100 protein-coding genes and 2 pseudogenes (1 of these 102 running past the window's edge) are annotated in these 115,343 nt (G+C 40.5%); 22 read left to right on the top strand and 80 right to left on the bottom strand.

Going from position 1 to position 115,343, the window contains the following annotated elements; genetic code table 11:
* The 19 genes and pseudogenes from DL92_RS0100530 to glpK all read right to left on the bottom strand — a co-directional run.
* Positions 1-728, bottom strand: the 5' portion of a protein-coding gene (locus tag DL92_RS0100530; RefSeq protein ID WP_026666603.1) for an isoprenyl transferase. The gene continues 1 nt to the left of window position 1, outside the view; only the first 728 of its 729 coding nucleotides appear in the window; its start codon is at positions 726-728; only part of the stop codon is in view: it crosses the left edge, with 2 bases visible at positions 1-2.
* A gap of 25 nt (positions 729-753) precedes the next feature.
* Positions 754-1,305 carry a ribosome recycling factor gene (gene frr, locus DL92_RS0100525; RefSeq protein WP_026666602.1) on the bottom strand — a complete coding sequence of 184 codons (552 nt, stop codon included), beginning with the start codon at positions 1,303-1,305 and terminating at the stop codon, positions 754-756.
* Between the two features lie 33 nt (positions 1,306-1,338).
* The gene (gene pyrH / locus DL92_RS0100520; protein ID WP_034468240.1) at positions 1,339-2,031 is read right to left on the bottom strand and encodes a UMP kinase; all 693 of its coding nucleotides are present in this window, start codon (positions 2,029-2,031) and stop codon (positions 1,339-1,341) included.
* A gap of 24 nt (positions 2,032-2,055) precedes the next feature.
* Positions 2,056-3,048: a polymer-forming cytoskeletal protein gene (locus DL92_RS0100515; protein WP_026666600.1), complete on the bottom strand. Its 993-nt coding sequence runs from the start codon at positions 3,046-3,048 to the stop codon at positions 2,056-2,058.
* 36 nt (positions 3,049-3,084) lie between these two features.
* Positions 3,085-4,044, bottom strand: a complete 960-nt coding sequence (locus tag DL92_RS0100510; protein ID WP_026666599.1) for a polysaccharide deacetylase family protein — start codon at positions 4,042-4,044, stop codon at positions 3,085-3,087.
* Positions 4,045-4,159: 115 nt separating this feature from the next.
* Entirely contained in the window at positions 4,160-5,365 is a 1,206-nt protein-coding gene (locus DL92_RS0100505; protein WP_026666598.1) for an NADP-dependent isocitrate dehydrogenase, read from the bottom strand.
* A 25-nt stretch (positions 5,366-5,390) separates the two neighbouring features.
* Positions 5,391-6,071, bottom strand: a complete 681-nt coding sequence (locus DL92_RS0100500) for a GntR family transcriptional regulator (protein ID WP_026666597.1) — start codon at positions 6,069-6,071, stop codon at positions 5,391-5,393.
* 11 nt (positions 6,072-6,082) lie between these two features.
* A complete protein-coding gene (locus DL92_RS0100495) occupies positions 6,083-7,519 on the bottom strand; it encodes a 2-isopropylmalate synthase (protein ID WP_026666596.1) in 1,437 nt (478 codons plus the stop codon).
* 163 nt (positions 7,520-7,682) lie between these two features.
* Positions 7,683-8,201, bottom strand: coding sequence for a cysteine hydrolase family protein (locus DL92_RS0100490; protein WP_026666595.1), 519 nt, complete (start codon positions 8,199-8,201; stop codon positions 7,683-7,685).
* Positions 8,202-8,252: 51 nt separating this feature from the next.
* Positions 8,253-8,618, bottom strand: a complete 366-nt coding sequence (locus DL92_RS0100485; RefSeq protein ID WP_026666594.1) for a DUF1667 domain-containing protein — start codon at positions 8,616-8,618, stop codon at positions 8,253-8,255.
* A gap of 117 nt (positions 8,619-8,735) precedes the next feature.
* Positions 8,736-10,199, bottom strand: coding sequence for a methyl-accepting chemotaxis protein (locus tag DL92_RS19915; RefSeq protein WP_026666593.1), 1,464 nt, complete (start codon positions 10,197-10,199; stop codon positions 8,736-8,738).
* Between the two features lie 131 nt (positions 10,200-10,330).
* Entirely contained in the window at positions 10,331-12,409 is a 2,079-nt protein-coding gene (locus DL92_RS0100475) for an ABC transporter permease subunit/CPBP intramembrane protease (RefSeq protein WP_026666592.1), read from the bottom strand.
* On the bottom strand, positions 12,402-13,172 hold the full coding sequence (locus DL92_RS0100470) for an ABC transporter ATP-binding protein (RefSeq protein WP_026666591.1): 771 nt from the start codon (positions 13,170-13,172) through the stop codon (positions 12,402-12,404). Before DL92_RS0100470 ends, DL92_RS0100475 begins: the two co-directional genes overlap by 8 nt.
* A 31-nt stretch (positions 13,173-13,203) precedes the next feature.
* Positions 13,204-14,073, bottom strand: a complete 870-nt coding sequence (locus DL92_RS0100465; RefSeq protein ID WP_026666590.1) for a CPBP family intramembrane glutamic endopeptidase — start codon at positions 14,071-14,073, stop codon at positions 13,204-13,206.
* Between the two features lies 1 nt (position 14,074).
* Entirely contained in the window at positions 14,075-14,866 is a 792-nt protein-coding gene (locus DL92_RS0100460) for a DUF3169 family protein (protein ID WP_026666589.1), read from the bottom strand.
* 49 nt (positions 14,867-14,915) lie between these two features.
* Positions 14,916-15,119 (bottom strand): helix-turn-helix transcriptional regulator, encoded by a 204-nt coding sequence (locus DL92_RS0100455; RefSeq protein WP_026666588.1) that lies wholly within the window; start codon positions 15,117-15,119, stop codon positions 14,916-14,918.
* A 148-nt stretch (positions 15,120-15,267) separates the two neighbouring features.
* Positions 15,268-16,239 (bottom strand): annotated as a pseudogene (locus DL92_RS17785) (NAD(P)/FAD-dependent oxidoreductase); the annotation flags it as partial.
* Positions 16,236-17,684: an NAD(P)/FAD-dependent oxidoreductase gene (locus DL92_RS0100445; RefSeq protein ID WP_026666587.1), complete on the bottom strand. Its 1,449-nt coding sequence runs from the start codon at positions 17,682-17,684 to the stop codon at positions 16,236-16,238. The pseudogene DL92_RS17785 and the gene DL92_RS0100445, both read right to left, overlap by 4 nt.
* Positions 17,685-17,731: 47 nt before the next feature.
* On the bottom strand, positions 17,732-19,234 hold the full coding sequence (gene glpK / locus DL92_RS0100440) for a glycerol kinase GlpK (protein WP_026666586.1): 1,503 nt from the start codon (positions 19,232-19,234) through the stop codon (positions 17,732-17,734).
* 191 nt (positions 19,235-19,425) lie between these two features.
* On the opposite strand from glpK, the gene DL92_RS0100435 reads away from it, so the two are divergent.
* The gene (locus tag DL92_RS0100435) at positions 19,426-19,719 is read left to right on the top strand and encodes a hypothetical protein (protein WP_026666585.1); all 294 of its coding nucleotides are present in this window, start codon (positions 19,426-19,428) and stop codon (positions 19,717-19,719) included.
* A 52-nt stretch (positions 19,720-19,771) separates the two neighbouring features.
* Here the strand turns inward: DL92_RS0100435 and DL92_RS0100430 are convergent, their stop codons facing one another.
* The gene (locus tag DL92_RS0100430; protein ID WP_026666584.1) at positions 19,772-22,309 is read right to left on the bottom strand and encodes a hypothetical protein; all 2,538 of its coding nucleotides are present in this window, start codon (positions 22,307-22,309) and stop codon (positions 19,772-19,774) included.
* A gap of 189 nt (positions 22,310-22,498) precedes the next feature.
* Complete coding sequence (locus DL92_RS0100425; RefSeq protein WP_026666583.1) at positions 22,499-22,945, bottom strand: helix-turn-helix domain-containing protein; 447 nt, start codon at positions 22,943-22,945, stop codon at positions 22,499-22,501.
* 282 nt (positions 22,946-23,227) lie between these two features.
* Here DL92_RS0100425 and DL92_RS20900 point away from each other — a divergent pair, with 282 nt between their 5' ends.
* On the top strand, positions 23,228-23,404 hold the full coding sequence (locus DL92_RS20900) for a hypothetical protein (protein WP_155833743.1): 177 nt from the start codon (positions 23,228-23,230) through the stop codon (positions 23,402-23,404).
* Between the two features lie 126 nt (positions 23,405-23,530).
* Here the strand turns inward: DL92_RS20900 and DL92_RS0100410 are convergent, their stop codons facing one another.
* From DL92_RS0100410 to DL92_RS17775, 6 genes are all read right to left on the bottom strand, one after another.
* Complete coding sequence (locus DL92_RS0100410) at positions 23,531-24,835, bottom strand: sensor histidine kinase (RefSeq protein ID WP_026666582.1); 1,305 nt, start codon at positions 24,833-24,835, stop codon at positions 23,531-23,533.
* A gap of 1 nt (position 24,836) precedes the next feature.
* The gene (locus tag DL92_RS0100405; protein ID WP_026666581.1) at positions 24,837-25,559 is read right to left on the bottom strand and encodes a LytR/AlgR family response regulator transcription factor; all 723 of its coding nucleotides are present in this window, start codon (positions 25,557-25,559) and stop codon (positions 24,837-24,839) included.
* Positions 25,560-25,735: 176 nt separating this feature from the next.
* Positions 25,736-28,834, bottom strand: coding sequence for a type 2 lanthipeptide synthetase LanM (gene lanM, locus DL92_RS0100400; RefSeq protein WP_026666580.1), 3,099 nt, complete (start codon positions 28,832-28,834; stop codon positions 25,736-25,738).
* A 20-nt stretch (positions 28,835-28,854) separates the two neighbouring features.
* Entirely contained in the window at positions 28,855-30,846 is a 1,992-nt protein-coding gene (locus DL92_RS0100395) for an ABC transporter permease (RefSeq protein ID WP_026666579.1), read from the bottom strand.
* Entirely contained in the window at positions 30,812-31,609 is a 798-nt protein-coding gene (locus DL92_RS17780; protein WP_081816792.1) for an ABC transporter ATP-binding protein, read from the bottom strand. Before DL92_RS17780 ends, DL92_RS0100395 begins: the two co-directional genes overlap by 35 nt.
* Positions 31,610-31,780: 171 nt before the next feature.
* Positions 31,781-33,472: a peptidase domain-containing ABC transporter gene (locus tag DL92_RS17775; RefSeq protein ID WP_176756579.1), complete on the bottom strand. Its 1,692-nt coding sequence runs from the start codon at positions 33,470-33,472 to the stop codon at positions 31,781-31,783.
* 224 nt (positions 33,473-33,696) lie between these two features.
* Here DL92_RS17775 and DL92_RS19910 point away from each other — a divergent pair, with 224 nt between their 5' ends.
* Positions 33,697-35,049 (top strand): right-handed parallel beta-helix repeat-containing protein, encoded by a 1,353-nt coding sequence (locus tag DL92_RS19910; protein ID WP_051625185.1) that lies wholly within the window; start codon positions 33,697-33,699, stop codon positions 35,047-35,049.
* A 52-nt stretch (positions 35,050-35,101) separates the two neighbouring features.
* Here the strand turns inward: DL92_RS19910 and DL92_RS0100375 are convergent, their stop codons facing one another.
* From DL92_RS0100375 to DL92_RS0100330, 9 genes are all read right to left on the bottom strand, one after another.
* Complete coding sequence (locus tag DL92_RS0100375) at positions 35,102-36,295, bottom strand: pectin acetylesterase-family hydrolase (protein ID WP_026666578.1); 1,194 nt, start codon at positions 36,293-36,295, stop codon at positions 35,102-35,104.
* A gap of 70 nt (positions 36,296-36,365) precedes the next feature.
* On the bottom strand, positions 36,366-37,037 hold the full coding sequence (locus DL92_RS0100370; RefSeq protein ID WP_034468237.1) for a DUF6320 domain-containing protein: 672 nt from the start codon (positions 37,035-37,037) through the stop codon (positions 36,366-36,368).
* Between the two features lie 6 nt (positions 37,038-37,043).
* The gene (locus DL92_RS0100365; RefSeq protein WP_026666576.1) at positions 37,044-38,312 is read right to left on the bottom strand and encodes a hypothetical protein; all 1,269 of its coding nucleotides are present in this window, start codon (positions 38,310-38,312) and stop codon (positions 37,044-37,046) included.
* Between the two features lie 26 nt (positions 38,313-38,338).
* A complete protein-coding gene (locus DL92_RS17765; RefSeq protein WP_081816790.1) occupies positions 38,339-40,942 on the bottom strand; it encodes a right-handed parallel beta-helix repeat-containing protein in 2,604 nt (867 codons plus the stop codon).
* A gap of 209 nt (positions 40,943-41,151) precedes the next feature.
* Complete coding sequence (locus tag DL92_RS0100350; protein WP_026666575.1) at positions 41,152-42,300, bottom strand: GGDEF domain-containing protein; 1,149 nt, start codon at positions 42,298-42,300, stop codon at positions 41,152-41,154.
* Between the two features lie 163 nt (positions 42,301-42,463).
* The gene (locus DL92_RS0100345; protein WP_026666574.1) at positions 42,464-42,700 is read right to left on the bottom strand and encodes a hypothetical protein; all 237 of its coding nucleotides are present in this window, start codon (positions 42,698-42,700) and stop codon (positions 42,464-42,466) included.
* Positions 42,701-42,773: 73 nt separating this feature from the next.
* Positions 42,774-44,411: an EAL domain-containing protein gene (locus DL92_RS0100340; RefSeq protein ID WP_242845821.1), complete on the bottom strand. Its 1,638-nt coding sequence runs from the start codon at positions 44,409-44,411 to the stop codon at positions 42,774-42,776.
* Positions 44,412-44,519: 108 nt separating this feature from the next.
* A complete protein-coding gene (locus tag DL92_RS0100335; RefSeq protein WP_026666572.1) occupies positions 44,520-45,917 on the bottom strand; it encodes a glycoside hydrolase family 5 protein in 1,398 nt (465 codons plus the stop codon).
* A gap of 117 nt (positions 45,918-46,034) precedes the next feature.
* A complete protein-coding gene (locus DL92_RS0100330; protein ID WP_026666571.1) occupies positions 46,035-46,919 on the bottom strand; it encodes a PilZ domain-containing protein in 885 nt (294 codons plus the stop codon).
* 119 nt (positions 46,920-47,038) lie between these two features.
* On the opposite strand from DL92_RS0100330, the gene DL92_RS0100325 reads away from it, so the two are divergent.
* Positions 47,039-47,737: a YggS family pyridoxal phosphate-dependent enzyme gene (locus DL92_RS0100325; RefSeq protein WP_026666570.1), complete on the top strand. Its 699-nt coding sequence runs from the start codon at positions 47,039-47,041 to the stop codon at positions 47,735-47,737.
* 229 nt (positions 47,738-47,966) lie between these two features.
* Here DL92_RS0100325 and DL92_RS0100320 read toward each other — a convergent pair whose 3' ends face one another.
* The 10 genes from DL92_RS0100320 to DL92_RS17760 all read right to left on the bottom strand — a co-directional run bounded on the left by DL92_RS0100320 (position 47,967) and on the right by DL92_RS17760 (position 58,548).
* Complete coding sequence (locus DL92_RS0100320; RefSeq protein ID WP_026655233.1) at positions 47,967-48,782, bottom strand: hypothetical protein; 816 nt, start codon at positions 48,780-48,782, stop codon at positions 47,967-47,969.
* Positions 48,783-49,346: 564 nt separating this feature from the next.
* Complete coding sequence (rho, locus tag DL92_RS0100310) at positions 49,347-50,777, bottom strand: transcription termination factor Rho (RefSeq protein WP_026666569.1); 1,431 nt, start codon at positions 50,775-50,777, stop codon at positions 49,347-49,349.
* 246 nt (positions 50,778-51,023) lie between these two features.
* Positions 51,024-51,917 carry a protease modulator HflC gene (gene hflC / locus DL92_RS0100305; RefSeq protein WP_026666568.1) on the bottom strand — a complete coding sequence of 298 codons (894 nt, stop codon included), beginning with the start codon at positions 51,915-51,917 and terminating at the stop codon, positions 51,024-51,026.
* Positions 51,904-52,851 (bottom strand): FtsH protease activity modulator HflK, encoded by a 948-nt coding sequence (gene hflK, locus DL92_RS0100300; RefSeq protein WP_242845816.1) that lies wholly within the window; start codon positions 52,849-52,851, stop codon positions 51,904-51,906. Before hflK ends, hflC begins: the two co-directional genes overlap by 14 nt.
* 95 nt (positions 52,852-52,946) lie before the next feature.
* Entirely contained in the window at positions 52,947-54,293 is a 1,347-nt protein-coding gene (locus DL92_RS0100295; RefSeq protein WP_026666566.1) for an NCS2 family permease, read from the bottom strand.
* Between the two features lie 55 nt (positions 54,294-54,348).
* Positions 54,349-54,981: a CPBP family glutamic-type intramembrane protease gene (locus DL92_RS0100290; protein WP_026666565.1), complete on the bottom strand. Its 633-nt coding sequence runs from the start codon at positions 54,979-54,981 to the stop codon at positions 54,349-54,351.
* A gap of 58 nt (positions 54,982-55,039) precedes the next feature.
* Positions 55,040-55,255, bottom strand: coding sequence for a hypothetical protein (locus DL92_RS0100285; protein WP_026666564.1), 216 nt, complete (start codon positions 55,253-55,255; stop codon positions 55,040-55,042).
* Between the two features lie 8 nt (positions 55,256-55,263).
* Positions 55,264-56,193, bottom strand: a complete 930-nt coding sequence (locus DL92_RS0100280) for a diacylglycerol kinase catalytic domain-containing protein (protein ID WP_026666563.1) — start codon at positions 56,191-56,193, stop codon at positions 55,264-55,266.
* A gap of 39 nt (positions 56,194-56,232) precedes the next feature.
* Positions 56,233-57,423: an SPFH domain-containing protein gene (locus DL92_RS0100275; protein ID WP_026666562.1), complete on the bottom strand. Its 1,191-nt coding sequence runs from the start codon at positions 57,421-57,423 to the stop codon at positions 56,233-56,235.
* 273 nt (positions 57,424-57,696) lie between these two features.
* A complete protein-coding gene (locus tag DL92_RS17760; protein WP_034468232.1) occupies positions 57,697-58,548 on the bottom strand; it encodes an NUDIX hydrolase in 852 nt (283 codons plus the stop codon).
* A 201-nt stretch (positions 58,549-58,749) separates the two neighbouring features.
* Between DL92_RS17760 and DL92_RS0100265 the strand changes: the two genes are divergently transcribed.
* Positions 58,750-60,711, top strand: coding sequence for an ABC-F family ATP-binding cassette domain-containing protein (locus tag DL92_RS0100265; protein ID WP_026666561.1), 1,962 nt, complete (start codon positions 58,750-58,752; stop codon positions 60,709-60,711).
* A 63-nt stretch (positions 60,712-60,774) separates the two neighbouring features.
* Here the strand turns inward: DL92_RS0100265 and DL92_RS0100260 are convergent, their stop codons facing one another.
* The 3 genes from DL92_RS0100260 to truA all read right to left on the bottom strand — a co-directional run bounded on the left by DL92_RS0100260 (position 60,775) and on the right by truA (position 65,071).
* Positions 60,775-62,574, bottom strand: a complete 1,800-nt coding sequence (locus DL92_RS0100260; protein WP_026666560.1) for an ArnT family glycosyltransferase — start codon at positions 62,572-62,574, stop codon at positions 60,775-60,777.
* A gap of 30 nt (positions 62,575-62,604) precedes the next feature.
* Positions 62,605-64,224, bottom strand: coding sequence for a DUF5722 domain-containing protein (locus DL92_RS0100255; protein WP_026655252.1), 1,620 nt, complete (start codon positions 64,222-64,224; stop codon positions 62,605-62,607).
* A gap of 97 nt (positions 64,225-64,321) precedes the next feature.
* Entirely contained in the window at positions 64,322-65,071 is a 750-nt protein-coding gene (gene truA / locus DL92_RS0100250; protein WP_026666559.1) for a tRNA pseudouridine(38-40) synthase TruA, read from the bottom strand.
* Between the two features lie 100 nt (positions 65,072-65,171).
* On the opposite strand from truA, the gene DL92_RS0100245 reads away from it, so the two are divergent.
* Complete coding sequence (locus tag DL92_RS0100245) at positions 65,172-65,711, top strand: QueT transporter family protein (protein ID WP_026655254.1); 540 nt, start codon at positions 65,172-65,174, stop codon at positions 65,709-65,711.
* A gap of 104 nt (positions 65,712-65,815) precedes the next feature.
* On the opposite strand, the gene DL92_RS0100240 is transcribed toward DL92_RS0100245, so the two are convergent.
* Complete coding sequence (locus DL92_RS0100240; protein ID WP_026655255.1) at positions 65,816-66,139, bottom strand: hypothetical protein; 324 nt, start codon at positions 66,137-66,139, stop codon at positions 65,816-65,818.
* Positions 66,132-66,419, bottom strand: a complete 288-nt coding sequence (locus tag DL92_RS0100235; RefSeq protein ID WP_034468230.1) for a type II toxin-antitoxin system Phd/YefM family antitoxin — start codon at positions 66,417-66,419, stop codon at positions 66,132-66,134. The genes DL92_RS0100240 and DL92_RS0100235 overlap by 8 nt, the downstream gene beginning before the upstream one ends.
* A 253-nt stretch (positions 66,420-66,672) precedes the next feature.
* On the opposite strand from DL92_RS0100235, the gene DL92_RS0100230 reads away from it, so the two are divergent.
* From DL92_RS0100230 to DL92_RS0100205, 6 genes are read left to right on the top strand one after another with little or no spacing between them, the layout of a single operon-like run.
* Positions 66,673-67,296 carry a hypothetical protein gene (locus DL92_RS0100230; RefSeq protein WP_026655258.1) on the top strand — a complete coding sequence of 208 codons (624 nt, stop codon included), beginning with the start codon at positions 66,673-66,675 and terminating at the stop codon, positions 67,294-67,296.
* A gap of 39 nt (positions 67,297-67,335) precedes the next feature.
* On the top strand, positions 67,336-68,007 hold the full coding sequence (locus DL92_RS0100225; protein ID WP_197027228.1) for an ABC transporter substrate-binding protein: 672 nt from the start codon (positions 67,336-67,338) through the stop codon (positions 68,005-68,007).
* Between the two features lie 43 nt (positions 68,008-68,050).
* Complete coding sequence (locus DL92_RS0100220) at positions 68,051-68,584, top strand: hypothetical protein (protein ID WP_026655260.1); 534 nt, start codon at positions 68,051-68,053, stop codon at positions 68,582-68,584.
* A gap of 25 nt (positions 68,585-68,609) precedes the next feature.
* Positions 68,610-69,305, top strand: coding sequence for a hypothetical protein (locus DL92_RS0100215; RefSeq protein WP_026666556.1), 696 nt, complete (start codon positions 68,610-68,612; stop codon positions 69,303-69,305).
* A gap of 42 nt (positions 69,306-69,347) precedes the next feature.
* Positions 69,348-70,730: a hypothetical protein gene (locus tag DL92_RS0100210; protein ID WP_026666555.1), complete on the top strand. Its 1,383-nt coding sequence runs from the start codon at positions 69,348-69,350 to the stop codon at positions 70,728-70,730.
* Positions 70,731-70,771: 41 nt separating this feature from the next.
* On the top strand, positions 70,772-71,221 hold the full coding sequence (locus DL92_RS0100205) for an SH3 domain-containing protein (RefSeq protein WP_026655263.1): 450 nt from the start codon (positions 70,772-70,774) through the stop codon (positions 71,219-71,221).
* Positions 71,222-71,304: 83 nt separating this feature from the next.
* Here DL92_RS0100205 and DL92_RS0100200 read toward each other — a convergent pair whose 3' ends face one another.
* The 4 genes from DL92_RS0100200 to DL92_RS19900 form a co-directional block, all read right to left on the bottom strand.
* Positions 71,305-73,716 (bottom strand): glycoside hydrolase family 3 protein, encoded by a 2,412-nt coding sequence (locus DL92_RS0100200; protein WP_026655264.1) that lies wholly within the window; start codon positions 73,714-73,716, stop codon positions 71,305-71,307.
* Positions 73,717-73,738: 22 nt separating this feature from the next.
* A complete protein-coding gene (locus DL92_RS19905; protein WP_051594104.1) occupies positions 73,739-75,499 on the bottom strand; it encodes a nicotinamide-nucleotide amidohydrolase family protein in 1,761 nt (586 codons plus the stop codon).
* A gap of 198 nt (positions 75,500-75,697) precedes the next feature.
* Positions 75,698-76,378: a DNA alkylation repair protein gene (locus tag DL92_RS0100190; protein ID WP_026655265.1), complete on the bottom strand. Its 681-nt coding sequence runs from the start codon at positions 76,376-76,378 to the stop codon at positions 75,698-75,700.
* 174 nt (positions 76,379-76,552) lie between these two features.
* Positions 76,553-77,356 carry a CPBP family intramembrane glutamic endopeptidase gene (locus DL92_RS19900; RefSeq protein WP_051594105.1) on the bottom strand — a complete coding sequence of 268 codons (804 nt, stop codon included), beginning with the start codon at positions 77,354-77,356 and terminating at the stop codon, positions 76,553-76,555.
* A 213-nt stretch (positions 77,357-77,569) separates the two neighbouring features.
* Between DL92_RS19900 and DL92_RS0100180 the strand changes: the two genes are divergently transcribed.
* The 6 genes from DL92_RS0100180 (at position 77,570) to DL92_RS0100155 (ending at position 81,706) form a co-directional block, all read left to right on the top strand.
* Positions 77,570-77,941, top strand: a complete 372-nt coding sequence (locus tag DL92_RS0100180; RefSeq protein WP_026655267.1) for a GntR family transcriptional regulator — start codon at positions 77,570-77,572, stop codon at positions 77,939-77,941.
* A gap of 18 nt (positions 77,942-77,959) precedes the next feature.
* Positions 77,960-78,877 (top strand): ATP-binding cassette domain-containing protein, encoded by a 918-nt coding sequence (locus DL92_RS0100175; RefSeq protein WP_026655268.1) that lies wholly within the window; start codon positions 77,960-77,962, stop codon positions 78,875-78,877.
* Positions 78,878-78,893: 16 nt separating this feature from the next.
* Positions 78,894-79,562, top strand: coding sequence for a hypothetical protein (locus DL92_RS0100170; protein WP_026655269.1), 669 nt, complete (start codon positions 78,894-78,896; stop codon positions 79,560-79,562).
* A gap of 1 nt (position 79,563) precedes the next feature.
* On the top strand, positions 79,564-80,250 hold the full coding sequence (locus tag DL92_RS0100165; RefSeq protein WP_026666554.1) for a hypothetical protein: 687 nt from the start codon (positions 79,564-79,566) through the stop codon (positions 80,248-80,250).
* 45 nt (positions 80,251-80,295) lie between these two features.
* Positions 80,296-80,964, top strand: a complete 669-nt coding sequence (locus DL92_RS0100160) for a hypothetical protein (protein WP_026666553.1) — start codon at positions 80,296-80,298, stop codon at positions 80,962-80,964.
* A gap of 88 nt (positions 80,965-81,052) precedes the next feature.
* The gene (locus DL92_RS0100155) at positions 81,053-81,706 is read left to right on the top strand and encodes a hypothetical protein (protein WP_026666552.1); all 654 of its coding nucleotides are present in this window, start codon (positions 81,053-81,055) and stop codon (positions 81,704-81,706) included.
* Between the two features lie 574 nt (positions 81,707-82,280).
* Here DL92_RS0100155 and DL92_RS0100145 read toward each other — a convergent pair.
* From DL92_RS0100145 to DL92_RS0100045, 21 genes are all read right to left on the bottom strand, one after another.
* Complete coding sequence (locus tag DL92_RS0100145) at positions 82,281-83,486, bottom strand: SGNH/GDSL hydrolase family protein (protein WP_051594106.1); 1,206 nt, start codon at positions 83,484-83,486, stop codon at positions 82,281-82,283.
* Complete coding sequence (locus DL92_RS0100140; protein ID WP_026655276.1) at positions 83,443-84,384, bottom strand: type I phosphomannose isomerase catalytic subunit; 942 nt, start codon at positions 84,382-84,384, stop codon at positions 83,443-83,445. The genes DL92_RS0100145 and DL92_RS0100140 overlap by 44 nt, the downstream gene beginning before the upstream one ends.
* Before the next feature lie 9 nt (positions 84,385-84,393).
* On the bottom strand, positions 84,394-85,569 hold the full coding sequence (locus tag DL92_RS0100135) for a glycoside hydrolase family 130 protein (protein ID WP_026666550.1): 1,176 nt from the start codon (positions 85,567-85,569) through the stop codon (positions 84,394-84,396).
* The gene (locus DL92_RS0100130) at positions 85,559-86,725 is read right to left on the bottom strand and encodes an AGE family epimerase/isomerase (RefSeq protein WP_026666549.1); all 1,167 of its coding nucleotides are present in this window, start codon (positions 86,723-86,725) and stop codon (positions 85,559-85,561) included. Before DL92_RS0100130 ends, DL92_RS0100135 begins: the two co-directional genes overlap by 11 nt.
* A 6-nt stretch (positions 86,726-86,731) precedes the next feature.
* A complete protein-coding gene (locus DL92_RS0100125; protein WP_051625184.1) occupies positions 86,732-87,613 on the bottom strand; it encodes a carbohydrate ABC transporter permease in 882 nt (293 codons plus the stop codon).
* Positions 87,613-88,572, bottom strand: coding sequence for a carbohydrate ABC transporter permease (locus DL92_RS17745; protein WP_051625183.1), 960 nt, complete (start codon positions 88,570-88,572; stop codon positions 87,613-87,615). The genes DL92_RS0100125 and DL92_RS17745 overlap by 1 nt, the downstream gene beginning before the upstream one ends.
* Positions 88,573-88,656: 84 nt before the next feature.
* Positions 88,657-90,102, bottom strand: a complete 1,446-nt coding sequence (locus tag DL92_RS0100115; RefSeq protein WP_026655280.1) for an ABC transporter substrate-binding protein — start codon at positions 90,100-90,102, stop codon at positions 88,657-88,659.
* A 276-nt stretch (positions 90,103-90,378) separates the two neighbouring features.
* Entirely contained in the window at positions 90,379-91,404 is a 1,026-nt protein-coding gene (locus tag DL92_RS0100110) for a LacI family DNA-binding transcriptional regulator (RefSeq protein ID WP_026655281.1), read from the bottom strand.
* Complete coding sequence (locus DL92_RS0100105; protein WP_026655283.1) at positions 91,394-92,431, bottom strand: LacI family DNA-binding transcriptional regulator; 1,038 nt, start codon at positions 92,429-92,431, stop codon at positions 91,394-91,396. Before DL92_RS0100105 ends, DL92_RS0100110 begins: the two co-directional genes overlap by 11 nt.
* Positions 92,432-92,490: 59 nt before the next feature.
* Complete coding sequence (locus DL92_RS0100100) at positions 92,491-94,662, bottom strand: alpha-galactosidase (RefSeq protein ID WP_026666547.1); 2,172 nt, start codon at positions 94,660-94,662, stop codon at positions 92,491-92,493.
* 43 nt (positions 94,663-94,705) lie between these two features.
* The gene (locus DL92_RS0100095; RefSeq protein WP_026666546.1) at positions 94,706-95,788 is read right to left on the bottom strand and encodes an SGNH/GDSL hydrolase family protein; all 1,083 of its coding nucleotides are present in this window, start codon (positions 95,786-95,788) and stop codon (positions 94,706-94,708) included.
* Positions 95,785-96,768 (bottom strand): glycosyl hydrolase, encoded by a 984-nt coding sequence (locus tag DL92_RS0100090; RefSeq protein WP_026666545.1) that lies wholly within the window; start codon positions 96,766-96,768, stop codon positions 95,785-95,787. Before DL92_RS0100090 ends, DL92_RS0100095 begins: the two co-directional genes overlap by 4 nt.
* Before the next feature lie 56 nt (positions 96,769-96,824).
* A complete protein-coding gene (locus DL92_RS0100085; protein WP_026666544.1) occupies positions 96,825-99,290 on the bottom strand; it encodes a beta-mannosidase in 2,466 nt (821 codons plus the stop codon).
* Positions 99,291-99,327: 37 nt separating this feature from the next.
* Positions 99,328-100,185, bottom strand: a complete 858-nt coding sequence (locus DL92_RS0100080; protein WP_034468227.1) for an ROK family protein — start codon at positions 100,183-100,185, stop codon at positions 99,328-99,330.
* A 240-nt stretch (positions 100,186-100,425) separates the two neighbouring features.
* On the bottom strand, positions 100,426-101,406 hold the full coding sequence (locus tag DL92_RS0100075) for a LacI family DNA-binding transcriptional regulator (protein WP_026655288.1): 981 nt from the start codon (positions 101,404-101,406) through the stop codon (positions 100,426-100,428).
* Between the two features lie 34 nt (positions 101,407-101,440).
* Positions 101,441-102,856, bottom strand: coding sequence for a sucrose phosphorylase (gtfA, locus tag DL92_RS0100070; protein ID WP_026655289.1), 1,416 nt, complete (start codon positions 102,854-102,856; stop codon positions 101,441-101,443).
* 21 nt (positions 102,857-102,877) lie between these two features.
* The gene (locus DL92_RS0100065; protein ID WP_026655291.1) at positions 102,878-103,732 is read right to left on the bottom strand and encodes a carbohydrate ABC transporter permease; all 855 of its coding nucleotides are present in this window, start codon (positions 103,730-103,732) and stop codon (positions 102,878-102,880) included.
* Positions 103,732-104,610, bottom strand: coding sequence for a carbohydrate ABC transporter permease (locus DL92_RS0100060; RefSeq protein ID WP_026655292.1), 879 nt, complete (start codon positions 104,608-104,610; stop codon positions 103,732-103,734). The genes DL92_RS0100065 and DL92_RS0100060 overlap by 1 nt, the downstream gene beginning before the upstream one ends.
* Before the next feature lie 128 nt (positions 104,611-104,738).
* Entirely contained in the window at positions 104,739-106,061 is a 1,323-nt protein-coding gene (locus DL92_RS0100055; RefSeq protein WP_026655293.1) for an ABC transporter substrate-binding protein, read from the bottom strand.
* A gap of 265 nt (positions 106,062-106,326) precedes the next feature.
* A complete protein-coding gene (locus tag DL92_RS17740) occupies positions 106,327-107,328 on the bottom strand; it encodes an N-acetylmuramoyl-L-alanine amidase (RefSeq protein ID WP_242838930.1) in 1,002 nt (333 codons plus the stop codon).
* 102 nt (positions 107,329-107,430) lie between these two features.
* Positions 107,431-107,619 (bottom strand): holin, encoded by a 189-nt coding sequence (locus tag DL92_RS0100045; RefSeq protein ID WP_330365379.1) that lies wholly within the window; start codon positions 107,617-107,619, stop codon positions 107,431-107,433.
* A 489-nt stretch (positions 107,620-108,108) separates the two neighbouring features.
* Here DL92_RS0100045 and DL92_RS0100040 point away from each other — a divergent pair, with 489 nt between their 5' ends.
* A complete protein-coding gene (locus DL92_RS0100040; protein ID WP_026655295.1) occupies positions 108,109-108,441 on the top strand; it encodes a helix-turn-helix domain-containing protein in 333 nt (110 codons plus the stop codon).
* Positions 108,442-108,585: 144 nt separating this feature from the next.
* Here DL92_RS0100040 and DL92_RS0100035 read toward each other — a convergent pair whose 3' ends face one another.
* Together DL92_RS0100035 and DL92_RS17735 are read right to left on the bottom strand one after the other, a co-directional pair.
* Positions 108,586-108,852, bottom strand: a complete 267-nt coding sequence (locus DL92_RS0100035) for a hypothetical protein (protein ID WP_026666542.1) — start codon at positions 108,850-108,852, stop codon at positions 108,586-108,588.
* A 202-nt stretch (positions 108,853-109,054) separates the two neighbouring features.
* On the bottom strand, positions 109,055-109,720 hold the full coding sequence (locus DL92_RS17735) for a hypothetical protein (RefSeq protein ID WP_051594108.1): 666 nt from the start codon (positions 109,718-109,720) through the stop codon (positions 109,055-109,057).
* A 350-nt stretch (positions 109,721-110,070) separates the two neighbouring features.
* Here DL92_RS17735 and DL92_RS0100025 point away from each other — a divergent pair, with 350 nt between their 5' ends.
* Positions 110,071-111,240: an IS110 family RNA-guided transposase gene (locus tag DL92_RS0100025; RefSeq protein ID WP_026655297.1), complete on the top strand. Its 1,170-nt coding sequence runs from the start codon at positions 110,071-110,073 to the stop codon at positions 111,238-111,240.
* 628 nt (positions 111,241-111,868) lie between these two features.
* Here the strand turns inward: DL92_RS0100025 and DL92_RS0100020 are convergent.
* The gene (locus DL92_RS0100020) at positions 111,869-112,837 is read right to left on the bottom strand and encodes an alpha/beta fold hydrolase (protein ID WP_026512991.1); all 969 of its coding nucleotides are present in this window, start codon (positions 112,835-112,837) and stop codon (positions 111,869-111,871) included.
* Between the two features lie 456 nt (positions 112,838-113,293).
* Here DL92_RS0100020 and DL92_RS21390 point away from each other — a divergent pair, with 456 nt between their 5' ends.
* On the top strand, positions 113,294-113,806 hold the full coding sequence (locus DL92_RS21390) for a hypothetical protein (protein WP_051594109.1): 513 nt from the start codon (positions 113,294-113,296) through the stop codon (positions 113,804-113,806).
* A 3-nt stretch (positions 113,807-113,809) separates the two neighbouring features.
* Entirely contained in the window at positions 113,810-114,607 is a 798-nt protein-coding gene (locus DL92_RS21385) for an IS4 family transposase (protein WP_218141017.1), read from the top strand.
* A gap of 455 nt (positions 114,608-115,062) precedes the next feature.
* Here the strand turns inward: DL92_RS21385 and DL92_RS0100005 are convergent.
* Positions 115,063-115,343: pseudogene (locus DL92_RS0100005) on the bottom strand (group II intron reverse transcriptase/maturase); the annotation flags it as partial.

Here is a 115,343-nt window from a genome sequence, read left to right as displayed (position 1 = left end):
TATTCAATCTGATCCTGCTTGAGACCTCCGAATTTACGGTTTCTGTTCCCATATGCTTCTACTGCCTTTTCAAGTTCGGCCTTATTAAAATCAGGCCAAGCGACAGGCGTAAAATAGAACTCCGTATAAGCAAGCTGCCACAATAAATAGTTTGATACTCTCTGCTCATTGCAGGTTCTGATCAAAAGATCGGGATCCGGCATATATTCAGTATCAAGATTTGAAGCTATCATATCTTCTGTAATCTCTGAAGGATCAAGTTCTCCATTTTTTACCTTGTCCGCAAGTTTAACGACGGATCTTCTGATCTCGTCTCTGCTTCCGTAATTGATGGCAATGGTGAAAGTAAGTCCTGTATTTCCCGCAGTCGTCTCCTCAAGGTTTTCAATAGCCTCAATGATATCCTTTGCAAGAGCACTTCTGTCGCCGATAACACGACATCTTACATTGTTCTTCATTGCTTTCTTTATACTTGTTTTAAGGTAATTACGTAAAATCGTCATGAGAGCAGAAACTTCTGCCTCAGGACGACTCCAGTTTTCTGTTGAAAAAGCATAAACCGTAAGATATTTGATGCCCATATCTCTGGCATCTACCAAAATATCCTCAACAGCTTTTGCCCCCCTCACATGTCCGGCATTTCTGGGAAGTCCCTTTGCCTTTGCCCATCTTCCGTTTCCGTCAAGAATTATCGCTACATGTGCAGGTATATTTTTATTTTCTTCCATAATACAATTTCCCACTTATCGGAAATCAAACAGTCATGACTTCCTTGTTCTTCTCTTCTACAGCTGCATCAATATCCTTAATGAACTTATCTGTTACCTTCTGAAGTTCATCGTTAAGATCGTTGATCTCATCCTCGGATACGTCAGAGCCCTTAAGCTTCTTAAGTGCATCATTACCGTCACGTCTTACATTTCTGACTGCAACCTTTGCATCTTCACCCTTCTTGCGGATATCTTTTGCAAGCTGCTTTCTTCTTTCCTCAGTAAGCTCGGGGAAAACAAGTCTGATAACGGCACCGTCGTTGCTGGGAGTAATACCCAGATCCGATGTCATTATTGCTTTCTCGATATCCTTGATAAGTGTCTTATCCCAAGGTGCAATCTGAATAATACGTGCTTCCGGAACAGAAACGTTACCAACCTGCTGAAGAGGTGTGGGTGTTCCGTAATAATCAACCTTTATCTTATCAAGCACATGTGGATTGGCTCTTCCTGCACGAATAGAAGCCAGATCCTCCTTGAGAAAATCATAAGACTTCTGCATCTTGTCGTTGTATTCTTTAATTCTTTCGTTCATAAATATGCCTCCGTTATTTCAGTACCCAAAACGTCAAACAGTAACAGTCGTGCCGTTAAAGTTGCCGTTGGCGGCGTTTACAATGCTTTTTTCCTCTTGAAGAGCAAATACTCTCATAGGAATCTTGTTATCTCTTACCATTATTGAAGCTGTCATATCAACAACCTGCAAGTTCTTGGCAATAACTTCGTCGATAGAAACCTCAGTATATTTCTTTGCATCGGGATTTGTGGCAGGATCGCTGTCATATACACCGTCAATGGCTTTTGCAAGCAAGATGCAATCAGCCTCTACCTCTATTGCGCGAAGAGCAACTCCCGTATCTGTTGAGAAATAAGGATGTCCCGTACCTCCCGCAAAAAATACAACCATTCCCTTAGCAAAATACTTATTAGCTCTGTCTTTGGAAAAGAGCTTGGTAAATGAGCCGCACTCAAAAGGAGTAAGTATATTTGTCATCATTCCTTCACTTCTGAAAATCTCAGAAACATAGATGCAGTTCATTATGGTTGCAAGCATTCCTATCTGATCCGCTTTTACACGGTCGATATTTTCGCTGGTTCTTCCTCTCCAGAAATTACCGCCTCCGATAACAATTCCAACCTCGGTTCCTTTCTCGGTAAGTTCTTTAACCTGAAGAGCAACCTTTCTGACAGTTTCCTCGTCAAATCCTGTCTTCTTGTCACCTGCGAGTGCTTCACCACTTAGTTTTAATAATATTCTCATAATCTCTCCAAATACTTATACTACTTATCTGTTTTTAAGTCCCTCGAAGAACTCTGAAGGATTTACATCAGCATATGCCTGTGAGCACATACCTTCAATAACAGCACCGTTATTGATCTGCACTGACTGAGACTTGATATTACCCATAACGATGGCTGTTGTATCAAGAACAACAGGTCCATGCACGTCGATATCACCCTTTACAGCTCCTGCGATAACTGCGCTTGAACCAAAGATGTTTCCTACGATAACAGTGCTCTGTCCAACCTTTACACTGCCTTTACTCTTAACCTCACCTGTGATTCTTGCCGACTCGGCATAAATCTCTGCCGCATCCGAATCACCTACGATCTCACCTGTAACATTGAGTTTGCCGAGGCACTTAACATTACCGTTGATCTTACCGATAAGATCAAGAGATCCTGTTGTCTGCAAATCTCCTGTAAGTATCATTCCTTCTGTAATGCTGGCAGTTTCATCTGTAGGTGTCTGCTGATCAAATTCCATAGTTTCTTCTCCCCCGTTAATAGTATTTTTATCTGTAGCATTGCTCTCTGCAATGTACTCATCGATATTAGAATCATTAATAGCCTCAAGCGCGCTCATCGGCTCACCCTCTTTTACCTCTGACGCCGTCTGTGCTTCGATAAGCTGTTCAAGCGCACGCTCTTCACTTATCTCTTCAGTCTGTTCCTCAGAAGCCCCTTCATTTAAATTTTCTTTATCGGAAGTTTCAACATTGAAATTCTCTTCTTCAGTCTCTGCTCCCGTATTTTCAGAATTATCAAGAGTCTGCTCCGACTCTTCAGATAAACTCTCTTCCTCGTTCACCACATCATCAAGCTTGATTTCATCAAGACGATCAAGCATACTGTCAAGATCCACGTCTTGAGCTCTGACAGTTTCCCCATCAACACTTTCCTTATCAAGAACCCTTGTCTCATCAGCCTTATCATCAGGCATGAGTGTGTTAACTGCTTGGGATAAATCGCTCTTTAGCTCAGAAAAAAATCCCATTGTTTCTCCTCCGTTCACTTTTTCTTGTTAATACTTTTATTTGATATGTTGAACCGGTAACGTATTATCTGTTATCGGAACTATCACGGTATCATCCATAGCCTTGATATCTCTTATGATATCAGGCAAAGCGTCAACGGTACTACGCTTGTCTGCAGCGTCATGCATTAACACGATGCAGTGTTTAAATTTGGGAACATTATCTACTATATTAGCATAAATCGACTCTTTGGTGTTGCCCGCTTTGTCATCTTTCGCAGAAATATTCCAGTCATAGAAAGTTGCGTCGGTTCCTTCCAAAAAGTCCTCAAGCTCCTTGATGTCAACCTTGCTGACAGCATTGGAACTTCCTCCGGGAAATCTGTAATACTTGGCCCAGACACCCGTAGTCTGGTATAAAAATATTCTTAGTTTGTCAAAATCCTCTTTAAATGAATCCAGGGATGAGTAAATCTCAGCATATTTGTGGCTGTAGGAATGCATTCCCAGCGTATGCCCTTCATCGACTATCCTCTTATAGGCATCGACATACTTGGCATCGGGTTTCCCGCACACAAAAAAAGTGGCCTTTACATCATTCTCTTTTAAAATATCCAATATCTCTTCGGTATAAATACTCGGACCGTCATCGAAAGTAAGATATACATATCTTGTACCCTCGATATCCTCGGGATTAAGAGCTCCGCTGGTATCGACATCGGAATAATCCTGCTCAAATCCACCCGCCTCGGCATCCGGAACGTTATCTGTTTCCGCTTCCGTATCCGGTTGCACGGCAGAAAGAATCGAAAGTTCGCTTCCATACCTCTGTCTGTACCATTCAAGATCCGCAGTGCTCTGCTTATACTTGGCATTTAACCTGTCATACCTCACGGAAAGAATAACACAGATACATGTGGGAATAATACACGCCGCTACAACGGTTATCACAATGCCCCTGCGAAGACGCTTTATCTTTTTACTATATACTTTATTCTTACGACTCCTATCCAACATCCGTGTGTGTCTCTTTCATACCGTAAATGTATAACCAGTGAATAGTATAGCATATAAACGCCGCGGCAAAAAGAGAAAAATAAGAGCCTTCCAACAGATGAAAGGCTCTTTGCTATCATATTTTATTAAATTCTTCGGCAATGGCATCAAGGAATTCTTCGCTTCCAAGTTTAACAGGATTGGGAAGAGATGTTATAAGAGCAAGATCTCCCGTCATACGACCTGATTCGATAACGGAAAGCGTTGCCTTCTCCATCTTATCAGCCCAGGCCATAAGCTCTGAAATGCCGTCAAGTTCTCCCCTCTTACGAAGAGCACCTGTCCATGCAAAAATAGTTGCTACAGGGTTTGTTGATGTAGGCTCACCCTTTAAATACTTGTAATAATGTCTCTGAACCGTTCCGTGAGCAGCCTCATATTCATAAACACCTGTAGGTGATACAAGAACAGATGTCATCATTGCAAGTGATCCGAATGCGGATGAAACCATATCACTCATAACGTCACCGTCGTAGTTCTTGCATGCCCAGATGAATCCGCCCTTTGACTTCATAACACGGGCAACCGCATCATCTATAAGTGTGTAAAAATATGTAATGCCGGCCTTTTCAAAGTCAGCCTTAAACTCCTTTTCAAAGATCTCATCAAAAATTTCTCTGAATCTTCTGTCATAGGTCTTACTGATGGTATCTTTTGTTCCGAGCCAAAGCTCTTTCTTCTCTGCAAGTGCATACTTAAAGCAGGCTCTTGCAAAGCTTCTGATTGAGGCATCCTTGTTGTGAATACCCTGAATGATTCCGGGCTCGTCAAACTCATGGATGGTCTCTCTTATCTCTTTTCCGTCGGCACCTGTAAATACAAGTTCTGCCTTACCTGCACCGGGAACTCTGATCTCAACATTCTTGTAAACATCACCGTATGCATGTCTTGCAAGTGTGATAGGCTGCTCCCATGTTCTTACGTTGGGCTCGATTCCCTTAACCATGATGGGTGTACGGAAAACGGTTCCGTCAAGAATGGCTCTGATGGTTCCGTTAGGACTCTTCCACATCTTCTTAAGCTTGTACTCAGTCATTCTCTCATTATTGGGAGTAATTGTAGCGCACTTAACGGCAACACCGTACTTAAGTGTTGCATTTGCACTGTCAATCGTGACCTGATCGTCAGTCTCATCTCTATATTCAAGTCCAAGATCGTAATATTCGCTCTTAAGATCGATATAAGGAAGAATGAGCTTATCCTTTATCATCTTCCATAAAACTCTGGTCATCTCATCGCCGTCCATCTCAACGATGGGGGTAGTCATCTGTATTTTTGCCATATTCGCCTTTCCTTTCAAATTATTTTCATTCAAACATTTCAAGAAGTCCCTTGTCCACCATATTCTCATATGCGTTGATCATATGCTGGTTTGCAAGTTCCTCCGCTTTATCCGGATTGTTCTCCTTGATGGCTTCCATTATATATTTGTGCTCAACATTGGAAACCGCACCTCTGCTGCTTGAAAGAGTCTTCTGTCTGACTCTCCATACATACTGGTGGTAATCCTTAAGAAGATGCTCAAGCATCTTTGAATTGCATGCTTCATATAAAATATTGTGGAAACGGTTATCAAGTTCCGCCATCTGCTCCATATGGCCTCTTGCGGCATGGAACTCGGCAAGATATATGTTCTCTTCCATTTCCTCAAGTTGCTCTTTTGAGATATTTTCGCAGGCCCATCTTGCGCAGAGTCCTTCAAGCTTTGATCTTATCATATAAATATCTTTTATGTCTTTAACCTTTATTCCGGTGACATAAGCGCCCCTGTTGGGGATAATCTGAATAAGACCTTCAAGTTCAAGCTGTCTGAACGCCTCTCTTACCGGAGTTCTGCTGACTCCAAGTTCCTGACCGATGGCTACTTCTTTGAGCTCCTCGTGATCCTTATATTTGCCATTTAAGATATCTTCACGGATTCTATGAAAAACTCTTCCTCTCAGGGAATATTTGTCTGTAACTTCATGTTTTACGTCTTGATTTTCCATATTTTCCCTCATCATTTAGAGATTTCGATAACTTCTCCATCTCTGATTTCAATGCCAAGTTCGGCACAAACCTTTTCTATCTCTCTTACAAGCTCATCATCCGTCATAACGGTTACTCTTCCGCCTGCGTATTCGCCGTCAACCCATGCTTTTATCTTGGTAACAACAGGTGAATTCTTGGAAAGAGCGTGTTCTTCTTTGAGTTTGTAATGTACATTCATCCAATGTGCGATGCCCGCAAGGCCGGATGTATTGGAAACAGCACTTACAGGAGGTCTGTTAAGGAACTTATCCGTATCGAAGATATTGTAAATTTCCTCATTTTTAAGAAGACCGTCCGCATGGATACCTGCCCTTGTCACATTGAAATTCTTTCCAACAAAAGGTGTATTTGCGGGAACCGTAAATCCTATTTCTTTCTCATAATACTCGGCAAGTTCGGTAATAACCTGAGTATTCATGCCATTAAGCGTTCCCTTGAGCTGTGCGTACTCAAATACCATAGCTTCAAGAGGCGTATTACCTGTTCTCTCACCGATTCCGAAAAGAGAAGTATTGACTGAAGAACAGCCATAAAGCCACGCTGTCGTTGAATTGGTAACAGCTTTATAGAAATCGTTGTGTCCGTGCCACTCGATAAGTTCACACGGAACACCAGCGTTTGTATTTATCGCATAAATTATGCCCTGTACACTTCTGGGAATAACCGCACCGGAGAAGTTAACTCCGTATCCCATTGTATCACACGCACGGATCTTAACGGGGATTCCGTATTCTTCCTTGAGCTTCATAAGCTCTACGCAGAACGGAACAACAAATCCGTAAATATCTGCTCTTGTGATATCTTCAAGATGGCATCTGGGGCTGATTCCCGCCTCAAGACAGGATCTTATTACACTGAGATAATGATCGAGTGCCTGTCTCCTTGTCATCTTAAGTTTTAAGAAAATGTGATAATCCGAGCAGGAAACGAGAATACCTGTTTCCTTCATTCCCATCTCTTTTACAAGTTTGAAATCTTCTTCACTAGCTCTGATCCAGCTGGTAACTTCAGGGAATTTGTAACCTCTTTCCATACACTTATATGCCGCATCGCGGTCGCTCTTACTGTATAAAAAGAACTCACTCTGTCTGATCATGCCGTTCGGGCCGCCAAGCTCATGAAGCTTGTCATATATGGTAACAATCTGCTCAGTTGTATACGGAGCTCTTGACTGCTGTCCGTCACGGAATGTAGTATCCGTAATCCATATATCCTTAGGCATATTATGGGGAACAATCCTGTCATTAAAAGGAATCTTCGGAATTTCCTCATAAGGAAACATATTTCTGAAAACGTTTGGTTTCTCCACGTCGTCAAGAATATACATATGCTCCTCGATCTGGAGCAGGTTATTCTTGTCATTCATGGTCACCGGTCTGTTCTGAAATGCACTTGTATCGTTCATAGTAAAGTAAACCTCTCTCATATGTACAATAGCTAACCTCGTATAATTGTATACAATCATACGAGGTGTGTCAAGGCGCGTATCTTAACAAAAAACCCTTAGCTGCAGTAGCCAAGGGTATTGTTTTAAATCTTTACAGATATTAGATTTTTTTCAACTCTTATCAGCAGTAAATCTGGCAAGAACGCATAGTCTCAAGAGCCGCAAGATGCTTTTCTACAGTAACGCCCGCGCAGCAATCCTTATCTACACTGATCTTAAGCTCAGGCATGTTTGCCTTAAGTAAAAGAGCATTTGAAACAACACAGATGTCTGTACAAAGTCCGATAAGCTCAACTTCGATCTCTTCTTTTTCATATATATCTTTGATGGCCTTTGCAAGTTCCACAGAGCCGAAAGTAGGCTTATTTATAAATGTTGCTCCCTCGACTTCTGCAGCAACGGTCTTGTCAAGCTCCCATCCTTCTGTATTTTCAACACAGTGAACCACGGGAAGATTCTTTCCCTCCTGAGTGTCCATGTAGTTCTCCTGATGAGTGTCTCTTGTTACAAAGATATCTTTTTTATCATATTTCCTTATTTTCTCAACAACAGCAGGAACAATGGCAACCGCCTCCTTTGTTCCAAGTGCTCCATCAACAAAATCTTTTTGCATGTCAACAACAACAAGTATTTTTCTCATTTCTCTTTTCCTCTTTCCTCAATTACTTTCGTATGCCAAAAAAGAACTAAATCAGACTTTTTCGGCTCTTGCGGTAGCGATGATATCGCTTCCGGTCCCCGCGACATTTTTTATTATAACATCTCCGATCGAAACAGGGGCATTAACACAACTTTTATTAATCTCATCCATAACGGCAAAAATCTTACCCTTTGGAATATCACTTTTTGTCTTAACGGAAACTCTACTCTTGTCGCTTCCGGCAACCTTAACGGTGCTTGTAACTATCCTTGTGGGATTTACAACTTCTTTCCTCGCATAAATATCGCCTTTTGGACAGGTATTCCCGGATACCGATATAACCTCTCCGTTTTCAATAGTAACCGAAAGCAAGCATCCATTCGGACAACCTATACATGTAAGTTCTCTGTTCTCCATAGTCATAGCCTCCGTGTTCTTTGAATGAATAAAATTATCTGTCCAATCAGAAACGCCTCCCTGCATTTATTATACAAGGAAGCGTCAATAGAAAAAAGTAATCTTATATTCAAAATTTTAATCCGTCTGCATGTCTTTGAGCTTGTTTGCCTGCATGAATATTTCACCGAGGATTCCTTTAAACTCATCAAATTTCTCTACAGCATCATCCGAAGATTTAACACCCTGATTGGAAAGAGAAGCAACTTCTTCACTGGTTGCGGACAGATTAGAGATGGAATCGTTGATCTCAGTGGTAGAAGCTGCGATCGACTTCATACCTTCTCCGATTTCCTCGAATCTTGAAAGCATCTCGGTTACATTTACATTGATGCTGTCGAAGTTTTCGCCGACTGTACCAATCATTTCATTTTGCTCGGCAACACTTTTTACCGTATCGTCAATACTTGCCATTGCTTTCTGCACATCTTCCACAAGCTCGGTGATAATGCCTTTTATCTCATTTGAAGCCGTATTTGTCTCTTCAGCGAGTTCACGAACATCATTTGCAACAACCGCAAATCCTTTACCTGCATCTCCCGCTCTTGCCGCTTCTATGCTCGCATTAAGCGCAAGCAGGTTTGTTTGCTTCGAAATAGACATGATGGATCCGACGATTTTTTGCACTTCCTGAACCTTGTTGATAACTGCCTGAGTGGCTTCTACCGTGATCTTGCTCGCATTTTCAACATTTGCTGATTTTTCTTTTAAAACTGAAATGACCTGTACGCCCTCTTTAACTGTCTTCTGCGTGCTCTCGGACGCTTCTGTCATCTCTTTTCTGTGCATTTCTGTTGTCTCGGTCTCTTCCTGAATCTGCTGAACCTTCTGTGCCTGAGTGGTTACGGACTGTGCCGTACTCTCCATACTGCTTGCAATATCCTGCATTCCCGCATGCTGGGCATCCATGATATTCTGAAGATCAACCATATCGCCTTGTGATTTATTAAAAAGCTCCGTGATCGCATTTGCGATTTCTGCCATTGAATTGCCTGTTTCAAGAGTTTTTTCGGCATTCTTGGTAATCTTGGCATTGTTTTCTTCATTGAACATTGTAAGAAGAGTAACCGTGCATAAGCATGCGATAAATGCAAGTCCCAACGTGATTGCTGCAGGAATCAGCTCAAGATTGAACTTGCCTGTTACCACGGTATTTTTTATACATGTGATAATAAAAGAAACTATTATTGCACTAATTCCGAATTTACAAAGACGGACATTCAGATAAATAATACTGCAGATAAGTATCGGAAGGCCGAACGCAAAGTATATCAGCGACTCCTCCGCGATCAGTATCACAAAATAAAATATGGTCGCTCCGCCCATTATCATTATGGAGCCCTTCTTTTCATAAGGATACTTAAAATTTCCCAACGCACATATTCCCGCGCAAAAGAAGGCATCGATGATAATTGATATTCTGCCTATGGTCGCCCCGTATTGAAACAAAGAAAAAACTGTGAGCAAAAGTCCGCTCAATATGATGATGATTGTTACGTAAAAACTGTTATTATTGGCTCTCTTATACTGTTCTGAATTCATAAAAACATCCCTTTCACATACAATCTCATTGTTTTTAACACACTAAAATTGTATCATGAAAGGGATTTGGATAACGTTATTGCGAATATTAAATTATTATAAAAAGAACTTATGCATCACACCTGATGCTATCATGTTTCCGCGGCGCTTACCACTTCCACAATTTTCTTGTTTGAATTTTTTACGATAAACAATCCGACTGCCACCGCAGCAACTCCCACAATTCCAAAGACAGGATTATTGAGCGATTGAGCCATCTGCTCTGTCGCATATTTTGTCAAAATAATCGAGACAAAGTTTATTGTAAAATGTGCAAACATTGAAGGGAATATGCTTCCGCCATAGTATGTCAAAAGGCACAATATCGCTCCCAAAGCTCCTGTTGTAAAGAACTTAATGAGATCCATATGGAACAATCCGAATAATACAGACACGATAAGAACCGAATAAACAGGTTTTAATTTATCTTTTAATGCGCTAAACAATACTCCTCTAAAAAACATTTCTTCCGCTATTGCCGGTGTAAGAGCCACACAAACGGTTACAAGAATAACATTTTGCGAATAGAATTTCATAAATGTATCGACAAGCCTTTCATTCACCGTTATTCCTGTCACCTTCATAATAGCATCTCCAAGAATCGACGCTATTAAGAATCCGCCGATTCCGGTAAGAACTCCTCCCACCAAACTAAGAGGACTACACTTGTTAAAGGAATATACCTTCTTAAGGTCTTTCTTTGCATATACAAAAAACGCAACAGGTATTCCGACCAGTATCAGAAACTGACTTAAAGGCATTCCCACAAGTTCATACTTTGCTTGAATCAATGCCCCGAGCAAGAAATATATCAATATAACAACAGGAAATATAAAGCACAGATCACCGATTGTAACAGGCATACCTTTCTTTATGTTACTTCTCTTTTCAAAAAGAGAAATTGCATTTTTCCCATCTCCAAACAAAAGATTCTCGCTGTTATAAGCTTTTGAAAGAAACAGTATCGCCAATACCGAATACAGTACCATACTGCATAAAACCAATAGAAACATTGAATAATCAAGTTTAAAATTAAGTGCATCTCTAATCAAAACCGATACATTGAGTACCGGAACAATCGCAATATATTGATTAAGTTCAACGGTAGGTGACATCGAACCATAACCAAGAAACATCAGTACGATCATTACGGGCGACATATAACTGTTCGCTTCCTTGTATGACTTGGCAAAACATGTAAAGCACATGAAAATTGCGCTCATAAACAATGCAGTTACGATTATAACGGGAAACGTAATCAGCATTGCCGAAATAAAAGAAGAAAACTCAATATTGAATCCGCCCATCATTCCTGCTATTTTTGACTGTTCAATAAAAATAATGAAAACAGCGGACATAGACAATATATTAAGAATTGCCGTAACCACTCCGCACATTGCCGCCGTAAGAGTTTTTGACAAAACTATATACTTACCCGAAACAGGCAGCATCAAAAGCGTCTCAAGCGTTCCTCTCTCTTTTTCTCCGGCAGTCAGATCTATACTTGGATGCATAACACTTATAAGTATTGATAGAATGATCATCATGGGCAAGATCATTCCCATGAGCATCCCCGCCATCTGCTCATCACTCGACAGTCCGCTCTTCTCAAAAGAAATCGGATTCAAAAAGCTGTTTGTATCAAGCCCTGCATTCTCTACATTTTTTTGGACAATATCATCCGAAATGCTGTCCACGGCTTTTCTCACCTTATCCATAGCATCCGATGACTCATTTACGGATTCCATGTAAAAAGCCTTAACGTCCATTTTTTCATCTATATCGGTTATCTCGATATATGCATCAAATTCTTTATCATCGATCTTATTTTTGCATTCCTCTTCACTTATCTTTTTATCTGAAATTTCATAATTTATGCTGTAAAGCTGTTCTTCACTTCCGTCTTCTTCATTTTTCTCTACAGCATTTTCCTTTAACACATTTTCAAGATTCTCTGCATCAAATCTTGAACTCTCATTATATACGACAATGTCGTATACTCTATCATTATTTCCGTCAACCATGCTTGCTATCGCCATAGAAACAACCATGATAAGCGGATAAACGATCACAGGAACAAACACCATCATCATAATCGCTTTTTTATCTCTGAGAACATCACATACTTCTTTTAAAAACAGTGTCTTAATAATCTTCCACTTATTATTCATTAGCCGCACTCTCCATCTTGTTTTCTATAAGCTTTCTAAACACTTCTCTTAAATTCTGTGATCCGGTATCTTTCTTCAAATTATCGAAAGAATCATTACATACTATTTTTCCTTCGTTTATCATAACAATCCTGTCGCACAGATACTCGGCTTCTTCCATGTAATGCGTTGAATATATAACTGTTTTTCCCTTCTCTTTTTCCGCCTTCATAAAATCAATGATCGCGGAGGAACTGAGGATATCAAGTCCAAGCGTAGGCTCGTCAAATATATATATTTCAGGATCATGGATAAGGCACCTTGAAATGGACGCTCTCTGCATCTGGCCCGTGGAAAGCTTGTCGATTCTGTTGTCCGCAAACTTCTCCATTCCCAAAACATTTATTATCTCTTCCGTTCGCCTGTCTATAGCTTCATCTTCCATACCATAGACACGCCCGTAAAACTTTAGAATCTCTCTTGCCGAAAATCTACCGTAAAGCTTTGTATTGGCAGACAAATAACCGATATGTCTTTTAAGATTTTCACCACGGACTGTCTCTCCGTCGCCCGCAATAACAGACACCTCACCTTCCGTCGGAGCCATAAGTCCCGCAAGCATCCTTAAAAGCGTAGTTTTTCCCGCACCGTTAGGTCCAAGAAGCCCCACTATTTCTCCTTTCTCCGCTTCAAAAGAGATATCGTCAACCGCATTAAATTCAATCTTCCTGTTTTTTTGAACTGTTTTGGTAAAAGTTTTTACAAGATTTTTTGCTCTGATCATATTTGCCCCTTTTCTTCAAGAATGTAATTTTTTAAGCAGCGGCATTATCCTCAACTGCACTTGTACCTTCACGCTTTGCAATAGCTTTGATGATAAGTCTTGTAAGGAAAAAAGAACCTATAGACAAAATTCCCGTCACAACAAGAGTTATGATCATCTGTTTACTGTCCGCCCTTGCACTCTCCGCAACCTCTGCAAAGTCTTTTCCCTGACTCTTGTAATAAATATTTTGAAAATAGAGTATAATACCGCCAAAAGAATTAATAACAACATGCATGATCATAGATGTATAAATACTTCCGCTTGCCCTGTTCACATAAGCAAAAACAACTCCCAACAACCATGCATAGCAAAACTGGTTAAGATTAAGATGAAACACTCCAAACCAAAAGCCTGACAGAATTGCCGCAGCGGTAAACGGAACCAGCTTCTTTAATCTGTTATGGAAAAAGCCTCTGAGTAAAATCTCTTCGCATACAGGAGCCAAAAGAGCTATTGCGATCATATAAAGCACCGGCGTATTTCCAACCAGGTCATCAGTAGCCTGCGCCATTGTATTATTGACAAAAAGCTGCGAAAAAACATTTGTAAACATGACCATAGGATAAGAAACTACAGTAAGAAGAATTGTTAAAAAGACCGTACTTGTCTTAATCTTATTAAATCCGCACTCCTTCCATAAATTATCGCCCTTCTTGCGCACATATAAGAATGCGATCGCGATCATCGGAATATAAAGTGCCAACGAATAGAATATAAACGGAACAGTTATACCTGCATATGATAAATATGCCGCAACTATCCCAACACCTATGTTCAGACCGTATCCTACGACCATCATGATAACCAATATCCCTATCAGTTTAAATACTTCTTTCTTGTTAACTGTTTTGTTTGTCATTTTATCTCCCTCTTTCTTTTTTATCCTGATATTTATATTTAAATACCGATTTTGTATAAATCATCATTTCCATAAACCATGCAACACATATAATAACAACGGGAAAATCTCCTGTGCCAAAGAATAATTTACACGTAATAGCTATAAAGAACAAAACTGCATAGATATAGTGAAGTCCCTTGTGAGCATCATAAGTTGCTCTATATATTATCATCTTCTGCCCCTCATCTCGGCTCTCAAAGTATTTACGCTCAAAATGCAAATCCAATACATGTATTTTTTCTTCACAATCCAGCTTGTGTTTGAACGACATTATTTTCCCTCTCATGGTAAATGTCCATCCAATACAAAAAAATACCAAGACCATATGTATTATCCATGCTGTTTTAGGATCTGCCCATCTCTTAATATTACTTATACTAAGCCCCCAAAGCATCACTCCTGCAATCAATGTAAACCAATTAATCGAACCGGCAATATCCAGGTATACATCAATCTTATCGATTTGATTCTCATCTACACCATCCCACTTTTCCGCCAATATCTTACTCTTTACATATAACCCTATGCATAAAGAGCACATAACGATATTTAATACCAGATAAAAATGTAATTCATATTGCCTTAAGACATCGTAAGCCGAAATAAAACACGCTTTGATTATTTCATTATCCATTACAATTCCAAAAATAAATCCCATAAATACAGCCAAAAGCATAAAAGCTATAAATTTAAGCACTGTCTTACGATTGCTGTCTATTCTTATATCTTTTTTCATATCATCAATCTGCATATCTTTCCCTCTGCATATGAATACATCATATGTCAATCAACTTTTGCTATTATTCTTCAGTATACTCAAAGACCTCTTCAACAGTTACACCGCATGTCTTGGCTATCTTGAGCGCAAGTGTAACGGAAGGTGAATAATCACCTCTCTCTATCTGACTTATTGTCTGCCTGCTGGTTCCAACAAGTGCGCCCATCTCCTGTTGGTTTACTCCCAGCCGCGCGCGCAACTCTTTGAGATGGTTCTTTAATGGCATAGATTAATTTGCTCCCTTCCATATGACAACTATCATTATCATTTTGACAAGTATTGTTGTCAACTTATACAAATAATACCCCATAACAAGAATTCTTGTCAACCCTTTCCATGAGGTATTATTTGTGTGTTATTTAATAGTCTTTAGATTCTGCATTTATATATTTGACTGCATTTTGTCCGGCTCTCATCGCTTCTTCCGAAACATGATCGACAAGATCATGTACATGAAGCACATTTCCACATGCAAAGATTCCGGGGATACTTGTCTCAAGAAGCTCATTAACAACAGGACCGCCGGTAGCAGGATCAATCTCTATTCCCGCAGCGACAGACAGCTCATTTTCAGGTATAAGTCCGCATGACAAAAGAAGCGTATCACAAGTATATCTTTCTTCCGTTCCGGGAATCGGTTTTCTGTCAGCCCCGACTTCTGCTACAGTAACCGCCTTGATATGTTCTTTTCCCTCAATATCAACAACTGTATGAGAAAGTAAAAGCGGAATCCCATAATCATCAAGACACTGCACTATATTTCTCTTAAGCCCGCCCGAATATGGCATAAGTTCCGCAACAAGTTTGACTTTGGCTCCTTCAAGTGTCATTCTTCTTGCCATGATAAGGCCTATATCTCCCGAGCCAAGGATGACCACTTCTTTTCCCGGCATATATCCTTCAATATTTATAAGTCGTTGCGCACAACCTGCCGTAAAAATCCCGGCAGGGCGGTAACCGGGTATATTAAGCGCTCCTCTTGCCCTCTCCCTGCATCCCATGGCCAGAACGACCGCCTTTGCAGGTATAGTAAACATGCCGTCTTCCCTGTTCATGGCAGTTACAGTCCTGTCACGACCTATATTCATCACCATGGTTTCAAGTTTATAGTCTATACCATGTTCAAAAACTTTCTTTATGAACCTGTCGGCATACTCGGGGCCTGTCAGTTCCTCCTTAAAGGTATGAAGACCGAATCCGTTGTGAATGCACTGATTTAAGATGCCTCCAAGTTCTTTGTCCCTCTCAAGAATAAGAACTTTGTCATTTCCCGCTTCTTTGGCGGCTATAGCTGCCGCGAGACCTGCAGGTCCGCCTCCGATGATAACTATATCGTATGACTTCATGGTCTTTTCACCTCCCCTTTGGTTCTCGTTACAACTATGTTCGAGCCCCCTCCGGACTTTGTAATATCTTCATATGAAAGCCCAAGTTCTCTTGCGAGTATCTCCATGGTCCTCGGCATACAAAAGCCTGCCTGACATCTTCCCATTCCGGCTCTTGTCCTTCTCTTTATTCCGTCAAGCGTCGTTGCGCCGAGAGGCCTGTGGATCGCATCAAGTATCTCGCCCTCCGTCACCGATTCGCACCTGCATATAACATTTCCGTAAGCGGGATTTTCTTTTATAAGTTCATTCACCTCTTCTATGGAAAGCCCCGCCGTACTTCTGACAGCTCTTCTCTTTGTTATGACATTTTCTTTCTCCCGTAAATTCATGCGATCATTCAAAATATCACAGACCATCTCACCTATTGCGGGACAACTTGTAAGTCCCGGAGATTCTATCCCTGCGCAGTCTATAAATCCCGGAACATCGCAAACTTCTTCGATTATAAAGTCATTATTGTCCTCATGCGCACGAAGCCCCGCAAAAGAGGTTATAACCTTATTAAGCGGTATATTTTTCACATTATCGCCCGCTTTTTTGGTAAGTTCATCAATGCCCAAAGCTGTCGTTGCTGTTTCCTCCTTATCCTCCGTATCAACGGCTGTCGGACCGACAATAAGATTACCGTGAACGGTAGGTGCGACAAGCACTCCTTTTCCAAGCCCTGTCGGCTGCGGGAAAATAACATGACTTACATGTTTTCCCGCCTGCTTATCAAGAAGACAATAATCTCCTCGCCTCTGTGTTATATGGATTTTCTTTGAACTTACCATGTTATGGATAACGTCAGCATACACTCCCGCCGCATTTACAACATATCTCGCGTCAAATTCTCCGTTATCGGTAAAAATCTTAAAACTGCCGTCATCCTGCTTCCTGATATCTTTAACTTCCGTGTTCAGCCTAAACTCCGTCCCGTTCATTGCCGCAATTTCCGCCATCCCGATATTAAGTTCAAACGGGCAGATGATACCTGCACTTGGGGCAAAAAGAGCTCCCTGCGTATCTTCGGAAAGATTTGGTTCCATAAAAAGAGCTTCTTCTCCCGTAAGGATCTTGAGCCCCTTAACTCCGTTTCTTACGCCTCTTTCGTAGAGGTCGTCTAGCCCGGAAAGTGCGTCTTTATGAAGGCACACAACAAGTGAGCCGATTCTTTTAAAAGGAATATCAAGATCTTTGCACAGCTCATCCATCATCTCATTGCCCCTAATATTGAGCTTTGCCTTTAATGAGCCTGTCTCAGCATCATATCCGGCATGTATGATAGCCGAATTTGCTTTTGATGTACCTTCGCAAACATCACTGCATTTTTCTAAAACGCAAGTCTTAATATCATATTTTGCAAGTTTCCATGCAACTGCTGCCCCCGTAACTCCTGCGCCGATTATCACCACGTCGTACATAACCATTCTCCTTTTTGCCTACGATAATATGTTTAACGCACTGCAGATCAATCTTGCTTGTCCCACAAAAGCGTTGCTTTCACCGCTTTATGCCATCCCTTTAATTCTTCTTCTCTTTTTTCCGGAGAAATATCAGGTTCAAACTTTCGATCGACAGCCTGGTTTTTTATCACATCTTCTTTGCTCTTCCAATATCCAACTGCAAGTCCCGCAAGATATGCCGCTCCCATTGCCGTTGTCTCTACGCAGGCCGGTCTAAGCACATCGGTATTAAGGATATCTGCCTGAAACTGCATCAAAAAGTTATTGTTTGAAGCACCGCCGTCCACTTTAAGCGACTGTATTTTTTTACCCGTATCAAGTTCCATTGCGTGAAGAACGTCGTAAGTCTGAAATGCCAATGATTCAAGCGTTGCCCTGACTATATGATATTTATTAACGCCTCTTGTAAGTCCCATGATAGCTCCCCTTGCATAAGGATCCCAATACGGCGCGCCAAGTCCAGTAAATGCCGGAACAACGTAGCATCCGTTCGTATCTTCAACTCTTGTTGCAAGATATTCTGAGTCGGGCGATGAATCTATGATCTTAAGCTCATCACGAAGCCACTGGATTGCCGCTCCCGCAACGAAAACCGAACCTTCAAGGGCATATTCGACTTTCCCATCTATCCCCCATGCTATCGTGGTAAGAAGATCATTATTTGAAAAAATCGGCTTATCTCCCGTATTCATAAGCATAAAGCACCCTGTTCCGTAGGTGTTTTTGGCTTCGCCTTCCGTAAAGCAAGTCTGTCCAAAGAGCGCAGCCTGCTGATCTCCCGCAGCTCCCGCAATCTTTATGGCACCACCGAAAAACTCAGGATCTGTCTCTCCGTATATATAGCTTGACGGTCTTACTTCAGGCAGCATCGGCATCGGAACGTCAAGTTTTTTGCATAGTTCCTCATCCCACTTAAGTGTATTTATGTTAAACAAAAGTGTTCTTGATGCGTTGGAATAGTCAGTAACATGAACCTTTCCCTTTGTTAGTTTATAGATAAGCCAGGAGTCTACCGTACCAAAACACAGCTCGCCGTTCTCCGCCCTTTTCCTTACTCCGTCCACATTTTCAAGTATCCATCTTATCTTGGTTCCTGAAAAATACGGATCGAATTTAAGCCCTGTCTTTTCACGGAATTTCTCTACTATCTGCGGATCTTCTTTCATTTTCTGCGCCGCATAATCGGCTGTTCGTCTGCATTGCCACACAATCGCACGGCTAACGGGCTGTCCCGTCTTTTTATCCCAGACTATGACCGTTTCGCGCTGGTTTGTTATGCCTATTGCAGCGATATCTTCATAGGTTGCGCCCACATTTTGCATCGCCGTTCGCGCAACAGAAAGCTGAGTCTGCCAGATCTCGTTGGCATCATGTTCCACCCATCCGGGTTTTGGAAAAAACTGCGTAAACTCCTTTTGAGATACGCTGCACATTTCTCCTTTTTCATTGAATAAAATACATCTGTTGCTGGTTGTTCCCGCATCAAGCGCCATTACATACTTTGCCACTTCCTTCCCTCCTATACCGTTTTTATATTGCTATAGCCATTTTGTGTTTTATTTCTCTATTTTCATTCAAAAATATAAATTGTAAATTCTTCTTGATTCAATTATACTTAAAAAGCTACGGTATTGTGTAAATACCGTAAAATAAGATATAATTTAGAAAGGAACAAACGAATATGGGGAGGGCGAGTATCATGGCAAACGAAAGAGAAGATCTCATTCATTCACTTGCAAAATCCATGGGCGTTGGCGATGCCCAAAAGGCACGCGGTGCATCCGGCAAATATAATGCCGAGACAGGCACTATGTACTGTAACGGCCACATTATTTCCCGTACCACCATTGAACAGGCAAGCGCATATTTTAATTCGCAGTACAGACGCCTTGCTGAAATTGACGACGAGAATGTAAAACAGATGGCTTCAATCTATGAAGTCGCAAAAGAAGCAATAAACATGATAGTTGCTCCTACGGATATGACAGAATAAGCGGATCCCTAAGGACCCGCTTTTTTAATACTCTATATTATTAAGATCTGTATTATGCTGCTTTCAATTCCTGAGCCTTCTTCTGGCGCTCATCGCGAATCTTCTTTTCTGTTATAAGAAGGATTGCGATAATAAGGAGCCATAACCAGTTGATCTTTATTCCACTCTCTGTATCCATCTCTGCAAGAGCCTTAATATTCTTTGTAGCTCCGATTCCTGCGAAAGCTGCTTCGCTGTTCTCAAGACCAACAAGCTTATTTGTGAACTCTTCGAATTCCTTGTTGTACTTGTTGTATCTCTTTGCTCCGAGGATCTGTCCGAGCATATCTACAGGTGCGATATTTGCTTCTTCTGTGATCTGCTGAGCTTCACCTGCTGCTTCGCCTGCTGTTACTCTTACAGTATTCTCTGATACGTTCTCGTTTGCTGTATTGCTCTGAGCTGTGATAGCTGTTGCTACAGGTGCAACTGTGTTTTCAAAAATCTCTGCAAGTGTTGCAAGTACAACTTCAACAGGATTCTCTGCGATTACTTCTTCTGCAACTGTCTCTGTCTCATATCTTCTGCCTTCGATGTTATTTTCTACGTTGTTGTCTGCTACAACCGGGATTGCTGCTACTGCAGGAACTTCTGTATTTGCAACTGCTTCTGTATTTGCTACTGCTTCAACTACTTCTGAAGCTACTACTGTTTCAACTGCCTCTTCTGCTGCGTTCTCTACAAGAACTATCTCTTCGCTTACGCTTAAGCTCTCCTTGATCTCATCGCGCTTCTCAATAAGTTCATCAAGTTCTGCTGCCGCATTGTCAAGATCCTCTTTTGCGCCTGCAAGGATGCTTTCAAGAATCTGTACTGCCTTCTGTGTCGATCCTGCATTAAGAACTCTTGTCATATCTTCTTCGCTCAAATAATCTCTGAGATCTGCTACAAGATCTGCTGAAATTCTTACTCTGTTCTCTTCGATATTGTCAATGGCATCCTTCAATGCTTCAACCTTATCTGATGCTTCCTCTACCTTATCCTGTGTATCTGCAATGATCTCACCGTACTTCTCATACTTCTCAACAAGCTTTGAAGCATTTTCGATAAATGCCTTAAGTCCTGCATCATCCTTTGTTGAAATTCTGATTCCTTTTGCATTTCCGCTTGTTGTCTGAACAATCTTGCGAGCTGCTGTGCCGTTCATATAGTAAACACCGTCTACAAACTCAATCTCTCCGCTCTCTACGCCTGCCTCAAGCTCATCAATGCACTTAAACTCATTTGTTCCGTCAGCATAATCAAATGAATATACATCATATTTTCCTGAATTTACATCTGCCTTGAACTGGTTTGTAACACTAAAATTTCCGAAGTGATTCTTCTGATATACTGAAGATGTGATATCCTCTTCAGGCTTCTCGTACACTACGATTTCTCTTGAGCTTCCAAGTCTGTACCACTGATCGTTTTCCTTGAACTGTCTGTCTGTTCTGTCGATGTTGAAATAACGCTTTACTGTGTTGTTGTCCTTATCCAAATATGTAACAACAGTATATGAACTGTTCTGGCGGTCAAATCCTCTGAGCATCTCTGTATACTTGATATTTGTTGCATCCTTGTCGATAAAGTTGGGAATGATATATCCGCTTATAATGCTCTCCATGAGCTTGTCCTGTGTCTTCCAGTCTTTGTTCTTGTCTGAAATTTCTTTCTTAGCAAGAATATCTTCAACTGCTGCCTGCTCTTTCTCAAAATCCTCTTTTGCGTTGTCGCAAGCCTCTGAAAGAACTTCTACATTCTTCTTAGCTGCCTCAAGCTTCTGAGCTGCCTTGTTTACATTGCTGTCATCACTCTTAAGGTGCTTAACTGTCTCATCATATACCTTCTGTGCACCCTCGAGCTGTCTCTTTGCCACTTCGAACTTGTCACAAAGTGCTTCGAAAGCAGCTTTCTTTGTCTCAACATTTTCTTTTGCATCTTCTGTGATCTGATCAAGCTTGTCCATTGCCTCGCTTACCTGCTCGGCATCTGCATCTTCACTTGATATTATATCTATAAGACCGTTTGCCTGCTCTTTTGTCTCTTCAACTGTATTAACTACGCTGTTTGCGATTTCCTGAGCTGCTACTGCAGTTTCAACCGTCTCTTTTGCGCTCTCATCTGCTGCGCGGTCTGCTTCGTCAACCTTTACGAGCTCTTCTGTTACTTCGTTGAGCTCAGCTACTGCCTCATTGAGGTTTTCTTCTACCGGAAGGCTCTCTACTGCTTCAACAAATGCCTCAACGCTTTCCTTTGCAACTGCTCCACCGTCTGTAACATCTGCTGCCTCAATTCCTGCTTCCTCATTTCCTTCTGCAATTGCCTCGACTGTCTCAGCAGAGATCTCTACTGCTTCTTCAACTGATTCCTCAGCTGCTGTCTCAGCTTCCATTGCTTCCTCAACTGATTCGTTGTATACTTCTTCGTTTGTGTTTACATCTTCCTGATCATTTTCAATATTCTCAAAAACTTCGCCGTCCATGGCTCTTACATTTACAGTTACTGTTGTTGCTGTGATCATTGTTGCAAGTGCAATTCTGATTACTCTTAAAACTGTATTCTTCTTCATTCTTTACCTCCAAAGTCATATTCGGCGTTTATTTTTTCAACTCATTTTCTCTCGTACACTATTTTTATCGGAGCTAATATTTTTTTCTTAAACGAAAAAAAATTAAAAAAAAATAAACACCCCAAAACCCACATGTTTTAAGGTGTTTACGCTGTCTATTCAATTTATCTCCGCTTCCTCTGATTTGACTTAATTCATACCTTCCTCTCCGTCTGCGGGCTCATCGAGCTCTATACTCTCAATGCGCTCCGTAGTGGTATGCCAAACAGTAGTAAATGCAAAAAAGCTTACTACCATCAGCACAATATATAGAGCCACAATAACAAGTATTGTGATTCCAATCGTTTTCCAGAGCTTCTTACTGCGCCTGTTCTTTATGGCCAGCTGCTCGCTTATCTTGGCAAGTTGCTCCGCAATCTCGTTTTTATCAGCCGCTTCGTTTATTTTTTCTCCAAGGAGCCTGCTTACAGGTGTTTCCAACACATCCGATATCATAGCCAAAAGATCTGCATCAGGAACCGACAATCCCTTTTCCCACTTGCTGACTGTCTGCCTTACCACATTTAACTTTATCGCAAGCTCCTCCTGAGTATAACCTTTTTCTTTTCGCATTGCTCTTAAATTTTCGCTGAACATAGTTGTGTCCTCCTCGTGTATTATAGTATCAGCCTAGTAAAATGTATTCATTGCATCAAGCAACGCAGATTAACATTGTGATTATTCCTACAATTCTAAGTTTTATAGATTACTTTCGCGTAAAAGCATCTTCATCTGAGCCAAGCTCCTATAAATCTCCATTTTTTTACAAATGTCAATACTTGTATCTGATTTTTTTTGAGCTACAATATGTTGTAGGATATAATATATTATATCAAAAAATATGATTAAATGTTATATCCATTGTCAATGGAGGAGGGTATGATTATGAATAACGCCGCAACTATTGAGGCTTCTGATTCTCGTGTCATTCGCAGCATTCTTCGCTCGATGGTAAACGAACATTGGTCTGTTGCCGAGGCTTTGGATGAGTATGACATTCCGGGAGATCTTCGCGACTCCTATGAGGCACAGATTGCGGAATATTTTGTAGACTGATTTATTGACCCAAATTATAAGGCTTTAATAGAGTTTGAAACAACTCTAAAATCAATATCCAACCAACATTAAAGGTCTCTATGATAAAACATATCATAGAGACCTTTTTAACAGCAACAAAACACATCATACTTCCCCGCTCACCAACGGTAAAGTTGCCTTTATGCAAAACTCATAGTCTTTAGCTTCAATATCGAGATTCCCATGGTTTTCATCCAATCTTTTTCTTATATTCGCAAGTCCGAAACCATGATTCTCTTTATCGTCTTTTATAGTTTCTATATTATCCGTATTCTCAATCCGCTCATATTGCATTGTATTTTTTACAATTATTTGAGCATATTTTTTACCCTCTTTAAGAGTCACATTTATATATTTCCTCTTTTCATCGGGTATAAATTTTTGCGCCTCGATTGCATTGACGATCATATTCGAATAAACGGATGACAGTGCGATATCATCTATCTTCAGCTCTTTTACAATCTTTCCTTCCAGATTGATTTCGATTTCCGGATTCAAATTTTCAACATAATAATTCGTAAGCGCATCAATTATACTGTTTCCGGTATGAAAGCCTTTATTAACGAGCGATATTGTCTGATCGTAGAGATTATCTATATATTTATTGAGTTCTTCATACTTTCCCTCATCAATAAATGATTTGATACAGATTATATGATTATTCATATCATGCCTATATTTTTTGGTATCCGTTTCTTTCTCCAAAAGAGACAGATAATAATTTTTCTGCATCTCATTTAGCTCATGCTCCGCTTTCGCATAGTTTTGAACCCGCACTGTCAGCCATTTTTTATACAGAATATCAATTTCCACCAACAATAATGATATTCCGGCAAAACTTGTTATTGTCTTTACAAAAAAACCTTTAAAATATGAGGTCTGTATTAACTTGTAAATAAAAAAAATACATATAAAAATATCAAAACACCCTATCAAAAACACGTAATCAAGTCTTTCAGCGGCTTTTATCTTTTTTTCAACATTCAATATATCCAATATCATTTTTAAAATATAGCCAAAAATGATTATCATTACAAATTCAGATAGAAAACATATAAAAGATTCCATGTACTCTTTTCCAACTGATAGCCAAACACCATCTATGTACCATGTTTCCACTGATAATATCACACAGCTTTTCATAAGCACGACAAGAACTGTACTTTCAAGCTTTGATATCATTTTACTATCAGTAACAAGTAAAGTTATAACAAACGCAATAATAGAAGCAACTGCGCACAAATTTTTAAACTCAACTTTACCATTAAGAGCCATCAGAACCACAAAAAGCACTGCCATTCCAATGACAATAAAATATTGATTCTTAAATTTTATTTTTATACATCGCAAAAGCCAAAGCGATTCAATTAAAGAGAACACAAAAAAGATCATCGTTAGTCCAATAGCCATGTCAGTCTCCAAAACTCAGATCATATTCCACATATGCCCGCTCAAATTTAATGCGGTTTCTTCTTGATATCTCTAATTCTTCTCCATTTATCAGCTTTACAATATTTTTAAAAAAACCGGATATATTCTTAAAGCCGACAATATATTGCCTGTGTATCCTAAAAAACAATCGATCGTCCAGCTCTTTTTCAATCTGCTCCAATGACATATTTTTGGTAAACACATCATTCGCTGTGTAGATCTGTATATATCCGTTATAAGATCTTATATAATAAATCTCATTTTGAGCAATATTGTATTTAATTTTATTCTGGTAAACTTCGATTGTGCTGTTTCCGACAGTTCTGCTTACCGCAGATACTATAGCTTCTCTGATTTCCTCTTGTTGCAACGGCTTGTTGAGATACCTGTGAGCATAGAACCTAAAAGCTTCACTGTACCTTTTTTCATTGCTTGTTGCAATTATGATCCTGCACTCGGGATTTCTTTCAAAGATAATTTTTCCGGCTTCCATGCCATCCATCTCAGGCATTTCCACATCTAAAAAGACAATATCAATATTTTCAATTTTTTCAAGTAAATCTTTTGCCGAACAATACACTCTGATATCAAAATACTCATCATCATCCCCGTATAGCTTATGTAGTATTGTTCGTATTTTTTTTTCGATGATCTTACATATCTGCAATTCATCATCACATATTCCGATAACTGTTTTTTTCATAACAAAAATCTCCCATTTTGTTTTTTAGATTATTTTATATAAAATATAAAATCAATCAGCAGTCATTTCGGTGCTACTACGATGACAGTGCACTGTTATTATAATACCGAAGAACAAAAATAAAAAGAGATATTCATTGAAGTTCCCTAATTTCAACAAATATCTCTTATATTATTCTAAAATGCCAATATGCTCTTTACTTTTTCAGATGCGGCGCATCTTAATGCAGAATAACCAAAGCCGGTGCTTCCAAGCATCAGCCCGACAACGTCTCCGCCCCTGAATGCCCGGCCGTTATACAGTCTTGTAAGATTTTTATCAAATGTAACATCATAAGTTGCATGGCATCGTTTCTTTAAACTTTCATCGCCCATCACATCTGCGGCGGCACCGATAATATCGATGTTTCCTATATCACCGTGGCAATAGCAATGTGTACAACCTATAGAGAGCTCAATAGTTCTTTTTAATGCAATATCAAATTCTTTATCCAGTAATTCATCCGTATAGCCGCTCTTTTTAAGAAAGACTTTCTCAAGAAGGATACCGGGTGAACCATGGCACCATCCGTTTCCTATCTCATCCATATCCGTGTTGGTAAACCAGTTTTCTTTTTCCACGCAATAAAAGCTTCTTTCATACGAAAGCATGGCACCTATCATCTTATCTATCTTCTTCGTATCCAATATATCTCTGACTTTTGCAAGCTGCGCTATAATTCCCGCAACACCGTGAGCATATCCAGAATAGCGGCTGATATCATCCGTACCAATCCAGTTTATTTCATCTTTATCACTGCTAAACAGTCTGTCAGACATCTTGCGAACAATCGCTTTTATTATCTCCAAAGTCTTATTTTGATATCCGATTCCGTCTCTGTAGATGTAGTTTAAGACCTGGATTCCACCTGCATCTCCCTGCATAACGTCATAAAACTCAGCTTCATCCACTCTTTTTCTTATGATATCAAGCATCTCGTCAATTTCTTTATCGATCTGCGGATTCTGAAAGAGCTTATTTGCATCATACATAAAAAGCAGATATCCTGATATCCCGTTATAACTGCCAAGATTAATACTCTTTTCATTACCAAGCATATTGACCTTGTATCTTATCGCTCTTAAGCAATCTTTGGTTGCATCTATATAACGCTCTATCCCCGTAAGTTTTGCAAGTTCTAAGAGAAACATACCTATTCCCGTGATGCCTGCATACATATTGTATGAAGCAAATCCCATCTCACATAATTTATCGCTGTTACCCTTTAGGAAACTTGTAAGCCAACCTCTGTACTTCTCCCCCTCAATGTCCATCTCTATAGAATAATCAATGAGATAATCCGCAACCTTTTTTGCAAAATCAATACACTTATTCTTATTATCTTTTTCTTTATTACTTATTTCTTTCGAAGCATCCGAGAAAACCACGCCTGAAATATCTGCTTCATATGTACTTTCCTTTAATCTGTATGAATCCTCTACATAATGAATCTGCTGCATCATGTCTCTGTTACTGAATTTCAGTATCTTTTTCTCAACAGCATCAACGGGTGATTCCTTTATCAATCCGGCAATTGTATGCCCATTACATTTAACATCTTTTCCCCCGAGTTTGCATGTAAAATACGGAACATCATTATCAACAAGGCTCTCACATTCATGTGGAACAATGCTTAGGTATTCCTTTGTCGCATTTATTGATATTCTGGACAGCAACACTCTTCTGCTTATGTCATCACTAAGAAAATCGGGATGTATGCTCGTTTCAAGAAGTCGTCCGTAAATGTTCGTTGCACGCATGAGAATCCTAACCGTTGTATCTTTGAAATTATCTCTAATATAATCAAGTACCTCTTCTCTGTTTTCCAGAACCCATTTATAGACTGCCGTAAAGCCTTTTATAATTTCATCTTTATATTCAATTCCTTCATAAATCTTCCCTTTATACGAAGGGCAGTTAAACGCCTTTGGAATATAATGGTATACCCTCCTAAGCTTAACTTCATCAGAGTTTGCTTTTACAAAATCAATGGATTTATACGGATATTTACAATCAGCCACACTGCTAAGGCCTCCGACGTCAACTCGCTCTGCACCTTCTTCGCTTCCCAAAATAAAATATGGCAAAAGTCCTGTTGAAAGTGTCGATTCAAATATATGCTCCCTTGCGATCTTACCTATAAGATCCTCCGATGCATTATTTCCGTTCTCACACCCTTTTATAACGGGATGCATCAAAGTTTCCGTATCTATCAAAACAGGATATTCTCCGTCCGCAATGATATTTTCGTAGTGGCAGTCCACTCCGTTTAGCATGTACATAATTCCAAGTATCTGCCCTGCACGGTAAAAGAATCTGCCTACCCCGCTTTTTGTCTTTACTTCATTATTCCTTACGTAGAAAGCCCATGAATAGCTGTTAAAAGACATACATTCTGCTGCCTTTAGATCAAGCATATCCCCATTTTTCTTATGATTTACCCATTTGATAAACTCACTGAAATTCTTATCAAGTTCAAGAGAATGCGGCTTATACAAGACCTGCATCTTATTTGATAAAAGAACTCTCGCAACACTTTTCCCGTTATGCTTATCACCGCTTCCAATCTTTATGGAAACAATGTCTATATCATCATTTTTGCTTATTTCAAGCTTTTTCTTAAGTTCTTCCTTATCCTTGTAAAAGTTTCTTATAATCTCCTCACAATAAGCAAAACAGTGTTCTGTCATTTTCATTGCAAGGCGCACAAACTCATAATAGTTGTCATACAGTTCTCTTAGCATGTTAACATCTGAAAGAATAGTTTCCTCATAATAGCGAAATTTTTCTTCATGATCTGCTCCTATAAGCTTCCCTGCATCTTTCATGTAATTGACGTCAAGCACAAGAAATTTGATTGCATATCTTGATATTTCTTCAAGATTGTTCATCATCACGCAGTCAAAGCTGACTTTTGAATTAAGCGCCGTTATCCTGTCATAGTATTTCCAAAAGCAGTAATTGACGATAGGTCTAAAAAAGTTGTAATAAGAAATCGAAGATTTACACCTCTTTTCAAACTCAAATATCTCTTTATTCATCGGAAGTAAAAAGATATCATCTATCATCTTTAATACATCTTCTTTGTTATAGAACCTATTGTTCTGAACTCTGTTTAAAAGCTCGTCAATGCCTTCTCCCCAGGCATTTTTTAGAAAACCATCGATCTTATCTTTTTGCGGTGCTTCCGGATATAATGTAATCCAGTATTTGGCCATTTTGTCTTTTAACTCCATATTCATCCCCCTCGTAAATTTCAGTCTTTATGAAGAACCATATTGATATATACCTTGCATGAGCCAAGATACATGATCACATAAACCAAAAAGATTGCTATACAAAATGCAGATATACATCTCCCTGCAAAAGCTACATCTGTAAGCATAAATAATTTGAGCACGTCGCATATAATCCCAAAGCATGCGGCAACATGAATAAATGCCATTACAATAGGGATAAAAAACAATATCCCGCTCTCAGCAAAAATACTCTTTTTAATCTCGCCATCACTCATCCCTATCTTTTGCATTATCTTCACATTATCAAGATCATCCACGGCTTCCTGTATCTGCTTGTAATACATAATAAAGATCATGTATATCACAAATATCAGGCTGATAAACGTTCCAAGAAAAAGAAATATAGCATTTCTCTCATATCTGGTCCTTCTCTGAGTAATATTACTGTCAAAATAGTTAACAGAATCGATTTTCCTAAGTTCCTCGTCAAGAAGCCTGTCAACCTCCATCTTATCTTCCGTGGATCCTGATGTAGAATAATCAACACAATGAGAAATCAATCTATGAACACCTTGATTCTCCATATGCTCACGTATCATTTCAATCGTCGTATAATCTTTTGTTATTACATAAAACGAATACGCATATTTTATATTGTCTATTTCTGAGAAAGCAGGTCCATCGATAATTTCCTTAACTTTCATTTTCTTGCCATAAACATCTATATATTCATAGGAACCCGGGCTTACTTCTTCATCGGATATGAAAAAAATCTCATCATCTTCTAGTGACAAATCTGCATTCTGATATTTATTAAAATCATCAAGATCCATAAAACACAGAATATCCGGAAGCGTTCTTACGGGTACGTTATCATTTGAAAAACTGCCTTTTGCTTCATCAAATACTGTAGGAAACGCATATTCGTCGTATGCTCTAAGAATCTCGATTTCAGTGCCCGCTTTACTTGCAACATTCCTTACTATATTTTCAACAGCATCCCGATCTTCTTTTTGTTTTGTAATTATATCTCCGTCAACTTTAAAAGCCGCACTTGCCTGCCTGTCAGTTCCCATATATAAGGAAACAGTGGTCGCACCGCCTATAGCCACACATGAAAAAAGAATATTTATGACAACAAGAGAAAGCGCATTGTTTCCGGTCCTTGCTATAAGCTTTGCTATTGTTGTAAAAAATCTATTTTTATAATAAATGTTATCCCTTTTCTTAAGCGCAAATTCAATCGCTATGACAAGACAGGATATCACAAGATAGCTTCCGCAAAAGATAATGACAAGTGCTATGAATATGGTTGATATGCTGTTTACAAAATCATCGATCACATTCACATAGATATATGCGCCCGCGATCATGGCAATTCCAATAATTCCTTTTACAATATCCGAAGTTCTGAGCTTTTTTACAACCTGATCCGAGTTCTCATCTTTTAATAAAGTGATCACATTCTGAACGCGTATGTTTCTCATATTCTTTAAAAGAATTATTGCGTCAATAAAAAAGAAAATTATCATTGTGATCCATACATTTTTAAGATCAAACCCGGTCTCATACTGCGCATTGCATTTCATCAAAACAAACAATGATTCATATATGTATTTTTGAAGTATCACTCCGACCAAAAGTCCCGCAAATATCGATGCAAGATATATATACAATGCTTCATATGCAAGGATACTACTTATATGCCCCGGCTCAAGTCCCCAGACTGCATAAAGTCCCATCTCTTTACGTCTTCTCTTCTCAAATATCCTATTGGTATAGTTTTTAAACACCAACGTGATCAATGATAAAAAGACGCATCCAAGATACAGCATAAGCACTAATGCCGAATACCCTTTGGCATTTTTAAGCCCCGGATTTGTCGCCATAAAAATATACAGATATAACGTCATAACCGTAAAAGCACTGACAATCAGATTCGCTGTATGTAATTTTCTATTCTCATAAATATTTTTAAATGCTATTCTTGCCCAAAAAAACTGTTTCATAGTGGCTTTCCTTTCCGCTATTATATAAAAATGAAGCTATTTCCTTCTCAAACTCAATATCATCCTTTTCACCTTTATCCAACGTATTCCCAATAACTCCATCCTTTAAAAACAAAACTCTTTTTGCTTTTGAAGCCGACTTAATGCTATGAGTTACCATTACTATTGTTTGCCCCCAATTATTAAATGCCTTAAACAATTCCATCAGTTGTTCTGAATTATTTGAGTCTAATGCTCCCGTAGGTTCATCTGCCAATACAATCTGTGGATTACATATAAGTGCTCTTGCTACCGCTGTTCTTTGCTTTTCTCCACCTGATATTTCATAAGGAAATTTATCCAATAGCTTTGTTATACCTATTTTTTCAGCAATATCATTAACCCTTTCATCAATCTCTTTCTTCTTTGTATTTAAAAGCACAAGCGGAAAAGCTATATTATCCTTAACTGAAAAGTAATTTAAAAGATTGAAATCCTGAAACACAAACCCAAGCTTTTCTCTTCTAAATGCACATATCTCTTTTTTCTTCATATTCGAAATATTTAATCCACCAATAATAACTTCACCACTTGTTGGAACATCCAATGAAGCTATTATATTCAAAGTAGTTGTTTTCCCCGACCCAGATTCCCCCATAATAGCTATGAAATCACCGTCATCTGCCTCAAAATTAATACCCTTCAAAGCATCATATTTTACATTGCTTTTTTTTGTACAATAAGTTTTGTGCAAATTTCTTAGCTCTAACATTTTTTTTTCCATACTCTTCCTCCTCGTAAATCATATACAAATAAAAGAGGTAGACTATCTCCCCCCTTTTATAATGTTTTCACCGCTACAGAGTTGCTAATATATCTATTATAATTACTCAAGCTCATTTATTCCCTTTAATTCTACTAACGGCGCTTAACCACATACAAACGGCACTTAACTTTATACCGCAGCCTTATCCGATTCAATAATCTGATTATCATAAAGTTTCGTATATACGCCATTTTTCTTCATAAGCGCTTTATGGTTTCCTTGTTCAACAATTCTTCCATCCTTCATTACATAAATAACATCCGCATCCACTATAGTGGATATTCTATGAGCAATAACAATCCTGGTACAACCTATAGATTTTAGATATTCAGAAATTCTGCTTTCATTTATTGTATCCAAAGAACTGGTTGCCTCATCCAAAAGCAAAACATTTGGATTATTGACTATAGCCCTTGCAAATCCAATTCTTTGCCTCTGCCCCCCGGATATATTGGTTCCCATATCAGAAATAATCGTATTATATTTCATTGGCATTTCTTCAATTTCACCATTTACTTGAGCTATCTCAGAAGCTCGCTCTATCATCTCCGGAGTAATATTTTCCCTCGACATCTCAATATTGTTGTAAATTGTATCATTCAATAAGATCACATCTTGAGGCACTACTCCCATCTGCTTTCTAAGAGTTTTCTTGTTTAATTCACTAAACTCGATAGAATTATATAGTAAGTTGCCTTTTGTAGGCGCATATATTCCCAAAAGCACTTTCCCAAGAGTTGATTTTCCAGATCCCGAAGCGCCAACTATAGCAATCTTTTGATTAGGCATAATTTTCATTGAAATATCTTTTAATACAGGTTCTGAATGATTAGTAAAAGCAAAAGATACATTTTTTAATTCAATGCTACCATTACACGTAATCTCCTTACCGTCACATAGATAATCCTCTTCCCTCTCTTCAATAATCTCATAAATCCTTTCCAAATACTGGCTTGAAAGAAGAAAATCATCCATAGATGAAAAAATCTGTACACATACCGCCATAAAAGTGTTACCAGCAGAATAAAGCGCAATCACCTCACCTATGCTGATTTCACCATTAACATAAAAGAACATACTCAACATCAATATCAATATAGGTACAATCTGATTAAAAGAAGCAATAAACGTACTATGAATATTGCTTCTTTCAGTAGTTTCAACATGCCTGTCCAAATTTCTGTTAAAATGTTCTTTCCATTTTTTATAGATATCATCCTCTGTACCGCTTATCTTGATATTTGCGATTGAATGTACAAGTTCAGATTGAATGGTCTGAAGCTTACTTGCCGTACTTATCTCCGCCTGATTCGTCTCAAGAATCTTTCTTCGGGTATACATAATGGAAAAACCACAAAACACCGCAAAAGAAAATGCAACAATAGCAATATATGGTGACACAACAATAAGATAAACCTGCAAAACAAGTAACGTTCCACAATTCATAAGAAAAGTTATAATTCTCTGTGTAAACATATCTCTTATTATTGACAGACTCTGTATTCTGAATATTATATCTCCATGAGATCTCAATTCAAAAAACTTTAATGGCAACTTCAACATATGTGAAAAGAGATTCTCACCTATCTCTTTATCAAGCAATTTTGCAAATATTATTTTCTTTTTTCCTGACAGATAGACCGTCAAAATATATATAAGCGCCAATATCAGTACCGCATAAAGCCATAACAATACATCTGTAAAATTTACGCCATTTCCCTCATTTACAAAATCAATCACCTTCTGGATCATTATGGGCATAAACAACGTAAGAATAACAAAAAACGGCAACTGTTTTAAGCGGTATCCATAAATTAGCAAACGGTAAATCGCCATGTTTTTATACTTTTCAAAACAGTAAGCATATCAAAATTAGTGCGACAGTCTCTTATTTATTTCAGGAAACAGAATTTTCACATTTGCATGTTACAATTTGTTAAACAGAATTTAAACTTACATTGTACTGAGTCAAAGCACTGCTTGATCGATCAGTTGTGCTTTTTACGCAGCAGTGCAATAGTAATCAACAACAGAAAGGTGATAACATGAAAAGAAAGTCTAGTTTTATTGTTGCAGGAATGTTAATTTCACTTGCAGTATCAAATACTCTCCCGGTTTTATCAATTGATATACATGCTGAAGATGGCTTAAAGCAATGCGCAGTTATCGTAGGCAAGGAAGATAAAAAATTTAAAACGATCTCAGAAGCCGTAAAGAAAGCTTCCGCAAACGATACGATTAAAGTTTATCCGGGACTTTACCCTGAAAAAATAAATGTTTCGACCAATAACATTAAAATCGTCGGCGAAGACGGTGTCGTAATCGGAAACGACGGAAACAAACAAACCGTTAAGCCTGATGAAGACGGCGAGGCACTTTTACATATAAAAGGTGATAACATAGAAATCTCAAATCTTGAATTTGCCAATTTTAAGATCAAAGGACCTTCTGATTCAGTATGTCCAAAGGCAATCGACATTGACGGACCTTCAAATCACGTTACAATTTCTAATTGCAAGGTTCATGACATAGGTGTTGTATACACCGACGATAGCGAAGAATACAATGCGCACGGAATCATCGCAGGAACAAGTCCAAGCAAACCTATTATAGATGTGACGATAACAGGCTGCGAATTATACAATCTTACTTTAGGTCAGAGTGAAGCTCTTGTTGTAAACGGAAATGTCGATAAGTTCAATATATTCAAAAACTACATACATGACTGCGATAATATCGCAATCGACGCAATCGGTTATGAGCGTGACAAAAATAGCGAAAAAGACAGAGCCCGCAATGGTGAGATCAGCGAAAATACCGTTGTAAACATTTCTTCCAAGAACAATAATGCATACGGCGGTGATATAAGCGCAGGCGGAATCTATGTTGACGGCGGATGTGACATAAACATTCGTAACAACTACGTTCAGGGAGCAGACATTGGCATTGAAGTCTCAAGCGAACATAAGAAAAAGACCGTCACAGGTGTCAAAGTATACGACAATGTCCTTGTAAATAACAACGGATGGGCAGGTATCTGCATCGGAGGTTCAGATCCCGATGATAATGGAGATGCAGCAAACAACCAGATTTATAACAATACAGTTTATAATACAAAAAGTGCATGCTTACGTATCCAGAATGCTCATAACAGCAACAATAAGATCCAGAAGAACATCTTTATCGCAACAGACTCTGCAAAAGCATATTCTGAAGAATGCGGCAAAAACAGTAGCGGCAATACAGTAAATCAAAACATGTCAAACGCTAAGATGAGCGCCGGCGGTAATTCAACATTCAAACTCAAAGGTGCATCTACAACAAACATGACTCTTGAAATTGCATCATCTGATGACCTCAGTGGTTATGGTGCTGCACGAACAAAGTTTGTAAAATAACTTTTTGTAGATAACGAAAAAAAGCAGTCACTGCGAAAATTGCAGTGATTGCTTATTTTTTATCCTCAAGAAGTTCCATCCCAACATCATAAACCTTACCGTCAACAGCATCTTTAAGCCACTGCGCCATAGTCACTCCATCCTGCGTAAAGCTTGCAAACTGCATATCTCTTACGCTCGTATGGACTGTCCCGCCCTGCGTTATAAATGGAAGTTTCCAGTTGTTTATAAAGATTCCGAACGACGGATTCAGCTCTTTTAACTCATGAACCATCTCAATGAGCTGTCTTCTGTACTCTTCCTGCACCTGCTGATCTGTCTTGTACTGCTTATTTATAATGTCGTTGTAGTAGGCACTAAGCAGGAAGTCTCTGTCCGAACTCGAATACAGATACCTGAATCTGTCACCGTATTTTGCATAAAGAGCTCTGTACCAATCAAGAGTGATATTCTCGGTGTTAATGCTCTTCCAGATTTCTTCTTTGGTCTTCCAGATATTCTTCGCAGTGCTTCTCCACTTGTTATAAAGAAGCTGTCCGCTGTCGGAAAAAAGAGTTATATCTTTTGCTTCCGGATAATAGTCGTCCACTATCTCACCCGAAAGAGCCGGAATTGCAAAAGCACCGGCAGAATTTCCCGCTATAAGGATTTCTTCAGGTGAAGGAAAAAGTCTTTTTGCAACCTTCATACTCTCAAGGAAATTTGTATATCCGTGGAAATGAAGGATTTCGTCCTTTCCATCCTCAGAGACATACGGATACTCATTGTTACCGACATGGAAATCGCCCGTTGCGTAAGTTACGACAACAAAGCTCCAGTCTCTGAACGGATTTTTTTCAGAAGATACATCTGTTATCCCGAAGTTTATATTCATAATCTGGGTAACAGGTCTTAGATTGTTCCAATAATAGTTGGGAAGTCCGGCGGCGAGCTTAGCCCCCGTGACAGGTCTTGCCGCCGTATATTCATTCCATGCAACTCCGCCGCCTGAAAAGAAAATGCAGAGTTTATCAGGGTTTCCTATCTTCACATAAATATAGTATTCGGAGCCATCTCCGGAAATACCGTTTTCCAAAGACACTCTGTACCACTTAAGTTTTTCGGGATTCTCAGGGAGTTCTTCCGCCAGGTGATTTCGCTGAACTATTGCTTTTTCAAGCCTGTTCTCGACAAAGTCGCCAAACTTAGCTGCAAAAACCACTCCGTGCTTTATATTTTTTTTTGCGGTTCTGTCTCTTAAACGCATATTCTCCCCATGAAATTACAATCACTACGTGATATACGAATTGCTCCGCGACTTCGTCGCTCTCGCAATTCTACATGTTGAACATTTTTTCCGAAGCCTTCTTCAGGTCGCGGAATCTGAATATAAGTACGCCTGCAAGAAGGATCATGTAAAGCATGATACTGATGCCTGTAGGCCAGAAATTCTTTGTGATTCCCTTTGTGACGCATATTATCTGTAATACAGTCATAATAAGGTCAAATAAAAGGTAAAAAATGTATTCGTCAAATCTAAGCTTTATGCAAATAGCAATAACAAATGTCAAAACGCCGAGTGCCATAAGTGTGATCGGCACAACCCAGTCTATGCTCCAGCCGTAAAAGCCTGTGTTGTAATCGATATAAATATCTGCGATTATCGCAACTATAGCTTCCCACGTTATCAGTTTAAGGATATTGTTCCTGAAATAAACCGTTGCGAGAACTGCTATCCACGCTCCCAGAATTCCAAGAAAGATCGGCCCCAAAAACGAAACCGCTTCTCCCATCATTATGTTAAGCGAAATCAAGATTATCTCAAGCACGGCACAAATGAACGTCGTCATCTTCATTATCGTGATGTGACTCATCTTTTTCTTTTTAAGAGTCGGAAAAGAAGCTGTTACATCCTCGCCGCCTTCAACTTCCTTCAAAGGTCCCTGGCACATAGGACAACAGGTCTTTTTCCCCCTTATCTTTATCTTACATTTTGGACAATACTGCATAATAAATCACTGCTCCTCATCGTAGTCGTTGGTTCCAAGTTCCACTTCCATTCCCATTTCCGTAAGTAACCTGAAGAAATTAAGCATTACCTTGTGTGTCTTAAATGGTGAAACCTCTCCGAATACCATTTTATCCATATATGAGCAGACTGTGATCTGTTGCGACTGTGCAGTCATGAATGCACTGAATCTGTCTATATAATCCGCAACCGCATCAGGCATCTTAATCTGTCCGAGGTTGGACATCGAGCTTGTGATGCCCCTCTTCGCGTTTTTGTCAAAAAATCCGATTCCGATATTTTTAATTGGAAGCGGAATAACCTTTATTCCTATGTTATGCTCCAAAGCAGAATAGGAATTCATCGTCTGCTCAATGCTTTCGGGCGAGAGCTTTTCTTTAAAACTCTTATCAACAAAATCAATTATTGTATTAAGCTCGCCGTCGCACTTAGCCGGATTGTAGTCGATACTTATAACGCCAAAAAAGTTTCTTGCCGTTCCGCTCTTAAAAAAGTTTCTGAGATTTACGGGAACGCTCACAACAATGTGCTTTCTTTTCTGAATCCTGTTCATTCCCATAAGAACAGCCTTTATATAGACTGCAACGCACATAACTCCGACCGTCGTGTTGTGCGCTTTGGCCGCCTCATAGAATTTTGAAGAGGAGACCGTTCCCTCAACAAGATGCGGAAGAAGGTCATTGTCGATTTCTCCGCTGATCTGATACGCTTTCACCGAAGACATCTCTTTTAACTGTTTAAGACCTTTTTGCTTGCTGTAAAAATCTCCGAATGCGTCCACATTCTTTTCTTCAAGAGAAAACTCATCCACAGGCTTGATATCTGCATCAATTCCATGTTTCTCCTGAATATATCGTATAATGAGGCTTCTAAAGAACATAAACGCCCCCGTTCCATCCGCAAGCACATGGAACATCTCAAGATTTATTCTCTTTTTAAAATAATTTACTCTGTATAAAAGATTTTTTCTTCCCGGATAATAAAGTGGCATGCAGGCAGGAGTCTTCTCCTCTTCCACAACCGCTTTAAGATCGCTGTCTTCAAGATAGTACCAAAAAAGACCTCTGTGAAGCACACAATTAAAAAAAGGGAACTCCTCAATTGTCTCATCCAGCACTCTTTGAAGTATCTCTCCGTCAATATTCTCTTTTAACTCACAAGTTATCCTAAAAACTCGTGTATTTGCTCCTCGTGCGGTTGACGGAACAATCTTAGCCGCATTATCGAGTTTATACCAGTTGCTGCTTTTATTCATTTAAAAACTCTATCCTCAAATTTAAGTTAATTTAGGTGTTCGACTCTCTCGGTAACAACTTCCATAGTACCCCTACTTATCCTGTAAAGTACATCCTCAAGAGAAATAAATTTTTTCCCTCTGATGAACTTAAGGTTCTTGGGCGTAAATCTCATACTTATAGCCCTATCACCAAGTCCTTCGTTCACCTTGTTCTGTATTGTCTCGCAGGTGTCCGCAGCGTCATGCGCAAGACTCTTATTAAGTATGCACAACAGCGTTCCCGCGGTTCTCACAAGCCCTTCAGCATTTGCATCCTCGCTCATATCAAGAGACTGAAGCGCACCAATGGACCATTTCTTGATATTATGATAAATTCCGTACTCGCAGTCAAGTTCTACCAGTTTTTCCGCCAAACTGTCGTAGAGCCAGACTTCGTTTCCCTTTACAAACATATCGCTCACTTTAAAGAGCTCTCCGTCATACGGGAAGCTTATTACGGCATTCATTCCGCCTGTGAGCACAATATTTGCATTAATCTCGGTAACGTCAGACTCAGCGCCGCTTAAGTCTGCCTTCCACTTATCCTCGATTCTTATCTTCTCTTCATGACCGATCTTGGATGAGGCGTCATCCGGAGTCTGTACCGTAAACCTGTCTGTTCCGCACTCCTCAAACGGTCCCGAAACAGGGAATCTTCCCCTCTTTCTTCCGAAATAATCCCGGTCAAAAGAAATACTGCTTCCGTCAGGATTTTCAAATCGCTGCTCAGGCTCAAAGGCCAGTCCCAGAACTTCAGAATTGACAGGCATTGCAAGCCCCCTCGGAAGGAACTCGTACAGATTGGTATGAATGGTATATCTTCCGTCGCTTTCATCAATATAAAGACTGATCTTGTGATCCTTGTCAACATGCGCCGCAGGTTCATGGTCACATGCTCTTGCTCCGTTGTAATAAGCATTTCCGCCAAAATACACCGGAAGCTTGTCGTAATAAGGATCCGTAGAACCGTATTCTTTTATGACATTCTTTCCAAAGCGTGAAAAATACTCGGAAGCCTGAGGATACTCGTTGTAAGGGATTGTTCCGCAGATAAAATTATTTTTATCCATGGTATCCGAATTCTGTGCAACGCAATAATCCACAAGATCTCTTCTCACTTCTTTCTGAATGAAAATGTTGTTATAAAATCTTGCATCGCCGTGAAGGATTGTCATGAATCCCGCAATCTTGGTCGAATGCGGAACATGATACGGCGTAAATCTCGGTGAAGGGAATTTTTTACTCATATCTCCGCAACCCTCTCCCACATATGTAAAAGAGCCCGCGATAAGATTATGGACAAATGCTATTCCCTGCGTCGATATCCTCGCTGCAATATCTGACAAAAAGAGATTGTGATCAAGAAGCGTCGGTCCGTGAGAGACTTCTACGAAAACATCCTCTCCCAGAGACAATCCATTTTCTATTATAGTACCTTTCGGCGGAATATTGTCATGCAAAAAATTCTGCGACACTCTTGTTCCCTGAGCTTCCCAATCAAGCCAGATGCCCCTCGTACAATGATCGATATGATTCCTTCTGATACAGGTATCTATCGCGGCATGAAGCTTGATACCGGCAATCTCCGCTCCCGCAAGGTTGTGCTTTATATTGATATGATGGATATGATTATCCTCGATAATACTGAAAGCACCGCCCATGTGACCGACAATTCCCGTCTGTCCGCAGTCGTGAATATCACATCGTCTTACAATATGAGATCCTATCGTCTCTTTATCCCAGCCTTCATTTACCGCCTGACACACGGTATCTCTCTGGGTCTGCGATCCGATCTTCAAATTATAAGTTGACCACTTATTGTTGTTTCCTCTCTGGAAATACTTACCGAGACTGATTCCGCTGCATTTCGACTCCGAGATCTCGCAATCTTCGATTATCCAGCCTTTTGCCCAGTTGGGGCCGACCATTCCTTCCTGAAAAGCGGTCGGTGGCGCCCACTGAGTAGCCGCTCTTGTTATGCAAAATCCTCTTAAGGTAATGTAATTTATTCCGGTCTCCTCCGGGAAAAAACATGACCTTCTGACCGAGATCTCTACATTTTCATAATTGGGGTCTTTGCCCATAAAGTTCGCGTAAATAACCGTAAAGTTATCTTCCTGCGCCGTATACCACACATACTCGGTATAGTCCGGCTCCCATGACCTGTTATCCTTTTGCGGATGCATACAAAAAGAAAGGTCAAATACTTCAAGCATGGACCTTTTGTTTAAATATATCTCTCCTGTGTGCGATGGATTCTTGGGATCATCGATGAACCAATCCCCGTGAACTAATGTTGTGAACGGATTATAATCTCCGAAATAGCTGTTAGGTATTCTGACACGCCAGACGTTCTCAAAAGCCTCCCAGCCTTTTATCTCCTCAGAGCCTGTGATAACGGCTCCTCCATGTTCTGTACTTAAATATGTAATTCGCTTATCTTCCGTTCCCGAATTTCGAGGTTTAACCCACTCTCTGTATATACCCGGGGCAACTACGACCGTATCTCCGGGGCGGGCTTTATCAGCGGCCTCCGAAATAGTCATAAACGGATGATCTAGCGATCCATCCCCACTTCTGGACACATTACCGGCAACGTAAATCTTCATACTCCCTCCAATCCTGAATTGATATTCAGATGTACATGTCATTTCGGTTGTATCCCCAAAAAAGATACAATATAATTATAGCATGATATTTTAAAAGGAGTATGCCATGGCAAGAATGAAATTTATTTATGCGATCGCCATATTGGCAGGATTTGTCCTCGCCGGCCTTGCGATCAACTTTATTTCCTCGCTCTTTTAGTAAAAGATTTTTAATTATTCAGTTTTCTCTGCTTGTACAGATCCGAATCTGCCCTTGCAATGAATGACTGAATGGATATAGGAGCTTCATAGTCGTACTGAGCAATTCCCACGCTTACCGAGAGGTCATAAGCACATCCGGTAAGTTCGGGAATTTTTTTTACGTTATTCTTGATCTGATCGGCAAGCCAGCTCGCTTCCGCTCTGTATGCCATCTCAGCAACAACAACGAACTCATCTCCACCGTATCTTGAGATAAAAAATCTGCTTCTCGGGCCCTGGCACGCATCCTTAACGGCATTCGCAACCCTGACAAGGATCTTGTCACCTTCGCTGTAACCGTAAGTATCATTAATAGACTTGAATCTGTCTATATCTATGATCAGCATAAAAAGAGAAAGCCCCGGATTCTGATTTCTCATTTTCTGTACCAGATATTTATACATCTGATTCTTGTTATTTATCTGTGTCAGAGGATCTATAGACACAAGATTATCCATATAAGTTATGTATACATACAAAACCGCAGCAAGGCTTCCGTAGCATATAAACGGAACTCTCCAATACATTGCCTGCAATATTCCAAGCAAAATAGGCGTTATCGGGAATATACCGATCATAAAATAGATATATCTCTCTGCATATCTATCCTTGCTGAACGCACGTGACAAAGCCTTTATCGACGCCGCAAGAAGGTATCCGAAAGGAACGATTATAAGTATCAGATACAGTTTTCCTCCCGTGAGATTACCGTTCTCATCAAGGTAGTAAACAAGACCTGTTCTGTATGCAGTCACGCACAAAAGAGCCGATATCCAAACCGGCACACTTATAAATACCCTTGTAAGATCACTCTCAATATACTTCTCTTTCTGCATAATTTCTGACAGAATATACCAAATATACGCAGCTACATTTATTAAAAGGTATGTGAAAACATTAGATAAATATAACAGAGTTTTGGATGAGCCTAAGTAACCGCCGTCTACCAAAGCCCAAAAGATTTCCGCAAAACAGTATGCTATAAGTACTATTATCAGATTACCGAGATAAATCTGTGAAAGTTGTTTATTTACACCCTTTCTGATCTTGAACAGCAGAAAGGCCATCAGAAATATGCATGCAAGATGTGCTTCAACGTAATAAAAGACGTATGTCAAAACCGGACCTCCAATCATCGTACATAGTCATAATTTTATCACGAAATTCTGAATAATGCCCACGAAATTACACTTTTTTATACAATATTTATAAATAATTATTCTAAATTAGGAATAATTCTATGATATAAAAACGGAAGTCTCATTATAAGACTTCCGCAATTTATCCTCTATCCGCTATAGCTTTCAGCGCATCAAATTCCGATTCGTACACTCCACCCATTTTCTCAAGGTCGTCCCACGTATACCACGCTCCGCTAAGTTGTATTCCCTTAATCGATATATCCGTAACAATAACCATAAACGGTTTTTGATTAACCACGATATACGCAGTTCTGTTCAAAGCAAACGGTGTAATAAAAATATGTCCTGTGTCGGTAAGATGATTCAATTGATCCAACGATAAACTCTTCGATAAAGGTACTGTCCGCATCATATGCTTCGCCCACTTCTGAACACTTACAACAGTAACATTACTTTTGTAACAGCTTTACAAATTCATCAATTACAACCGGCTTGGAATACAGATATCCCTGGAAAGACGTAGCACCGTAATTCTTCATTATCTCTTTCATGCTCACGGTCTCAATTCCCTCAATCGTCGAGCTTATATTCATATTCCTTGCGCATGCAAGAATCGCATCAACCACATATTGCTTTTCTTTTACATTCTCGATATCCATGACAAAAGATCTGTCTATCTTTATCGCATCTATAGGCAAAGTTATAAGCAGTTCAAGCGCCGAGAAACCTGTTCCGAAATCATCAAGTGCGATCTTGATTCCTTTTGATTTAAGGAAGATCATCTCGTTTCTCAAAAATGATTCATCAAGAAGCTTGCACCTCTCCGTAAGCTCAAGGCACAGGTTCTTCGGAGGATATCCGACTTCATCGATTATCCTGAGAAGATCGGTCCTGAAATTCTGTCTTTCAAGCTGCATATATGAAAGATTTATGTTGAGAAGGAAATCAGGCATGATCGGTAACACCTTCTCTTTTATTGCGGTCATTGACGTCTTCATGATCCAGTAACTAAGGTCATAGAAAAGAGGATCGTTTTCAAGCCATGCAACAAAATCTCCCGGAGAGATATTTCCAAAAGGTTCCATGTTCCATCTCACAAGTGTCTCTGCACCCACCAATTTCTCGGTGTTTGCGTTGACGATCGGCTGATAGCACATGTAGAATCCCTTACATCCGTCATTTATGCAGTTTCTGAGTGTATTTATGACAACAATCCTGTCATGATTATTTATATAATTGTCATTTCCGAATTTAACGAGTTCTCCATGTTTTTCGTGAATTGATTCATCCAGTCCAAGGAGCACGCCCGTTAATATCGTATGTACATCAACATCGAAATTTCTCACTTCCGAGAGACTTCCGCCGATATTTATCGCAACTTTGCTGCCTTCTATCTCGATCGAATTTCTTGCATATTCGGATATTTCTTTGTATATTGAAGACATTTTTTCTTCGGTAAAGACAGAAGATACTATTGCAAACTTTGTTCCGCCCGCATGAAATACAAAAGCTCCGTCAAGATAATCGATAAGCTTTTCGGCGAAGTTTTTAAGAACCTTATTTCCGACTTCATAGCCGTAAATATTGTTGATCTCATGAAAGTTGCACAGTCCGACCATAAGGATCTTGTACTTTTCTTTTCTCTCCTGATATTCTCTGAGATCGTTAAGAAGCTTATATCTTGTATATAAATTTGTTATGGGATCATATTCGGTAGCAATTCCGTGATTGTCGATCGTGCCTGCAAAATACACCGGATGACCTTCATCGTCATCAATAAGAAATCCCTTGCACGAACAAACTACATACTCTCCCGTCTTATCAAGCGCTCTGTAGCTCATATCGTGTATTTTCGTATTACCGGTGAACAAATCCTGTAAAGATTTCTGAAATCTGAACCTGTCGGCAGGATTAATTATAGAAGCCCACACTTCTCCGGCATTATCTACATACTCACCGGGAAGAGCAAATCTATCGACGCAACTCCGGGAAAATCTACAGATATTTTTTTCTACATCAAATAAAAATACATATCTGCTCTCCGAAGAGTTCGCAAATGCTTCAAAAACTTTACTTAACAGTCCCATCTTATCCAATATATTACCCTCTCAGAAAAGCTGAATCGTACAAGAATATTATACTATCCCCCGATATTTGTGTAAATTCGTTTATATATATTTAATATTTCCCAACTTTTACGGGCTGTCATTCTTCATATAATCACGCATATAATTCCAATATTCATCATCTCTGTCAAAATCGGAATATTTTTCAAGTTTCCATACAATGTAGCTTATATTATATTTCTCAACGATAGGCATCCACTGCTGTATCGTCTCCATATCATAATAGTCTTCCTGTTCGGCATCCGTTCCCGCAACCTCGGTCATAAACACGGGAAGTTTTGCTTCCATCGCTTTATCTATCTGTTCTATCTCGCTCTCGAATTCACTGTTATGTCCCGTATATTCATGGAAAACATACATAATGTTGTCGTATTGAAGCGGATCCTTCATAGGTGCATAAAGATCTGCCGAAAAGTCGGGTGTTCCGACAAGTATAAGCGAATCCGGATTGTTATTTCTGATAAGAGGTATGATCACGGAGCAGTATTCTTTTACATCATCCCATGTTGCCTCGCCGTTTGGCTCATTGCAGATCTCATAGATAATATGCTTGTCATCCTTGTATGTCGAAGAAACATATTCCCAAAACTTCTTCGCATATTCAATCTCTTTCAAAGGATTCTCTTCTTCAAGAACAACCCACTCAACAATAGCATACATACCGGCTTCTCTTGCAGCAACGATTGCCTTATCAAGTGTAGCCGTGATCCTTGCCCTGTCCTCATCGGAACCGGACGCATATCCTTTCTCGGGAGTTCCCCAGAATGATGTATCGACATTAACGGGAAGTCTTAATACATTGGCTCCCCACTCTTCTTTCATTCTGTTAAATACGCTCTTTCGCGCAAGCTGCGGCTGGACACTTAAGTAAAAGTTTGCAAGTCCCTTAAGCTGAATGGGATTTCCGGCTTCATTTACAAGCTTTCCGTCAGCAACGTGCAATAGACCGTTCTCTTCGGTAAAGAGCGGCCCGGAGCTCTCGCTTTCTTCTATCATTTTTCCGGTGATCTCCACTTTATCAACAAGAACATTATGTCCGTACACATATACGTACCCTTCATCGATTATGGAATTTTTCTTTTCCTCTGAGATTTCAAAAGAAATGCTGTCTTTTCCTTTTTTTACTTTCCTGTTTTCACCGAATGACTTATCGTCCCAATTAAGTCTCAGACCAATTTCATGCGACGAATCCTTCGTATAATTATTGGTCTTGTAATAGGCTGTAAGCACCACGTCTCCGTCAAAACGTTCAAATTCTTCGGCAGAGATTTCCGCATCTCCGAGATTATCCCAGCGAAGCTGCGCTCCTCCAAGATCAATAGTCACCTTTTCTCCATCGACTGTACTCTCAACAGCCATGTCACCTTTATCGGCTTCACTTTCTGCTTTCTTGCCGTTCTTTCCGCCACATGCGGTAACGATCAAAGAAATAACAAGCATAAGCGTCAATACACTTCTCTTTTTCACAATTTTTAACCCCTATATTTTTTTGCTGTAAACAGCATAAAGAGCAGTTATTGTCTTAAACAACTGCTCTGTCTTCCCTTTAATGGTACAGATAATGCCGATCGGTTCGGCATTTCCTCAGATATTTTTAAGATCGAGAATTCTCTCAATCTCACGCCTTTCATCGTCCATCTTCTTTTCCTTATTCTTACGGAGAATTGTCATATCATCTGAATCTGTACTTTCTTCCATGTCTTTAAGATTCATCTGTTTTCCCGACCTTATGGTAATGGTCGCCGGTCTCTCCGGAATTATATCCCTTGCAACATCCTCTTCAACTTCAAGAATCTGCTGCTGTTCGGAAATTGTAGGATTAAGATTGGTCGCAGGAGCATCATCGAGTTTCGTCTGTTTCTCATTCTTCTTCGAACTTAAAAGTCCGATGAGATCGATATTAAGATTCGATATGCTGCATCCTACGGCATTTTTTTTGCCAAGTTTAAAATTTCTTACAACTACAGTGCTTAATTCATAATTATGTAGTGTTGCCCCGTACCTGAACATTACGTCAATCTTATCTCCGGGTACACACTCTGTGTCATCGTCTACAACAAGAGAAATTCCTCTCATAGATATATCATGGACAAGGCAGTTTCTAAGCTGCATGTTATCTCCGTTGACAGAAATGAGTCCGAGCTTTTCGATATAAAAACGTTCCGCTCTTCTTGAGTTCTCAGGTTCCAACATAGATGAGCACCTGATCAAATGAAAATTCCCGTACCTTGTCTTTACGGGCGAAATTGCTGTAGACATGAACTTGTATACGCGTCCGTCACGCTTGTTTCTAATCTGAACATTGGATGGTTCTAAAAACTGAATATACTTACCGAAATACTCCATCGGTCTTACCAGAAGTCCAACATTCACACCAAAAATAGCCTCAGTCATGATAACAACCGAGTGTCCGTTAATGGCCGCATAAATCTTTACCTCTGATCCGTTTGCGATCTCGCTAACCTTCATATGCTTTTTTTCCCCACTTGAATCGTGTTACACCATCACATCATATGATATACTATAAAATACAAAAAATAAAGAAAAACACGGTTTATGAGTTATAAACAACATTAAAGGAGCGGCCGATGATAAAAGAAAACCTTGAATATGTAGAAAAAAACATAAGAAAAGCCTGCGAAAAAGCCGGCAGAAAAAGGGAAGACGTAACCCTTATAGCGGTAAGTAAGACAAAACCCGTAAGTGACATCCGCGAAGCAATGGCCTGCGGCATCACTGTATTCGGAGAAAATAAAGTTCAGGAAATAAGAGATAAGACAGCCGAGATAACAGAGCCCCTCTCATGGCACATGATAGGTCATCTTCAGGCCAACAAAGTAAAATATCTTCCCGGCGTTGCATGCATGATACATTCCGTTGACAACAGAAAGCTCGCCGACGAAATTGAGAAACAGGCAGCAAAGCACGACCTTGTAATGGATGTTCTCGTAGAAGTGAACATGGCTCACGAAGATACGAAATTCGGTCTTTCACCGGATGAAGCCATTGATTTTGTAAAAGAGATCAGCACTCTCCCCCATCTTAACATCCGCGGATTTATGACAATCGCTCCCTACACGGAGGATCCCGAGTCAAACCGCGTATACTTCAAGGGGCTCCGCGAGCTCAAAGATCAAGTTAATTCCCTGTCCATTCCCGGCGTTCACATGGACACACTCTCAATGGGCATGACCGGCGACTATGAAGTTGCCATCGAAGAAGGCGCAACCTTTGTAAGAGTCGGAACAGGAATCTTCGGCGAAAGAGACTACAGCAAGAAAGCTTGATTTTAAATTAGTACATTGAATATCCTAAGATATTTGATGAGCTGAATAACGGTAAGATTACCGTTATTCAGCTCGTTTTTGGCTATACATAATCCCGTTGTTGACGTCAAGTGTACCGGCAAGATGACAATTAGATAATTTACTCATGAAATAATCCATGTACTGCGTTGTCGTCAATCGTCGATGTCCACATCGACGATTGTCTCCGCCTTGTACTTACCGCTTTTCCCTAAGTATTTCTTTCAGGTAGTTCGCTCTTTAATCCATACTTCACAATAAGTGCCTGTATGATTTTATCGCTTAATACTGTTTTTTGGGATTCAAAGGATAATATTAAATTATCCCCCGGAAATATGCCATTTAACATATAAGAATTGATCTTCTGAATTGCCTTCTCTGCGTATCCAGGATCATCCATTCTACCATCATGCTCCCAATAGACCTCTTTCCCGTCTCTCTTTCTTAAAAATGTAAAATCCGGATATATTGTTCCTATACCTCTTAGTTTCAACGGGCACTCATACTTATATTCAATACCATTATCATAGAAGTAATCTGCAAGTATCTTTTCTGTCTTTGAACGAACCCGTTCCCCTTTCTTTGTACATATTACAGGTATATTATCCGCAAAATCTTTTCCGTTATAAGGGACACTTTTCCATCTCTTGATTCGCTGATCCCACGGAATCTCAACTGCTTCTACGATACTTTTTCTAATAGGATGCAGTTCCCGGTATATATCCTCAATCTCGTTGTCCTTGTATTCCTCAGCAATCGTTGCAAGTTGCTTTAGCCTTCTGTCAACAAGCCTTTTCACCTTGCTGTCATAGGACTTCTGAGCAAGTTTATAAGCCAGTTTCACCTTATCTTTCTTGATATAGGAATTTTTATTATTGCCGGAGCAATAGATAAACTGAGTATTATTCTTGGATGTAGTTATTTTCAAAAAGCCATCCGGTGCATCAGTCAGCCTGTCCTCAACTATTCTGCTTATCCTGAGTAATCTGTCTCTTTCCCTTTTTAACAATTCTTCAAGGCTGTTCATATAACGTTATTCTCCTTTGTATTCCTTTATTTTTCTTTGCTTCCCTTGTTTTCCCTTTATCTTTAGGTGTTATCCTATCTTTTTTACAATGATTGCATTTTGGGACAGGGTTATCTTCTGCCTTTTCCCTGTCTATTTTCCGTTGTCTGCATTTTTAGACAGGGATATACCCTGTTTTTTCACTGTCTATTTTTTGCTACCTGCATTTTTAGACAGGGACATACCCTGTTTTTTCACTGTCCATTCTTCGCTACCTGCATTTTTAGACAGGGGCATACCCTGTTTTTTCACTGTCTATTTTTCGCTACCTGCATTTTTAGACAGGGACATACCCTGTTTTTTCACTGTCCATTCTTCGCTACCTGCATTTTTAGACAGGGACATACCCTGTTTTTCACTGTCCATTTTCATAAAATAGCAAATAAAGACAGGGGGTTCTAATTTCATTCCATCCATTCAATAGTTCAATTTCAGTTATATATGAGATTTGTAACAAGAAATAAAAGAATCACCGGGCTGTTTACTTTATGCCAGCTCCGGTGATCATAGATTATTTAGATACTATCAGAAGCGGATCTGCTTCTCTACCATTCTTACGAACTCTGTGTTGTTTCTTGTCTTGGAGAAGAGGTTGATGCACTGGTCTACAGCGTCATCTGCCTTCATGCCGTTAAAGCCTTTTCTGAGGTTATTGATGGCTGTGAGTTCTTCTCTGTCAAGAAGCAGGTCTTCTCTTCTGGTACTTGACTTCGGAATATTGATTGCAGGGAAAATTCTCTTTTCCTGAAGCTTTCTGTCAAGAACCATTTCCATGTTACCTGTTCCCTTGAATTCCTCGTAGATAACATCGTCCATCTTGGAACCTGTCTCTATAAGTGCTGTCGCAAGAATTGTAAGGCTTCCGCCCTCTCTCATGTTTCTTGCTGCACCGAAGAATCTCTTAGGCATATGAAGAGCTGCGGGATCAAGACCACCCGAAAGTGTTCTTCCCGAAGGAGGAACAACGATGTTATAAGCTCTTGTAAGTCTTGTGATGGAATCAAGAAGGATAACAACATCCTTGCCGTGCTCAACAAGTCTCTTAGCTCTCTCCATTACCATCTCGGCAACTCTCTTGTGATGCTCGGGAAGCTCATCAAATGTAGAGTAGATGACTTCTGCGTTAGGTCCCTCAATTGACTCCTTGATATCTGTAACTTCCTCAGGTCTCTCATCGATAAGAAGAATGATGAGATGGATCTCAGGGCTGTTCTTAAGAACAGACTTAGCCACTTCCTTAAGAAGTGTTGTCTTACCTGCCTTGGGAGGAGAAACGATCATTCCTCTCTGTCCCTTACCGATAGGGCTGATAAGATCCATGATTCTCATTGCAACGCTGGCACCTGGCTGTTCAAGTCTGATTCTTGAATTAGGGAAAATAGGTGTCATATTCTCAAAATTCCATCTTCCCATAGCAACCTCGGGCTTGTATCCGTTTACGGTATCAAGGCGAAGAAGTGCGGCAAACTTATCTGTCTCTTTCTTTGCCCTGCATGTTCCCTTAAGAATATCTCCCGTCTTAAGATTAAATTTCCTAATAAGACTCGGTGCTACATATACATCATTTTCACCGGGAAGATAGTTCTCACATCTGATGAATCCATATCCATCCTGCATTATCTCAAGAATACCGTCGGCAGTATCACCGTCAAGCAGTTCATTTTCAGTTTCTTCTTTTGCCGATGCATCAGACTTCTTTTCCTGCTTCTCTTCGGCAATGTCATTCTTGTGTCCAAAATCTTCTTTCTGAGATTTAACCACTATATTTTTTTTGCGAGGCTTTGAAGGTGCTTCAGTAGCATCATCGGAATCTGCTAAAGCTTTCTCTTTCTCGTCAAGTTCACACATAAGATCGATGATCTCTGACTTCTTCAAAGTAGTTGCGCCCTTGATTCCCCTCTTCTTGGCAATATCTCTAAGGTCATTTAGTTTCAATGTTTCATATTTCTCTCTCAAATTTAAACTCCTATCCTCTGCGCACTCAATCGCAAGACTGTAAACTATAAATGTTAAAATAATTAAGTGGGATAAACAAACGAATGCGTAATACTACGCGTTTGCTTACGGAATATTTCGTTTTCGATATATGTACCATACACCATATTTTTTTCTAATGCAAGAAAAAAAATCAATTAGAAATATTAAATAAACGGAAAGCGACCACACTATCAAGTGTGGCCGCCGCAAATCCCCGATGTTTATTTAATTAAAATTCCCGTAAAGAATCTTTGCGAGTTCTGAATTCTTATCAAGGATAAGTGTCTTATTGTCTCCTACAAGTGATTTCTTGATGGCATCAAGACCTCTTATATAGCTGTAAAACTCTGACTTTTCTGTTGTATCATATGCCTTGGAAAGTGTCGACATGTAAGCTGACTCTCCTTCAGCCTCAAGCACTGCCGCATCTTTCTCGGCATTTGCTTTTACGATCGCAACTTCCTTATCTGTCTCGTTATGGATCTTCTGAGCTTCGGCATCACCCTGAGCTGTGTAGGATGCTGCGATATTATTTCTCTCTGAGATCATTCTCTCATAGACAGCCTGCTTGTTGTCATCAGGAAGATCCAAAGCTTTGATCTGAGCCTGTACGACTTCAATTCCGTATCCTGTCATATCTGAATTGGCTTCATCTGAAATGAGCTTTGTAAGCTGCTCACCTCTTGCCTCAATAACTTCATCCTGAGTCATTGAAGAAATGGCGTTCTTTGTAGCATTGTAAACAGATGCCTCAATTCGCTCTTCAGCCCTTGCATCTATCGCATTAAGAGTCTGGATGTACTTTACAGGATCTACAACCTTCCATATCACATAAGTATCAGCAATCATAGATTTTTTATCCTTAGTGATAACATCTGACTTAGGAATATCGTAAAGCACTATCTGTGCGCTGATCGACTGTGTATCATCAATGAAAGGTGTCTTAAAATAAAGTCCCGGCTCTTTTGCAAGGCTGATGATCTTACCGAATCTTCTTACGGCAATGTACTCTTTCTGATGAACAACATAAGTCGCGGATAATGCAAGGAAAGCAAGTACACAAACGATCAGGGCTATTACTGTTCCGATAATCTTTCCTTTATTATTAGTTTTCTCCATCTTTTGCCCCTCCTTCAACAGAATTAAAACTTTCCAGAGGAAGCATTTCCTGTGTTTTTCCGTCTGTGATAATAACCTTAAGTTCGGGAAGAATGTCTTCCATTGTCTCGTAGAACAGTCTCTTCTTGGTTATGTATGGCTGAAGCTTGTACTGCTCATACATCTCATTGAATCTTGCAACCTGTCCTTCGGCTTCCGCTATTCTGGACTCTTTCTTTGCAACAGCATCCTGAACGATCTTATCTGCTGTGGCTTCTGCCTTGGGAAGCTCTTCACTCTGATACTTCTTGGCATTGTTTATAGCTGTCTCTTTGCCCTGCTTGGCTGTTTCAACAGACTTAAATGCCTGAACAATCTCCTCTGTGGGCGGCTCTGCATCCTGTACAGAAAGGTTTACCACCATAAGTCCTATATCCTTATTGGTCAGTTCGCCCTGAAGTTTTTCTTTTACTTCTGCTTGGATCTGTCCCTTTGCTGTTGTAATCACATCATCAACAGGATAATTTACAACCGTGTTTCTGATGCATGACAGAGCCATGTTCTTCATTACAACTTCGGGATTCTCGCAGTTATAATATGCTGCTACGGGATCACTTACCTTGTATTCAAGGTAGAAGTCAATATCTACAAAGTTAAAGTCTGAAGTGATCATAATTCCTTCATCCTCTACAGTAATGTTCTGTCCATCCTGCATAGTGTAGCCGATACCCACACCATGAGTGGTCATATCAATGTGGTGAACACTCTGAATAAAAGGAACTTTAAAATAAAGACCTGCGGTGTCAACTCTGACAACCTTACCAAACATTGTAAGGATTGCCTGCTCCTGCTCCTTAACGGAATAGAAGCTTCCCGTTACCGTAAGCAGTACAAAAACAGCTATAATGCCTACGAGTATGAGCTTGGGATCAAATTTTCTTTTTTTCTTGATCATCATTTTCTCCATTCTCATCAAATAATAATCTATGACATAAACAGGCACCGTCACAAAAAGCATTGGCGGTGCCCGTAGTCAATAATATTATGTCATCACTGGAAGTTGGTAATAAGGGCAATTATCCTAAGTACAAAAAGTACAAATACAATCCACATAACAGGGCTTACATCCTTAGCCTTCTTAACGATAACCTTAAGGATTACCCATGCAAGAACAGCAAACATAATACCTGTAGCGATTGAATATGAAAGAGGCATCATTACTACCGCGAGGTAAGCACCTACAGAATCAGCGATGTCTCCGTCAAACTTAACCTTGGTAACACTCATAAGCATAAGCATTCCGACATAGATAAGTGCGGGAGCCGTTGCAAATGAAGGAATAGCAAGGAATAACGGGCTAAGCACAAGTGAAACAAGGAACATCACACCTGTTGTAAGAGCCGTAAGTCCTGTTCTTCCGCCTGCAGCAACGCCTGCGCTTGACTCTACGAAACTTGTGATGGTTGATGTACCAAGAACGGCACCTGCTGTTGTTCCTACGGCATCGGCAAGAAATACCTGTCCGACTCTGGGAAGATTACCGTCCTTATCAAGAAGCCCCGCCTTATCGGCAACACCTACGACTGTTCCAACCGTATCAAAAAGATCTACATACAGGAAGCTGAATGTAATTGCAAGGAACTGAATGAGATGTGATGCAGCCCAGCCGAAATTAAGCTTAAACGCTGTTTCAGAAATTGCTCCGAGCTGAAGTCCCTGTGAAAAATCGGGGAAAAGATTTCCTGCTGTATAAATTCCTGCTGCCTGAAGGATCATACCGATTATCCATGTTCCGATAATTCCGATAAGAACGCCGCCCGTTACTTTGTAATAAACAAGCGCAGCTATCAGGATAAGTCCCACAAGCGCAAGCACCATGTCAAGATCGCTGAAGCTTCCGAGTCCTACTACCGTAGCCTCATTTGCAACAATGATATGCGCGTTCTGCATTCCGATAAATGCAATGAAAAGACCTATTCCTGCGGAAATACCGAACTTAAGGTTCTGAGGAATACTATTTATAATCTGTTCACGGAATTTGAAAAAAGAAAGAATAATAAACAAAAGACCTTCTACAAAAACCGCTGTGAGTGCGATCGTAAAAGGGTTCTCTTCGGCGGCCAGTTCCGAAAGACAAACCGTATATGCAAAATATGCATTAAGTCCGAGTCCCGCGGAAAGTCCGATAGGATAATTAGCTAAGAAAGCCATGATAAATGTTGCGATTGCCGATGCGATCGCCGTAGCGACAAATACACCGTTTGCATTCATTACAGTTCCCAGGATATTAGGGTTTACGGCAAGGATATACGCCATAGTAAGGAATGTCGTGACACCTGCAAGTATTTCCCTCTTTACCGTGGTGTCATGTTCTTTGAGCTTGAATAACTTCTCCAACATACTTTTTACCTCTCCTTTGCATTATAATGACTATAACCTTTATCAACCCGCATTATCTGAAATAGATTCTTGCGAGATCATAAACTGTCTCATATCCGGTGTTATAAACCTCAAAAAGAAACTGTGCCATTATTGAAACATATACATTCTTTGTAACAAGGTAAGCAATTGTAACGGGAAGCGCCATCAATATGATTGTCGTTATTCCGACCACCCCGTGTGCCAATGTTATAGAGCAAAGTAGAAGGCTTGCTATTGTCAAAAGTACCATTTTTTTCTTATTGTCAAATAAAATAATCGCTTTTCTATAGAAAAGTCCTTCCGCAACAGGCTTAATCACCATAAACAAAAGGCACTTAAACAAGAGCGGAGCAAGCTCATTTCTGATAGGTAAATGAACTATGCTGTCATAATATTCACTGTACATTCCGACAATTATTTTTTCCTGAAAAAAATATGCCAGCACCATGGCCGCAACCGTCATCATAACGGGAATCCAAAAATTTTTGACTTCACTGAAATTACTGCTCAGTTCTCTGAATGAGAACTGTTTATTTATAAAGTAAAAGTATACGATCAGTCCAACGTAAAAAACAAAGAAAAAATAAAATGACTGTTTTTCCCAGATAATTGTTGAAATAATCAGGACCAGTTCCCAAATAAACGGTATGTATAAGCGTTTCACAGCTGTGCTCCTTTGAATGTACAATCAAGCTATATTATAAATATTCCGTATATTTAGGTCAATTTATTTTTTCTGCCACGATTATGCAGTTCGAAGCAGGGTATTCAATCGCATCTCCGTTCTCGTCAAGAAGGTCGAGATATCTCTCAAGTCGCTCTGCGTTTACGTAAACATTGTCCGTCTCTGTCAGGAGCTTAAGCCACTTGTTGTCTGCAAGCACTCCTTCCCTGATATTTCCGTCACCGTCAAAATATTTATCAAAGCTGATTCCCATATAATCTCCTAACCGGTCACGAGCCTTCCGATTCGGTCCGAGACACCAATTGTAATTTCCATTCCCGCATTGAAATCAATAGTGTCATCGATAACGCCGTCAGAGAAAACAACTCCGTTTTCACTCATGTTTGACGTGATCACCAGCTTCTCATTGTCCAATATCTTCCCGAATACTATATCCGCCTGTGTAAATTTACTCGGATACGGCTCTCTTACCTGGAAGATTAGTTGTCTTGCTCCCCAGTCCGCGTGAAGTTCAGTGACGTAATTAAGGCCAAATGCTTTGGCAATTCCCACAAACTCTGCCATGATCGACTTGTGCCAGCCTGTCATCCCAAAGCCTGTAGATATGATTATTCCCGATGATGATTGATTTTCAACCCGGTTACGATAGTTAATGTTATATCTTGCTGAGGTATGATTAGATACTCCGATAAAGAAATCATTTACCGCATATAATACCTGACCATCCTTAGTCTCCACTTTTCCCATTGTAACATTTTTTGTATCAAATGTGCCATTAATCACCTTCGGAAGAACTTTTCCTATTTCTCCGATCTCAAAGGGTAAAAGAACTCCGTCCCACCTTGCGAGATCCGGATTTACGCCGATCAGTGGCTGACCGTCCAGATACTTCATGGCATTTGCGACAAGCCCGTCCTGACCGACCGCTATCACGATGTCATCTTTTCCAAAGATCATGTTGGGAAGATATTCTCTGTCGATCTCCTGAAGTCTTGCACAGGGGCGAATCAGGTTTCTGATATTTTCAAGAGCCGCATTATAGGTCTTGTCTTCTCTCTCGTAGTCGGAGAAATCGGCTCCAAGGTGCTCGATGTAAAACCTTGCCTGCTCTACTGTGTTATATCTTCTCTTAAGTTCTTCATATCTTGTGCGGCGTTTTATCAAAACAACCTTATTCATTCCCCTGTCCATAGTGACCTCCGTTTTATGAGTATCTCGTTAGATTACCGATCAGTTCTTCTGTGCAAGTCCGTTTGTGATAGTCTGTAAAAGATCCGGTGTGAGATTGAGCGCTCCGATCTTGTCCGCATTCTCACCGATGTTCATGAATGCCTTAGCCATGAGTGTGCTCGGATCTGTCTGTGCCATTGCGCAAGCTTCGACGAGAGCCACATTCAGGTTGTTGTAAGCATCTACAAGTCCCTTAAGTGCATATGCCTGCTGGTCTGCCTTTACTCTCTCATTTTCTGCTTCAAGAGCGGTGTACTCACTGTTCTTCTTTTCAAGTTCAATCTTTCCGAGCATCTCGTTATTCTCAATTTCAAGCTTACCAAGCATTTCCTTGTTCTCAATCTCAAGTTTCTTGGTTGCAGCCATCTCTTTTAACGCAAATTCTTTTTCCTGCTTCTCGGTGCTCATCTCAAGCTCACTTCTGAGAGCTCTCATGCGCATTTCCTGTTCTCTTTCTTCGCGTTCCTTCATCATATCAAGGTCGCAGCGCTGTACATACAGTTTCATTTCCTGCTCTTTTTCTTCCTTCTCTTTTTCCTTCTCGGCAACCTTGATCTCTGTGTTGATCTCGTTTTCCTTGATCGTGCGCTCCTGCTCTATCGCTGCATTACGGCGCTTGTATATCGCATCATCCTGCTCTTTAAGGATCTGCTCACGGGCTGCTGCCTCGAGAGCCTTTCTTGTCTCTGTCTTTGGGTTGATGCCAAGAATATTGATAGCTACAATGCTGACTCCAAGCTTTTCTATCGCTTCATCATTTGTAAGCGCATCCTGTATTGTCTGGGCCATCTCATCCGCAAGTCTTATGATCGTCCTTACATCCTTCCTGCTGACTTCACGAATGACTATTGCCTTAATTATGTTATTTATTCTTTTTTCCAAAAGAGCCATCTGCTCAGCAATTTTCTGCTCCGTAGAAACATTCGTCTGATATGCGAAATCAAGCATCTTTGAAGCCTTGTTGTAATCAGTGATCATGTAGGTTGTAACGCCCTGAACACATACACTCTGATAATCGCTTGTAACCACATCATCGAATGCGAATGCTCCGTCAAAAGCAGTTGATGGCGCCACCATGATGCTGGTCGTAAGATTGTTGTAGAACACCGACAATCCCAAACCTTCCTTGATCACTTTTCCATTCTTGATAACCATTACATAATCGTTTGGCTTAAATTTTCTGAGTTTCATACTGCTTTCTCCTTCCTTGCTTTAAGGTTTTTGTAACTGTGTTGCTTGTGCGTTTGTGTGTTGCGCATTTGCTTTGAGTTTTATGCTTTTGTATTAGTAGCTTTTTGCTACTTTTTATCTTTGAATATATAATAGTAGCTTTTCACTACTTTGTCAACATAAAAAATAAAAAGCATGAAAACGCCATTTAAATAGGCATTTCATGCTTTTTTTGATCATTCTTCTCTATATTTACAAGAAGTGTCACATATCTTCTTTTATATCTTAATCCCCTTACCCCTTATACCGATACTCGGCGGACATCTTTTTGCTGCTGATGGACTTCATCTTCTCGCCGGTAGCCTCGACCTTGGGGGCGATCATTGCGCGGAAGTTTGTCTTGTAGAGTTTTTTGCCGAGCACAAGTTCATACAACACCTGAAGATCTGGCAAAGTGAACTTCTCTCCTATCATATTAAAAGAAAGGTCAGTATGCTCAAACTCAGCCTTGAGCTTAAGGATTGATTCTATGATTATCTCGATATGATCAAACGCAAGCTCTTCCTTACTTGCAGGCTCAGAAACCCAGTTTTCGTAATATATCCTGCCGTTCTTAAAGCGCTTGTTCACGATAGAATATCTGATCTCGACATTTCTCTCGGCATTGATAAAGCTAATACTGTCTGCATCGATCACAAGATCAAACCATGCTGCGTCCTGTACTCCGCCTTCACTTTCTCCGACGCCCGCACAGGTTATTCCGTGGAGCACATCGTCGCTTGTATCGGAAACCAAGGCAAGGTATGCGATTGTCATAACCCAGGTTCTTGGATCTCTCGCAGGATTGGTAAAAGTATATATCTGATCAAGGTACACTCCTTCAAGCCCTGTCTCCTGAGAAAGCTTCCTCTCTGCTGCCTGATAAGCGGTCTCATCCTTACGAACAAAGCCTCCCGGAAGAGCCCACTGCTCCAGATACGGATGCTCATCTCTTTTCACCAAAAGAATCTTCAAAGTCATCAGATCCGCACTTGTTCCAAGCACCAGAATATCCGCAGTCACAGACGGTCTCTCATAATCTCCCGCCTTGTAGTCCTTAAGAAACTCTTTTTCAGTTAATCCATTCTTGTCTTTCTTCTGTGTCATGTGCGCTCCCTTGCACGTATATTCTTAAATATCTTGATACGAATTGCTGTTATTTCTCAGAAAACCTCATGGTTCTGCAAACAACTATATTTTATCACCTGTCATGCTCGCAATAAACAGCGAATTCAAGCATACCTTTTCATATCGCCGCGCGCATGCTAAAATGTGGTGTTGCAAAAAGTAGTTTTTTGGAGACAGATCATGATTTTATCAGTACATAATATAAATAAGAGCTTTGACGGAAAGGACATCTTAAGAGATGCTTCTTTTCATATTGAAAATAATGAGAAGGCTGCCATCGTCGGGATCAACGGCGCCGGAAAGACAACCCTTCTTAAGATAATTATCGGACAACTTGCGGCAGACAGCGGTGATGTGACTTTTTCAAAAGACGTGACATGGGGATATCTTGCGCAGAATCAGAACGTTCAGACAGAGAATACCATCTTTGAAGAACTCATGGAGGTAAAAAAGCACGTAATCGAGCTTGAGGAAAATATCAGAGCCGCCGAGGAAGAAATGAAGCACGTCACAGGTGACGAGCTCACACGCCTTATGGACAGATACACATTTATGAACGAACAGTTCCAGAGGATGTCCGGTTATTCATGGCAGAGCGAAGTTACAGGTGTCGCAAAGGGTCTCGGATTTTCGGAAGATGAACTCAATAAAAGAATCTCTACCCTTTCGGGCGGGCAAAAGACAAGAGTCGCTCTGGGTAAGCTTCTTCTCAGCTCCCCGGATCTTATCATCCTCGACGAGCCCACAAACCACCTAGATATGACTTCGATCAGATGGCTTGAGAACTATCTTCTTAACTACAAGGGCGCTGTACTTATCGTCTCCCACGACAGATATTTCCTTGATAAGATCGTAGGAAAAGTCATAGAAGTTGAGAACACGCTCGTTTCAAGCTTTGTAGGTAACTACAGCGCTTACTCCGTCAAGAAAGAACAAAAAAGACTTGCGCAGTGGAGTGCGTACATGAAACAGCAGCAAGAGATCAAGCATCAGGAAGAAGTAATCGCCAAGTTAAAATCTTTTAACCGCGAGAAATCCATAAAGCGCGCCGAAAGCCGCGAAAAGATGCTGGATAAGGTTGTGCGTCTCGATAAACCCATAACGATTGACGACAGCATGAAAATTTCTCTTAAACCTTCATGCGAAAGCGGAAAAGATGTCCTTGAGGCAGATAATCTTTCAAAATCATTCGGAAGTCAGGAGCTCTTTTCCAATATAAGTTTCGAGATCAAAAAGGGCGAGCACGTTGCGATCATCGGCGACAACGGAACTGGTAAGACCACTCTCCTTAAAATGATCAACGGACTTGAGAGCATAGACAGCGGTAAGATCACGCTCGGAACCAAGGTCGAGATAGGCTACTACGATCAGGAGCACCACGTTCTAAACGACAACAAGACTTTGTTCGACGAGCTTCAGGACGCATATCCTTCGCTTAACAACACCGAAATAAGAAACACTCTCGCAGCATTTCTTTTTACCGGCGATGATGTATTTAAGAGGATCGGTGATCTGTCGGGTGGCGAAAAAGGAAGAGTCAGCCTTGCTAAGCTCATGCTTTCCGATGCAAACTTCCTCATCCTCGACGAGCCTACAAACCACCTTGATATTACAAGTAAGGAAATCCTTGAATCTGCTATTTCAGGCTATGAGGGAACTGTTCTCTATGTTAGCCACGACAGATATTTCATAAATAAGACAGCGACCAGAATCCTTGACCTCACACGTAAGAGCATGGTCAATTACATCGGAAACTACGACTACTACATCGAGCATGTCGAGGAAAAGATGCAGAACACTTTCGGAACATCAGATACGGGCACAAGCTCAATCGGCGCTCCCGTAGCCTCATCTTCCGCTCCTTCAGCAGCTACGGCGCAGTCATCCGGAAGTAACGATTATAAAGCTCAAAAAGAAGCCAAGGCAAGAAGGAAAAAGATTGAGGCCGCGCTCAAAAAGTGTGAAGAAGACATCGCAAAGCTTGAATCAAGAGACAATGAGATCACAGAGCTCATCTCCGATCCCGCTGTCGGATCCGACCTCGCAAAGCTCAGAAAGCTCACAGACGAGCAGACCGAGATACAAGAAAAGCTCTCCGCGCTCTATGATGAGTGGGAAGAACTTTCATCTGAGGAAATCTAAAAAATAAACATAACAAAACTGCTCCAAGGCTATGCCAAGGAGCAGTTCTATTTTTAAACACGCTCATTCGCCGGAACCATATACCACTGAATATCTTCCAAAGTTTTCTACTGTACAGTCCGTAGCTCCGTTAATAGCCTCCAGCTCCGAGCTTCCAAGTATAAGCACCGCATCTTTACCGGCATAACTAGCATAATCTTCGGGAAGGCCGAACTTGAAATTCCCGAAACTCTCGGCAACTCTGAATTCATCCGTTTCATCTTTGTATACTACGGTATCTGCAAACTTTACCGGATTGTAGTCCGTATAATAAAGAGCAATAACAAACGGAGCTGACAAATTCTCATAAGTTGAATAAATCTCTGTATCATCCCCTGCTATCTCGTAAGCTCTCTTAGCCGCTTCGCCATATCCCGGCATGAAAAGATTCGAAGTCCTATCATTAAATCCGCCAAAATAATCTTTTATAAACAGTCCCGCAGCAAGAACAATAACCGTCATCACAGCATATGCACCAACTGCACGTCTGTCCCATATAAAGGAAACTCCCTTTACAAGAAAATATATGAGCGGAAGAAATATCATTACCATCCTGCTTACATCCGATCTGATTCCGATTGCCAGCAGCACACATGAGATCAAAAGCGTCACAAACACCGCATCCATAGCAAGTCTCTTATCTTCATCAGTCACGCTTTCAATCTTACTTGTATCTTCCGCACTTTCTTTATTTGCAGAAGCTATATTTTCAGAAGTTTTATTTACAATATCTTTTTTACCCAAAAAAACTCCGAGAAAAATCCCAAGAAAAGTTATAGGAAACGTAAATTCAAACAACGTCGCATATCCCGGAATAAAATGGCACAGCATTTCATCGTTGTCGCCTATTGTAAGCGTAATAAGGAGCTGTCTGATATTTTCATAAAGCGCGGAGGGAAGAGTTGAATCAAATCTGAGAAATACCTCCCCCGACCTCGACGCCGTGAACTTATTAAACGAAAAGCTGTCCGTCACTATCTCGGGAAGTCCGAGGTAATTTACCGCATAGAAAACAAGGAGCGGCGAAAATACAATAACAAATGTGAGCACAGCCAAAATAAGCTGCTTTACACTGATAACTTTTTTTCTAAGGCAATAAATACTGATGAGAATCAGGTGGATCGGAACCACTATGGTTGCAGAGCCGTAGCTGTACATGCACATCGCGTATGCAGCAGCGCTTAGGCAATAAATAAGCGTCTTCTCCGTCTTGATTCCGAGTATAAAAAGATATACGGAAAGCCCGAGCGTAAACGGCATTATATTGCTGTCAAGGCTCCATCTCGAAAGTATGATATGCCACGGACATATCGCAAGAAATGCCGCTCCGAAAAGAGATTTTTTATAAGATAAAGTGATTTCTTTTAATATCAGATAGAAAATATAAACCGTGGCGATTCCGAGAATTGCGGGAAGGAGTCTGAGCTTCACGACACCTGTTCCAAACAATTTGATCGTAAGTACGTTTATATAGATCATAAGAGGGCTTCCGCCACCGCACCCCCATGTTATCGGATATATCGGGTATGCGAAACCGTTTCTGTCAACGCCGTATTTTGCGATCGCGAAGGCATCATATCCAAGCGAAGCCTCATCCTGCTGAAGTCCGGCAGGCACGCTTCCAAGCCCTATAAGCCGCAATGCTGCCGCAAAAAGAATTATCCCAATAAGAATAATATGCGCTGTTTTTGCGGAAATATCCGCTGTTTTTTTATCAGTATCTAAATCTGTATTCTTGCCCTTCTTGTAAATAAGAACGGCTGCTGCGCCTATAAAAGCGCAGGCAGCCGTAGCTATATAATTGTAATAATCAATTATTCTCATATTCGATTTCCCATACCGATCATTTTATGATTATCTTGCAAACATAGCAGCATTCCAGTCAGCGATTCCGGCATTTGCGGCAGCTCTTTGAATATAAGCTCCGGCGTTGGGACTGCTCATTTGCTGATAGAACTCAAAAGCAAGTTTTCTTGATCCGTCCTGGCCTGTAAGTCCGACAGAAAGTCCGTCGGCAACCTCAACAGGATAATCCGTCTGTCTGTTAAAGACGATCATATTGATATATCGGTTTGTCATAGCTCTCTGATATGCATAAACAATAGCCGATGCCTGTTCTTCCTGTCCCTGAGTGGATGTATATCCAACTTCCGTAAGAAGTATAGGTCTTACCGCACCCTTAGTGTTACGCATCGCAGGCTGGCACATATAATCCGTAAGCTGCTCTATATTCTGCATAGACATATAAGGTGTGTCGATATCATGTCTTACCATTGCCGCTGCAGCCTCGTTCTTAGGTGACCAGAACGCTGTCCATACCATGGGATAATTGTAAGGGTGCTCTGCAAGCGCCCAGTCGAAATTACCCTGTGCAACAATGCACGCGTTCATCGCCTCTATAAGGCTTCTTGCCGAGAAATATGAAGGTGTGTTCTTATAAGTCCAGTTATGATCAAAGCTTGCACAAACATGTGCATTGGCATTTTTGCTTTTTATAGCATTGTAGCACACTCTTAGCTCATCGGCATAGAGCTGTGCATACAACATCTCATCGGAAACATTCGCAATATTCCACTCATTCTTGGCATTTACTTCATTTCCGATCACCCAGTTATCTACCTGTCCAAATCCGTTCTGTCCGTTATATCTGTATGCAAGATATGTAACTACGGCTTCGAGGTTCTCAAGTCCCACATCATCCGATGTGTTCATCATGTAATAACGTGAATGCGCACCCCTTGAATAAGGAGAGATCATGAACTCTTCACCCGGAACATAAGGATTCAAAAGAACTATCGTAACGCCCATTCCCTGCTGTGTACATGTTCTTACAGCATGGTCGTACTGACTTAAATATGATGAATCATAGTTGTAAGTCTTTCCGTTATACTCAAAAACAACGCCTCCGTTGCCGCCTATGATATCTTCAAGATTAATATTGTACGCAGCCTGCTGAACTCCGAGCTGGGTAGCCTCTGTATTTCCGTTACCAATCTTTGCTCCGTCAAGGATAAGACCTTTTTTACCGTTGTTTTTTCTCTTGGGAGATGATTTGGCAAGCACCTCGGGATTGGTTATATAGCGGGTTCCCGAAACAGGAACGAACACGCCTCCCGAAAGCACTGCAACCTGAAACTTGTCATATAACTTACACTGAGTAGTTTTATAATCAAGCGGAAAAGAAAAAGTAACCGCCGAATTCATCGGAACTGACGCCACAGGTGCTCCCGCAGGTTCGTTCTGATAAACTTTCTCTGCGAAAAGATATAACATACCGTTATCGCTCTGAGGCATCGCCTGAACAGAAGCGGTAACCGTTACTTTTTCGCCGTCATTGTTGATACTTGCCGATGTGATCGCTACAGATCCGTTTCCTTCCGCCTTAGCGTAGAGCGTAGCAAAAGAAAAGACGCTTAGTGCCGCTAACGCAGAAAGCGCAGTACGTGTTAGTGCAGAATAGATTTTGTTTGTCATTAGTGTCCCCTCATATTAAAATTTTGATAAACAATAATACTATATTAAGCTAAAACCCATGCACTTATCAACGTATTTTTGCTAAATTTAGTTATTTTTAATAGTCTACTTTCATAAGACATAATCCGAGCGGAGGCGCCGTCGGTCCCGCCTTCTGCCTGTCGCATGACTCCAAAATCTCTTTTACCTCGGAAGGCGCTATATTGCCGTATCCGACTTCAAGCAAAGTTCCCGTAAGTATGCGGACCATGTTCTGCAAAAAGCCGTTTCCGTGAAAATAAAGCCTTATGTAGCTTCCGCTCTCTTCTATCTTTATGGAATCGACACATCTGACCGTGGACTTCTTCATGCGGTTGTTTCCGCAAAAACTCTTAAAGTCATGCGTTCCCTCAAGGATTGCAGCAGCCTTTCTCATCTTATCCGCATCAGGCTTTTTCTCCAATACGGTCACGTATTTTCTGTCAAAAACAGGCTTGGAAGGGCCATACCAACAGGTATAACGATATGTCTTTCCAAGTGCGTTATATCTTGAGTGAAATCTGTCCGAACAGATCTTAACGTCATTTATGCTTATATCCTCAGGGAGATACTTATTCATATACTCACGTATCTCATCTTCCGTCATATTGGTATCAAGAGCGGTATTTGCAGTCATTGCCCTGGCATGCACGCCGGCGTCCGTCCTGCCCGCACCAATTAGATTGATCGTTCCCTCAGGGAGATTTACCATCTTATTAAGAACACTCTCAAGCTTGCCCTGTATAGTCATATCCTTACCGGGCTGCCTCTCCCATCCGTGAAATCTGGTACCGTCATAACTAATCAAGAACTTGTAATTTCTGCTCATATATTCCGCAATCCCCCTGTCATTTTTTCCAAAAGATGATAGTATTATTATGTCAGTTCGAGACCTTCCTGACAATAAACAAAACTAAAGGAGAATTCAATTGAATAACAAAAAGACTCTATTTATCACTCATGCTGCCGCAATCGCAGCTCTTTACGTTGTGCTTACGCACTTTGCAAACATGCTTGGTCTTGCAAATTACGCGATCCAGGTACGTTTTTCGGAGGCACTTACAATTCTGCCTTTCTTCACACCCGCCGCAATTCCGGGACTTTTCATCGGATGTATAATCGCAAACATAACAACAGGCTGCATGCTGCTCGACATCATTTTCGGCTCAATCGCAACGCTTCTCGGTGCACTCGGAACTTACTTCATTGCACACGGGTTAAAAAAGACATCAGCCCCCGACTTCTATAGCACAAGCAAACTCAGGACATGGCTCACCCCACTTCCTCCCATCATAGCAAACACACTCATCGTTCCTTTCGTACTCATTCACGTGTACCAGCTCGAAGGAACTCTTCCATACTTCATGCTCACAGTATGCATCGGCGAAGTCATCTCATGCTTCATCCTTGGCATGATCTTACTCTTTGCCCTCAACAAAAGAAAAAGCGCCATCTTCAAAACCAACTGATCCAAACTCCCCCATAGTAAAAGGGGCGAGCTACAGCCCGGCCCCCACTTACTATATAGAATAAAAAATCCCGATACCATTCAGTATAGGGATTTTTTATATAATCATAATAATGAATATCTGCTGATAACTCCATATAATTCTTGGCGATCATCAATGATAAGATGTAATGTGACTCTCTTTCGTAAATAATCAACTGTATATATAACATAATTATGAGGAATCACCAATACTTTGTATCCTTTTCTGGAAAGTGCCGGAAATTTGTCACTGCCTATTTCCGGATTTGATAATTGAGAAATATGCTCCTCAATCATTTTTAAACTTTCGTCCATTACCTCATAATCAAATTTTTTTGCAATCATAATTGCAATTTCTAAAAGCGATTCTTCGAATGTATCTGTCTTCTCAATAACAAAATCACTCATTGAGATTCATACCTTTTACCTTGTCTCTTATTCTGTCAAACATTCCCTCGATAGGAGCAACTCTATCATTTCTGCGGTCATTTTCTGACTGAGCCAGCAGTTCATACAATCTCAATTCATTCTTCAACCGCTTATAATCTTCATAGCTTAAAGACACGGTATCACCTTTACCATTTACAGTAATAATAACCGCCTCTCCATTTTCTCGACATTGTCTTGAAATCTCGTTATAATGATTTCGCAGATCAGCAGATGGTCTAATATCTTCTCGAAATATCATAATTATCGCCTCCGTAGACAAATTGTATCATAATATGTATATCTCATCAATAATGTCTGCGTAACCACATAAGATAATACTTTTCTCACTAATTCTGCTTTCATTCTGCTATCCCTCCAATTTCTATAATTTCATCCGCATAATACTATCAGGCTATTGACATCCAAAAAGTATTGTGCTATAAGTGTACTAGTATCACTAATACACGTAACACGTGTATTTATTTTAACAGGAATTGAGGAGAATGTCTATTATGAAAAAAAGAAATTTATCAGCAATTATCATTGCATCATCAGTTATGATGCTTACACTTGCAGGATGCGGTGTTACAGCAGAATCGGATGCGGGAGTTTCAAAAGGATCTGAAGCAGAAGTTTCAGCCGAAGCTAAAGCAGATGCTCCCGAAGCAACTGAAGACGAAGGCGACTACACTGACGGAGCCATTGCCAATAAGCCTAGTAATCCCGATGCTGCAGATTTATCTTTTGAATATAACGGAACCACAATATCTATTACCGACGCCCCTGATAAAATCAAGTCTGCTCTCGGCAAACCAAGTAATGAAGAGGAAGCTCCAAACAGCGACGATCCTGCAGACAGGATGTATACATACGGTACCGATCCCGATACTATCGACCTTACAGTAATCGCCGGAAAGACAGACGCAATAATAATCTATGATTCCGCTATTAAGACATCAAGAGGAATATCAATAGGAAGCACCGATAAAGATGTTATTGCCGCTTATGGTGAAGCTGAGGCGACCAAGCTTGACGGCATAAATGATATCGAGTATAACTTCGACGGTTACACACTTACATTCTTTTTAGATAAAAACAGTAAAGTTGATGCAATCGGATTCATTAACGAAAACTAATAACCAGTTTCATAAAGATATATTTAAACCAGAGGAAAAATGATGAAGAGAAGAACAAGTTTTTTATTGATATCTGTTATAGCACTTGCACTCGTAGGATGTGGCGTAACTTCACCCGACAGCGTTTCTGCTGCCGAAGAAGCATCTGCCATCAAAGTTATCGCTGACAAAGCCGAAACTATGAATGCCACTAAAGCAACTACAGTTAATGAAAAAAGTTCGGACGAAATACCCGTTGAGCCTGAAAAGATCACCAATTCAGAAGATGCAGTTTTTGAATATAACGGAAATACAGTCTCTATTCTCGATGATACCAAAACAGTCCTTGCAGCTCTTGGTACGCCCACAAGCAGCGAACCTTCAGCATACAATAATTCTGAGACCTACCTCTTCGGAACAGATCCCGACATCATTGAGTACTCTGCCTTTAAACTAAGCAACGGCACCGAAGCCCCTGACTATATTCTTGTCCATGACAAAAACATAAAAACATCTAAGGGAATAGGCCTCGGGAACACCGAAAAAGAAATAATATCAGCCTACGGAAAGCCAAGTGAGATTGCTGATTTTCCCGAGGTAAATATATACGATCTTGATTATGATATGGGAAGTTTTTCAATAACTTTCAGCCTGGATAACGACAAAAAACTTACATCCTTCTCATACTTAAACAACGATAACGGCAATAAGTACAGCTGTGCGCTCAATTAAAAAAGCAGTATTATCTTAGTTAATGCAATGAGGAGACCCTATCATGAGTAAACGAATCGTAACATCAATCATTTCAATATCTGCAATAGTCCTAACACTTATGGGCTGCGGCAACATTTCAGACACCGCTTCAAGCGCTGCCACACTTTCGTCTCAGCCACAGACCAAAGAAAAGAACTTAGCCGATGCAGCTTTTGAATATAAGGGAAATATGCTTTCTCTTTTCGACGATCCGAATACAGTCATTGATATATTAAGTACATGTGATACCGGAGAGGTCTCTACCTACCTCCACTTCAACAAAGAATACTTCGATGGTTATCACTCTCCTACCATTGATTATACTATGTCAAACGATGCGACATTTATGTACACCATATCCGACGAAAGCGTGCGTACTTCAAACGGCATAAGTATAGGAAGCACCCAGGACGAAGTCATCGCCGCCTACGACAATGCCGGTGAGCGAATCGGGAACTGGATTCTTTGTGATTTTGAAGATTACTACATCATCTTCTATTTTGATGATGATGATAAGGTTTACAAGATTGAATATGTAATAAATGACACCAAATAAAACCATGAAAACGGAGGAAAACAACATGAAAAAAAGTTCGACATTACCTATCCTTTTGGCGGCATCTATTATTCTTTCGCTTATGGGATGTAGTGCTCCATCATCTGATGCTTCCGAAGCAGAAGGCGAGTTGCAGCTTTCCGAAGTAGCTCCCGAAGAGACCGGAGAAGCCGGCGAAACAGAAGAAACTACTTCAGCTGAAAGTGAAGAAACCACAGATTCAAGCGCATCGGAAAACGGAGACGCCATCACTGAAACAACAGTCACCGTGAACGGCAAAGCCGTTTCAGTTCTTAACGACGCAGAAAAAACATTGGCAGACCTTGGCACCCCTTCAGATAAAGACATCGAGTTTTGGGGAGAAACAATGCCTATATACAAATTTGACTCCGGCGTTAGTCTGTCAACTTATGTTAAAGACGGAAAAGAATATGCATACAACATGAACATAAACAAAGAAGGCATAAATACAGCCCGTAATATAGGCATTGGAAGTACAAAAGAAGAAATGATCGCTGCTTACGGCGAACCGTTTGGAGACAAGGAAGAATATGAGCGCGGTGACGGAATCAAGGGCAAAATGAATTGGTATGAATTCGATTCATATTCTATATCCTTCGGAATCGAGAACGGCAAGGTAGGTTATTACTATTTTACTGATAAAGCAAATAATGAAACCTTCAGTAACCTGGTTTATGCACAAGTAATGTCAGGCACATAAGGTTACTCATAAATTATTACCAAAATGAAACGGAGAAATACTATGAAAAGACGCACAACAACAGCAGCCCTTTTGGCATCTGCAATGATGTTATCGCTTGTAGGCTGCGACGGAGCATCAATGAGTGCCACCGAGGGAAGCAGCGAAATGGAAATGACCGAGGAAGCAAAGAGAGAAATCGCAAAAGCTGAGATGGTTGCCGGCGAAGACGCTTCTTCCAACGCATCTTCTGCAGAAGCAGCAACTGCAGCTTCAGCAGATACATCTGCAGCAACCGCTGCATCTTCTGAGGTATCAGACGCAGCTACTACTGCTTCATCGGCCGATAAGTCCGAGACCAAAACAGATACCGCAGCTACTGCAACCTCACAGCAAACCCAGACAAAACTTGCCGAGAACGAGATCATTTATAACGGTAAGGTTCTTTCAGTATTGGACGATTCAACAAAAACACTTGCCGATCTCGGAACTTACGAAGACAAAAAGACCTATTCCCTCAACGAATATAACTATTCTTATGATTCAGGAAACATCCACTACTCTACCTATCTAAGTGAGGGCAAGGAACTTCCGCTCAGCCTTTCCGTATATAACAGGAAAGATATAAAGACATCCCGCAATGCAGGTGTCGGAGACACAGTTGATCAAATAACATCTTTATATGGAAAGCCTGTTGAGAAGGGATATTTTGAAGGCGGTACCGGCACAGAATACAGTTATAAATATAAGTTCGATAAATTCAGCTTATACTTCTGCTTTAGCGAAAAAACCGATAAGGTAGCATGGTTTGCATTTGATCACAATGCCAACGTAGATAAGTCCAATAAAGAGGCTTTGGCTAACGAAAAAGCCAATACCACAGCGGCAAACACTTCTACTACACCTGCTGCCCCTGAAGAAAACAAGGCTACCGCATCTTCTAACACAGCTAATAAGGGCGACGTCAAGGATTATCAGTTTACTTATAACGGAAACGTTGTATCCATAATGGATAGCTTTGATGCGGTGAATAAAGCAATGGGCGGATATGTTCCTGCAGATTCAAATATACAGAGCCTGCAATCCTATTATGCATATGGCAAAAATCAGGCAGTCGGTATGATATGTAGAAGTGATTTCGGAACAGAAACTCCTATTACAATATCCACACGTGTAGCAGGAATGACAACCGCACGTAATATCAAGGTTGGAAGCTCCAAGGAAGAACTTATCGCCGCTTACGGAACTCCTAACGGCAAACACAACCAGGTATTTGACGGTCCTACAGGAAGAGAATTGACAGAAGAAGAATATATTGCCTATTTCGGTGAATCATTCGTCTATGAGCTTGGTGATGTCAGGATCAGTTTTTCCGTCGAAAACGGAAAGGTTGCTTCTATCGAGTATCAGAATAATGTAAATTACAAAAAGTTCCAGTGGAGCTAAACAGTTCTAAATAAAAACATAATAGAGAAAAGAGAGAAAAGATGAAAAGGGATAAAATAAAAGCTTTTTTATTTACTTCTGCTATTGTATTTACACTTATAGGATGCGGCAACAGCGCCGAGAATTCATATGTTGACCCATCCGCTGATAATTCTGCAAGCGTTTCATCTACGAACGAGGCGTCCGACGATGCCGCTCCAACAGAAGCTCCCGAAAGTTCCGCCTCTGCACTATTATCTTCTGATATAGTTGCAGTTTCTGATCCAAACGGAGTCAAGATGGCTACAATCAAAACAGATGACGGAGTCCTAAGAGTACGCAAAGAACCAAATTATGATTCTGAAAATATCGGATACCTTGCTCCATGCGAAGAAGTAAAAGTTCTTGATGAAACTGAAGGCTGGCTAAAAATTGAATATGATGAAGGCAGCGAAGGTTACATTGATTCAGCATATGCCAATATATGGACAAGTTCAGGCGAAACAAAATAAAAACTGCATGTTAAAACCCCACTAAGAAAAAAGGACTAAAGAGTCATATCTCTTTAGTCCTTTTCATATTGTTCTATTAAATATCAATCAAATTTAAGCAGTGTTTTCAGCACTCTCTTGGCACTTATACGAATGTTCTCTTCGCTTACGGCGCCAAGCTCAAGGGCTTCCTTAACTCTCTCAGGGAATCCTGTCGCCATCTTAAGGTCGTTACCTGCATTGATCTCTTTATAGTGCTCTCCTCTTGTCCACCAGTCGGACATAACAAGTCCTGTATATCCCCACTCCTCGCGAAGGATACCTGTTATAAGGTCTCTGCACTCAGAAGCTCTTTCGCCGTTAACCACATTGTAAGATGACATTATGGTGTAAGGCTGCTCTTCTTTTACGATCATCTCAAAAGGCTTTAAATAGATTTCTCTTAGCGCTCTTTCAGATACTCTTGAATCGCAGTGCTTTCTGTTGATCTCCTTGTTATTGCAAGCAAAGTGCTTAACACAAGCACCGACATGATTCTTCTGAATTCCGCGCACCATGGCTGCTGCCATCTTACCTGTAAGGTAAGGATCTTCCGAATAATATTCGAAATTTCTTCCGCACATGGGATTTCTGTGTATATTGATCGCAGGTGTAAGCCATACGCAGAGGTTATTCTCTTTAAGCTCTTCTCCGCCTGCTCTTCCCACTTCTTCAGCGATTTCTTTGTTCCATGTACATGCAATTGAAGTAGCACATGGGAATGCCGTAGTCCTGATTCCGGTCTCAGGCATGATACGAACACCTGCAGGTCCGTCAGCTGTCATTGCATTTGGAATGCCGTATTCGTCCATATTACCAAAACCGAATACATTGGCAACACCTGTGTTGGGCTGGCCTCCCAGAAGCTCTATCATATCATTGACAGAAAGCTGTTCCATAAATTCATCAAGACTTATCTTGCCTTCCGCAACTTCCGAAAGCTGCTTTGCACCCTCTATCAAAGGCATTGTGTAATAATGTCTCTTAAGCCCTTTTTCAGTGGGAGCAAGCGCTTCCTCCGTACCGGGCTCCATCTTCTCTATTACACTTTCATTCTTGTCAGGTTTCTCAAAAACAGGAAGTTCTTCATATGTTCCGTCGCCCAAAAGTCTCTTTTTAAGCGCTGCGGGAACAGCCTTGTGGCTTAATGTGCATACAACTTTATCAACAAAGTTCTCCCAGAAGAAAGATATCTTTGCCGCATCTCTTACATTGCTTCCAAGGTAGAATTCATATTTTCCCTTTTCAAGAACATAAGATGCATCACTGAACTTTCCGAGATCATCATAAGATGAAAGGCCGTATTCGGTGATCTTAAGTGTCATAAGCTGTGCCTCGCCGGGCTGAAGCTCTTTTGTCTTCTCAAAATCAACAAGGCTCTTTTTAGGTTTAAGAAGTTTGCCGGCAGGCGCCGAAACATAGAGCTGCACAACTTCTTTTCCTGCCATTCTTCCTGTATTTGTAACTTTTACATTGAAAATGATGGTGTCCTCTTTTTTGACGGCACCCAAAACTTCTATATCAAAAGTTGTATATGACAATCCATATCCGAAAGGATAGATAACTCTGTCGGAAGCTCCCTCGAAGGTTTCAAAAAATCTGTAACCAACATAGATATCTTCCGTGTAATCCACGTAATCAAAAGAATCGTGATATCCCTTTGTTGACGGATAATCATCAAGAGTTCCCGCAAATGTATCGGCAAGTCTTCCCGAAGGACAAATGTTTCCAAGAATAACGTCTGCTGCCGCAAGACCGCCTTCCATTCCGCCCTGTCCCATATAAACAGCCGCATCAATCCTGTCATTGCCCTCTATCCATCTGCAGTCCATAACACCGCCAATGTTGAGAACAACAACTACATTTTCAAAGATATCACATGCATTTTGGACAAGCTCTTTTTCCTCAAATGAAAGATAAAAATCTCCATCAGGGAAGATGACTTTCGATAAAGTTGTCATCTTAACTCCGGCAGGCCATGGATTAAACGTTTCGATGTCTCCGTCTATATCGCTTCGATCCCAACCTTCGCCTGAGAATCTGTTGATAACAACGATAGCTGTCTCGGAAAATCTCGTAGCATTCTTAAGAATAACCGAAGGGATAGTCGGTTCCTTGGTCATTCCCGGAACACAGCCCTTCTTGTACTGCTTATCAAGTTCTTCCTTGTAGTATTCAATAATAGGCTCGTACACCTTGACACCGCGCATCTTAAGTCCGTCGTACAACGATCTTGTATATTCGCAGTAAACGTCTCCGGAACCTCCGCCGCCTTTTACGTACTCATATGACGCTTTACCAAGCAGAGCCACCTTCTCAACGTTTTTGAGAGGCAAAAGCCCATTGTTCTTTAAGAGAACAACACTTTCATCCGCAGCTTTTTTGGAAATACTGATATGTTCCTCGCTTCCCGTAACAGGCACCTTCCCGTTTAAAGGTAGCGCCGGCTGATATAAAAGTCTTGCCCATTTCTGCATTTTTTATGAATCCCTCCGTGAATTATTTGCCTATAATCTCTATTAATTTATCCGCCACAAGTTCAGCGACGGCAAGCTTATACTCATATCTTGAGTGTTTCGGGGGTATATTCGCATGATAGCTTCTGTTTCCAAATTTGGAAGCAATCGCAAAATAAACCTCTCCCGGAACGCTGTCATCATTTGAAGGATCGGAATTTCCCATCGTTCCGGTTACTCCGATAGCAACATCCGCTTCATAGATTGCGCCTGCGGAGAATGCCATATCTTCGGCAGTCTCATAGGAATATACTCCGTACTTATCGATGGTTTCCTTAGGAACTCCGTGGAGAACCTTGGCTTCATTACTGTAAGTAATATAAGCGCCCTTCATTACGGCCGATGAGCCCTCTGTATCTGTTATAAGCGAAGCGATAAGCCCCGACGTACAACTTTCCATTGATGTAAAAGATAATCCTCTTTTGATAAGAGTCTCTGTTATCCTTCTGTATTTTGCCCTTACGGTATCTTCAGCTCTTACAACCACTGTTTCTTCTTTCTTCTCAGGTGCTGTATCCTTTGATTTTACATGTTCTGCTTCTTTTTTCTTAGCAGCTGCTGTCTCTTTAGGCTTTGAAACTACGGCCTGTTTAACTCTTGAATTCGAAGCCTCTTTAGGCTTTGAAACCACGGCTTCTTTTGCTCTCGAAGACGCTTTTTCCCTGGGTCTTGATTCAACCGACTCTTTTGCCCTTGACGATCTTCTCTCTCTCGGACTTGATTCAGGTTCTTCTTTACGTCTTGAAGCTCTGGAACTTCTTGAGCCGGATGTTCTTGTATCCTCTTCATCGTCATCGATATCATTATCGATATCATTATCGATGTCATTATCAACATCCATATCCATGTCCATATCAAAGTCTCTGTCTCTGCTTCTGCTCTTGCTCTTTCTCGAATCATTGCTCTTTCTCGAATCAGAGAATTTGATCTCATCGCCGCAGTGAACGTACTTTATCTTGTCCTTCAGAATCTTCTGCATCTCTTCAAACGGCTCAACGCCCGTGCAGTGACCTGTATAGAATACCGATTCGTACTCTGTGAGATCTTTTGCGATATTACGGATCTCCTTGATATCTTCTTTGGAGTATCCTCTGTCCCTTGCAGTGTGAAAACCACTTATTACCGCGTCGGGATCGCTCTTAAATATCGACACATACTTATCCATTATATTCTGAATACCGTGATGTGCACAGCCCGAAAATAATATTTTTTTACCTTCGGTTGAAACAACAAGGCACTGCTCATGAGCAAAATCATCCTCTACAAGCTCTCCGCCATCTTTTATAAAAAGAGTGCTGTTCGTCTGGGGGTTCTCATATCTGTCCCCTATATCGGAAAAGATAGTAAGCTCATCGTCAATTTTTGTTACGCCATCCTCTAAGATTTCCAATTGAGGAAGGTCTTTTACCTTTCTGCTAAGACCAATATATCTGGGTCTTCTTCCGCGCGACGTCGAGTAGAACTTCTGAAAAGCATGTTCACTTATATAAATCATCGCAGTATCATTCAGATCTACAAATGAAAGGATACCGCCGCCATGGTCGTAATGACCGTGTGTGATAACAACAGTGTCCACATCCGCTAAATCTATTCCAAGCTGATCTGCATTCTCTACAAGAAGTCCAGATGCTCCGGTATCTACGAGAATCTTATGTTTCTTGGTCTCTACGTAGAAGCACAATCCATGCTCCGGTATGCAGTCATTTTTACCTGCAGTGTTTTCTATAATATTAATAATACGCATACACATTTCTCCTTAACTGCATATTATTGTATCATAAAGATTGATTTATTGCTTCATTCCGCACATATTTTATACTTCTGCACCATAAATGTGTACGATTTTCCACAAAATTTTACCGTTTCCGTTCGCGGGAACCCCCTATCCATCGGCATCTTCAAATTATTACGTGTTGTAAATTTTTTTTTAATTTACGCTTAATCAACAATTTCTGAGATAATCTTTCTGTTCTTTGGATATCCGATAGCTTTCAATCGCCTTTCTGACAGTCTTTTTCTTAACATCGGGATCAAGTTTATTGTCTCTTATGTACGGAAGCGCGTCGTCATAGCGAAAGCTGAGCGCAGTTGCAAAATACCACGCTATCATCATCTGAATGTAATATTCATCAGACCTGATCAACGATACTCTCTCAAGATATTCCGGTTTAAAATCCTCCTCAAGATAATGCTTCATAAGCATACCTATGCCGAATCGCACTGTATATGTCTTATCCGAATCGAGCCATTCGTATATCTTCTTTACAAGTTCATCTTTGTTTTTCTTAAATGCCGCCGGCAACATCTGATCGCAGGTTGCCCAGTTATCAACGTACGGAAGGAATTTTTCAACTTCAAAAACGCAGCTTTCATATTCTTTTATCCCGGATATTATGAAGGCATGGAGCTGATTCTCGTCGTAATATCTGTGCGGAAGCTCCTGTAAAAAAGCCGTGCACCCTTCCTCATCTTTTGCAACCTCTTTTGCAAACTTCTTAAGCGCAGGAGTTCTCACGCCGAGCACCTTATCGGGATTGACTGTAGGAATTAGCTTTCTGTTAAATGCTGCGTACTTATCGTCTTTTAGTTCAAAGAGCCTTGCTCTTATCTCGTCTGTTGTCATATTTCCCTCCACATATCAGATTATATCCGATACACATGCAAACAGTAAAGCGAGGATCATATAGTGACAGGCTATCCATTCTATATGTCCTCGCTTTTCCTTGGGGTATTTACATTTATTAGAGTGTGATCAGATTATTATGTTTTTATACCACCTCCTTTCAATAGCTATCGATTATTTCATCTTTCTTTTGCCAAACTCTCTGCGGAGCTGTATAAAAGCAATTACGGCACAAACAACCGTTACAGAAACAGCATATATTCCTTCGGAAAGTGTTATATCCTCTGTCGCTTTTTGTACCGCAAGTCCGGTATCCGAGTTAATGAAACAGTCCCAAAACTCGGATGTAAAGTCAATAAGTCCGTGCAAAACAGAAACAACCCATATGCTATCCGTAATGTAGTACACGCAAGCCAGACAGCATCCGATTGCAATTGCATAGATAACCTGTGAAACAGTCGCGATAACCCTTGTAGGTGAAGATATAAGATTCGAAAAGTGCAAAAGCCCAAATACAATCGATGAGATAAGTATTGCTTTTACTATACCTTTTCTGCTTTCACCAAAACGATATCTGAAGGAGTTAAAAAGTGTACCTCTAAGCATTGATTCTTCAAACATTCCGGTTCCCATATTGCAAACAAATGCGAATATAAGTCTTGGAAGAGCCTTAACAAAAGAAATTTCAGGCTGCGAAAAGTCATCATAAAGATTAAGAACAACCAATGCCATAAGTGTTATTCCCGTACAAAAAACTCCTTTTGCAAATCCTTTACTTCTGAATCTAAAGTCAGTTCCGTATAACCTGTTTGCCAAAAATAGTCCCAATATAGCAATCAGATAGCGCGAAGCCGCTTGCAAAGTATCTTTTAATGTTTCATCACGAACAAAAATACTTGCCAATATTTCCGACGCCACAAATAAAAAGAATAATAAAAACGTTAAAAGTATTCCGTAGATAAATTTTTTTGTCTTCATTCTCAGATAGATCCCTTCATGTCATTTAATTTGTTGCTATACTATGTTTGTCGTAGTACGTCTGTAATAGTATTAATACTACGTCAGTCGTAATATGTCAATATGTTTTCGGAAATTTTGAATTTGACTTCTATGTGTTATTAGTGTATATATAACACATAAACAGTTTCATCTGAATCAATAACACTAACTGTATTTTTAATGAGGAATCATATGAAAATCTCACAGAATTCAGGTGTGCCAATCTACCAGCAGATTGCTGACTATTTCCGCGGTGAGGTACTTGAAGGGCGAATCGGTCAGGGTGAATACCTGCCATCGATACGGGGACTTGCCAAGGAACTTAAGATCAGCGTCATCACAACCATAAAGGCATATGAACAGCTTGAAAGCGAAGGGCTTGTAACAGCCGTCCAAGGAAAAGGTTATTACGTAAACGCCCAGGACACTGAAATGCTCAAAGAGCAGCATATTCGCAAGGTTGAAGACGCACTTCTTGATGCGATCAAATTTGCAAAGATCGCGAAGATGTCAGACAGCGAGCTTATCAGCACACTAAAGACATTGCAGAAATTGGATAATTAATAACGGAGGCATTAAGCTATGAAAGCAGAAGCAGTCATCTCATGTAAAAACATCAGTAAAAAATACCGTCATTTCGAGCTTAATATTGACAGTATCAATTTTCCCAAAGGATTCGCAACGGCACTTATCGGCGAAAACGGCGCAGGTAAAACTACTTTGCTCGAAATGATCGCAGGTATAAAGCAGGTTCATAAAGGCGAAATCACTTACTTTGGTAATTACACGGAAAAAGACAGGGAAAACGATCCTTACGTTAAAGAACACATCGGCTATACCGGTACCGACAAGCACTACTTCCTCCCCCACTGGACACTCAAGCAGACAAAAGAGATTCAGTCTGTATTGTTCGATAATTTCGACGGAGAAAAATACGATCAGATCTTAGAAGATCTTGCGGTAACAAGCAGCTCACGTTCGGGTAAAGACAAAAAAGTAAGTAGTCTCTCAGATGGAAACCGCATAAAACTCATGCTTGCAGGTGTTCTTGCAAGAGATACCAAGCTCCTTCTCATGGATGAGCCCGCTTCTCCGCTTGATCCGCTTATGAGAGAAAGACTGTGTTCAATGCTCCGTGAATACCTCGCTTCTTCAGAGGATAACGACAAATCGGTTATCTTCTCCACTCACAACATCTCTGACATGGAGAACGTGACAGATTATGCGATCATAATTGAAAACGGAACCGTTGTCGAACAGGGCTTTGTAGAAGATCTAAAAGAGAAATATGTTTTTGTACGCGGTGAAAAGAAAGACGAAAAAGCCGCAAAGCATATCCTTTATGACATAACTTCGAATACCTACGGTTATGAGGGTCTTTGCCTCAGCGAAAACATTGATAAGCTTGCAGGAATGGATGTAGAAACCTCTATCCCCACTCTTTCACAGCTTGCCGTCGGCATTATGCGTGCATACACAAAGCTTAAGTCACATAGCTGATCGGAGGAGTATATAAATGAAACATCTATCAAGAATGATAACTGCGCATAATTGCTTTTGCAGTTTTTTATATAACATTGCAATGCTTGTTGTTATGCCTGCTTTTCTTGTTCCTTTTGCATTGGTAATTATGTCATTTGACAACTATATGGGTATAGCAATCATGATGACGCTTCTTTCATTTTTTACCTTATTAGCTGACTATATGCCTTTTAACGGAATTACCGCAAAAGGATTTTTCCTTGGAATAATAAAAACATCAACTCACGTTGACAGCTTTATAAAGGACGCAATAATTGCAGACCAGATAAGAAGGTTTGTGCAGCTGACCATCCCTCCTACACTAAGCCTGATCATAGCCACAATAATATCAGCCAATAGTATAGATATGCGTTTGCCGGTGTTTGTCTCAACCATAATCTTTCTTGACTACAGCACTACGACAGGCATCATTACATTTACGAGAAATATTCTGTCAAATAATGTACACGCATATATATCACTACCGCTAACCGCAATAATTGGTGCGCTTAACGCATGCATGCTGTTCCTGTTTATTTATGATTCCATTCATATACCGTTTATTATATGGCTTCCGATAAGTTTTATTTTATCTGTAATAATCAGTATTTTGGTTTTTAATTACACAACAGATCGTTGCTTTTCTAACATCAAGGAGTATTGACATGAAAAAAGAAATAAAGAAAATAATAACTATTATAAAAGCCGCTCCACAATTAAAAACACGAATAATCAGTGCATTATTGTTCTTGATTGCAGGAATATGTTTCGAGATAACTGCAAAGACATCAAGTACATATAACATTCTGGGGTTATTTTATCTTTCCAACGTTACCGGACAAATATACCAGACCATAATGTCGGTTAGTTGCACCGGGCTTGGCCAAACCTCCTCATCAGCAAAAAAACTCCAAATTAGTTTTCCCTTTTATATAAAGCTACTTGTGAACAGTATCCTCTTTTTTATTGTTTCCTTTAACAGCGTTTATATTGCAAGTAAACCAGCACTTGATATGTCTATAAAAGAAAACATCAGCTTACAATGCTTTTATATTCTAATGTTTAGCGCAATATGCTTCTTTTCATCCATATATGAAATTTTAAGTCATAAATTCTTTGGCCTTTCTCTTGTTTGTATGATATTATTTACATTTATTTTTATAACTATGATTTCTTATTCAATAATACATCCTCAATCTTTTTACAATATTACTAATCTCACATTTCCAATCGCTATTACTTTAGGCTTTCTTATTCTAATAGCAGGTTCACTGCTCTCAACTCTTTTTGCAAACCTGCTATATAAATACCCTATATCCGCACATGTAATGAGAGTCAATAATAAAGCTTAAGGAAAAGACCAAAAAAATTGCCTTCTATCATCAAGGAGATCAGACATGAAAAAAGAAATAACGAAAATAATGACTATTATAAAAGCGGCTCCACAATTAAAATCCCAGATTTTCATCGGAATATTTCTATTTGTCGGAGGAGTATTTTGTGAGTTTTCTTCAGATTTAGGAAATACAGGTATAATTGGATTGTCAACTTGTGTATGCCTGATATATCAATCAATCATGATATCAAGCGGAAGCAGCATAGTTCAATCCTCGGCATCTGCAAAAAAACTCCAGACCCTATATCCATTCATTCTGCAAATGCCATTTCACATTATTATATTTGCGCTACTCTCCTGGCACAGAGTTTATCTTTCAAGTAAGCCAATACCCGATATGTCAGCAGATCGCATCTATGCTATACAATGCGGATTGATTATCTTGTATAGCATTGCGATATTTATCATTTCTATTTCTGAGATTATCACCCGAAAAATCTTTGTTTTCGGAGTAATTTGCATTTGTATTACTTATGCACCAATAATTTTATCAATCTGTTTTATTGGTATACGCGTGCCGTCATTACTATACAAGCTTACCCTAACAGCTTCTATCGCCGCAGGATTCGCAATAGTAATAACAGGTTCACTGCTTTCAATCCTTCTAGCAAACCTGCTCTATAAGTACCCAATATCAGCTCATGTTATGAAGGCAAACAACAAAGCTTAGCAAATACCTCGCCGGCTTTTGATCAATTATGAAGTGAAATAATTTATGTACAAGAAAAACCAATCTCACCTTGTCATTAAGGAGCCACATGAAAAAAGAAATCAAAAAAATAATAACAATAATCAAAACTGATCCGCACTTAAAATCTCAGCTTATATTATCAGTAGTCGTGTTTTTACTAGGAATGATTGGCGAGCTCTTATCACATAGTAATTTATCAAACATGATATTCTTTACTAATTCCGCAATTTTCTTTTTTATGAGCATTGTGAACACAAGCGGATCAGGACTTGCGCAGTCATCACCGTCAGCCAAAAAACTCCAGACCGTATACCCCTTTTATATACAAATCCCCCTGTATATAATCACTTTTCTATTAATATCAATACACAGGTTATATATTGTAAGTAAACCGTTACCGAATCTTTCTTTACAAGAAAGCTATGCAAAACACGGCACGCTCATTTTGGCTTTCAGTGTACTCTGCATCAATTTTATGTTGTATGAAATTTTATTTAGCAAGCGCACACTATTGAGTATTATATTCATGGTAATCATATTTATTCCAACAATCATCTTCACATCCATGCTGGATGAATTTTTTAAGATCAACATGAAAATCGCAATAGCCATCGGTTTTCTGATAATGATAGCAGGATCACTACTCTCGATCCTCGTAGCAAACCTGCTCTATAAATACCCGGTATCAGCTCATTTTATGAAAGAAAACAACAAAGCCTAAGCAGCAACTCTTCCCGTGTTGTTCTGCCACTTTTCATCGCTCTCCAATATAGGCAGTGCACTTTAATATAAAGCAATAAATCCCTGTCCATACTTGCATTTACCGCATAATAGACAGGGTAAAGGCAGTAAAATGCCCTGTCTATTTTTCCATTTACCGCATAATGGACAGGAAAATGGCAGTAAATAGCTCTGTCTATATTTCCATTTACCGCATAATAGACAGGGAAAAGACAGCAAATAGCCCTGTCTATTTTTCCATTTCGCGCATAATGGACAGGAAAAAGGCAGCAAAAACCCCTGTCTATTTTTCCATTTTCCGCAAAATAGACAGGGTAAAGGCAGCAAATAGCCCTGTCCATACTTGCATTTACTGCAAAATGGACAGGGTAAGCTGACTGTAATTCAACTAACAAGCATAAACATCCGAAATATCCAATACGCATCGGCTGCAGATTTCGTGAGAGCTTGATACAGTAAACAAACAATTTCTTCGGCGAAACCGACTCAAATGGCCTGTTTGCGAGCGCCTTGAATCTATGATTCAAAACATCCCACAAATGCAAGTCTTTCTATCACACTCCCAACACCGCCTCTATCTTCTTCACCAATGATTCTGCTGCCTTTTTGTGAGCCGCATGGCCGGGATGCGATCTCGAGCCAAACTCTCCGGCAAGTGTCGGCGGAAGCTGATGATAATATACCTTGCTGTCGTTTTCCTGCTTGGAATACTCAGCAACTGCCGCTGACAGCAGGTTTGTCATCTGAGTGTTAATTATATCAGAATCCTGAAGCAGCATTCCGTAAGCCCATATTATTATGGCACCCGGGCGCTTCTCTCTGACCTTTTTCAAAAAAGCTTTTGCGCCGTTCTTAAGCACTGCCACATCCTCCGACGGGATCTCACCTTTTTCATTCAGATAGTGAATATTATCACTTCCCATGCTCCTTGCAGCTTCATGGCTACTTACGGAATACGCACCCGCATCATTCGTACCCAAATTAATAATGACGATATCAGGTTCAAAAAGAGAGAAATCATATTTCTCATAAGTCCCAAGCTCACAAGCTTTTCCGTCCGGAACAAGCCCGCACACCTCATCATAGAATAACGGCATATTTTCTTTCGGATTGCCATTCCAGGACCACACAAAGCCATAACCGCTCTGGCTGAAAACCTCATAGTCAGCCCCCAGTTTTTGAGCTGTGATATATGTATAATTATCGAAAGCATCAAAACATGCGCTATTCCAGTCCTGTTCACAGACAGGCCCCATGCAGCCTTCGCCTGATGTTATACTGTCTCCTATGAACTCAATCCTATGCCCCGGTTCATCCACATTTTCAAATGTACCATCGGTAAAAACAGCTTCAATCCGTATCAGGGTATCACCATCCGCCGCCATAGCGGGTGTATCTCGCATAATCTTGATATTTCTGAGCGGAATATCACTTTCGCCAGATCCCGCATTTCCTTGCCAGATTGTGATCTCATTTATTCCCTTTTCAAGCGGTCTCTTCTGATATCTTACGCCTTCAACAAGAACATCAATCCACGGCTCAAAGACTGAATAGTCTGCGTAACAGCGAAGTTTCACCACAGTGGCACGTACATTCATTTCTATTCCCGAACCATTCCAGAACAGCGTTAAAGGATCAAGACATGCAGTTCTCCTGCCATGAATCTTCAATTTTTCTATTTCTGAAATTTTATACTCTCTAAGCATATTCTCATCCTTAAATATACGTGAAAAGTGCCTCACACTCTCCGCAAATCTCATAATTTCCATCACCGGCGGGGAGAAAGAAGCTGTCGCCCTTTTTAAATCTCACATCCTCGTTGTCATTCTTTATTTCCCCTTCTCCCGAAAGGAACAGAATATGTAAAAACGAGTTCTCGTCAACCGTACCGCTAAGCTTATTCATGATCTTACCGCTTAGATTGACTTTATCAACCGTAAAATATTTGCAGTTTCCGATATGCGGTTCAGGTCTCGAAACCTTTTTTGCTGGAAAAAGATCGGTCACTTCAAGTGCTTTTTCTATATGAAGTTTACGCAGATTTCCGTTCTTATCGCGTCTTCCGTAATCATACACCCTGTAAGTGATATCTGAATTTTCCTGAATTTCTGCAAGAAGAATCCCCTCACCGATTGCATGCAGAGTATCCGCCTCAATGAAAACAACATCCCCTTTGCTTACGGGATATGCATTAAGAACTTCTGTAAGAGTCTGATTCTCTATGCGCTTTCGAAACTCTTCTTTGGAAATCTCGCGTTTAAAGCCATAATACAAAAAAGCATTATCTTTGGCATCAATTATATACCACATCTCCGTCTTTCCGTACTGCCCTTCTTTTTTCAGAGCGTAATCATCTGACGGATGAACCTGCAATGACAGATCTTTTCTTGCATCAATAAGCTTGATAAGTATTGGAAATTCCCTGAATTTCTCGCAGTTTTTTCCAAGGACATTCTTACCTTTTTCATTTATATAATCAGTGAGCGTCTTTCCCGCAAACTCACCGTTTTCAATCACAGACTCGCAACCGGGATAACATGACAGCTCCCAGCTTTCCGCGGTCACATCGCCTGCCGGTCTTTTACCGAATTCGTCGACAAGGCGGTTTCCTCCCCACAGATAATCTTTGGTGGGAGCCTGTAGTTTCAATACTGCCATATTTGCTCCTTAAATCTCATTTTTTAATACTTCAAGATTTTTCTTTATAAGCTCGCATCTTTGCTGCACGCAAAGCACGCTTCTGCCGGGATCTTCGGGAGTTCCGAAGATATAATCACTAAGAAGTTCAATACTTGTTTTTGCAACATATACCCTTGTATCGCTGCCTGCATAATAAAGAAGAATATCGCCGTTTTCTTCTACAATCGCGCCGTTTGAGAATACAACGTTTGAAACGTCTCCTACTCTCTCCCATCCAAGCGGTCCAAGAAGAAGTCCTCCGGGCTCCGCTATAACTTTTCCGGGATCATATAGATCTGTTGCATAGGCATAAAGGACGTATCTTAGTCCTGCTGCCGTATTTCTTACGCCGTGTGCGATATGAAGCCATCCCTTGTCTATCTTTATAGGCACAACGCATTCACCGTTCTTGGCTTCCGTAATCTGATGATATCTTCTTCTGCTAAGAATCTTTTCCTCATCTATCACTGCATGTTCAATATCATCACACAGCCCAAAGCCTATACCACCGCCGCTTCCGGTATCGATAAAGCTGTCCATTGGACGGGTGTAAAAAGCATATTTTCCGTCAACAAACTCAGGATGAAGAACAACATTTCTCTGCTGAGGCGAGCGTTTTGTAACAAGATTAGGAAGTCGCTCCCACTTTTTAAGATCTTTTGTCCTTACAATTCCTGCTGCCGCAACTGCCGCCGAGAGATCGTTTGTGGAATCATCGTGGCTCTCGGAACAGAACACTCCGTATATCCAACCATCCTCATGCTGCGTAAGCCTCATGTCATAGACATTTGTCTCTTCCTTACAAGTGTCATCAAGCAAGATCGGATAATCCCAAAATCTGAAATTATCTATGCCGTTATCACTTTCAGCAACTCCAAAAAAAGACTTTCTGTCATTGCCTTCTATTCTGGCAACAAGATAATACTTCCCATTAAGTTTAATGGCTCCTGAATTAAGAACTGCATTTATCCCAAGCCTCTCCTGAAAATTCGGATTACTCTTTATATCAAGATCGTATCTCCACGTAAGCGGAATATGCTGTCTTGTAAGAACCGGATATTTATATCTTGTATATACTCCGTTATAAAAATCCGCAGGTTCATTCTTCCGCGACATGAGCTTTTCCTGTCTATCCTTTTCAATGTAATATCTCTCATGTAACATTTCTTGTTATTACCTCCAAACACATTCTTCCGTTATGATACGGACACTTCCACGGCTCAACTATAGGCTTGTCCTTCGCGGATACGCCGTTTTTATCGACATACCAGAACCACTCAGATCCGGGTCTCTTATCGATGACAAATTCTTTTATGTAATCCCAAAGAGCCCGTGCCGCCTCAAGATATTCTTTTTTCTCGGGATGTCTTTCGTATGCATCAAGAAATCCATTAATTCCTTCAGCCTGCACCCACCAGACTCTGTCCTCTTTTACAACTGAATTCTGTCCCTCGACGGGAATTGATTTTCCGTCAAAAGCAACTTTATATACTTCACTCGCCATCTCCTCCGTCATTCTGCCGATTTTTGCCGAAAGGTCACCGTCGCCAAGAATATCGGTTGTCCTATTTATCAGCCATGCCGCTTCTATGTCATGTCCGTAGGAATAAAGATCGACCAGGCTGTTATAATCTTTGTCAAAAAAGACTTCCTGTCTGCGAAGCTTTGGATTATATATCTTGGTACTTACTATTTTCAGAATCTCATATAAAGATTTTCTGACTCTGCCATCACCCGATACTCTGTAAAGCTCCGTATATCCCTCCATAACATGCAAAAGAGTATTCATGCTCCTTACCGCGTCGGTACCGTTTTCCGACAGCTTTTCATTTGATACAGGCTTGAACTCTCTGTCGAACGCTTCAAGATATCCACGCTCATCACGCATTTTCTTTTCTATAAGTTCGTAGAGCGAAACAGCCATCTTCAGTGCTTCCCAATCTCCCGATGCATCAAAATAAGCAGACAGTCCGTAGATGGTAAAAGCCTGATTATATGTATGTTTTGTAGTATCAAGAGGCTTTCCGTCATAAGATACCGACCAGAATACCCCGCCATATTCATCATCAATGCAATATTTTTTTAAAAACTCATACGCATGCGTAGCCTCGCTTAAAAGCGTTTTATCTACGAGAACTTTGTATGCTCTTGAAAAAAACCATAATATCCTGCTGTTTAGTATGCAGCCCTTTTCATATTTTTTATCAACGGCAAGATCATAGCCCATATAGCCGTAATATCCGCCGAATTCATCGTCTCTTAAACCTTTCCAAAAAGGTATGATCCCATTCAGAAGATGCTCCTTTATTTCACTGACCATTACTTATCACCCCTTTACCGCACCGGCTGCAACGCCGTTATAAATCTGTTTCTGACAAAGCAAGAATATTATCAGAGCAGGAAGAAGTGACATGATCACGCCGGCACAGATAAGATGATACTGATTACCCATAGGCCCCGTGAATGTGTACAATGATGTGGCTACCGTACAGAGTTTTCTTTTATCCTGAAGATACAGGTTCGCGCAATAATACTCGTTGTAAACGCCAACGCCCTTAAGAATCAGATTCGTAACAATCGCAGGTTTTAAGAGCGGAAACAATATCTTTGCATAAATCTGGAAGTAATTCGCACCGTCCAAAAAGGCACTTTCATCAAGCGAAACGGGAAGGTTTTCAAAAAACTGAATGTAGATGTAAATTGACATTACATCCGTTCCCATCATCATGATGATGTATCCGTACAAAGTATTTACAAGTCCGAGATTTACCATTATTTCATATACCGAAACCTGCATGGCAATTCCCGGAAGAAGCGCCGCAAAAGTAAACAGATTCCTGATAAGCGCATTGCCGGGAAAGCTAAAGCGATTTAGAACATATGCAAGCTGAGAGCCTATCATGGTCGATCCCGCAAGTACAAATAAAAGAATTATTCCCGAGTTAATAAATGCCAGTCCCATATTTGCCTGAGCAAAAGCCTGAACATAATTGTTAAAATTAAAAAAGTTTTCCGGAAGTGTCATAACATTGGTGCTCTGATACTCAACCTCTGTTTTCAGCGAAGTTATGACACAGGATACTATAGGCAGTACTGCCAAAAAAGCACAAAGTGCAACAGAAGCATACTTTATGATTCCCCAAACAATATCACCAATACGCTTCTTTTTCTTCGGAACAACACTTGCAATTACTGTATCTGATGACATTATTTACCTCCTCTTTGCATCTGCATTCTTGCCTTTGCTTCCCTTTTACGCTGTTTCTTGAACGCTCTTTCATCCATATCTGTTCCCGCATTTCTAAACAGGAACCTAAATATTGCATCCTGAATAAATTTGGCAATGAAGATGATCACAAGAAGGAATACCGCCATCGCACTGGCAAGTCCGACCTTCTGACTTGTATGAGCAATATCATTCATTACTACAAAGAATGTTCCCGTGCCGTTTGCACCGCTTGTTATAACAAAAGGCGGCTCAAATGCCGAAAGAGATCCTGTAATAGCCAAGATTACATTCAGTGTTACTATTGTCTTTATGCTCGGTAAAATGATGTGCCAGAATGTCTGCCACTTATTTGCGCCATCTATCGACGCTGCTTCATAAAGCGTACTGTCCACCGACATCATTGCCCCAAGGAAAAGAACCATTGTCGAGCCCAGGTATCTCCACACCGACGAATATACGAGCGACCAGTTGTTTATCGATTGGTCTTTTAACCAATACGGAAGATCATTCGGATTGAAACCTATCGCTTGAAGAACCGTGTCCAGCACAAATCCTCTTGTATAAAAAAACTTGAAAATGAATCCGATAGCTATACCGTTTATCAGATAAGGGAAGAAAATAAATCCCTTCCAGAAGTTTTCAGCTTTTACCTTAAAGCAGAATATTGTTGCAAGATATAATGCAAGAAATACCTGAATAACCGCTCCGGCCATATAATACAGTGACAAAAGCAGCGTTCTCAGAATATCTTCACGTTTAAAAATCTGTATATAGTTTTTGAATCCCACGAATTTCCTTGGTCCAATGTATTTCATGTTATAAAAGCTGAACTGGACCATTTTACCAAAAGGATAATATGTGAACAAAATCAGTAATCCTACCGGAATAATGAGAAATGTTAATATTACCTGTGCCTGTTTCCACTTTCTTTTGTTCATAGGGTTATCTCACTTTCTTTCTATAAGTTGAGGCGGAATCATACAATTCCGCCCCTCCCCCGCAGCTCATAAAAAATTTATAAATCAGTTGTCTGTATCAACTCCGTTAAGTTCCTGTGCTTCTGTCCACGCTTTATTCCAACTGTCCATGATCTGGTCAAAAGTCATATCACCGTTGGATGCATGCTCTATGATTGCCTGAACTTTCTTGTCACCACCGCTGTTAATGCTAAGTTCCGAATCGGAATTGAGTGTATCTTTAAGATCTTCTTCTCCCGCAAGTGCAGGTTCGTCGGAAACATATTCAACTCCGTCAAATGCCGCATAAAGATCGGGATATTTGTCATCTTCGGCATTGATAGGAATACCGCCTTCGTTGTATGAGTATCCCGACTCATTTGTCATCCACTTTACAAAAAGAAGTGACGCCATACGATTTTCATCGCTTGCATCCTTATTGATTCCGAATGCGTAATCAGGACCTGCTGTAGCATACTGCTTGCCGTTAACCGTGATAGGGAAGCTCATATATCCGATGTCCTCAGGCTTATCTCCTGCTGCCTGCATCTGAGAATATGCCCATGAGCCAAGTACCATAGTTCCGATCTCGCCTCTGTTAAGCATGCCTTTGCAGCCTTCCCAGTCTGTAGTTGAATAGTCATCCTCAATAAGGCCTTTTGCAACTGCATCATAAAGGACTTTATACACATTGTATGCATGTGATCCGTCACCTGGATCGGCGAAAGGATTTGCCGTATGAGCAAGCTTCTGATTCATGTATGTTGCATCACCTGTAGCAGTTCCCGCAATATATGCATCCCATGCTCCCATTGTCCAGCCTGCGGCATAGTTTGTATAAAGAGGGATCGCATCCGTCTTTTCTTTTATCAGAGTTAAGTCATTTATAAATTCCTCCGGTGTCTTGGGTAAAGTTGTGATTCCTGCCTTCTCAAATACTGCCTTGTTATAAAGAACACCCTGAGCATTTCCCGTAGACGGAACCCCGTAACATATTCCGTTATACTGCTTGTCCGTAGCAAAACGGATAGCACCTTTCATCTGATCTACTGTTCCATACGGCATGAAATAATTCGAGAGCTCAGATGCATCGATCGCCGGGATCATCATAATATCGCCCCAGTCACCACCCTGAAGACGAAGAAGCGAATCTTCCGCATAATCTGTAATAGCTTCAAATTCTACTGTAATTTCGGGATAAATCTTATTAAATTCCGCAACATAGTCTTTCCAACTTTTTCCCGAATAATCATCACCAACCATGTCCGTTCTATGTGTCAGAATCTTGATCGTAGTCTTGATATCCTTCCCCGTCTCACCCAGAACAACAGATGTATAGTTGTTATCCGCAGTATCTGCAGTGCCACCGTTACCGGCATTACCGGAATTTCCAGAAGCCTCGGAACCTGCCGTTCCCGGTTCCGTACCTGCACTCGGTGAAGAGCCACATGCGACGAGAGATGCAGCCACAGCTGCAGCAGCCAATAGAGCAATAGTCCTTTTTAAATTCATTTCATTCACCCCTTTTAATTAATTTAAGTAAAACCATGGTTCCAATACATTGTTCTTAAGTTAATTAATATTATATTTGTTCATCACCATTTTTCAATAGCACTTTTACAAAATTCAGTAAAAAAGAGCCGTTTCGTTAATCCTCAACAAAACGACTCCTTAAATATTGTTAATTATTTATAGACAAACCTTCTTAAATTAACTTAAATTAATTAAAGCAAAAAAAGACCAATCACTCGCGAAATGCCCACGCGCGAACGATTGGCCTTTCCACTATCAAACAGCTCTCACAGAGTCCCCGACGATCAGCTTTCCGCGTATCATCGCGGAGCTGAAAGGCATATCGGGATTACGAAGTCTCTGCGTCAGCAGCTCCATTGCCTTACTTATCATCACACTAAGATCTATTTCATAACTTGAAAGTTCAATGCTCTTGTTCATATCGGGAACATAATTATCAAATCCGATGACAGAAATATCCTTGGGAACTTTGTATCCTTTTTCTTTCAAATGCTCGATAAGCAAAAGCGCAGATACATCACAATTGCAGAAAAAAGCTGTCGGCATCTCTTTTGCCGAAGGAAGCGCAAATGTCCCCTCTGCGTCAAGATTACCATATTTATCCCTGTCATTGATCACCAATGGATTATCCCTAAACTCAACATCCAGACCTGCCGATGACAGGAACTTACACATTCCTATGTACCGCTCGTCAATACTCGGTGTCACCTTCAAAGTACCGACAAATCCGATCTTCCTGTGTCCTTTATCAAACAGATATCTGGTAATCTCATACCCTCCGAGGATATTATCGGTTATCACCGCATCACCTTCTATCTCCTCATATAAAGAATCCAGCGAAAGCATCGGTATCTTGGCTTTGTTTCTAAGCATACGAAGATATCCGACATTGAAAGCTCCAAGAATTATCAGTCCATCCACACTCTCCTGTGCAATGAGATTGGGAACACTTTCGGACTCTTCCGCCTCTCTGTTTATAACCTCCAAAAGAGTAAGAATTCTTTTATCATTTGACTGCACCGATAATTCTTTATAAATGTGCCAGTAGAATGACCTACTGTGATTCAGATATCTTTCCGCAACTATCACTCCAATTACGGTATTCTTTTTGGGATGATGGTTCTTTTCTTTTCGCACATATCCCATTTTGTCGGCAAGACTTAGTATCTCCTCACGCAGTTCATCACTGACGCCCTTTTTCCCCGCAAGAGCCTTCGACACGGTAACACTGCTTACGCCAAGCTTTTCTGCAATATCAGACAATGTAACATCACTCTGCATTATTATCCCTCAACTCTTTTATCGATGTTCTTTTCACAACGTTGGAATCCACCTCAAATATCGTTCCTGCAAGTGACGGATCCTCTATCTCGTTAATGACCTGCTCCACTGTGAGTCTGGCCATTTTCACAAGATCAACGTTGTAAGTTGTAAGCTTTCCTTCAAGATCGCTGTTAAGCAGGTAATTGTCATAACCGACAATTGATATATCTTCCGGAACACGTTTTCCCTGCTTTTTAAGCGCCTCATATAACAATCCGGCAGAAAAATCACTGCTGCACGCAAATGCTGTGGGCAGTTTCTTGGGTAGCTCTATCATAGGAGTTTCGTCATTCCCGCTCCTGTCCGGCAAAAGCCATTCACGATTCACCTTAAGGCCGTTCTCACGCATGCACTTTTTATATCCATAGTATCTGTCGATTATATTTCTGGAATAATCAAGTGCTCCGACAAATCCTATCTCTTTATGACCTGCTTTAACCAGCTCCTTTGTGGCTCTGTACATTCCGTAATAATTTCCCGACAAGACGGAAGTGTAATTACCTGTCTCAATCTGCTGATCCATGAAAACTACCGGCACTTTAACTGCCGCCAGCAGCCTGTTAAGAAACTTTTCTTTTATAGGTCCTATTATTATCACTCCGTCGGCATCCGTTACAGGTGGAAGTATTTCGTCATCGTCGTAATCCTTGACCATACTCAGCGACGTAAAGCATTCATTTTCCGAAACCGCATAAGCGACCTTCTGATACATCTCCCAGTAAAAAGAAGCGCCTATATAAATATATCTGTCTGAAACAATGACGCTGATGGTCTTTCCGATAAGTTCCGGATTTTCAACCTTTTTAGGCGTAGTCTTCCCGTATTTACTGTAATCAAGCCCCATCTTTGCCGCACATTCTTTTATCTTCGTGCGCATTTCGGCGCTCACTCCGGGTCTGCCCGCCAGTGAATTAGATACTGTAACAACAGATACTCCCAGGCTGTCAGCAATATCTTTTAGTTTTACCTTCTGTTTTGGTCTCATCTGTTATCCTCCGGCTCTTATTATGAATTAAATTAACTTAATAATCAATCCATAACAGTTTATACTGCTGTAATTTTAATGAACTGTGCTGCAAAGTCCTTGCTTCCGGGAATCAAAAGTCCCGCATTCATCAGCACATCTCCGTCATAAACTTTTCCGTTTACATCATATTTCATATCAGAGTCAAGTCCTTCAAGTCTAAGCAATCTGCTTCTTGAAAATGCCTTTGACAATACCTGCATATATATCATAAAAGCTTCCTTTTTGTCTTCGGAAACTATCATATATGCATCATATTCTTTATTTTTCCTGTATGACGCTATCCTGTAATACTCTCCGTCAAGGATCAGTCTTCTTATGCTTTTGTATCTGGCAATCTGCTTTGGGATCTGCTTTAGTTCATCTTCTGAAAGTTTGGTTACATCAAGCTCGTATCCGAAAGTTCCAAACATGGCCGCCACAGCTCTCGACTCAAAAGAAACTTCTCTTCCCGAAATATCATTGGGGCTTTTTGCAACATGAGATCCTATCGCAGATACCGGATAAAGCATTGCAGTACCTTCCTGTATCGAAAGACGTTCAACAGGATCCATATCATCCGAGCACCATATCTGAGGGCTGTAATACAGCATTCCCGCATCAAACCTGGCTCCACCCGAAGAACAGTTCTCGATCAGAACATATGGAAATTCCTTGGTTATCTTTTCCTGAATCTCATATACACCAAGGACGTGTCTGTGCCAAATCTCCCCCTGCCTGTCTGAAGGAAGATACTCAGAACCGACATCGGAAAGAGACCTGTTCATATCCCACTTAATATATACAACAGGAACTTCACGCAGTATTTTGGCCATACTTTCATAGATATAGTTTCTCACTTCAGGATTGGAATAATCCAAAACCCACTGATCACGCGCTCGCGCAGGTATTCTTCCCACTTGATGTAATATCCAGCCCGGATGTTTTTTATAAAGGTCCGTATCTTCACAGACCATTTCAGGCTCGAACCAAAGTCCGAACTTCATATCTATCTTTTTTAACTCATCGGTCAGCCCCTTTAGGCCGCCTTCCAGCTTATCTTCATTGCCATACCAGTCTCCGAGCCCTCCACTTGGCTGATTTCTGTTATATCCAAACCATCCGTCGTCAAGAACCTGAAGTTCTATTCCGCACTGCCTTGCCGTCTTTGCAATATCAAGAAGCTTGTCCTTATCAAAATCAAAATATGTTGCTTCCCAGTTATTGATAAGTATAGGTCTTTCCTTGCTCACCCAGTCTTGTCTTATCAGATGTTTTCTAAAAAGCTTATGATAATCTCTTGTCATCTTTCCAAGGCCGCAGGATGAATAGACAAGTGCAGCCTCAGGCGTTTGAAAAGAGTCTCCCGGTTCAAGCTTCCATGAGAATGTCTCGGGATTTATTCCCATGACCATCCTTATCTGGTCGTGAGCATTTTTCTTTACCTTTGCCATAAAATTGCCGGAGTAAATGAGCTGAGAAGCGTAGACTTCTCCGCATTTCCGGTCGGTATTTTTGGAAACGACAGCCATAAAAGGCATGGAATCATGGCCTTCTTCGCCTCTTGTCGACTCCGCTGTAATAGCCGCATGATTAAGAGGCGTCCTTTCAATTATGTGCTCTCTCGCCCACGCGCCGCACTGCGTTATAACTTCGCAGTCTCTCATCTCAAAGTCAAGGCATGAAGACAAGGCTCTTTCTATACATAATATTTTCGAGCCTCTGTTCTCGATAAGCGCAGAACGTATTACGGCATCACAATCATCAAACACGGTAAAAGACAAAGATACAACCAGACCGTAAATCTCATCCTCAAGCCTTATCACAAGCGTATCTGCATTGTCTCCAAAGCACGTGGGAAATCCCGCAACCTTTGCTTTCCCTTTTACAATCTCATACCCCTTGTATGACAGGTCACATCCTATCTGTCCCGCATCGCTCTTTACAGAAATGCAGCACTCCCTGAAATCACCGATCCCTCCGCAAGGATACTCAAGCTGTATCGCATCCATGAAGCCAAGCTGCTCCGCAGGCCTGATTGACGGAGGAACAATCTCATCAGGTCTTAGCAGATACGAAAGCTCGCTGCTTCTTATCTTTTTGCCGTAATAGATATGTGAAAGATACTTCCCATCCACTACTCCAAGAACATATGATGTATTTTCCGTATCAAGTTTCCATATTTGCTCACTGTCGTTATATACTATCGCCATATTTCCTCCAATCTCCTTAACCCGCTGTTGCTCACGCTTTGCTTTAAGATACTATTAATGATAACAGATAAAAGCTGTTTTTATCTGCTTCCGAGGCACTTACTATTTCTATATCCAATATGTGATCTTTTCTTTCGTTTTCGCTCAGCACAGGTTGCAAATAAAGGCAATCGCCCCAGTCTTCATCAAAATTCGAATCAAGTACAACAGCTTTTTCCCTGCATCCGTCCAAAACTGCCAGCGCAACGGGAGCAGGTCTGTTTATTGTCTTTCTGTACTGAATGGCAATCGTCCTTGCGCCGCTAAGCTCAAAGTGAATTGAATCACCTGCCTTGGTAGCTATCCAACCATTTTTAAAGAAGTCAAGATGTCCTTCTTTTTCTCTCGCATCGGCTCTAAAGCCCGATAATATCGGACTGCTGTTTTCAATGGTATATCTTAAAGAAGCTTCAAAGCGATTTGCTGTAACAGGTTCTTTTTCCTGCTCTTCTTGGCAATCAGATACGTTCATACCGCATATTTCATTGATCCTATCCGTTATCTCTTTTGCCAGAAGTTCGTGTCCGAGATCATTGGGATGTAGTCCATCCGGTGTAATGTCATTTCTATTATATCTTCCTTCAAGCATCCTCTTATATATCGTATCTTTAATGCTCACGTTGGGAATTCCGTAGTGCTTTCCGACTTCTAAATGTATATCCTCTGTTGTTCTGCCATCGTCATAGTACACATTATTAAGAAGCAGCATTGCAGGCTCTGTATCCGAGTACCATATTCGTCTTATCAGTCCCTCATATGTTTCTTTAAAAAGCTCTGCCTCTTCATCGTTTACGGAAAAATCCACGATTACAAAGTCAGGTCTGTACATAAGCAGATCCTTATAAACTCTGGACACTCCAAAATATGAGGAGGTTCCGCCTATTCCGGCATTCACATAATGAAACTTTGCATTCGGAAACTCTTTTTTAAACCAATCAAAAACTCTGTATGCATAGCACAGTTCTGGCTTGGATGACAAAGATCCTTGAGTTATCGAGCCTCCAAAGAAGCCAAGTACAAGTTCTTCACCCGCTTTGGCTCTATCAATCAGTTTTTTTATCCGCTTTATTCCTTCTACTTCATTCATATCTTTTTAACCTCATATAGTTTGGGGAGATTATCTTTTGTTACAACATTCGGGCTGTTATATACATCTTTCAAAAATTCAAATGTGTTATATTCTTCTGTCCTGCAAAAATCCAAAGACCATGTCATAAAGCTCGCCCACCCTATATGTTCATTGTGAACAGCCTCGGGATTCGGAAGAACACCTACTTCCGCAAGAATCATGGGCTTTTTCATCTCGGTTATTTCTTTAAGTTCATTATACTGCCCGGAATATGCTGTATGGACATGCTTATCGGTATAAAGGTCGACCGATATCACATCCACAACGTCATCTCCGGGATAAAACTCCTTAATATGCGAATTCCACACCCAGATAAGATTGTTAAGATGATGCACGCCCACAAAGCGCTCATACATTATTCTGTACAACTTTTTGACAGGCTCGGCGCCTTTCGCTCCCCACCAGAACCATGTTCCGTCGCTCTCATGGAACGGTCTCCACAAAATAGGGATCTCTTTTTCGCAAAACGGCCTCAGTACCCCGGCCATTACGTCAAGATCCGAGATCATCGCATTATATTCAGCAGTGCCCTCGGTTGCAGCTTTTTCAGGGTCAAAAGAAGTATTCTCTGTATAAAAAGCCTTAGACCTACCGTAAAGAGGCGAGAACCAGTGCCATGTGAATGTGATAAGCCCATGTTCATCAGCCCATTCCCAGGCTTTCTTAAGCGTTCCGTTGTTATGAACGATCTCATCCATACATTCATCATCAGTGTCGAGATAGTTTATATTCGGTGAATAAGACAAAAGTTCAAAGCCCAAAAGCGCCGGCCTCTTTCCCGTCTTTTCCTCTATCAGCTTAAGCTCTTCCTGCTCCATCGTCTGCGTATGCTGTCCTGTGATCATCTTTTCATATGTGATCTCGGCCAGATATTTGAGCACATTTCTTGCTCCCTGCTGCATATTCGCGTTACTCGGTTCATAAATCTTGTCACTCATACAATTCCTCCGGTAAAAATTCATTTAAGGTCATTTCGTGGTAAGTCTTTTTTCACTCAGTGAATATCAGCAACACTTCTGACCGTAAGATTATTGGCATCTCCCCTTATGATCCTGACAACCTTTACTCCGGGATTCATGTCAAAAAAGTTGTCTGAGAGTACCAGATCGTCATTCTCATTTCTAATTTCTATATTTTTGGCAAAAGCCTTTGCGCTTATTTCTATCTCATTTTCCGAGATCATTCTTACTGTGAGCCCCGGATCTTCAAAACGGAAATATTTCGCCGGCACAAAAAGAGCCGTTCCTTCCGATACCACCTCGCCCTCTTCTATGGCCTTAAAGGACACGTAACAGGAATATATGTCGATTTCGGGGAAGCTTTGCTCAGTCACCCACTTTGAAGAAAGCGGAGAAACAGTTACATCGACGGTACCCGAAGTATCGATTTCAAGTCCTTTTCCATCAATTTCTTTTCCGAAAGCGTCTCTAAGTTTCCACTCCACAGTATGCTTTCGCTCCGTCATGGTCTCATTGGAGATATTAAGCTTTATCGCAGGTATGAAGCTGCTATTTTCGGAATTTATCTCAATGCCTTCGGATACAGTGCTCGTCTCCTCACAGCTAAGAAGCACGGGCGCAAAAAATCTCTTGGCATAATAGTGCAGTGCCTTCCATCTTCCGTAATAGTCAACAGAAGCCCAGCTTATAACAGGCCAGCAGTCATTTAGCTGCCAATACAGAGTCCCCATGCACCTCCCCCTGTTTCTCCTAAAGTGCTCAACACCGTATCGTATCGCTTCTCCCGACAGAAGCTGAGAAGCATATATTAAAATATCAAAATCCGTAGGATACTTGAAAGTTGCCTGCATGTACTGCATTATCTTGGAATTGGCAGATTTGTTTCTCTGGTGCTTTTCCATGTTATAGGAAAAAAGGTTGAAGTCTTCCTCGCTTGTCATTACCGTTTCCAAGGTCTTCTTTGACGGAAGAGCCTGGAAGCCAAACTCCGACAGATATCTGAAGAAGTACTTTCTGTACTCGGTAAAAGGTTTTCCGTCATGCCATACCTGCCAGAAGTGAACATCTCCGCGGTCAAAGTCGTTGGGATCGTCAAAAGATCCTCCCGATGACGGACTGGATGGCCAGTATACCGCATCAGGTGCATATTCTTTTACCCACTTAGGAAAAAGATATTCATACATCTTGATATAATCAGCCTTTTGCTTATGAGTCTTAACCCACACTCCGTTTTTTACAAACATCTCCATCTCATTATTGCCGCAAATGAGAGCAAGACAGGCATGATCCGCTATTCGTCTTAAATTGTCTTTTATTTCAAGCCTGATATTCTCTTCAAATTCCTCGGTAAGGTCATAGACACCGCAGGCAAACATCATATCCTGCCATACCATGATCCCAAGTTCATCGCAGATATCATAGAAAGCATCATCCGGAAAAAAGCCGCCGCCCCAAACCCTGATGGAATTGAAGTTGGCCAATTTACAATCTTCAAGAAGTTTCCTTGTCCTTTCGGGCGTCATTCTTGTCAGATAGTTATCTTCCGGTATATAGTCTGCGCCAAATGCAAATACATCAAAGCCGTTTATGCAATGCGCGAAACTCTCTCCCCACTCATCTTTCTTTTTGGTTATGGTAAGGGTTCTCAGGCCGATTCTTTTTGTCAGAGAATCAAGCTCCGTATTTCCAAGTTTTAATTTTATATCCAGGTTATAAAGATTTTGTTCTCCGAATCCGGACGGCCACCAGAGCAAAGGATCTTCGACCACGATTTCATCGCCTGATCTGTAATTTTCATACTTAAGCTCTTTTCCCTGCGGATCTGTAAGAATCACATCACAGGAAATGCCTTTATCATCACCGTAAACTTCTCTGTCAATAAAAATACGTAGCCCGGCTTTACCGCCCGAGTGTCTCTGATGAACCCTGACATTCTCTATACGTGCAGTATTTATTCCAAGAATATATACAGGTCTGAAAAGTCCCGCATCAGGGATTCTCGGGCCCCAGTCCCAGCCGAACATGTAGTGGGCCTTTCTTATGTGAACAAAGCCTTCCATGGCATCTTCTGTTCCGTCGCACTCACTTTTTTCGTATGCATCCTTTATATATTTAAGCGCTGACCTGATGCAGACCTTTAATTCATTATCTTTTTCCTTTAAAAAATCTGTTATATCAATCCTGTAAGTCCTGTGCATGTTGCAGGCACATAGGATTTTGCTTCCGTTTAGATACACCTCCCCAACGGTATCGATTCCTTCGAATACAAGCTCTTTTTTCAAAGATGTCATGAGAGCATGATCAATATCGAACTTAGCCTCGTATTCAAAATCCTCTTCCATCATTTTCAGGGCAAATTTCTCATTGTCTGCCACAAACGGATCCGGGATTACTCCGTTATCCTGCAATGTATAGAGAACGCTACCCGGAACCTCTGTCCTGTAGCTGCTGCCATCGGATACTCTTTTCAGTATCCAGTTATTTATTGCAAATTTTTTCATCTATTGTCTCCGTATTTACTGCATCTCTCATCTAATCTTATTTAAGTGATGCCAAAAATAATGCTCCTTTTATTCCCTGCTGCCCCATAAGTCCCGCAGGTGTTATATAACTTTCAATATCCTGCATCTCTTTTGTATCAACATATCCGTTCATATAGGAAAGGGTTTTCTCGCGGATCATGGGAAAGAGCTTTTCTATATGCATAACACCGCCGCCAAGAATGATCCTCTCAGGGCAATAGCAACATATATATTGCATCAATGCCTTTCCGATGTAGTCTGCTTCCTGCTCCCAAACGCTCATATCATCAAGCAAAAGCTGCGGCTTCTTGCCATAGTGAGCCTCTATTGCAGGTCCCGATGCCAGTCCTTCAAAACAATTCTTATGATACGGACAGATTCCTTCAAAACCGTCTCTGCCGCTCACAGGCAAAAGAATATGCCCTGCCTCGGGATGGAGCGCTCCATGGAGGAGCTTGCCTTCAGCATAAACTCCAACTCCGATCCCGGTGCCTATTGTTATGTAGATTACGTTATTCAGCCCTTTTCCATTCCCATATTTGACTTCTCCCAAACATGCCGCGTTGACATCGGTATCTATTGTCACAGGGTAATCTGCCTTGCCAAAAGCTTCCATCCAGGAAAAGCCCACCCATTCCAGCTTCGGGCTTTTTCCTATCTTTCCGTAACTTTCCGAGTTCCTATCAAGGCACACAGGGCCGAACGCGCCTATTCCCATGCCTTCAATGTCATACTTTCCAAAAAAATCCATAATCTCAGGGATTGTTTCCCTCGGACTTCTCGTTTTTATCTCTGTGGTCTCTACTATATTTGACTTGTCGTCCCCAACAGCCAATACCATCTTTGTCCCACCTGCTTCTATCGCGCCATACATCTGTATTCCCCTCCGTTATCACTAAAAAGTAAATATGCTACCAAAAACTCCAATCCGGAATTTAATTAAATTAACTTAACTCAATCGCAATGTATTTGTATTTTACTTAAATATTGCACATATCAATCTATTTTTCAATAGTATTTCCATCTTTTTCTTTATCTTTAAAAAAACCGCTCTAACAAGCTGTTAAAGGCCTGTCAGAACGGTATCTTTTAAATATTCTATTTTTCAAATCAGTTACTTGGTACTCTCCCTTTCTATGTAAGAAACAGGAAGTATCGTGCGTTTTGGTACAACCTTGCCCTCAGAAGATGAAATGACTAGATCCACTGCCATTTCCGCCATTTCTTTAATGGGCTGGTGTATTGTCGAGATTGGCGGAGTCGTAAGCCTCGAAAGCAGAACATCATCAAAGCCTATAAGTTTTATATCTTCAGGTACTCTTTTGCCCATTTTCCTGCAAACCTGAAGAACCTGCGCCGCGATAAGATCGGAGCTTGCAAAAATTCCGTCTATCTCATTGTCGAGTTTAAGTTCTCCCGTCAAAAGAGCGTGATACTCAAGGTTGTTATACTGATTCATGCTGGTTGAAACCGCCTTATAGACAACACCGCGCTCTTCGCAGACTTTGGCAAAGCCTTTCAAACGATCATCTGCAGGCATGACGCTTTTCGAAACACCGCTTATGATAAGCAGGTGCTTGCAACCGCTTTTGATAAGCGCCTCGGCTGCGAGCATTCCTCCCTGCTCATTATCGCACTCAACTGCTGCCGTTCCGTTCTCAACAAAACGCTCAACGGTGATAAGCGGGATATTACTATTTGCAAATTCGAGCCCCTTTACAGTGGAGGAAAAAACTATAACACCGGCAACACGATTACTTGTGCACATATCAAGGTACTCTTTTTCCTTGTGATCTGCGCCCTTGGAATTGGCGAGCAAGATCTTATACCCTTTCTTGCTTGCCGCATTCTCAATGTTACTTATCATCTCGGAAAAATAAGGATGCCTTATGTGCGGCATAATAACGCCGATCGTATTCGTCGATTTCTTGGACAGGGATCTGGCTACTTCGTTGGGCTGATAATTGAGTTCTTCCATTGCAGCATATACCTTGGACCTTGTTTTGTCCGAGATATACCCTCTGTTGTTCAGAACCCTTGATACAGTTGTAACCGTCAGCCCACATCTGGCTGCGACATCCTTTAATGTAGCCATATTCCCTCCGATGCCTCTTCCTACCACGCACTTCTTACGAATGCTCGATAGTAAACTTCTTAGTCTTTAAATTTGCTTTAAGCCGTGCAAAATCGTCGCCGTTTTTCCTAAGAATAACAAGTTCCTCATCGCCGCAATCTTCAAGAATAAACTCTCCGTCAAATGCAGGATGCTCATTTCTGAACTTCATAAGCTTAAGAAGCTCTTTTACGACAGGTCTTTCGACTTCTTTTTCTATCTCGTCAAGCTTGTAATAATGACGATTTATATTTCTTCCGACTTTGGTCTCTTCAAGAAGTTTAAGGTCGTTCTTTCCCGCAAGGAGTCCCACATAATATACCTGCGGAATTCCGGGAGCAAAAAACTGAACCGCTCTTGCCAGAAGGTAAGCATCGTCGTCATCGCCAAGTGCCGAGTAATAGCTGCAGTTGACCTGATAAATATCAAGATTGTTATATGCAGCCGTATTGTAAATCTTCTTTACATTGGCTCCGTATTTAAAGATGTCCTCTTTTGTCCTCTCAATCTCATCATCGGGAAGGAGGTCTTTTACATCGACAACACCGATTCCGTCGTGAGTATCAAGCGTTGTGAACTGCTTCCTCGGACAAATGTTAAGCCAATTCTTCAAATACGTAGACTGTCCATAGTATAACGCATTTATTAGTAGCATTGGAAGCGCAAAATCATAAACATAGTAGTCATGGCTTTCAATTTTCTGCTGCATCGTGTAGTGCTCGTGTATCTCAGGAAGGAGCTTAACACCGTACGGCTCTACTATTTTCTGGCATCCGTCCATAAGTTCCCAAACTTCCGGCTCTATGAAAAAGCATGAACTTCCTGCTTTTTTTGTCGCATAAGCAAACGCATCAAGTCGAATGATCGAGAGTCCGTGCTTACAGAGATTTACAAGATTATCCTTGATAAACTCTTTTGCCGTATCCGATTTGCAGTTGATATCGATCTGCTGCTCATCAAAGGTGCACCATACTTTCTCAGTGCTTCCGTCAGCGAACACCGCATCCACATAGGGAGCTCTGGGCTTTCTCTTGTAGATAACATCCACTTCTTCCTGTGTAGGCTCTCCGTTCTCCCAAAAATCCTTATAGCGAATGAAAAGATCTCTGTATTTCGAATCATCTTTTTTCTGAAGAAAATCTTTGTAATACTCACTCTGCGCCGAAATGTGATTGATCATGTAATCGGCCATGAGATAATACTGTTCCGACAACTTTTCTATATCGTCCCAGTCTCCAAACGTCTTGTCTACAACGTGGTAATCCATAGGAGCAAATCCTCTGTCTCCCGAAGATGGGAAAAAAGGAAGTATATGTATACCGCCTACTGCATCCTTAAAGTACTTGTCCATTACAAACGCTAGATCTTTGAGATTATTCCCCATGCTGTCTGCGTATGTGATCAACATACATTTGTTTTCTAGCTTTTTCATAACATAAAACCTTTCATATAATTATTTAACAGCTCCTGCTGTGATTCCCTCAACAATGTATCTTTGAAGGAAAAGATATAACAACAATATCGGAAGCATCGCAAGCAAAAGTGCAGCCATGATCAGACCCGTGTCTGTCGAATATGTGCCGTAGAAAACTTTTGTCGCGATAGGGATCGTATACAGCTCTTTTCTTCCAAGTACAAGACTGGGCAAAAGATAATCATTCCAAAATGCCATTGCATCAATAATAGCCACCGTTGCTATAGTTGGCTTAAGTATAGGAAATACGATTCTTGAAAAGATCTGCCATTTATTACATCCGTCTATTGTAGCCGCCTCTTCAAGCGAACACGGAACATTTGTATTAATACTTCCATGGAACATGAATGTAGCCATTGAAAGCGAGAATCCGATGTGCATGAATATCAATGTGATCCTGTGATTCAGAATGCCGAGTATTCCGCCGTAAAGTGAAACAAGCGGGATCATGAGTACCTGAAAAGGAATTACCATTGATGCGATCATAAGAACGAACAATATCTTATTTGCTTTCCAGTTATTTCTTACTATAAGGTAAGCGGTCATGGATGAAAGCGCGATTGTTCCTACAGTTGAGCACACTGTCACTATAAAGGAGTTAGCGAATGAATTAAAGAATTTCATTTTTTCAATCGCTTTGGGGAAGTTCTCAATCGTAAATCCGTGCTTTCCTACCAATGCAAGCGGATTGCCCGTAATATCTGATTTTACCTTAAAAACATTTATTATTACCATTATGAAAGGGAAAATAAATACTACAAACATAACCGCAAGGATAGCGATCATAATGGCATGCTTTATTATTTTATTGCGTCTTGCTTTTTCATTTTCCATTATGCCTGTACCTCCCCTTTCTTACCTACGTATACTTGAATTCCACCGATCACCGCGCAGATCACAAACAAGATAAGTGCCTCTGCCTGGCCGGTTCCATAGTTCTTGTTTACGAAAGCCTGATTGTAAACGTGCATTGCTGCAAGCGCTGAACTTCCATAAGGATCACCGTTAGTCAACGAAAGGTTGACGTCATATACCATGAAACATCTTGTGATTGTAAGGAAAAGACACTGTACAAATGATGCCGTCATAAGTGGAATTGATATATGAATGATAGACTGTCTGCCTGTACAGCCATCAATTTTAGCCGCTTCAATAACATCTTCCGATACGCTCATAAAACCTGCGACATAAATAAGCATCATGTAGCCGGCATACTGCCATACCGAAACAATAATAAGTGCTGCGATTGCTCCGCTCTCCGTAGCAAGGAGTGACTTAGCTCTTCCGTCTGATATATAGCCCATAAGCTCTACCAGCGCTTTATTAAATACAAATTTCCAAACATAACCAAGTACGATACCACCGATAAGATTCGGTACAAAGAATCCGGCTCTGAAAAAATTCTGGCCTTTGATTCCGCTCGTAACCATATATGCAATGATAAATGCAACAGCATTTACAAGTACAACAGCTATTGCCGAATAGATAAACGTACGTCCGAGAGATGTCCAATATCCCCCATCCGAAAATGCATTAAGATAATTTTCCATGCCTACAAAAGGCTTATTTCTGGATACCCCGTTCCAGCTCGTAAATGTAAGATACAGTCCATAAATAAAAGGTATTATCACAACACTGCAAAATATTACCGTTGTTAATCCAGCAAAGATCAAATACTGTTTTAATTTATAGCCCAGTGTATTAGTTTTCATATGCCTCACCTTTCAAAATACCCGTGCACTAAACACTTAAATCTCTTTTCTTTTTTATCAGGGCTTCTTGATGATCGAAGCCCTGATATAATGTCTTTTTACAATCAGATTGATTATTGAGTAAATTATCAGTGCTCAATAGGTGTTGCAGACTTGAAATACTCAGTTACCGCATCAGCAAGTGCTGCTCTGTCCATTGACTCATCAAGGTATTTCTGCATGATCTCCTGTCCTACTACCGTCATATGATCGTCGGGAAGGTAATTGTATGTAGGAATCATATTTCCTGCATCTGCATATGTCTTTACAGAAAGAGAAAATGGATCGAGCTTATCGGCTTTGATATTTTCAAAAGCAGGAACAAGCGCACACTTTTCTGTAAGGAAAGCATTTCCGTCAGCATCGTTTACAAGCCAGTTAAGGAAGTCAAGCGCAGCCTGTCTCTGCTCATCTGAAGTATCTGATGAACTGTCAACAAAGAAATACTTGGTTGCACCGCCGACAATCTTAAAGTTGCTTGTATCTGTAGTATTCTGCGGAACAGGCATCATTCCGAGGTGCTCTGTGTAATCATACTGGTTGATAACTGACCAATCCCAGTTTCCTCCGAACATGAAAGCGATCTGTCCTTCTGCAAGCATCATTGATGTCTCTTCACGATCTGCGTTAGAAGCAGAACCTTTTGCATAGTTATATTTAATAAGCGTATCAAATGAATCCATTAAGGAATTGAATTTCTCATTATCCGAAAGCTTACCCGATCCATCAAGAAGGCTCTTTACAAATGCATCCGGATCCTGCTGCTCTTCATATACCATAGGGAACCAGTGTGCACCGAGTGACCAATACTCTGAAAGAATTCCTACAGGCTTCTCCATTCCGCCCTGTACAAGCTTATCAAGTAACTTCTGGAAATCTTCAAGCTTAGCAACCGATGTAGGATCGAACGTTTCTCCCGTGATCTTTTCAATCGCATCTGCGTTATAAAGAATACCTCTTGCCTCTACACAGAAAGGAAATCCTACAACTTTTCCGTTAACCGTGATTCCAAGCTTTGTTTTCTTTGCCCAGTCCTCATTTGAAAGATCGTAAGCATACTCATTTGCTACTGCATATATATCTTTCGGATCCACCATTGAAAGTGTATAAGGATCGTGTGATGCATACTTTGTTGCAATCTGTGAAGCAACTGTTGTATCCGTATCGGCATTGTATACTTCAACATGCACACCTGTCTTCTCTTCATACTCTTTTGCCATATCCTCGAACTGTGTCTGAATCTCTGTTTTAGAATTTAAAATTGAGATAGCCGATCCCCCTCCATTGCTGCTATCTGCAACCTGCTCTCCGGCAGTCTGAGCAACAGGCTCTTCCGGATTCTGTGTACTGCATGCAACCATTGATAATGCCAATGCTGCACCAACTACTAATGAAACTATTTTCCTTCTCATCTTAAATAACCCCTCCTTTTAAAGGTCTTTGTTTATTGTAAACAGATATTACCACGTGACGTTTATTTATGTCAATCGGTTGACATACGTTTTTATCAAAAAATTATCCATTTCGTGAATTAATTACGATATATCAATATGGTTTTTGTATATCTTGCACAAGTAATTGTCTTTTACACAAGACCGGCTATGTTATACGTTTGACATATAATTGCGGCAATAAAGAGCTTTTGCCTTAGGTTAACCAAGCCAAAAGCTCTTTTCTTCAAGGATTCCAGATAATCTCATTTACTCTCTGCTGTACAGCATTGTAATCATATCCCGCTTCGGTAAGACGCATCTTCCTTTCTTCGCCGTTGCCCCATTTTCCATTCACTACTTCTCTTGCGATCTCATCAATGGATTTCCTTTCATAGCTTTCCGAGATCAAACGGTCAAGGACTGTGCAATATGCCTTCTCTTCAAGATAGATCCAACCTGTTCCGTTTCTAAGCTTTCCCCATCCGTTCTGTACTTCAACAACCGTAAATACACCTCTGCCTGTCTGTCCTTTGATCGCACCTCCAAAATTCGGATTTGCACGGATGTTCAGATTATCTATAAGAACTTTTACAGAAAAAGGTACGGGCGGATAAGTGCCCGCCGGTCCGGCATAAGGATATGCCTCTTCTGTGCTTCCCTTTGGAAAGTCCGCAACACCTTTGTCCAAAAGTTCTTTTACCGCTTTTCTGAATCCGTCCATCGTATAGCCGGTTTCAAGCTGATTCCATAAGTGCTCGGGGTCACTGTGGTTGGAAGCTATTCCTCTGATATGTCCCTCATTGTGAGAAACAATCACTCCGTCTCCAAGAGGATCAAGGTTAAATAATTTGCAGAGCATCGCGAACAGTTTGACTGCCGCTTCATATGTTCTTTTTACCGATTTGCGTGCCTCAGGTATGTTTGAGCAGGTAAAGGTCGCTCCGCTTGTATAATTAAGGCTTGCAGGCTCACACATCTCAACTCCGATATGTGTATTGTTTGCCGCTCCGCCTGCGTGCCATCCTCTGTGGTTCCAAGGAAGCGTCTGATACACTGTTCCGTCGTTTCCGTCTATGAAGCCATGAACGCATGAGCTGTCATGTGAAGGTGTGTTCCAGCTATTGATAAATGCCATTGCTCGGGGCTGTGCGCATCCGACAGAATGGAGCATAAGGCCTTTCACGGTTATTTTTCTTCCCTCTGTGTAGCAGGGGTTCTGAGTCATTATACTTTCTACAAAATTCATAATTTTTCTCCTTTTCTTTTTGTACTTTGTTTTTTGGTTTCTGTGTTTTGTTTTTTGTGTTCTGTTTTCATTGTTGAAGGAAGCGCCGAGCCGGCGCCTTCCTTATTTCTTCAGTTCCGGAATCCCGGAAATACTCATCAGCAGGGAAAGTATTCCTGCCAATGATGCCGCACTTGCAACCATCACCCAATTAACGTCTCCCAGAAACTCCGAAGTTCCTATCGTGGCAATGGCTGTCTGTGCCACCGTCTTCACAGCTCTTATTCCTGCTGCTTCAAGCCAGTTCTTCATAAGCATTCTCCTTTCCTGTGCGTAGATTTTATAGAACAAAAGTTAATTTGTTTTATCCTTGCTTATACATTTGGTAAGTCAATGGATAAAAAAATTTACGCACATGGTGCACGTGCCAGTCCTAATAACAGCATATTTGCGTGTTCTGACATTTTCATCTCACCTCCGTTCGTTTTAGCTTGATCTAATCATATATCACGTTTGGAAAGTTGTCAACACATTAATTTACCGTTTGTTTATGCCGTGATTCTGATAAAATAATCAAACACTGCTATTTTACTGCGTTTTACGGATTTTATACTTACCGAAAATTATTTTAATTTGACGTTTTGGATGAATTGAATTATACTTTTGGTAAGTTTCTGAAATTATTCCATATATGAATAAAGAGAATGTATATTAGCCGGTTAAGATGTTTTATCTTAAAAAAGCGGCATTACACTTTCATTTATCCAAGATAATATATCAAATTAGAAATGAGGATATCCTATGAACAACACATTAGGAGGAAGAATAGCTGAATTACTTTCTCAGCTTAATATGACTCAGCGTGAACTCGCTGAAAAAGTCGACGTCACCGAAGTCTCAATGTCTCGATATATAAAGGGCGACCGTGTTCCGAAAGGGCCCGTTATAGCCAATATCGCCACTGCCCTTCACACTACTACCGACTATCTGTTAAACGGGAACTCCTCAGAAAGCGGAGATTTCGAATCTGAATATTATATGATTCATAGACTTATTGCAAAAAATGCCTCCAAGATGACATCCAAGCAAAGGCGCGAGCTCATTAACGCCCTGCTTGAGTCTGAAGATGAATAAAGGCATTCGATTATATATTCCATTTTGATAGAAAATAGTGTTCAGACATACCCACATGTGATATGTATCTTCCTTTCCGCCATTCTACTTGGTAGATAAGGTACTTACCACATATTAAAATATGTCTTTGCACTTTTTTACCATCTATCCGATTATTTTCTCACGAAGCGCTATCCCCTCTACAACTCCGTGCAGATATGCTTCCGATGCAAGCTTACCGTCTGCAACGGTTATGGCATCTACTATTTCATTAAACTGCAGTTGCCGGTTCACATCCAGCATTGCTCGAAATGTTATGATCAAATCATTTATCTCATCACGTTCCTTCTTGTATTCTTCTGTCTGAACAAATAACTGCATAGAGTCTTCAAACGCATCCTTGATACATTCCTCAATTTCCACTGTTTTCATACCTCCAAAGTCAAAGCCAATGTTGCATAGATTGATGTATGGTAGCGAATCTATGATTATTATATCGAACACGTGTTCACATGTCAATTTATTAATTGTCCTTATCTGCAATCTTGTCCAATCCCCTCAGGATAACAGCAATAGTCATTTTTTACTCAGTATTGTTTCATTCCTCCTGAAGCGTTTATGTTCTCATTAGGTATCACAAATATTTTTTTATCATCGCATCTATCGTATTGTCGCTTAATACATAGTTTACGGTTTCAAATGTAACAATCAGCCTATCTCCCGGCACTATTCCATTTCTTATATATGTATCTATCTTCCTGACCGCTGTTTCCGCGTATTGAGGATCGTCCATTCGTCCATCATGTTCCCAATACACTTCTTTTCCGGTTCTCCTACTAATAATTGTAAAGTCAGGAAATATGATTCCATATCCTTTTAGCTCAAGCGGACACTCATACTTATATTCTATCCCGCGTTCAAAGAATGTATCCGCTATTATTTTTTCACTCTTCGACCTGACTCTCTCGCCTTTCCTTGTACATATCTCCGGTGAATCCTCAGAAAAACTTTTCCCGTTATATTCTATTTCTTTCCACTCAGATATCCTCTGTTCAAACGGAATCTCATACGCTCTGACTAATTTCTTTCTCGTAGGATTCATGCATGCATATATTTTTTCAATTTCATGATCATCATAATCCGCATTTATTTTTTGTATCTGCTTAAGTCTCAGATCAACAAGTCTTTTTACCTTTTTGTCATATCCTTTCTGCGCAAGAGCTTTGATAAATTCGGTATTTTCCTTTTTTATATAGTTTCCCTGATATATTGATTTCTTGTTTTCATCAGTACAATGCATGTATTGAACAAGCTTCCCCGACGATGAAATCCTAAGTCGCCCCTCTGGTGCCTCATCCAGCTGCTTATCAACTACAGCCTTTATTCTCAGAAGCCGTTCCTCCTCGTATTATATAGTCATATCCATTCTTTACCTTCTCTATAGGTATAGGATATGCTGTTGAAGATGCTGTGGATTGGTTCGTTCCTCCTACCGCATAGACGGTTTCAAAAAGGCTCCAACCACAGCCTCTTTGTCACAATGTTAATCAGTTAGATACCGCATGACGGTTTATGTAGAACGAGGTTACATCGGCAGAGAGCCCTGTGGATCCAATACAGCGTCAAATACTTTTAAGGAGGATCACATGTATGATCTACGTTGGTATCGATGTTGCAAAGGATAAGCATGATTGCTGCATCCTGGGATCAGAAGCCGATAATCTCTATCCGGTGTTTACTATCCCGAATAACAAGACAGGCTTTGATGAGTTGTATGAAAAGATTTTCTCAGTGACTGATGATAGGACCGAAATAAAAGTAGGTCTTGAAGCTACCGGTCACTACTCACTCAATCTTCTCGGATCGCTCATTGATAAAGGTCTACCCACCTGTGTTATCAACCCGCTACACACAAATCTTTACAGAAAAGGTTTAAGCCTTAGAAAGACGAAAACGGATAAAGTCGATGCCGGTTCGATTGCTATGATGTTAATGACTGATAAGACTCTCAAGCCCTACTCAGACACATCATATCACAGCGAAGAACTCAAGTCATTAACCCGCTACCGTTTTGACAAGGTTCAAGAGCGAGCCAAGCTTAAATCGTCTGTGGCTCGGCTTATTAATATCCTGTTTCCGGAACTGGAAAAGCTCGTTCCTAATCTTCATATGGCTTCTGTGTACGCCTTACTTTCTGAGTTTCCCGGTGCTTCTTACATTGCTGAAAGTCACCTTACACATCTAAGAAATGTCCTTGAAACAGCTTCTAAGGGACGCTACGGACGAAATATGGCTGTCACCATAAGAGATGCTGCAAAGGATTCAATCGGTTCTGTTATGCCGGCAAAATCAATGGAGTTGAAGCACACCATCCATCTGATCGAGGTGATGACGGATGAGATTGATGAAATCGAAGCTTCAATCAAATCCATTATGGATACTTGCGACTCTCCGATTATGACAATCCCTGGTATTAGCTACCGTATGGGAGCCATGATTCTTGCAGAGATTGGCGATTTCAACCGCTTCAGCAATGCCGATCAGATACTTGCATTTGCAGGGTTATCGCCATCTACATACCAATCAGGACAACTTGATTCTTGCTTTTCCCACATGGAAAAACGGGGCTCTCGTTACCTACGGTATGCTTTGTTCAATGCCACAAAATATGTCTGCCACTGGGATGAGAGTTTCGGCGCTTACCTCTCTAAAAAGATAAGTGAAGGCAAGCACTACAATGTTGCTATCGGTCATGCGGCGAAAAAGCTGATACGCACCATCTATCGGATGGAACTTACAGGCGAAGCCTACCGAAAATAAAGAGTCTTTAACTTACATCCTTTTCTTAGAGCACCTGTTCAGATGCTCTGTTTGTCATGCAGTTTTCAAGGTACTGATTGAGGCTTAATCCTGCCTCCAGGCTATCTAAAACACTTAACGATGTTTTATTCAAAAATCTTCATTTTCTTGTTGACTTTTAATAGTTAGTCTCTTTATTTAGTAGCTCTTTTAATCCGTACATTTACTTCTCCTTCTTTTATCTTTGCTTAGTGGTAGTGATTTCAGATAATAAAAGCTTTTTAATGTGTTTTGGTTTCATATGTGACCTCCTTGCAATCAAGTTTTCCTTAATTACAAGGGCCGCTTTCGCTACCTTTAAAACATCAGTAGCGAAAGCGGCCACACATTTACGATAATCTGTCAATACCTTTTAAGAAAAAAAGACCCCTATGTCATTTCTGACATAGAGATCTTTTGGGCTGTCATCTTAACTTAATGACATTGATTTTCTATCGGCTAGCCTTTTTCATTCTTGTTTCCACTCAACTGATATAAAAAATCATACTAAAAACCGACTAAAAAGAAGTTTTTAGTATGTACACAGGCTTTAGCTTGTGCTAAGCAAAATTCACTTTTGACACTCACATCATTATATAGGGTGATTATATCAATTAATTTCCTTAATAAAATTAACCAGGATATCTGAGCATTTCTCAGGTTTATCCAGATATATTTCATGCCATCCAGGGCACTCTACCATCTGACAATTTCCTAGCTTTTCCATATATGTTGCTTTTATATCAGGATTTTCACTTTCTACTCCATATGTTGTGGCCGCAACATATACTTTAGGTATTTCATTCGTTTTTAAGGTGTCCCAAGTCTTTCTAATGTTGTCTCCAAATAGCTTTTCTTCTGAGTTACAGGCATTTGAACCCATAGTCTTAGATAATACTCTCCAGGCTATATCTCTATGCTTTTCATCCAAGATAGCAAAAGTACTGTCGTCATCATCCTCATTACAGATAGGCTTAATCAGAGCGTTGATTAGACCAAATTTACCAGCTGTATGCATCCAACCAGGGAAGAAGTCCCAAGCACTGTACTGGTCCTCTTCAATCGGATAAACTGGTACGCCATCAAAAATTGCGACACCTTCTATTTCATCAGGATATTTGCTTTCCCAATAAGTAGAATATATACCGCCTAAGGAATGGCCTATAAGAACATATGGAGGCTTCACGCCGGCATTTTTAAGAGCCTTGCGATAGTCCTCAACAACATATTCAACTGTCATATCGTTTTTAGTGTCGTCACTCAAGCCATATCCAGCCCTGTCGATGAAATACAATTCATTATTCTTTTCAATTTCTTTTGTCATTTCTCGCCAGGCTATGACAGCTTCACCATCAATAAATCCCGATAAGCAAACTATTCTATGATTACCATTTTCTTTTCCACACTGATACACATTAAGCGAATAATCACCCACTGAAACTCGATTTTCATAGCCTTCTGTTCTAAGCTGCTTAAGAGCTCCATGCATATTCAAATGCTGATAAACAGCAAATATAGTAATAAACAGGACAATCCCTGCCAAAATAACACCTGTGACACGGCCTATTATCTTCTTCATCTTTCTCTCCCCTATTAATAAAACATATTCCGATTTCTATACTCGACTGCCATAGTATGTCTGACGTAGTATGTTATATCATAGGATTTCTTCCCTGTCAAGGATTCAACAAGATAGAGTTTCGCTATGCGAAACTCCCGCAGTGCGAGCCTGCAATTGCTGAAAGCAATTAAGTACATATGCAGGCGAGACACATCTTACAAGCGCAGCTTGTTTTTTATGTAATAGGAGATTCCAGAGGAATTTCCTATTACATAAAAAAGGCTAGCCACGGCTCAATGTCATTAAGTTAAAATAACAAACATAGATTCCTATATCAGAAATGGTATAGGGGTCTTTTTTTTAACACTTGACACGAGCGACAAAATGTGCGGCCGCTTTCGCTACTGATCGAATAGAGAGGTAGCGAAAGCGGCCCTTGTAATTAGCAAGAGTTAATTGCAAGGAGGTGCTTATATGAAACCAAAACACATTAAAAAGCTATTAATGTCGGAAATTGAAACTGTTGCAAATGCTTCTGATAAGTATTGTTCAAATCCAGGGCGTGATTTTTCACGAGAACGAAAACTCTCTTTAAAAAAAGTCGTGGAAAGTATTATCGGAATGGGTAGCAAGGGACTTACAAATGAGTTGATTGACATCTTTAATAATGACCCTGAAATGCCCTCCGCCTCTGCTTTTGTCCAACAACGGAGCAAAATCAAGCCTGAAGCCTTCAGGGATATATTGGCAGGGTTCACAGAAAAGATAACCGAGCAATCTTGCCAATTAAGATTATTGGCAGTAGATGGTTCTGATATTCAAATCGCAACTAATCCAGATGATGAAGATACCTATTTTCCAGGGGCAAATGGTCAGAAGCCTTACAACCTAATTCATTTAAACGCCCTTTATGATCTTGAACAACATATTTATGTTGATTCAAGAATACAAGGGCGTATGAGTGGGAATGAACATATGGCATTGTAAGAAATGGTTGATAAATCAGACATACAGAAGGCCTTAGTCATCGCAGACAGGGGATATGAATCTTATAACAACATGGCTCATATACAGGAAAAAGGATGGTTCTTTTTGATACGTGTAAAAGATGGAAAAGCTGGCATAAAGGACGGATTGCTACTCCCTGAAGAGAATGAATTTGATGTTGATATTTGCTTGAAGCTTGTACGAAAACAAACCAATGAAATAAAGGAACTTATGAAAGATAAAAATAAATATCGATTTATCCCCCATAACGCAAGTTTCGATTATTTACCGGAGAAAACAAGAAAAGCAGATCCTGTTATATTTTATGAATTAAAGTTCAGGGTGGTCCGTTTTGAAATAGGAACTGAGAGTTACGAAACAGTACTCACGAACCTTGACAAAGACGCGTATCCAGCGACAGAGTTAAAGCGACTATACGCTGCCCGTTGGGGAATTGAAACATCTTTCCGAGATTTAAAGTATACATTAGGGATGCTTGATTTTCATTCAAAAAAGGTGATGTGCATCCATCAAGAAATCTATGCACATCTGATTATGTATAACTTTTCTGAAATGATTACCTCGCATGTAGTCATTGCTAAAAAACAAAGAAAGCATACATATAAAGCAAACTTCTCAGTTGCCGTCCATATGTGCAGACTCTTCTTCTATGAAAGAGCATCACCACCCAATCTGGAAACCATAATTGCAAGAAATCTTATACCGATACGGCCAGAACGACATCGCACTCGAAATCTGACTACAAAGATTTTTCATGGTTTCTTGTATAGAGTAGCATAATTATACTTAATTGAATACTTTTTGCGGCAGACTTTCGTCTGTCTTGTTGTGATGCTCAGAAATAAAAAAAGAACGATTGAAGATATAAATACCTCAATCGCTCTTGTTGATTCTTTGGTTAATCCCTTAATTGGTCAATGTTAACTTAATGACATTGAGCAGTGCCTCTACCACTTTTTTCTATAGATAACAGCAAAATACCTCTGCTCATAATGAAAGCATTGTAAATATGAGCAGTAATCATCCTCAAAAAGCAAATGCCTATTTCAAAATAGTTGGGAATATAAGCAGTGAAAAGACTCTAAACGTCACTGACTATATTGTGAAAATAGAATTTATAGCAGTTTTTCAGACTAAAAACCGCTTCGAACATTATATACCTAAATCGAGTAGAAGGCGGTGACTAACCGCCGTCCTCTCACAGCACCGTACGTACCGTTCGGTATACGGCGCTTTCAATAGTTGACGTGCACAGACTGATAGGCTGTGGCTAAATCAAAGAAGCCACTGTTTATCAGTCTTTCTTTATTTAACGCCCAAATCACAGCCTTATTGTTACTAACGTACCAATACTTCCTGCGACTGTTCGCAATAGTTGCCGCATAGTGTTCTGGAATTCCGAGCTTTACGAGATTTCTAAATTTAGTCCTCGGTAGTTTCCATTGCTTCCATATACACATGCGAATTCTGTGATAGAGCCATCCGTTGATGTCATCTATGTTGTTCTTCATACTGG

It is taken from the genome of Butyrivibrio sp. AE2005 (assembly GCF_000686965.1).
Lineage (GTDB): Bacteria > Bacillota > Clostridia > Lachnospirales > Lachnospiraceae > Butyrivibrio > Butyrivibrio hungatei_A.
This window is presented reverse-complemented; position numbering and strand designations above follow the sequence as displayed.

Coding starts and splice junctions, on each gene's coding strand:
- frr (WP_026666602.1), bottom strand. CDS start 1,305: ATGAACGAAAGAATTAAAGAATACAACGACAAGATGCAGAAGTCTTAT.
- pyrH (WP_034468240.1), bottom strand. CDS start 2,031: ATGAGAATATTATTAAAACTAAGTGGTGAAGCACTCGCAGGTGACAAG.
- DL92_RS0100515 (WP_026666600.1), bottom strand. CDS start 3,048: ATGGGATTTTTTTCTGAGCTAAAGAGCGATTTATCCCAAGCAGTTAAC.
- DL92_RS0100510 (WP_026666599.1), bottom strand. CDS start 4,044: ATGTTGGATAGGAGTCGTAAGAATAAAGTATATAGTAAAAAGATAAAG.
- DL92_RS0100505 (WP_026666598.1), bottom strand. CDS start 5,365: ATGGCAAAAATACAGATGACTACCCCCATCGTTGAGATGGACGGCGAT.
- DL92_RS0100500 (WP_026666597.1), bottom strand. CDS start 6,071: ATGGAAAATCAAGACGTAAAACATGAAGTTACAGACAAATATTCCCTG.
- DL92_RS0100495 (WP_026666596.1), bottom strand. CDS start 7,519: ATGAACGATACAAGTGCATTTCAGAACAGACCGGTGACCATGAATGAC.
- DL92_RS0100490 (WP_026666595.1), bottom strand. CDS start 8,201: ATGAGAAAAATACTTGTTGTTGTTGACATGCAAAAAGATTTTGTTGAT.
- DL92_RS0100485 (WP_026666594.1), bottom strand. CDS start 8,618: ATGGAGAACAGAGAACTTACATGTATAGGTTGTCCGAATGGATGCTTG.
- DL92_RS19915 (WP_026666593.1), bottom strand. CDS start 10,199: ATGAATTCAGAACAGTATAAGAGAGCCAATAATAACAGTTTTTACGTA.
- DL92_RS0100475 (WP_026666592.1), bottom strand. CDS start 12,409: ATGAATAATAAGTGGAAGATTATTAAGACACTGTTTTTAAAAGAAGTA.
- DL92_RS0100470 (WP_026666591.1), bottom strand. CDS start 13,172: ATGATCAGAGCAAAAAATCTTGTAAAAACTTTTACCAAAACAGTTCAA.
- DL92_RS0100465 (WP_026666590.1), bottom strand. CDS start 14,073: ATGACAAACAAAACAGTTAACAAGAAAGAAGTATTTAAACTGATAGGG.
- DL92_RS0100460 (WP_026666589.1), bottom strand. CDS start 14,866: ATGCAGATTGATGATATGAAAAAAGATATAAGAATAGACAGCAATCGT.
- DL92_RS0100455 (WP_026666588.1), bottom strand. CDS start 15,119: ATGCCATTAAAGAACCATCTCAAAGAGTTGCGCGCGCGGCTGGGAGTA.
- DL92_RS0100445 (WP_026666587.1), bottom strand. CDS start 17,684: ATGTACGACGTGGTGATAATCGGCGCAGGAGTTACGGGGGCAGCAGTT.
- DL92_RS0100435 (WP_026666585.1), top strand. CDS start 19,426: ATGGCAAACGAAAGAGAAGATCTCATTCATTCACTTGCAAAATCCATG.
- DL92_RS0100430 (WP_026666584.1), bottom strand. CDS start 22,309: ATGAAGAAGAATACAGTTTTAAGAGTAATCAGAATTGCACTTGCAACA.
- DL92_RS0100425 (WP_026666583.1), bottom strand. CDS start 22,945: ATGTTCAGCGAAAATTTAAGAGCAATGCGAAAAGAAAAAGGTTATACT.
- DL92_RS20900 (WP_155833743.1), top strand. CDS start 23,228: ATGATTATGAATAACGCCGCAACTATTGAGGCTTCTGATTCTCGTGTC.
- DL92_RS0100410 (WP_026666582.1), bottom strand. CDS start 24,835: ATGGCTATTGGACTAACGATGATCTTTTTTGTGTTCTCTTTAATTGAA.
- DL92_RS0100405 (WP_026666581.1), bottom strand. CDS start 25,559: ATGAAAAAAACAGTTATCGGAATATGTGATGATGAATTGCAGATATGT.
- lanM (WP_026666580.1), bottom strand. CDS start 28,834: ATGGAGTTAAAAGACAAAATGGCCAAATACTGGATTACATTATATCCG.
- DL92_RS0100395 (WP_026666579.1), bottom strand. CDS start 30,846: ATGAAACAGTTTTTTTGGGCAAGAATAGCATTTAAAAATATTTATGAG.
- DL92_RS17780 (WP_081816792.1), bottom strand. CDS start 31,609: ATGGAAAAAAAAATGTTAGAGCTAAGAAATTTGCACAAAACTTATTGT.
- DL92_RS19910 (WP_051625185.1), top strand. CDS start 33,697: ATGAAAAGAAAGTCTAGTTTTATTGTTGCAGGAATGTTAATTTCACTT.
- DL92_RS0100375 (WP_026666578.1), bottom strand. CDS start 36,295: ATGCGTTTAAGAGACAGAACCGCAAAAAAAAATATAAAGCACGGAGTG.
- DL92_RS0100370 (WP_034468237.1), bottom strand. CDS start 37,037: ATGCAGTATTGTCCAAAATGTAAGATAAAGATAAGGGGGAAAAAGACC.
- DL92_RS0100365 (WP_026666576.1), bottom strand. CDS start 38,312: ATGAATAAAAGCAGCAACTGGTATAAACTCGATAATGCGGCTAAGATT.
- DL92_RS17765 (WP_081816790.1), bottom strand. CDS start 40,942: ATGAAGATTTACGTTGCCGGTAATGTGTCCAGAAGTGGGGATGGATCG.
- DL92_RS0100340 (WP_242845821.1), bottom strand. CDS start 44,411: ATGGGACTGTTAAGTAAAGTTTTTGAAGCATTTGCGAACTCTTCGGAG.
- DL92_RS0100330 (WP_026666571.1), bottom strand. CDS start 46,919: ATGAAGGTTAGCGAGATCGCAAACGGATCAGAGGTAAAGATTTATGCG.
- DL92_RS0100325 (WP_026666570.1), top strand. CDS start 47,039: ATGATAAAAGAAAACCTTGAATATGTAGAAAAAAACATAAGAAAAGCC.
- DL92_RS0100320 (WP_026655233.1), bottom strand. CDS start 48,782: ATGAACAGCCTTGAAGAATTGTTAAAAAGGGAAAGAGACAGATTACTC.
- hflC (WP_026666568.1), bottom strand. CDS start 51,917: ATGGAGAAAACTAATAATAAAGGAAAGATTATCGGAACAGTAATAGCC.
- hflK (WP_242845816.1), bottom strand. CDS start 52,851: ATGATCAAGAAAAAAAGAAAATTTGATCCCAAGCTCATACTCGTAGGC.
- DL92_RS0100285 (WP_026666564.1), bottom strand. CDS start 55,255: ATGGGAATCAGCTTTGATAAATATTTTGACGGTGACGGAAATATCAGG.
- DL92_RS0100280 (WP_026666563.1), bottom strand. CDS start 56,193: ATGGACAGGGGAATGAATAAGGTTGTTTTGATAAAACGCCGCACAAGA.
- DL92_RS0100275 (WP_026666562.1), bottom strand. CDS start 57,423: ATGAAACTCAGAAAATTTAAGCCAAACGATTATGTAATGGTTATCAAG.
- DL92_RS17760 (WP_034468232.1), bottom strand. CDS start 58,548: ATGACACAGAAGAAAGACAAGAATGGATTAACTGAAAAAGAGTTTCTT.
- DL92_RS0100265 (WP_026666561.1), top strand. CDS start 58,750: ATGATTTTATCAGTACATAATATAAATAAGAGCTTTGACGGAAAGGAC.
- DL92_RS0100260 (WP_026666560.1), bottom strand. CDS start 62,574: ATGAGAATAATTGATTATTACAATTATATAGCTACGGCTGCCTGCGCT.
- DL92_RS0100255 (WP_026655252.1), bottom strand. CDS start 64,224: ATGACAAACAAAATCTATTCTGCACTAACACGTACTGCGCTTTCTGCG.
- truA (WP_026666559.1), bottom strand. CDS start 65,071: ATGAGCAGAAATTACAAGTTCTTGATTAGTTATGACGGTACCAGATTT.
- DL92_RS0100240 (WP_026655255.1), bottom strand. CDS start 66,139: ATGAGTGATTTTGTTATTGAGAAGACAGATACATTCGAAGAATCGCTT.
- DL92_RS0100235 (WP_034468230.1), bottom strand. CDS start 66,419: ATGATATTTCGAGAAGATATTAGACCATCTGCTGATCTGCGAAATCAT.
- DL92_RS0100230 (WP_026655258.1), top strand. CDS start 66,673: ATGAAAAAAAGAAATTTATCAGCAATTATCATTGCATCATCAGTTATG.
- DL92_RS0100225 (WP_197027228.1), top strand. CDS start 67,336: ATGATGAAGAGAAGAACAAGTTTTTTATTGATATCTGTTATAGCACTT.
- DL92_RS0100220 (WP_026655260.1), top strand. CDS start 68,051: ATGAGTAAACGAATCGTAACATCAATCATTTCAATATCTGCAATAGTC.
- DL92_RS0100215 (WP_026666556.1), top strand. CDS start 68,610: ATGAAAAAAAGTTCGACATTACCTATCCTTTTGGCGGCATCTATTATT.
- DL92_RS0100210 (WP_026666555.1), top strand. CDS start 69,348: ATGAAAAGACGCACAACAACAGCAGCCCTTTTGGCATCTGCAATGATG.
- DL92_RS0100205 (WP_026655263.1), top strand. CDS start 70,772: ATGAAAAGGGATAAAATAAAAGCTTTTTTATTTACTTCTGCTATTGTA.
- DL92_RS0100200 (WP_026655264.1), bottom strand. CDS start 73,716: ATGCAGAAATGGGCAAGACTTTTATATCAGCCGGCGCTACCTTTAAAC.
- DL92_RS19905 (WP_051594104.1), bottom strand. CDS start 75,499: ATGCGTATTATTAATATTATAGAAAACACTGCAGGTAAAAATGACTGC.
- DL92_RS0100190 (WP_026655265.1), bottom strand. CDS start 76,378: ATGACAACAGACGAGATAAGAGCAAGGCTCTTTGAACTAAAAGACGAT.
- DL92_RS19900 (WP_051594105.1), bottom strand. CDS start 77,356: ATGAAGACAAAAAAATTTATCTACGGAATACTTTTAACGTTTTTATTA.
- DL92_RS0100180 (WP_026655267.1), top strand. CDS start 77,570: ATGAAAATCTCACAGAATTCAGGTGTGCCAATCTACCAGCAGATTGCT.
- DL92_RS0100175 (WP_026655268.1), top strand. CDS start 77,960: ATGAAAGCAGAAGCAGTCATCTCATGTAAAAACATCAGTAAAAAATAC.
- DL92_RS0100170 (WP_026655269.1), top strand. CDS start 78,894: ATGAAACATCTATCAAGAATGATAACTGCGCATAATTGCTTTTGCAGT.
- DL92_RS0100165 (WP_026666554.1), top strand. CDS start 79,564: ATGAAAAAAGAAATAAAGAAAATAATAACTATTATAAAAGCCGCTCCA.
- DL92_RS0100160 (WP_026666553.1), top strand. CDS start 80,296: ATGAAAAAAGAAATAACGAAAATAATGACTATTATAAAAGCGGCTCCA.
- DL92_RS0100155 (WP_026666552.1), top strand. CDS start 81,053: ATGAAAAAAGAAATCAAAAAAATAATAACAATAATCAAAACTGATCCG.
- DL92_RS0100145 (WP_051594106.1), bottom strand. CDS start 83,486: ATGAGATTTGCGGAGAGTGTGAGGCACTTTTCACGTATATTTAAGGAT.
- DL92_RS0100140 (WP_026655276.1), bottom strand. CDS start 84,384: ATGGCAGTATTGAAACTACAGGCTCCCACCAAAGATTATCTGTGGGGA.
- DL92_RS0100135 (WP_026666550.1), bottom strand. CDS start 85,569: ATGTTACATGAGAGATATTACATTGAAAAGGATAGACAGGAAAAGCTC.
- DL92_RS0100130 (WP_026666549.1), bottom strand. CDS start 86,725: ATGGTCAGTGAAATAAAGGAGCATCTTCTGAATGGGATCATACCTTTT.
- DL92_RS0100125 (WP_051625184.1), bottom strand. CDS start 87,613: ATGTCATCAGATACAGTAATTGCAAGTGTTGTTCCGAAGAAAAAGAAG.
- DL92_RS17745 (WP_051625183.1), bottom strand. CDS start 88,572: ATGAACAAAAGAAAGTGGAAACAGGCACAGGTAATATTAACATTTCTC.
- DL92_RS0100115 (WP_026655280.1), bottom strand. CDS start 90,102: ATGAATTTAAAAAGGACTATTGCTCTATTGGCTGCTGCAGCTGTGGCT.
- DL92_RS0100110 (WP_026655281.1), bottom strand. CDS start 91,404: ATGCAGAGTGATGTTACATTGTCTGATATTGCAGAAAAGCTTGGCGTA.
- DL92_RS0100105 (WP_026655283.1), bottom strand. CDS start 92,431: ATGAGACCAAAACAGAAGGTAAAACTAAAAGATATTGCTGACAGCCTG.
- DL92_RS0100100 (WP_026666547.1), bottom strand. CDS start 94,662: ATGGCGATAGTATATAACGACAGTGAGCAAATATGGAAACTTGATACG.
- DL92_RS0100095 (WP_026666546.1), bottom strand. CDS start 95,788: ATGAATGAAGTAGAAGGAATAAAGCGGATAAAAAAACTGATTGATAGA.
- DL92_RS0100090 (WP_026666545.1), bottom strand. CDS start 96,768: ATGAGTGACAAGATTTATGAACCGAGTAACGCGAATATGCAGCAGGGA.
- DL92_RS0100085 (WP_026666544.1), bottom strand. CDS start 99,290: ATGAAAAAATTTGCAATAAATAACTGGATACTGAAAAGAGTATCCGAT.
- DL92_RS0100080 (WP_034468227.1), bottom strand. CDS start 100,185: ATGTATGGCGCGATAGAAGCAGGTGGGACAAAGATGGTATTGGCTGTT.
- DL92_RS0100075 (WP_026655288.1), bottom strand. CDS start 101,406: ATGGCTACATTAAAGGATGTCGCAGCCAGATGTGGGCTGACGGTTACA.
- gtfA (WP_026655289.1), bottom strand. CDS start 102,856: ATGAAAAAGCTAGAAAACAAATGTATGTTGATCACATACGCAGACAGC.
- DL92_RS0100065 (WP_026655291.1), bottom strand. CDS start 103,732: ATGGAAAATGAAAAAGCAAGACGCAATAAAATAATAAAGCATGCCATT.
- DL92_RS0100060 (WP_026655292.1), bottom strand. CDS start 104,610: ATGAAAACTAATACACTGGGCTATAAATTAAAACAGTATTTGATCTTT.
- DL92_RS0100055 (WP_026655293.1), bottom strand. CDS start 106,061: ATGAGAAGGAAAATAGTTTCATTAGTAGTTGGTGCAGCATTGGCATTA.
- DL92_RS17740 (WP_242838930.1), bottom strand. CDS start 107,328: ATGAATTTTGTAGAAAGTATAATGACTCAGAACCCCTGCTACACAGAG.
- DL92_RS0100045 (WP_330365379.1), bottom strand. CDS start 107,619: ATGAAGAACTGGCTTGAAGCAGCAGGAATAAGAGCTGTGAAGACGGTG.
- DL92_RS0100040 (WP_026655295.1), top strand. CDS start 108,109: ATGAACAACACATTAGGAGGAAGAATAGCTGAATTACTTTCTCAGCTT.
- DL92_RS0100035 (WP_026666542.1), bottom strand. CDS start 108,852: ATGAAAACAGTGGAAATTGAGGAATGTATCAAGGATGCGTTTGAAGAC.
- DL92_RS17735 (WP_051594108.1), bottom strand. CDS start 109,720: ATGCATTGTACTGATGAAAACAAGAAATCAATATATCAGGGAAACTAT.
- DL92_RS0100025 (WP_026655297.1), top strand. CDS start 110,071: ATGATCTACGTTGGTATCGATGTTGCAAAGGATAAGCATGATTGCTGC.
- DL92_RS0100020 (WP_026512991.1), bottom strand. CDS start 112,837: ATGAAGAAGATAATAGGCCGTGTCACAGGTGTTATTTTGGCAGGGATT.
- DL92_RS21390 (WP_051594109.1), top strand. CDS start 113,294: ATGAAACCAAAACACATTAAAAAGCTATTAATGTCGGAAATTGAAACT.
- DL92_RS21385 (WP_218141017.1), top strand. CDS start 113,810: ATGGTTGATAAATCAGACATACAGAAGGCCTTAGTCATCGCAGACAGG.